The following is a 99,632-nucleotide window of genomic DNA, read 5'->3' as shown; positions in this document are numbered from 1 at the left end:
CGCCATCACCGGGCCGGCGTTCGGGCTGTCCCAGGTCGAGCCCTGGGTGCGCCAGCATTTCAACGCCAGCCGGGTTTTACCCAGCAGCGCGTAAGTCAGTGCCACCAGGCGTGCAGGAATGTAATTGAGCACGTCGTCGACCTTCGCCGCCGCCCAGCCGAAGCGTTCGAAGCGTTCATTGCGATAACCCCACATCGCATCCAGCGTATTGCTAAGGCGGTAGAGCACCACGCCCGGCGCGCCTGCCACGGCAAACCAGAACAACGCCGCAAACACCGCATCGCTGCCGTTCTCCAGCACCGACTCGGTAGCGGCACGGGCGACCTCGGTTTCATCCAGTTCGCTGGTCTGGCGACTGACCAGATAGCTCACCCTCGTGCGCGCAGCTTCCAGGTCATTACTGCGCAGGGCCTTGGCCACAGGCGTGACGTGCTCACCGAGGCTGCGCATGCCGAGGGCGCAATAGAGCGCGATAATCTCGACGATCCAGCCGACATAAGGCGCCCAGGAGAATGCCGTGGCCAACAGCGTCAGCGGCAACACGGCGATCACCCACGCGGTGACGCCATGGCTGCGCCAGCCGCGACCGCCGCCGTTGAAACGTTGCTCGATGCGCTCGGCAAAACGGCCGAACGCCACCAGCGGATGCCAGCGTTTGGGTTCACCCAGCAGCGCATCCAGCGCAACCGCGGCGACACTCAACAACGCCACACTCATTGACTCACTCCCCAATAATTTTCGTACAGCAATTCATGTAGCGGACGCGCCTGTGCCCAGCCTTCGAGCACCAGCATCGGCGCCGGGTAGAACTCTTTGACGGGTCCGAGGCACAGCACGGCGAGCGGCTTGGCTCCCGGCGGCAACCTCAACAGGTCCGCCAGTGCCTGTGGTTCGAACAACGACACCCAGCCCATGCCCAGCCCTTCGGCGCGGGACGCCAGCCACAGGTTCTGGATCGCGCAGGACAACGAAGCCATGTCCATTTCCGGCAGCGTGCGGCGGCCGAAGATATGCTGCTCGCGGTCGTCCATCAGCGCGGCGACCAGTACCTCGGCGCAATCGTTGATGCCTTCGACCTTGAGCTTCATGAACTCATCGCTGCGCTCACCGAGGGCTTCGGCGGTGCGGATGCGTTCCTCTTCCACCAGGGCCTGGATTTGCCCGCGCAAGGCGCGATCAGTGATGCGGATGAAGCGCCAGGGCTGCATCAGTCCGACACTGGGTGCCTGGTGTGCGGCCTCGAGCAGGCGCCGGAGCAATTCGGGTTCGACAGTGCCGCCGCTGAAGTGGCGCATGTCGCGGCGCTCGGCGATGGCGCGATAGACCGCTGCGCGTTCGGCTTCAGAGAATGCGTTGTCGCTCATGGCCGCTTCGCGAGCAGGCTCGCTCCCACAGGGTTTTGGTCCGGCGCAAACAGTGCGGCAATCGCCGAGGGGTTCGACGGAAAATAAAAGTGCACATACGAGGCAGTCATCCGCCCCTCACGGTAGACCGCCTCCGCTCCGCGCCCGCCGTTAGGGCTCAAGCCCCGGGCAATCGGCCCCAGTTCAGTGCTGGTCAGCGAATGGTGATAGGTGTGCCCGCGCAGCGAACCTTCCGGCAATTCCACCGCCTGCAACGCCAGCGCCGCCAGACGCTTTTGCATCACCGCATTACCGGCCAGCAAGCCAACCAGTTCGGCGCGAGTGCCCTCGACGTCGGTCAGGGAATCGAGCAGATACAGCATGCCGCCACACTCGGCGAGCAATGGCTTGCCGGCGGCGTGGTGCGCGCGGATTGCGTCGAGCATCGCGGTGTTTTGCGCCAGCGCAACATGGTGCAGCTCCGGGTAACCACCCGGCAGATACAGGCTGTCCGCCTCCGGCAACGCTGGGTCGCGGATCGGCGAGAAGAACGACAACTCGGCGCCCATCGCCCGCAGCAGATCCAGGCTCGCGCCGTAGGTGAACGCAAAGGCTTCATCGCGGGCGACGGCAATTCGCACACCGGCCAGCAGCGGTTCGACTGCGATGACATCAGGGGCAGCGAACTCGACTGCCGGCGGCAGTGCGACCTCGCAACTGCTGGCCAGGGCATCGGCGGCCGCATCGAGGCGCAGGTCGAGATCGTTCAACTCACTGGCCTGCACCAGCCCCAGGTGCCGGCTCGGCAATTCGATCCCGGTTTCCCGGGACAGCGCGCCGTACCAGCGCAAGCCTTCAGTCAGGCTGCCTTCGAGCAGTTGCGCGTGACGCAGCGTGCCGACACGATTGGCCAGCACGCCGGCGAACGGCAAATCCGGCTGATAACGCGCCAGCCCCAGGGCCAGCGCGCCGAAGGTCTGGGCCATGGCGGTGCCATCGATCACACCCAGCACCGGCACACCGAAATGCCGCGCCAGATCGGCGCTCGACGGCGTACCGTCGAACAGTCCCATGACGCCTTCGATCAAGATCAGATCCGCTTCAGCAGCGGCTTCCCACAGCAACCGGCGACTCTCCTGTTCGCCGACCATCCACATGTCCAGTTGATACACCGGCGCACCGCTGGCGCGTTCGAGGATCATCGGATCGAGAAAGTCGGGGCCGCACTTGAACACACGGACCTTGCGCCCCTGATTGCGATGCAATCGGGCCAGCGCCGCGGTGACGGTGGTCTTGCCCTGACCGGAAGCCGGCGCGGCAATCAGTACCGCCGGACAGTGTCGAGGCTGACTCACAATTCGACGCCTTTCTGCGCTTTGATCCCGGCTTGAAAGGCGTGTTTGATCACGCCCATTTCGGTGACGGTGTCGGCCATCTCGATCATTTCCGGCTTGGCGGCACGACCGGTGACCACCACGTGTTGCATCGGCGGTCGGGCCTGCAAGTCGCTGAGCACCTGATCGAGATCGAGGTAGCCGTGCTTGAGGGCGATGTTCAGCTCATCGAGCACCACCAGGCCGATGGACGGATCGCGCAGCAATTGCTGCGACACCACCCAGGCGGCTTCAGCGGCGGCGATGTCGCGCTGGCGGTCCTGGGTTTCCCAGGTAAAGCCTTCGCCCATCACGTGAAATCGCACCTGCTCGGGAAAGCGCCGGAAGAACAACTCTTCGCCCGTGCTATTGCGGCCCTTGATGAACTGCACCACGCCGCATTGCATGCCGTGCCCCATGGCGCGGGCGAGCATGCCGAAAGCCGAACTGCTCTTGCCCTTGCCGTTGCCGGTCAGCACCAGCAGCAGGCCACACTCGTTCGGGGAATTGGCGATGCGCTCGTCGATCACGGCTTTTTTGCGCTGCATGCGCGCCAGGTGGCGTTCGTCACGATCGGGGGTATCAGTCATGGGGGAGCTCTCCGTTGAGGCAGGAATAACGGCGGGCAGGCACAAGAATAGAAGGCAAAAAGCCTGGCATCGCCCACCGTGATGCCGCTGGATGAATCAGGCCGGTCTCCGGGCTCATGAGTGGCGCAGGGCCAGACTGTGCACCTTCCCGCATCGATTCGACACAGTGGCATCAGACACAGTTTTCACTCATTTACCGTTGCGGGGGCAGCGCCGGAATTGCGGGCCTTCGACCAACAGAAGGACTCACTCACCGGCTTCCCTGTTTCACTCTGTCGACCCAAGCCACAGAGCACCTGAAACAAGCCGCGAAGGTTAGAGGGTTGGGGGTGGAGCGTCAATTAAAGCCGGGAGGCCATCGACCGAATAACTGCTATCCATCAATAAACTGACGTCAATCTTGTGCCACGCTCTCAGCAGTGATATCAAAGAGCCACAATCTCACAACACAACAACAAGGGTGAGCCCATGCAAGGCATGATCATCAGCAATCCAAAGCTGGAATTCCTGCGCCCGGTGCTCGAGCACTGGTTCGAATGCATCGACCGTTACAACGCCGTCCGCGGTGATGGCGACACGCCGTACTGGCACGACGAAAAAGCCAATCTCGGACTGCTGTCTGCCGCCGCCTGGATGGCCGAGATGGTCACGCTGCAACAGACGCCCACCCGCAAGCAGACCGAAGAAGGCGAACGCAACGGCCGCGCCGACCTGCTCCTGGCCTCCCCCGAAACCCGCGCCTACATCCAGACCAGCCAGCGCTGGCCACGGGTCAACAGCCTCAACCTGTCCCAGGCCCTGCTCGACATCGCCAGCGATGCGAAGCGCCTGAGCCACGCCAGCGACCTGAAACTCGGCTGCCTGTTCGTCGCCCCGCAAAAAGCCCAGCAGGGCGCCACACCGGAAGAACTCCAGGACATGGTCGACGACCTGCAAAAGGAACACACCTGCGCTGTCGCCTGGTATTTCCCTTATGCCTACCGCAAGTTGCGCAACGAAGCCGGCAACTATCACCCCGGCATTGCAGTGCTGTTCAAGGAAGCTCGCGGCTGAGGGTTGAACCATCGGACGACAATGCTTCTCTATGATTAGAACAAGGCATTCATAGGGAAGACCAGCATGCGCACGCCCCCGCTCGCTCTCGTTATCGCGCTCTGCGGAGGGCTCGCCGCTTGTGGCGAGACCTCCCGCCTGCAAGTCTCCGACGGTACCGGCCCGTCACCCCAACTACCAGAACCCAACAAGACACTGGTTCCGACCGTGAACATCGCCCCGGCCATCGGCTGGCCACAAGGTGCGAAACCCGTCGCCGCCACGGGCACTCAAGTGACTGCTTTTGCCGAAGACCTGGATCACCCCCGCTGGCTTTATGTGCTGCCCAATGGCGACGTGCTGGTGGCGGAAACCGCCGCGCCACCCAAACCCGAAGACGGCAATGGCATTCGCGGCTGGGTCATGAAGAAAGTCATGGGGCGTGCCGGCTCTACCGTGCCCAGCCCGAACCGCATCACGTTACTGCGGGACAAGGATCACGATGGCTTCGCGGAAACCCGCACAGTGTTTCTGCAAAACCTCAATTCCCCCTTCGGCATGACGCTGGTCGGCAACGACCTGTACGTGGCCGACACTGACAGCCTGCTGCGATTCCATTATGAAAACGGCGATACGCAGATCAAGTCACCAGCCATCAAGGTGATTGACCTGCCGGGCGGCCCTCTGAACCACCACTGGACCAAAAACGTCATTGCCAGCAAGGACGGCAGCAAGCTGTACGTCTCCGTGGGTTCCAACAGCAACGTCGCCGAAAACGGCATGGACAAGGAAGAAGGTCGCGCAGCGATCTGGGAAGTGGACCGTGCCACGGGCCGGCACCGGATCTTCGCCTCCGGTCTGCGCAACCCCAACGGCATGGCCTGGGAACCGCACAGTGGCGCGCTGTGGACCGCGGTCAACGAACGGGATGAAATCGGCGGCGATCTGGTACCTGACTACATCACCTCGGTGAAGGACGGCGCGTTCTATGGCTGGCCGTTCAGTTACTACGGCCAACATGTCGATATTCGCGTTGAACCGCAAAACCCGGACCTGGTGGCCAAGGCTATCGCTCCGGACTACGCCGTCGGCCCGCACACGGCGTCACTGGGCCTGACCTTCGCCGAAAACAGCAAGTTGCCGCCGCCGTTCACCCAAGGGGCATTCATCGGGCAGCACGGTTCATGGAACCGCAACCCCCGCAGTGGCTACAAAGTGATTTTCGTACCGTTCAGCGCAGGCAAACCTGTCGGAAAGCCCGTTGAAGTGCTCACAGGTTTTCTCAACGACAAGGACCAAGCCATGGGCCGCCCGGTGGGCGTGGTGATCGACCGGCAGGGTGACCTGTTGGTGGCCGATGATGTGGGGAACAAGGTGTGGCGGGTGTCGGCAGTCAAGTAAGTCACTTGACCTGTGGGAGCGGGGCTCAGCGTTTGCGACAGAGTGTGAGCCCGTCACCCAACGGCAACAACGACAGATCCACCCGCGCATCCACTTTCAAGGCCTGGTTGAGCGCCTGGATCGCCCGGGTGTCCGCGCTCTCGGGATTGGCCTCAAGCACGCGCCCGCTCCACAGGGTGTTATCGAACACCGCCAGCCCACCGACCCGCAGCAATTGCAGGGCGTGTTCCAGATAAGCCGGGTAGTTGGCCTTGTCGGCATCAATGAAAACCAGGTCGTACTGCCCGCCCTGCCCTTGTCGCTCAAGCTCGGCGAGGGTTTCCAGTGCCGGGGCCAGTCGCAGGTCAATCCGCCCGGCGAGCCCCGCTTCTTGCCAGTAGCGCCGCGCGATGGCGTTGTAGTCGCCGGGGATATCACAGCAAATCAGCGAACCCTCAGCAGGCAATGCCGCCGCCATGCACAGTGCGCTGTAGCCGGTAAAGGTGCCGACTTCGAGCAAGCGCCTGGCCCCCGTCAGTTTCACCAGTAAAGCAAGAAACTGCCCCTGCTCAGGCGCCACCTGCCAGCGTGCCATCGGCAACGCCTGGGTCTCATCGCGCAAGCGCTTGAGCAGAGGCGTTTCGCGCAGGGAAACATCGAGCAGGTATTGGTACAGGTCGTCGTCGAGATTGAGCGTGCGAGCCGTCATGACCATCAGCTCCGAACGTTACGGATTGCGCGCCAAATGTTCAGGCTGCAGAACACGCTTGGCGCTCAGGTAAGCCTTTTGCCAATACGCCTTGGACAGGCTGTCGAGCTTCACGGTGCCGCCCGTGGCCGGCGCGTGGACGAAGCGCCCTTCTCCCACGTAGATGCCGGCATGACTGACCTGGGAGCCGCCATTGGTGGCGAAGAAAAGCAGGTCGCCGGTCTGCAGGCCTTCCTTGCCCACATTCGCCGCTTGCATGGAGATCATCTCGCGAGTGGTGCGCGGCAAGGCAATACCGGCGACATCACGGTACACATAAGCGATCAGGCCACTGCAATCAAATCCGGAATCCGGCGTATTGCCACCCCAGCGATAAGGCGTGCCCACCAATCCGAGCGCGCGAAACAGCACGTCTTCCGCTTCAGGCGAAAAAGCTTGAGGGGAACCAAATACGATAGGAGCGCGAACCACCGGCGCAGGCGGCGGTGTGCGGCTGGCGCAGGCACTGAGCAGCGCTGCGAAGAACATGATTGCGAGGCGGGCCGACGTCGTCATAAGCAGAACATCCTGATCTGGCTGCGGCTTTTTCTGCGGGGAGCGCAGAAAAGAAAACCGCCTGCGTTGGACGCAGGCGGTTTGCCATCATTTGTAGATCAAGATTCTAGCGGCTACACGACAAACTTCAAGTAAGACTTTAAGTTCGCCCTACAAATTGTCAGCTTATTTTCGTGCAGTGACGATTGGCGACGCGTTAGGCGCCATTGCCAGGGCGCGCTTGGCCTCGATGAAGGTCTTGCTCCAGTAGCTGTCGCCCAGACTATCGATGCGCACACCACCGCTGCGGCGGCTGCTGGAGTGGATGAACTGATTGTCGCCCAGGTAGATCCCGGCGTGACTGACGCGACCACGACGACCGTTGGTTGCGAAGAACAGCAGGTCGCCCGGCTCAAGCTTGCTGCGCGAGACCAGCGGAGCGTCCACGTTGATCATTTCGCGGGTGGAGCGTGGCAGGTTCATGCCCGCTTCTTCGCGGAACAGGTAACCAATGAAACCACTGCAATCGAAGCCGGCTTCAGAAGTACCGCCGAAACGGTAACGGGTACCGATCAGGGACATGCCACGTTCGAGGATGCTGTCGGCCAGGACTGGAAGCTGGTAGGACTTGCCGCCAGCGAAGTCTGCGAGTTCTTTTTCGGTAGCCAGCTCTTCTTGAAAGAGAGCGGAAGACTGGGCAGTGGCCGAGTTTTGAACCTGCTGTTGCGGAGTTTGCTGGGCCACTGGAGTGTGGGCAGCGCAACCGAACAACAGGGTAACGAGTGCGAGAGGCACGAGGGGTGCGAAGCGATTTAGCATGGGCACGACCGTGGCTGAAGTTGTAAAGAAGCCGAGACTATGCCCGCTATCAACCTCATTTGCAAATTCAATCGATCTTTTTGTGACTTATCCGTTTCTCGTTTACATCTAAGCGCTTAAGCCCATTTAAAACATACACGCGGCCTGCAACCTGGCAGGAAAGCGGGATTTCTGGCGCCTGAAAGATGCCGAACCGGCTAAAAGTCCCGGTTTCAGCGGGTTTACCAGCCGAGGGTTTCTTTCAAAAACGGGATTGTCAGCTTGCGCTGAGCCTGGAGGGAGGCCTGGTCGAGACGCTCGAGCAGCTCGAAAAGTGCGCTCATGCTGCGGGTACCGCGAGTCAGAATGAAATGCCCGACTTCATCGGTCAGATGCAGGCCGCGACGAGATGCGCGCAATTGCAGGGCACGCAATTTGTCCTCATCGGACAGCGGGCGCATCTGGAAGATCAAGGCCAGGGTCAGGCGGGATTTGAGATCCGCCAGCTTCACTGGCAGCTCACGCGGGGATGTCGATGCGGCAATCAGCAAACGTCGACCGCTGTCACGCAAGCGATTGAACAGATGGAACAGCGCCTCTTCCCAGTCCGCTCGCCCGGCAACCACTTGCAAATCATCCAGGCAGACCAGTTCGTACTGTTCGAGGTTGTCGAGGATTTCAATGCCGCGATCGAGCAGCTCGGCCAACGGCAGGTACACCGCAGGCTCCCCCATTTGCTCGAAGCGCAGGCAGGCGGCCTGCAACAGGTGCGTACGCCCGACCCCGTCCTTACCCCAGAGGTAGATCAGGCTTTCGGTCCAGCCGGCGTCGGCTTCGCACAGCCGCTCGACATAGCCGAGTGCAGCGGCATTGGCGCCTGGGTAGTAGTTGATAAAGGTGGCGTCGTCACGCAGACGCACACCTAGGGGCAGCTGAATCGGTTTCATGCTGACTGAACAGTTCCAAAGGAACCGTTAGTGGCCTCTGTGTAAAGTTTGCGAAGTTTATACCCGTGAAGCGGACCGCACAATGCGACAGACCACAAGCAAAATCAAAGGTTTGCGTTAATGCACCGGTTTTGTGGCAGATTCTTTGGCGGTGCATGTGACAGTCGGGCGACGCCAGCAGGCTGACCTGGTACGAACCGGGGCAGCCTGCCATCGCCCATTGACGCCCCTTACATCTGCGGCTCGTCGGCTCCTCCGTAGATTTCCGAATCCTTATACAAATCATGCACATGCCGCACCAGCACCATGATCACCGCGGCGACCGGCAATGCCAGTAACACACCGGTAAAGCCAAACAGTTCACCACCGGCCAGGATCGAGAAAATCACCGCCACCGGGTGCAGGCCAATCCGGTCACCGACCAGCATGGGGGTCAGCACCATACCCTCCAGCGCCTGGCCGACCATGAACACCGCGACAATGCCGAGCATCGGGTAAAGATCGCCACCGAACTGGAACAGCCCCGCAATGAGCGCCGCGCCAATGCCGATGATAAACCCCATGTACGGCACGATCGCCGCCAGGCCGGCAATCAGGCCTATCAGCAGACCCAGTTCCAACCCGACCAGCATCAGGCCTGCTGCGTAGATCACACCCAAGGCCACCATCACCAGCAACTGTCCGCGCACGAACGCGCCGAGCACTTCATGGCATTCACCCGCCAGCGACACCGCGCGCGCTTCACGGTCACGGGGCAGCAGGCTGCGGACCTTGGCCATCATCAGGTCCCAGTCCCGCAACAGGTAGAAGCTCACCACCGGAATCAGCACCAGGTTCGCCAGCCAGCCGATCAACGCCAGCCCCGAGGCCGTGGCATGGCTCAGCACCACGCCGACAACATCAGAGGTCTGACTCATATGCTCGCTGATGGCGGCCTTCAGCTTGTCGAACTTCCAGAAACCGTCCGACAGGCCGAACTTCGATTGCGCCCAAGGCAACGCCGTGTGTTGCAGCCAGTCGAGCATCTGCGGGGCCAGTTCATACAAACGAAACAACTGCCTGGCGAGCAACGGCACCAACACCAACAGCAGCGCGGTGAAGATCAATGTAAACAGGGTAAACACCGCCACGACACCCCAGGTTCGGGACAAGCCTGCCTTCTCCAGCCGATCCACCAGCGGGTCGAACAGGTAGGCCAACAGCAGCGCCACCAGGAACGGCGTCAGGATCGGATGCAACAACCAGACAAACACACACAGCAGGACCACCCCACCGAGCCAGAACCAACGCCGCGTATCGGCCATGAACCACTCCATTGCTTCTATATAAAGAAAAAAAACTACCAGCGATAACGCAGTTGCGGTGTCGGGGCCGGCGCTGCGACTGGTACCGCGCCGCCAGTGGCTGGCTGAACGGGCGCTACCGGGGCCGGGGCCTGACCCGCCGGCGCTTCCTGCAGCCTCGCCAGAGACAATTGCGCACGCAGTTGATCGACGCTGCCATTGACCCGATAGAGAATCCGGTCGCCCTCGACACTTTGCACACGCCCGCCAAACGGCTCCAGCAAACGCCCGAGTGACGCGTAGTGCTCAAGATTCATACCTTGCACTTCCAGCAATTGCTCACTCGACGCACCAGGTTTGGCGACAAACCGCGGCGCCAGGCGTTCATTGACCGCCAGCATCACCGCATCGGCCAGGGCGGCCTGATCGGCGCCCTGCACACTGCCCGCCTCTTTTTTATCCCCCAGCCACAATTGCCACTTGGCTTGCCACTGCCCGCCCTCTTCCTTGGCGTGTACCGCGAGCAGGGCGTCGGCGTTGTAGCGTTCCGATGCCGCTTGCAAAGGCGCGGGATCTACGCCCTCCAGATTCGGCGCGGTCGCGACGATCTGCTCATTCAAATCCGCCAACGGCAAACGCAATGGCAAGCCACGGTGCTGGGCAGCCCGACGCAACGGTGCCGCGCTGGCCTGACCGTCGCCCACCAGGCTTGAACCTTCGGTGGAATCATTCAACCACCAGCCGAGGATCGACGGCCGATTGGCCCCCCACATGGCCAGGCCGGCGCGGCGCAAGGCCTGCTCGGTGGTACCCGGATCGAAATCGACCTTCAGGACTTCCGGCGGCCCGGCCTCAAAGCCGTACTGGCTGATGATCTGTTGCGGATCTTTGCGAATCGCCGCCAGCCCCGGACTTTGAGCGGCCTTGGGGTCGCCGGTCAGGCGCAAAACCAGTGTATCCAACGCACGCTGAGTCGCCTGATCGCGCTCCTCGGGCGACTGGCCATTCACCGGCTCGCGCACCAGGTAAAGGCCTTTGACGGTTTCGGCTTGACTGACCAGGCTGACCACTGACAAACAACTCACAAGCAAGAATTTACAAAAACGCATGGAAGATTCCTGACGACAAGAGCGGCTGGAACAGACCGCATGAAGACGATCGAGCAAGACTGTGACCGTTGCCCGACGCAAAACATTCACACGCTCCGGGTAAGTTTTCGCACTGTCATAACGATAGACGGTTAATCGCGATACCTTATACAGCCATGCAGGATGCCACCAACACTGCGCATTAACGGTTTTTTTTGACCGTATATGGCCCTGCTGTCGGCCTGAGGATGGCCGCTGCGGCTCAAGCCTGATAAAATCGCGCGCCTTCGCAGACCGGCAACAGCCGGGTAGTGTCCGAATAGCGCGCATGGTTCTCGCCTACGCAGTTTCGGCGCTCCCGACGGACTCGGTCGTTACCCAGAAATCCCCCCCTAAAGGCCTGGATCATGAGCAAGCAACCCTCCCTGAGCTACAAGGACGCCGGTGTAGACATCGACGCCGGTGAAGCATTGGTCGAACGCATCAAGAGCGTCGCCAAGCGCACTGCGCGCCCGGAAGTCATGGGCGGCCTGGGCGGTTTCGGCGCCCTCTGCGAAATCCCGGCCGGCTACAAGCAGCCTGTGCTGGTTTCCGGTACTGACGGCGTCGGCACCAAGCTGCGCCTGGCACTGAACCTGAACAAGCACGACAGCATCGGCATCGACCTGGTTGCCATGTGCGTCAACGACCTGGTCGTCTGCGGCGCCGAGCCGCTGTTCTTCCTCGACTACTATGCCACCGGCAAACTGAACGTCGACACCGCCGCCCAGGTGGTGACCGGCATCGGCGCTGGCTGCGAGCTGTCCGGCTGCTCCCTGGTCGGCGGCGAAACCGCTGAAATGCCTGGCATGTACGAAGGTGAAGACTACGACCTGGCCGGTTTCTGCGTCGGCGTGGTAGAAAAGTCCGAAATCATCGACGGTTCCAAAGTGGCTGCCGGCGACGCCCTGCTCGCCCTGCCGTCCTCCGGCCCGCACTCCAACGGCTACTCGCTGATCCGCAAGATCATCGAAGTGTCCGGCGCCGACATCGAGAACATCCAGCTCGACGGCAAGCCGCTGACCGACCTGCTGATGGCCCCGACCCGTATCTACGTGAAGCCGCTGCTCAAGCTGATCAAGGAAACCGGCGCGGTCAAAGCCATGGCCCACATCACCGGTGGCGGCCTGCTGGACAACATCCCGCGCGTGCTGCCAAAAGGCGCTCAAGCCGTGGTTGACGTGGCAAGCTGGACCCGCCCGGCAGTGTTCGACTGGCTGCAAGAGAAAGGCAACGTTGACGAAAACGAAATGCACCGCGTGCTGAACTGCGGCGTGGGCATGGTCATCTGCGTGGCTCAGGAGCACGTCGAAGCCGCCCTGAACGTTCTGCGCGAAGCTGGCGAGCAGCCTTGGGTCATCGGCCAGATCTCCACCGCTGCCGAAGGCGCGGCTTCGGTTGTACTGAACAACCTCAAGGCACACTAATGCAAGAGCGGATGTCTCAGACCTGTGATGTGGTGGTGCTGTTGTCCGGCACCGGCAGTAACTTGCAGGCCCTGATTGACAGCACGCGGACCGGCGACAGCCCGGTCCGCATCGCTGCGGTGATTTCCAACCGCGCCGACGCCTACGGCCTGCAACGCGCCAGGGACGCGGGTATCGACACCCGCGCCCTTGATCACAAGGCTTTCGAAGGTCGCGAGGCCTTCGATGCCGCATTGATCGAACTGATCGACGCCTTCAATCCCAAACTCGTGGTACTGGCCGGATTCATGCGCATTCTCAGCGCCGGTTTCGTACGCCACTATCAGGGTCGCCTGCTCAATATCCATCCCTCGCTGCTACCCAAATACAAAGGGTTACACACTCATGAGCGCGCGCTGGAGGCCGGCGACACCGAGCACGGCTGCTCCGTGCACTTCGTCACCGAGGAACTCGATGGCGGACCACTGGTCGTACAGGCTGTAATACCGGTAGAGTTACAGGATTCGCCGCAGAGTCTGGCGCAGCGGGTTCATGTTCAGGAACACCTGATCTACCCGATGGCCGTACGCTGGTTTGCCGAAGGTCGTCTGGCCCTCGGCGAGCAAGGTGCTTTACTGGATGGACAGTTACTCGCGGCCAGCGGCCACTTGATTCGAAACTAGGAGATTTTATGCGTCGCGCCCTGCTCTTCGCTTGCGCTCTGCTCGCCTTGCCCTTCGCCCAGGCGGCAGACCTTCAACCCTTCTCCGCCAGCTACACCGCCGACTGGAAACAGCTGCCCATGAGCGGCACTGCCGAGCGCAGCCTCGAAAAAACCAGCGACGGCAAATGGAAACTGAGTTTCAAGGCGTCGATGATGATCGCCAGCCTGTCCGAGGAAAGCACCCTGACCCTGGACAAGGACACGCTTCTTCCAGAGTCGTACCACTTTGAACGTGGCGGCTTGGGCAAGGCCAAGAAATCGGATCTGGATTTCGACTGGAATACCAAGATGGTCACCGGTACCGATCGCGGCGACGCGGTCAAGGTTCCGCTGAACCGCGGTATGCTCGACAAATCCAGCTACCAACTGGCCCTGCAACACGACGTCGCCGCCGGCAAAAAAAGCATGAGTTATCAGGTGGTCGACGGCAGTGAAGTCGATACCTATGACTTCCGCGTGCTGGGCGCTGAAAAGGTCGACACCAAGGCCGGCAAGATCGATGCGATCAAGGTTGAACGTGTACGCGACCCGACACAGAACAAACGCATCACCGTGATGTGGTTCGCCAAGGATTGGGACTACCTGCTGGTCCGCCTGCAACAAGTCGAAACCGATGGCAAGGAATACAACATCATGCTCCTGGACGGCACGGTCAACGGCAAGTCAGTCAAAGGCAGCTGATCCGGATCGATATGAAAAGCCCCGCAGTCGCGGGGCTTTTTTTCGTCTGTCATTCAGACCGAAAACCGCGCCACCAAGGTATTCAGGTCCACCGCCAGGCGCGACAACTCCTGACTCGCCGCACTGGTCTGGTTTGCCCCGGCCGAGCTCTGTTGCGCCAGGTCACGGATATTCATCAAGTTGCGATCCACCTCCCGCGCCACCGCTGCCTGCTCCTCCGAGGCACTGGCAATCACGATGTTGCGCTCATTGATCATGGTGAATGCCGAGGCGATATCCTCCAGGGCAACGCCCGCCGCTTTCGCCGCCTCAAGTGTCGAGCGCGCCCGGGTGTTGCTTTGCTGCATCGAGCTGACAGCCAGATCGGTGCCCTGCTGGATACCGGTAATCATCTGTTCGATTTCCCGGGTCGATTGCTGGGTGCGATGCGCCAGAGCCCGCACCTCATCGGCCACTACCGCAAACCCGCGCCCGGCGTCCCCGGCCCGCGCGGCTTCGATGGCCGCGTTCAAGGCCAGTAGATTGGTCTGCTCGGCAATCGCGCGAATCACGTCCAGCACGGTAGTGATGCCATACACCTTCTGCGCCAGGTCTTCGACCTGAGACACATTGGTGGTGACATCTTCTGCCAGCGACTCGATCGACAGCACCGTCTGATGCACCTGTTCGCGACCGTGCTGGGCAATGCGGTCGGACTCGCGGGAAGCTTGCGACGTTGCGGCGGCATTGCTCGCCACTTCTTCCACGGCGGCGGTCATCTGGTTGACCGCCGTGGCGGCCTGCTCGATTTCCAGACTCTGTTGATGCAGGCCACGGGTGGCGTCTTCCGTGACGCAACTGAGCTCCTCCGAAGCCGAGGCCAATTGACGGGATGAATCGGATATACGTTGAATGGTTTCACGCAAACTCTGTTGCATGCTCTTGAGCGCGTGCAGCAGCCGCGCGGGTTCGTCCTTGCCTGTAATGCTGATGGCTGCGGTGAGGTCGCCACCGGCGACCACCTCGGCCACTTTCAAAGACTGTGACAGCGGCAACACGATACTGCGCGTCAGCAGCAGTGCCAGGCCAATGGTGATCAGCGCTGTCACACCGATCATCACCCCGACCCAGACTCGCGACTGGTTGAACACCAGGCGTCCCGCTTCAGTCGCCAGATTGGCGTTGTGCCTGTTGAGTTCGACCAGCTCCCTGAGCGTGACCGTGATCTCATCGGCCAACGGATTCATCTCGCCATTGAGAATGGCCGCCGCCTCTTCCACCCGTCCCTGGGTAGCCTCGGCCATCACCTGACTCTGAAACTGCAGGTATTTGCTCTTGGAAGCCTTGAAGCGATCGAACAACACCCGCTCTTCAGGCAGCGCGATCAACTTGTCATAACGTTGTTGGGCCTGGTCGAGAACACTTTTGAGATCGTTGATTTTGCCGACGTTCTGCGTCTGTGCCTGTGGATCGCGATTGATCAGCAAACGCATGGTCAATGCCCGCAGCCGCAACATGTCCTGACTCATATCACCGACCGCCATCACACTGGGCAGCCAGTTGTCATCGATTTGATCGGACTGCGCCCGCATATTCGACATTTGCAGCAGGGCGAACGCCCCCAGGCCAAAAACCATCAACGCCAACAGGCCAAAACCGAGACTCGCGCGTGGCGCAATATTGAGACTTCTGATACTCATTCCCCTGGTTCCTTCCAAAAGCGCTGCGTCAGGCAGCAGGTCCTTTAGACGGTATCGGACTGTTGAAAATTTGCGTAAGACGAAAACGTGATATCAAAACACCATTACTGTTACGGTAACGATTCAGCCAAAAGACTCACCGATACAAGAAAACCGGAACGCACATCCGGCACCATGCTCTATACCTTCAAGGTCTTTTTTTGATCGAATAAATATCCTGCTGCTTGCGAGGTTTCCCATGACCGTTACTGTCAACACTGTTTCTGCCGAAGGTTTGCGCCACAGCGTCCAGATCGATGACCATGAACTCTTCGCCGACGCGCCCGTCACGGCTGGCGGAGAGGGCTCGGCGCCGGAGCCCCACGATTATTTCGATGCCGCGCTGGGTGCCTGCAAAGCCTTGACCCTGAAGCTTTATGCCAGGAAGAAGGACATCCCGCTGACCGGTGTCGGCGTCGAGGTCAAGCGCGACAACAGCCTGGAACAGAAAGGCCAGTACGCGTTGCACGTCAAACTGACCCTCAAGGGCGTACTCACCGACGCCCAGCGCGATGAACTGCACCGCGTGGCCGATCGCTGCCCGATCCACAAGCTGATGACCACCTCTGAAGTCAGCATCGAAACGCATTTGTCCGAAGGCGCGTTCAGCCAATAGCGGCAAGGGCTGCGCAAGCGGGTTATGCTCGAACGCATTACCCGCTCAGCCTGGAACGCACCATGAACACTCCGCTCGTGATCCGCCCCCGCACCGAGGATGTCGAAGGCCAGCCGATTCTCCGCCCGCTGCCGTCGGCCAAGTGCCGCAGCGTCGGGCCATTCGTGTTTTTCGACCACATGCTGGAAACCCGTTATCCACTGGGCAAAGGCATGAACATCCGCCAGCATCCGCACATTGGCCTGTCCACCCTCACCTACTTGTTCCAGGGGCAGATCCAGCACAAGGACAGTCTCGGTTCCGATCAAGTGGTCGGGACCGGCGACGTCAGTTGGATGACGGCCGGCAGTGCCATCGCCCACGTCGAACGCACACCCGAGGCCCTGAGAGAAAGCGGCTTCACGATGCACGGCTTGCAGATCTGGCTGGCTTCACCCAAGGATAAAGAACAGGGTCCGGGGCATTACAGCCACCATCCGGCTTCCACATTGCCGGTCAGCGAAAACCTGGGGGTGAAGATTCGCATGATTGCGGGGTCAGGCTTTTGCCTGGAATCGCCAGTGCCGGTGCTTTCTCCTACGCTGTATGCGGAGCTGCACCTGCAAACAGCGACGACATTGCTGATCCCCACCGAGCATGAAGAACGTGCGTTGTATGTGTTGAGCGGTGAGGTGCAGCTGGATGGCGAGCTGATAGAGCCGTACTCGCTGGTGGTACTGCCTGCGGGGGAAGAGATGACCCTGTTTGCCGAGAGCGACAGTCACGCCGTGTTGTTTGGCGGAGCACCGCTTGACGGGCCACGGCGGATCAACTGGAATTTTGTCGCGAGCGATCCGGCTGCTATCGATGAGGCACGCCGACGTTGGGCGGCCGGGGACTGGCCGAAGGTGCCGGGGGAAGTTGAGAGGATCGAATTGCCCTGAGCGATGCATTGCCGATCAGTCAGTCTTCGCGAGCAGGTTCGCTCCCACATTGGAACACGGTCAACTGCAGGAGCGAGCCTGCTCGCGATGGGGCCGGTAGAGTCACCGACTAACCAGAACTGAAACCAGCTATCAGCCCTTGAACACTTCATCCAGCAAGTTATGCATCGACGTGAAGGCCCGGACAGCCACCTTCGCGTCGTACATCATCATCCCCGGCACATTGGCGTGCGGGTCGGTGAACGAGTGGAACGCACCGCCGTAGCTCAGCAACTGCCAGTCCACACCCGCCGTGTTCATTTCATCTTCGAACGCCGGCAACTGCTCCTTCGGCACCAATGGATCGGAAGCACCGTGCAATACCAACACCTTACCCTTGATGTTTTTCGCATCAGCCGGATTCGGTGTGTCCAGCGTGCCGTGGAACGACACCGCGGCTTTCACCGGCGCGCCGGTACGAGCAAACTCCAGGGCGCAGCAACCGCCGAAGCAGAAACCGAAAGTGGCCAGTTTTGAAGTATCGACAGCCACTTCACCCTGGCTTTGCAGCTGTTCGAACGCCACCTGCATGCGCTTGCGCAGCAATGGGCGGTCATTCTTCAACGGCATCATGGCCGCGCCGGCCTCATCATTGTTCGTCGGACGAACCGATTGACCGTAAAGGTCTGCGATCAGTACCACATAACCCTTGGACGCCACCGACTTGGCGATCTCCTCGGCACCGGCACTGACGCCCATCCAGTTCGGCGCCATCAACAAACCCGGGCGCGGGCCTTTATGGTCGGCATCGAAGGCCAGACGGCTTACGTAAGCCTGGCCGTCAATCTGATAGGCAACGGAACGTACAGTGATTTGGCTCATTTCTGACTCCTGATGTTTTAGCACCGAAATGAAAAAACCCGCCGAAGCGGGTTTTTCTACAACACAGTCAGGCCGATAGCTCGACCAACAGCTTGTTCAGACGGCGCACATAGGCCGCCGGGTCTTTCAAGCTGTCGCCGGCCGCCAGGGCCGCCTGATCGAAGAGGATGTGCGACAGGTCGCCGAAGCGCTCGTCACTCTGCTCGTTGTCGAGCTTCTCGATCAGCGGGTGAGCCGGGTTGAATTCGAAAATCGGCTTCGAATCCGGAACCTTCTGGCCGCTCGCTTCCAGGATCTGGCGCATCTGCAAGCCCAGGTCCTGCTCGCCGATGGCCAGGATCGCCGGCGAATCGGTCAGGCGATGGGACACCCGCACTTCCGCAACGGATTCACCCAAGGCGGTCTTCAGACGCTCGACCAGACCTTCTTTGGCCTTGGCGACTTCTTCCGCGGCTTTCTTGTCCTCTTCCGAGTCCAGGTTGCCCAGGTCCAGGTCACCGCGCGCCACGTCGACGAAGCTCTTGCCGTCGAAGTCGCTGAGGTAGCTCATCAGCCACTCGTCGATACGGTCGGTCAACAGCAGCACTTCGATGCCTTTCTTACGGAAGACTTCCAGGTGCGGGCTGTTCTTGACCTGAGCGTAGGTTTCGCCGGTCAGGTAGTAGATCTTGTCCTGACCTTCCTTGGCGCGCGCCAGGTACTCGGTCAGGCCAACAACCTGCTCGCCATCGTCGCCATTGGTCGAAGCAAAACGCAGCAGGCCGGCGATTTTTTCCTTGTTGGCGAAATCTTCTGCCGGGCCTTCTTTCATGACCTGACCGAAGTTTTTCCAGAAGCCCTTGTATTGCTCAGGCTCGTTCTTCGCCAGTTTTTCCAGCATGTCCAGGACGCGTTTGGTCAGCGCGGACTTCATCGAGTCGATGATCGGGTCTTTCTGCAGGATTTCCCGCGACACGTTCAGCGACAGGTCGTTGGAATCGACCACGCCTTTGATGAAGCGCAGGTACAGCGGCAGGAAGGACTCGGCCTGATCCATGACGAACACGCGCTGCACGTACAGCTTCAGGCCTTTCGGCGCTTCACGCTGGTACAGGTCGAACGGCGCACGGGTCGGCACGTACAGCAGCGAGCTGTATTCGAGCTTGCCTTCGACCTTGTTGTGGCTCCAGCTCAGCGGGTTTTCGAAATCGTGAGCGATGTGCTTGTAGAACTCCTGGTATTCCTCGTCCTTGATCTCGGTACGCGGACGGGTCCACAGGGCGCTGGCGCGGTTGACGGTTTCCCACTCAACGGCCGGCTGCTCTTCGCCTTCGGCAGCGGCCACTTCTTTCGGCAGCTCGATCGGCAAGGCGATATGGTCGGAGTACTTCTTGATGATGTTGCGCAGGCGCCAGCCGTCGGCGAACTCGTCTTCACCGGATTTCAGGTGCAGGACGATGCGAGTGCCGCGTTCGGCCTTGTCGATGGTCGCAACTTCGAAATCGCCTTCGCCCTTGGACGACCAGTGCACGCCTTCGCTGGCAGCGCTGCCGGCACGACGGCTGTACACATCGACTTTGTCAGCGACGATGAATGCGGAGTAGAAACCGACACCGAACTGGCCGATCAGGTGCGAGTCTTTCTTCTGGTCGCCGCTCAGATGCTTCATGAAATCGGCGGTGCCGGACTTGGCGATGGTCCCCAGGTGGGTGATCGCGTCTTCGCGGCTCATGCCGATACCGTTGTCTTCGAGGGTGACGGTTTTAGCGTCCTTGTCGAAGCTAACGCGGATTTTCAGTTCGGCGCCACCTTCCAGCAGCTCGGGCTTGGCCAGGGCTTCGAAACGTAATTTGTCGACAGCGTCAGAGGCGTTCGAGATCAATTCGCGAAGGAAAATTTCCTTGTTGGAATACAGCGAATGGATCATGAGGTGCAGCAGCTGCTTCACCTCGGTCTGGAAGCCCAGGGTTTCCTTTTGAGTTTCCACACTCATGGTCATCAAACTCCAATCAGATGGCATAAGCCGCGACCTTGAGGGTCGACGGCGGGTTGTCCTCAGAGTTTGGGGCTGAGTTCAGGATTTCAAGGGCTCTTCGAGTTTGAAATGTGCACGGGCCGTGGCAATGGGTTCGGCTTCGGTGCTTTGCCAGGCGGTAATCGCCACATTGGCGACCCGCCGACCCTGGCGCCAGACCTGGCATCGGGCCCAGGTATCGCGAAACTGCCCGGCTCGCAGGTAATCCAGGGAGAAGTCGATGATCTTCGGCACCCCGGGCGATCCGGTGAACACCAACAGGTGCAGCGCCGCGGCCAACTCCATGAAACCGGCGATCACACCGCCATGAATCGCCGGCAACAAAGGGTTACCGATGTTGTCCTTGTTCGCTGGCAGCTTGAACAGCAACTCATCTCCCACCCGTGAACATTCGACGCCGATCAGCCGGGCATAGGGAATCAAATCCAGCAGCGAGGCGTAATCGCCCTGCTCGTGGGCCTTTTGCAATTGGTCCTTCAGCGACTCGCTCATTGCGCACCTCCGGCAACCGCGCCACCAAAGCCCTTGATGCCCTTGATGCCCTTGCCCATGCGCATGAAAGTGCCCATCACATGGGCAATCGGTTGCCCAGGGTCATCCTGATAGGCGAAGCCACGGGCAAAAATCACATCGGTGGTGACCCGATAGCACTGGGCAAAGCCGTAGACATCTTTATGTGGCTCGGCGGCGTGCATGTAGTCGATGCGCAGGTCGAGGGTCGGGCAGACCTCGAATTCCGGGAGCACGCAGAGCGTCGCCATGCCACAGGCGGTGTCCATCAGCGAGGTCAGCGCCCCGCCATGAATCACGCCGGTTTGCGGATTGCCGACGATCTGCGGGCTGTACGGCAGCATAATCGTCAGCCCTTCGCTGCTGGCGCTGTGAACGCTTAGTCCAAGTACCTGACAATGTCGCAGCGCCGACAGAAAGCGCATCGCACGCTCAAAAACGGGGTTTTCAGCCATTTGATAAAAACTCTTGTTAATGTCCGTGCAGTGCGGTGGCGGTCCGGGTAAAAGTTCCGCACTAGAACAAACTTATATATCTGAAAGACTTAAGGAACTTAACCCTGATGCCTGGGCTCTTAATGCCAGTAGATGCTTTTCATCAGGAGAAACACCCCATGCGTAAGACTTTAGCTATTGCCTTGATGTTGACCGCTTCCCTCGGTCTCGCTGCCTGCGATAAAAAATCCGAGGACAAAGCTCAAGATGCTAACCAACATGCTGAGCAAGCCCAGCAAAAAATGAACGAAGCTCAGGATAAAGTGAACGACGCGGCGAAAGAAAACGCCGAAGCCGCCAAAGATCAGGCTGCTCCGGCCGCTCCAGCCGCTCCGGCCGCTCCGGAAGCACCTAAGAACTAATACGGTTTTTAGAGTGGCAAAAGAAAACCCGCCAAGTGCGGGTTTTCTTTTACCTTGAAAAAATCGGTTAGAGCAAAATCGTTCGAAAAGTCGGACTAATCATCAACAACAGCGAACAAATTAATCCCACCAGCCAAACCAGACTGCGCTGCCAGGCCAAGTCCTTCCAGTAACACACCAGGTAAATAACCCGCGTGATCACGAAGATGATCGCCAGGCCGTCGATCAGCCAGCCCGCCGTCTGCGTGGTATGCGCCATCAACACACCCACAGCGAACAATATGAAGGCTTCGAAACTATTCTGATGCGCCGCCAGCGCGCGGGCACCCAGGCCTGTGAGTTGCATCTGCTGTTGGCGCGGCAGGTGGTTATCGTAACCACCCTGCTCTTTCATGGCCCTGGTCACGGGCATTCGTGCCAGATAAATCAACACCGCACTGATAAACACGCACCAGAATGGAATACTCATCAAGCAGCCTCTTTGATTACCTCCGGCAACGGCGCCTCTGTAGGGGTATAGACCATCACGTCGAGTACGTCGGAATGAAACTCGCGGTGGTACAACACGAACACGACGCCGGCACTCATCAACATGAACAGCCATGGGCTGACGAACCAGGCCAGCATGGTCATACCGAAGTAGTAGGAACGCAGCCCGAAGTTGAACTGGTTGGCAGCCATGGAGATGACGCGGGCGGCGCGTAAAGCGAACGCCTTGCGTTCCTGCTCCGACACATGGCGCTCGCCGACCATCGGCGCCGAACCCACCAGTACCGCCGCAAAGTTGTACTGGCGCATGCACCAGCTGAACGTGAAGAACGCATAGACAAACACCAGCGCCAGGCACAGCAACTTGATTTCCGACATGCCCTGGGACGCCTGTTGCACCATCGGGATATCCGCCAGCAACGATACCGCCCGCTCCGAAGCCCCGAGCACCGTGAGAATGCCGGCCAGGATAATCAGCGTACTGGAGGCGAAGAACGAAGCATTACGCTCCAGATTGCCGATCACGCTGGCATCGGCGATGCGGTTGTCGCGCAGCAGCATGCGGCGCATCCAGTCTTCACGATACAGGTGCAGCACACTGGCCAGGCACGCGGTGTCACGGCCTTTCCATGTGGCATAGCGGGTGTACCCGCCCCAGCAGATAACGAACCAGACGGCGGCAAGAATGTGGATCAGGTTGGCTTGGATGAACGACATGCAGGTCCTTGTGATGTAAATGCGGATTACACAGACCCTGTGGGAGCTCGCTCCCACAAAGGGTGTTGCAGTGCTTCGACGTTAGCTCAACGGAAAAGACACCGCATCCCTCACAAAAAAATGCCCCGTATCGATTGATACGGGGCATTTCTGTTTCTGCTCAAGACCCGCTTGTGGCGAGCCTCGAAGCGACTTAAGCCAAGGCTTCGGCGCGTTTGCCCAGCAGGCGATCGCAAACCACCGCGACCACCAGTGTCATCACCGATGGCACCAGCCAGGCCAGGCCCTGCTCGCTCAGCGGCAGGTGGGCCATTTGCGTCGGCATCCAGTCCGCCAGGCCTGCACCCTTGAGGGCGTCGATCAGACCGAAGATGAGCGACACCAGCATGACCGGGCCGAGGATACGACCCTGCTCATGCCAGAAGTCCTTGCAGAAGCTCAACGCCACCAGGACGATGCACGGTGGGTAGATCGCGGTGAGCACCGGGATCGAGAACGCAATCAGCTTGGTGAGGCCCAGGTTGGACACCAGCAGCGAGAACGCAGCGAGGATGATCACCAGTGTCTTGTAGGACAGCGGCACCACACGACTGAAGTACTCGGCGCAGGCACAGGTCAGGCCGACCGCGGTCACCAGGCACGCCAAGGAGATCAGCACGGCAAGGAAGCCGCTACCCAGCGAACCGAAGGTGTGCTGCACGTAAGCGTGCAATACCGCCGCGCCATTGGTAGCGCCAGCGGCCACTTCATGGCTGCCCGAACCGAGACGGAACAGGCTGACATACACCAGCGCCAGGCCGACACCGGCGATCAGGCCGGCGATGATCGCATAACGGGTGATCAATGCTGGCGACTCAACGCCGCGGGAACGGATGGCGTTGACGATTACGATGCCGAACACCAGGGCGCCCAGGGTATCCATGGTCAGGTAACCATTGATGAAGCCTTGGGAAAACGGCGCCGCCACGTATTCAGGCGTGGCTTGGCCAATGTCACCGGCCGGCAAGGCGAATGCTGCAATGCCCAGCACGGCCAGGGCAATGATCTTCAGCGGCGCGAGGAAGCGCCCTACGGTATCCAGCAAACGGCCTGGATACAGCGAGATGAAGAACACCAGCAGGAAGTACACCGAACTGTAGAGGAACAGCGCCAACGGGCTCTCCCCGGTCAGCGGCGCCAGGCCCACTTCGAAAGATACCGTCGCGGTACGTGGCGTCGCGAACAGCGGGCCAACAGCGAGGTAGCAAGCCGCTGCCAGCAGGCCACCGGCGACTTTACCGATCGGGCTGCTCAAGGCATCCATTGCACCGCCGACCTTGGCCAGCGCCACAACGGTGATCACCGGCAGACCAACTGCCGTGACCAGGAAACCCATCGCCGCCATCCAGACATTAGGCCCGGACTGCAAACCGACGATAGGCGGGAAGATGATGTTGCCAGCCCCGACGAACAGGGCAAACGTCATAAAACCAAGTGCCAGGATGTCCTGGCCTTTCAACACTTTCATTAAGGAAATACCACACTACTGAATCGGAATTTAGAGAGGGATTTCCCTATGGGTGAGGGAAATGCTGTCAGTCCGTATAAGACCGACCCTTTTAGCGCGTTGCCGCCTTGTGGGCCGCAGACGCAAAAATGGCGAGTAGCCTAACGAATTTGGATCAGAAACGCACTGTTAGAGGGCGAACATTCCGATGCACGACATTTTTGTGTCGCGTTTACATATCTAATTTATTTACGCGGACCTCTGTGGCGAGGGGGCTTGCCCCCGTTCGACTGCGCAGCAGTCGTCAATCAGGCAAACGCGGTTCGCCTGACATCACGCGATTGCAGGTTTTTGGGGTCGTTTCGCAACCCAACGGGGCGATGCGGCGGTCCGACGAGCCCCCTCGCCACAAAAGCCCTGCGGACAACTGAAACCCCGGAAACGACAAAGGCCACCCGAAGGTGGCCTTTGTCTGGTGAAGCGTCAGCCAAGCACGAGGCTTACTTGACAGCCCAACCAGTCAGCTCGGCCAGGGCCTTGCCGATGTCTGCCAGCGAACGCACGGTTTTAACGCCTGCGTCTTGCAGAGCAGCGAATTTCTCGTCTGCAGTGCCTTTGCCGCCAGAGATGATTGCGCCAGCATGGCCCATGCGCTTGCCCGGAGGAGCAGTCACACCAGCGATGTAGGAAACAACCGGCTTGGTCACGTGTGCCTTGATGTAGGCAGCCGCTTCTTCTTCAGCCGAACCGCCGATCTCACCGATCATCACGATCGCTTCGGTCTTCGGGTCTTCCTGGAACAGCTTCAGGATGTCGATGAAGTTCGAACCCGGGATCGGGTCACCACCGATGCCGACGCAAGTCGACTGACCGAAACCGGCGTCAGTAGTCTGCTTCACAGCTTCGTAGGTCAGGGTGCCGGAACGGGAAACGATACCGACCTTGCCTGGCAAGTGAATGTGACCTGGCATGATGCCGATCTTGCATTCGCCTGGGGTGATCACGCCTGGGCAGTTAGGGCCGATCAGGACTACGCCCAGCTCGTCGCACTTAACTTTAGCGTCCAGCATGTCCAGGGTAGGAATGCCTTCGGTGATGCACACGATCAGCTTGATGCCGCCGAAGGCAGCTTCCAGGATCGAGTCTTTGCAGAAAGGAGCCGGAACGTAGATCACGCTGGCGGTGGCGCCAGTGGCAGCTACAGCGTCTTTCACGGTGTTGAACACTGGCAGGCCCAGGTGCTCGGTGCCGCCTTTGCCTGGAGTTACACCACCAACCATCTTGGTGCCGTACTCGATGGCTTGCTGGGTGTGGAAACTACCTTGCGAACCGGTAATACCCTGGCAGATAACTTTGGTGTCTTTATTGATCAGGACGCTCATTATTTGCCCTCCGCAGCTTTGACAACTTGTTGAGCAGCGTCGGTCAGGCTGGTAGCAGCGATAATGTTCAAACCGCTTTCTGCCAGTACTTTAGCGCCCAGCTCAGCGTTGTTGCCTTCAAGGCGAACAACAACCGGGATTTTCACGCCGACTTCTTTCACAGCGCCGATGATGCCTTCGGCAATCATGTCGCAACGAACGATGCCGCCGAAGATGTTGACCAGTACTGCAGCGACGTTAGTGTCGGACAGGATGATCTTGAACGCTTCAGTTACGCGTTCTTTGGTAGCGCCACCACCTACGTCGAGGAAGTTGGCTGGCTTGCCGCCATGCAGGTTGACGATGTCCATGGTACCCATGGCCAGGCCAGCACCGTTGACCATGCAACCGATGTTGCCTTCCAGCGCTACGTAGTTCAGTTCGAACTTGGCAGCGTGCGCTTCGCGCGGATCGTCCTGCGACGGATCGTGGAAAGTCTTCAGCTTAGGCTGACGGTACATGGCGTTGGCGTCGATGTTGATCTTGGCATCGAGGCAGTGCAGATCGCCGTCAGCCTTGATCACCAGTGGGTTCACTTCCAGCAGGGCCAGGTCGTGATCCTTGAACAGTTTGGCCAGACCTACGAAGATCTTGGCGAACTGGGCAACTTGCTTGCCTTCCAGGCCCAACTGGAATGCCAGCTCGCGACCCTGGAATGGCTGAGCGCCAACCAGTGGATCGATAGTGGCCTTCAGAATTTTTTCTGGAGTGTCGTGAGCGATTTTCTCGATGTCCACGCCACCTTCGGTGGAAGCCATGAACACGATGCGACGGCTCGAACGGTCAACGACAGCGCCCAGGTACAGCTCTTTAGCGATATCAGTGCACGATTCAACCAGGATCTTGGTGACTGGCTGGCCATTGGCGTCAGTCTGGTAAGTCACCAGACGCTTGCCCAGCCACTGCTGTGCGAAGGCTTTGGCGTCTTCTTTGCTGCGAACCAGCTTTACGCCGCCCGCTTTACCGCGACCACCGGCGTGGACCTGGGCTTTGACAACCCACTCGCTGCCGCCGATTTTGTCGCAAGCTTCTGCTGCTGCTTCCGGGGTGTCTACCGCGTAACCGGTGGAAACTGGCAGGCCGTACTCAGCGAACAGCTGCTTACCCTGATACTCGTGAAGATTCATGCTTTTTACCGTCTTCGTTAGGTACTGCGCATTCGGTGCTGCACTCATTCAAGTGCCGCACCACCTGTGACTGCTGCTTGCATAGCCTTTCCGGATACCCGGTGCAGCTATGCAAGACTGCGTCCAGCGGATATTCCGCGGTGAGTCTTGCATGCAAGGCTCACGACGGGCCAAACCGCCGTGGTTTCTTATTATGTCTTAACGCTTCTTGCGGTTGGCGATATGAATGGCGCCGCCATTCACTGCCAGAGCAGCTTCGTGCAAGGCTTCAGACAGGGTCGGATGGGAGAAAACCATCATGCCCAGGTCTTCAGCGCTGGTGCCGAACTCCATACCGATCGCGCCCTGCTGAACCAGTTCTGCAGCGCTTGGGCCAATCACGTGGACGCCCAGTACGCGGTCTGTCTTGGCATCTGCGATGACCTTGACGAAACCACCGGTGTCGTTGGCAGCCATGGCACGGCCAGAGGCTGCGAACGGGAAGGTGCCGACGTTAACTTCAACGCCTTCAGCTTTCAAGGCCTGCTCGGTTTTACCCACCCACGCGATTTCCGGGTGAGTATAAATAACCGAAGGGATCAGGTCATAGTTCATCTGGGCCTTGTGGCCCTTGATGCGCTCGACAACCATGATGCCCTCTTCCGAGGCCTTGTGCGCCAGCATCATGCCGCGAACCACGTCGCCGATGGCGTAGACGCCCGGTACGGTGGTGGCGCAGTGATCGTCAACGTGCACGAAACCGCGCTCGTCCAGGGTCACGCCGCAGTCGGCAGCCAGCAGATCAGTGGTCACCGGACGGCGACCAACGGCTACGATCAGCTTGTCGAAAGTGATGTTCTGTTCGCCCTTGGCATCGGTGTAGTTAACAACGACTTCGTCGCCGTTCACTTTGGAACCGGTTACGCGAGCGCCCAGCTTGATGTCCAGACCCTGTTTGGTCAGGGTTTTCAGCGCTTCCTTGGAAACAGCGGTATCCGCTGCCATCAGGAAGGTGTCCAGGGCTTCCAGCACAGTCACTTCTGCACCCAGACGCGACCAGACCGAACCCAGTTCCAGACCGATCACGCCAGCGCCGATCACGCCCAGACGCTTGGGAACGGATTGGAATTCCAGGGCGCCAGTCGAGTCGACGATCACATTCTGGTCAACCGGAGCTGGCGGAATGTCGATCGGACGCGAACCTGGAGCCAGGATGACGTTTTCGGCTTCGATGATTTCTACCGAGCCGTCTGGCTTGGTGACTTCGACTTTCTTGCCGGCCAGCAGCTTGCCGTGACCCTGGATCGAGGTCACACCGTTGGCTTTGAACAGGGTCGCAACGCCGGAGGTCAGGCCTTTGACGATGTTGGCTTTACGGCCGACCATCGCTGGCACGTCCATGGTCACGCCAGCGTGATTGATACCGTGGATCGCGAAGCCTTCTTTGGCTTCCTTGTACTTCCAGGAGCTGTCCAGCAGCGCCTTGGATGGAATGCAGCCGACGTTCAGGCAAGTACCGCCCAGAGCCAGTTTGCCTTCCTTGTCGGTGTACTTCTCGATGCAGGCCGTCGAAAGACCAAGCTGAGCGGCCTTGATGGCAGCCACATAGCCGCCAGGGCCGGCGCCGATCACTACTACGTCAAATTTCTGAGTCATAAAAGGTTCCTTTTAGCAACAAGCTACAAGCCGCAAGCTGCAAGCATGAAGCCCGCTCGCTCGCTTTGAGCTTGGGGCTTGCAGCTTGCAGCTTGCCGCTGCTTTTTAGATATCCAGAAGAAGACGAGCCGGATCTTCCAGCAGGTTCTTGATGGTCACCAGGAAGGTCACAGCTTCTTTGCCATCGATCAGACGGTGATCGTAGGACAGTGCCAGGTACATCATCGGACGGATAACGACCTGACCGTTGATGGCCATCGGACGCTGGATGATGTTGTGCATGCCCAGGATGGCTGCTTGTGGCGGGTTGACGATCGGGGTCGACATCATCGAACCGAAAGTACCACCGTTGGTGATGGTGAAAGTACCACCGGTCATTTCGTCCATCGACAGTTTGCCGTCGCGGGCTTTCTTGCCGAAGGTGGCGATGCCGCCTTCGATTTCAGCCAGGCTCATCAGTTCGGCGTTACGCAGAACCGGTACAACCAGGCCGCGATCGCTGGAAACTGCAACGCCGACGTCAGCGTAGCCGTGGTAAACGATGTCGCCGCCGTCGATCGACGCGTTGACAGCCGGGAAGCGTTTCAGCGCTTCGGTGGCCGCTTTCACGAAGAACGACATGAAGCCCAGGCGCACGCCGTTGTGGGACTTCTCGAACAGGTCCTTGTACTTCGAACGCAGGGCCATGACTTCGGTCATGTCGACTTCGTTGAAAGTGGTCAGCATCGCCATGTTCGATTGAGCTTCAACCAGACGCTTGGCCACGGTGGCACGAACGCGGGTCATCGGTACGCGCTTCTCGATGCGATCGCCGGCAGCAAACACAGGAGCAGCGGCAGCCGGAGCAGCAGCCTTGGCAGGTGCGGCAGCCGGAGCAGCTTTCTTGGCTTCGACAGCGGCAACCACGTCTTCCTTGGTTACACGACCATCTTTGCCGGTGCCTTTGACGGAAGCCAGGTTGATGCCGTTTTCTTCGGCCAGCTTGCGAGCAGCTGGAGCTGCGATAGCGTCTTCGTCAGCACCGGCAGCTGGAGCAGCGGTAGCAGCGGCCGGAGCAGCAGCGGCTGGAGCAGCGGCAGCGGCGCCGCCTTCAACGATGGAGCCCAGGACTTCGTCGGACAGAACGGTTTCGCCTTCGTTCTTGACGATAGCGCCCAGCACGCCGTCAGCAGTAGCCAACACTTCCAGCACGACTTTGTCGGTTTCGATGTCGACGATCAGTTCGTCGCGCTTGACCGCGTCGCCCGGTTGTTTGTGCCAGGTGGCAACGGTGCCATCGGCAACCGATTCCGGGAAAGTGGGGGCTTTGATCTCGATAGCCATTGTCTGTGGTTCCTTAAATTCGGTTTCAGGTGCGCGAAGGCGTTAAACAGTAAAGGCGTCTTGCAGCAGTTTTTCCTGCTGTTCGGCGTGCATCGATGCGTAACCGCATGCTGGTGCAGCAGAAGCCTCACGGCCCGCGTACTCGAGTACGAGAGACTTGTTGAGGTTGCTGATGCTGCGACGCATGTGGTGTTGGCTGCAGTACCACGCACCCTGGTTCATCGGCTCTTCCTGACACCAAACGGCAGCTTTGACGTTGGTGTAAGGCGCCAGGACTTCTTTCAAGTCGTCCTCAGGGAATGGGTACAGCTGCTCGATACGCACGACAGCGATGTCGTCACGACCTTCGGCACGGCGTTTTTCCAGCAGGTCGTAGTAGACCTTGCCGCTACACAGAACAACGCGCTCGACCTTTTTCGGGTCTTGGGCATCGATTTCCGGGATGACGGTCTGGAACGAACCTTCAGCCAGATCTTCCAGCGTCGAGATGGCCAGCTTGTGGCGCAACAGCGACTTCGGTGTCAGAACGATCAAAGGCTTGCGCAGCGGGCGAATCACCTGACGACGCAGCAAATGATAGATCTGTGCCGGCGTAGTCGGCACGGCTACCTGAATGTTGTGCTCGGCGCACAGCTGTAGGTAACGCTCCAGACGCGCCGAGGAGTGCTCCGGCCCCTGACCTTCGTAACCGTGCGGCAGCAACATGGTCAGACCGCACAGACGGCCCCACTTGTGCTCGCCACTGGTGATGAACTGGTCGATAACTACCTGGGCACCGTTGGCGAAGTCGCCGAACTGGGCTTCCCAGATCACCAGCGCATCAGGCGTGGTGGTCGAGTAACCGTATTCGAACGCCAGTACCGCCTCTTCGGACAGGAACGAGTCGTACAGGTCGAAACGCGGCTGACCGTCGTACAGGTTCTGCAGCGGGATGTAGGTGCCCGCGTCCTTCTGGTTGTGCAGGACAGCATGGCGGTGCGAGAACGTACCGCGGCCGATGTCCTGGCCAGTCATGCGAATCGGGTGACCTTCGAACGCCAGGGTCGCGTACGCCATGGTTTCGGCGTAACCCCAGTTGATCGGCAGGCCGCCGGCTTGCATCTTCTGGCGGTCTTCGTAGATCTTGGCAACCTGGCGCTGAACCACGAAGCCTTCCGGGATTTCCAGCAGCTTGGCGGACAGTTCCTGCAAGGTCTTGAGGTCGAAGCGAGTGTCGTGACGCGCGGTCCAGGCGTGGCCCAGATACGGACGCCAGTCCACGAACAACTCTTTGTTCGGCTCTTTGACCAGGCTTTTCACTACGTGCAGACCGTTGTCCAGCGCATTGCGGTATTCGTCGACTTTCGCCTGAACACGCTCTGCGTCCAGCACACCGCCCTGGGTCAGACGATCGGCATACAGCTCACGGGTGGTGCGCTGCTTGGTGATCTTCTGATACATCAGAGGCTGGGTACCGCTAGGCTCGTCGGCCTCGTTGTGGCCGCGACGACGGTAGCAGACCAGGTCGATCACCACGTCACGCTTGAACTGCATGCGGTAGTCGATGGCCAGCTGGGTCACGAACAATACGGCTTCCGGATCATCACCATTCACATGGAGGATCGGCGCCTGGATCATTTTCGCAACGTCGGTCGCGTACTCGGTGGAACGCGAGTCCAGCGGGTTGCTGATGGTAAAACCGACCTGGTTGTTGATCACGATGTGCACGGTACCGCCGGTCTTGAAACCGCGGGTCTGCGACATCTGGAAGGTTTCCATGACCACGCCCTGACCTGCGAATGCAGCGTCACCGTGGATGGAGATCGGCAGAACCTTCTCGCCGGTCGGATCGTTACGACGGTCCTGACGGGCGCGAACCGAACCCTCGACCACCGGGGAAACGATTTCCAGGTGGGACGGGTTGAACGCCATGGCCAGGTGAACTTCACCGCCGGAAGTCATCACGTTGGACGAGAAGCCCTGGTGGTATTTCACGTCACCAGAACCCAGCTCGACCTTCTTCTTGCCTTCGAACTCGTCGAACAGCTCGCGCGGGTTCTTGCCGAAGGTGTTGACCAGCACGTTCAGACGGCCACGGTGGGCCATGCCGATGACGATTTCCTTGGTGCCGTAGGAACCGGAACGCTGGATCAGCTCGTCGAGCATCGGAATCAGGCTTTCGCCGCCTTCCAGACCGAAACGCTTGGTACCCGGGTATTTGGTGCCCAGGTATTTTTCCAGGCCTTCGCCGGCGGTCACGCGCTCGAGCAGGTGGCTCTTGATGTCGGCGGAGTACGTCGGACGACCGCGCACGCTTTCCAGACGCTGCTGGAACCACTGGCGCTGCTCGGAATCGGTGATGTGCGTGAACTCAGCGCCGATGGTGCGGCAATATGTCTGCTGCAACGCTTCGTGAATTTCGCGTAGGCTCGCTTCCTCTTTGCCGATGAACAGGTCGCCGGCACGGAAGGTCGTATCAAGATCGGCATTGGTCAAGCCGTAATGATTGATCGACAGGTCTGCAGGTGCAGGACGCTGCCACAGTCCCAGCGGGTCAAGCTGGGCTGCCTGGTGGCCACGCATACGGTAGGCCTGGATCAATCGCAGCACTTCAACTTGCTTCTTCTCGTGCTCACTGCTCACGCTGCCGGCGGAAACCGGTTGGGCGCGGCGCTGGTTCTTTGCCAGCAAGACGAAATGATCGCGAATTGTGGAGTGCGAAACATCGGTGGCAGAGTTGCCGTCAGCAGGCAACTTCTGGAAGTAGGTGCGCCACTCTTCTGGCACAGCGTTAGGGTCGTGCAGGTAGAGCTCGTAAAGCTCTTCCACATAGGCAGCGTTACTACCGGATAGGTAGGCACTGTTCCACATGCGCTGCATCACGCTTTCTTGCATGCTTGGTCACCCTCGGTTAGGGGAACACCACCGGTGTCGACACCGAGCAAACTTGCAGAAGTCCGAATGCAGCGACCAAAACAAGCCACTAGGATCACACTGATAGTCCGGGTACCAGCCCGGATGCCCCTGCTTGTCTCATTTCTTCAAAATAAGAGCCGCAGCCTTTTAAGCTGCTGCTCAGGTTAAAACTACGGCGCCGGTTGAAGCCTGCGCCGCAGCATCTACGGGTACAACGGGTACAGCAGCCGAATCACACGCCGCTTGAGAGCAACATGTTACGGATGTGACCGATGGCCTTAGTCGGGTTCAGGCCTTTCGGACATACGTTGACGCAGTTCATGATCCCGCGGCAGCGGAATACGCTGAACGGGTCATCCAGCGAAGCCAGACGCTCGGACGTCTTGGTGTCACGGCTGTCTGCCAGGAAGCGGTACGCTTGCAGCAGGGCAGCTGGACCCAGGAACTTGTCCGGGTTCCACCAGAAGGATGGGCAGGAAGTCGAGCAGCAAGCGCACAGGATGCACTCGTACAGACCGTCCAGCTTTTCACGCTCTTCAGGGGACTGCAGACGCTCGATGGCCGGAGCCGGCGTGTCGTTCTGCAGGTATGGCTTAACCTTTTCGTATTGCTTGTAGAAGATGCTCATATCGACGACCAGGTCACGGATAACCGGCAAACCTGGCAGAGGACGAACGATCAACTTGTTACCTTTTACGACAGCGGACAGCGGCGTGACGCACGCCAGGCCGTTTTTGCCGTTGATGTTCATGCCGTCGGAACCGCAAACACCTTCACGGCAAGAGCGACGATAGGAGAAACCCTCGTCCTGCTCTTTGATCAGGGCCAGCACGTCCAGCACCATCAGGTCTTTACCACCGGTATCAACCTGGAATTCCTGCATGAACGGCGCGGCGTCCTGATCAGGGTTGTAACGATAAACGCTGACTTGCAACATGGCGGCCACCCTTAATAAGTCCGAATCTTAGGTTCAAAAGTCGGAACAGTCTTCGGCGAGAAGTTCACGGCACGCTTGGTCACGCGCTTGTCACCCGGGAAGTACAGGGTGTGGCACAGCCAGTTTTCATCGTCACGATCTTCGAAGTCTTCACGGGCGTGGGCACCGCGGGACTCTTTACGTACTTCTGCAGCGATGGCGGTGGCTTCGGCCACTTCCAGCAGGTTCTGCAGCTCCAGAGCTTCGATACGTGCAGTGTTGAACGCCTGCGACTTATCGCTGATCTTCACGTTGGCGATGCGCTTGCGCAGGTCAGCCAACTGGGCAATACCCTTCTGCATGTATTCACCGGTACGGAATACACCGAAGTAGTTCTGCATGCAGTTTTGCAGCTCGCGACGCAGGGTAGCCACGTCTTCGCCTTCGGTACGGTTGTTCAGAGCGTTCAGGCGCGACAGGGCAGCTTCGATATCGGCTTCGGTAGCGTCGTCGTATTCGATGCCGTCGGTCAGTGCCTTTTCAAGGTGCAGGCCGGCAGCACGGCCGAATACCACCAGGTCGAGCAGCGAGTTGCCGCCCAGACGGTTGGCACCATGAACCGACACGCAAGCCACTTCACCCACTGCGAACAGGCCAGGGATGATTTCGTCGACGCCTTCGCCGTTCTGGGTGATCGCCTGACCGTGAATGTTGGTCGGAACACCGCCCATCATGTAGTGGCAGGTCGGAACAACCGGAACCGGAGCAACAACCGGGTCAACGTGTGCGAAAGTCTTCGACAGTTCGCAGATGCCTGGCAGACGGCTGTGCAGCACTTCCTCGCCCAAGTGGTCGAGTTTGAGCATTACGTGGTCGCCGTTCGGACCGCAACCGTTGCCGGCGATGATCTCTTTAACCATCGAACGGGCAACAACGTCACGACCGGCAAGGTCTTTGGCGTTCGGAGCATAACGCTCCATGAAACGCTCGCCGTGCTTGTTGATCAGGTATCCACCTTCACCACGGCAACCTTCTGTAACCAGTACACCAGCGCCGGCGATACCGGTCGGGTGGAACTGCCACATTTCGATGTCTTGCACCGGAACGCCAGCACGCAGCGCCATGCCAACGCCGTCACCGGTGTTGATCAGGGCGTTGGTGGTCGAAGCGTAGATACGACCTGCACCGCCGGTAGCCAGTACGGTGGCCTTGGCACGGATGTAGGTGGTTTCGCCGGTTTCGATGCAGATGGCGATCACGCCGACGAACTCGCCTTCGCCGTTCTTCACGAGATCGACAGCGTAGTACTCGTTCAGGAACACGGTACCGGCTTTCAGGTTGCCCTGATAAAGGGTGTGCAGCAGAGCGTGACCGGTACGGTCGGACGCAGCGCAAGTACGCGCAGCCTGGCCGCCTTTACCGTAGTCCTTGGACTGACCGCCGAATGGACGCTGGTAGATACGACCTTGCTCGGTACGCGAGAATGGCATACCCATGTGGTCCAGCTCGTAAACGGCAGCCGGGCCTTCCTGACACATGTATTCGATAGCGTCCTGGTCACCGATGTAGTCGGAACCCTTGACGGTATCGTACATGTGCCAGCGCCAGTCATCGTTCGGGTCAGCGGACGCGATTGCGCAGGTGATGCCGCCCTGGGCGGATACAGTGTGCGAACGGGTCGGGAAAACCTTGGTGATCACGGCAGTCTTGTGACCGCCCTGCGCCAGTTGCAGCGCTGCGCGCATGCCTGCACCGCCACCACCAATAATGATGGCGTCGAAAGAAATCGTTGGAATGTTAGCCATGACTCAGATACCCCAGAGAATCTGCACGCCCCAGACGAAGTAAGCGAACATCGCAACGCCGCATACTGCCTGGAAAAGGAAACGTATAGCCGTCGCGGACTTGCCGAACGCCATTGGCGTCAGGTAGTCGGTCGCGATGGTCCACATGCCGACCCAGGCGTGAGCGCCGAGGGCAACGAGGGCCAGGAGGCTGAAGATACGCATTCCGTTGTGGGCGAACAGTTCATGCCACTGGGCGTACTCGAGGCCGGGATGGGCCACGATGTATCCGATCAGGAAGATGAAGTAAGCCGCGAGAACGACCGCAGACACACGTTGCGCCATCCAGTCATAGAGGCCCGAACGCGACAGGTTCGTGACGTTAGTTACCATATCCAAACTCCTGCCAGAACGATTACCACCACGGAAACGGCGATAACGATTTTCGAGCCCAGCTTGCCGCCTTCCAGCGTCTCACCGATGCCCATGTCCATGATCAAATGGCGCACACCGGCTACCAGGTGATAAAGCAGAGCGGACAGGATGCCCCATGTCACTAGCTTGGCTAGCGGACTGGTCAGACACGCTTTCACCTGACCGAAGCCTTCCTCGGAACTCAGCGACTTGTCCAATGCGTAAAGCATGATGGCAAGGCACACGAAGAGGATGACACCGGAAATTCGGTGAAGGATGGACGTGTAAGCAGTGACTGGGAGTTTGATGGTCCTTAGGTCTAGGTTTACAGGTCGTTGGCTTTTCACGGCTTTTTTTTCACACTGAAGAGCCCCTAACAATCAGGGCAAAGTTGTTGGGGAGTGCACTGGTCAGGTAACCACCACCCAGGGATGCGACCCCCAATGAAAGCAAGCCCAAAAGCCCTTGGCGGTCGGTGGCCGAGTATAGACAGTTAGGCTACTAATGACAACGCAAACACCTAACCCAAACAGCTGATTGCGCAACTGACATAAAAGGCGTAAATGGCAGCCAATTTCGAGAAAAAAGTCCGGTTAAAGCCTTTTGGAGCAAGACTTTAGGCAAATTGACATTCGAATTTATCTCACTATAGTGGTGCGGGCCCTGCGTGGGGGGTCTGTCTGATGATTTCAAGCATAAATAGGAGGCCACATGGCTGACAAAAAAGCGCAGTTGATCATCGAGGGCGCAGCCCCCGTCGAGCTGCCCATTTTAACCGGCACCGTTGGTCCCGATGTTATAGATGTTCGGGGCCTGACGGCCACGGGCCGTTTCACCTTTGACCCAGGCTTCATGTCGACCGCCTCGTGCGAGTCGAAGATCACCTATATCGACGGCGACAACGGCATCCTGCTGCACCGCGGCTACCCGATCGAACAGCTGGCTGAAAAGTCGGACTACCTGGAAACCTGCTATCTGCTGCTCAACGGCGAACTGCCGACCGCAGAACAGAAGGCCCAGTTCGTCAGCACCGTGAAGAACCACACCATGGTTCACGAGCAGCTGAAGACCTTCTTCAACGGCTTCCGTCGCGACGCCCACCCGATGGCCGTCATGTGCGGCGTAGTCGGCGCCCTCTCGGCGTTCTACCACGACTCCCTGGACATCAATAACCCGCAGCATCGCGAAATCTCCGCGATCCGCCTGGTTGCCAAGATGCCGACCCTGGCCGCGATGGTTTACAAGTACTCCATGGGCCAACCCATGATGTACCCGCGCAACGACCTGTCGTACGCGGAAAACTTCCTGCACATGATGTTCAACACCCCGTGCGAGATCAAACCGATCAGCCCGGTGCTCGCCAAGGCCATGGACCGGATCTTCATCCTCCACGCCGACCACGAGCAGAACGCTTCGACCTCCACCGTACGCCTGGCCGGCTCTTCGGGTGCCAACCCGTTCGCCTGTATCGCCGCCGGTATCGCTGCACTGTGGGGCCCTGCCCACGGCGGTGCCAACGAAGCCGTACTGACCATGCTCGATGAAATCGGCGATGTTTCGAACATCGACAAGTTCATCGCCAAGGCCAAGGACAAGAACGATCCGTTCAAACTGATGGGCTTCGGTCACCGCGTTTACAAAAACCGCGACCCGCGCGCCACAGTAATGAAGCAGACCTGCGACGAAGTGTTGAAGGAACTGGGCATCCAGAACGATCCGCAACTCGAACTGGCCATGCGCCTGGAAGAGATCGCCCTGACCGACCCGTACTTCATCGAGCGCTCGCTGTACCCGAACGTCGACTTCTACTCGGGGATCATCCTCAAGGCGATCGGCATTCCAACCAGCATGTTCACCGTGATCTTCGCCCTGGCGCGGACCGTCGGCTGGATCTCCCACTGGAAGGAAATGCTCTCCAGCCCGTACAAGATCGGCCGTCCGCGCCAGTTGTACACCGGCTACGAGTCGCGTGACATCACCAAGCTGGAAGACCGCAAGTAAGAGCTGTCTCGCTGTAGGGTGTTGAGTTGTACCGGGAACGGCCTCTGCTTTTTATATAAAGAGCAGGAGGCCGTTTTTGTTTGTGCGCTTTGTCGCGTTTTTTTGATCGAGCGCATATCCGTTTCTTCGGTAACGGCCACTTAGAGCTCCGCTCTTACAGCGGGTCACTTTGAAAAAGCACAAAGTAACCAAACGCTCTTGCCCCTGACATTCGGTGCCTCGCCTAGGCTCGGCATGCCCTCGCTCCGGTCCTGCCTCACGAGGGGGCGTACACCGCAACAGCGTCCGAGGCGGCCTACCGGCCGGCCTGTTTGCTGGGGTCGTTCGGCCGTGAGCTACCTGGTCGGCTGGCAGGCCGCCTTCGTGAGCAAGCCCGCCCCCACAGAAGAGCAAAGGCAGAGCAGCCCCCACCGCGCCGCTTCTCACCACTCATCAGGCCGAGCGTTAGCTCGCCTGCAGCTCTTGATCTTGATCCACCCGCCCCCCTCGGGAGGCTGAGTGGAGGTGTTCATCCGGGGATTGGCGCGCAGCGCCGTTCGACGCAGTCGAACTCATTGCATGTAGGTCGAAGCGAAGCCGACCGGAGGGCAATGCCCCCGGATGAATACCGCAGCGAAGGTACGCCGAGCCTTAGCGAGGGGCCGTACGTTCGGGGCGAGCGTTTTTTTGGTTACTTTTTTTAGGCGCTTGTAAAAAAAGTGACTCGCCGTAAGGGCGAAACCATAGGTGGCCGTTACCGCAGGAATGGATATGTACACCATCAAAAAACACTCCGCCCGACCCAAAGTCTTCGCGAGCACGCCAGTCCCTACAGTAAATCGGCACATCCACGAAATTCAGGTCGATTACCGCCCAATAAAAAAATGCCCCGATCTCTCGACCAGGGCATTTCCAATCAACACAACTTAAACAGTCAAACCCAAACGCTTAGTGCGAAACAGCACCACTTGCACCCAGGCCAGTCTGCGAACGAACAAACTGCGGAAAGAACAGCGCCCGCTCATTGTCAGCCGCAGTGGACTTGTCGGTAACCGAGAAGAACCAGATCCCGACAAAGGCAATCATCATCGAGAACAGCGCCGGGTACTCATACGGGAAGATGGCCTTCTCGTGATGCAGGATCTGCACCCAGATGGTCGGACCCAGCACCATCAGGCCCACGGCACTGATCAGCCCCATCCACCCACCGATCATCGCACCGCGGGTGGTCAGCTTTTTCCAGTACATGGAAAGCAGCAGCACCGGGAAGTTACAGCTCGCCGCGATGGAGAACGCCAGGCCCACCATGAACGCAATGTTCTGGCTCTCGAACAGGATACCCAGACCAATGGCCAGTACCGCCAAGGCGATGGTGGTGATTTTCGAGACGCGAATCTCGTCCTTCTCGTTGGCCTTGCCCTTCTTGATCACGCTGGCATACAGGTCGTGGGACACCGCCGAAGCACCGGCCAGGGTCAGACCGGCAACCACTGCCAGAATGGTCGCGAACGCCACCGCCGAGATGAAGCCCAGGAAGATACTGCCACCCACCGCGTTGGCCAGGTGCACCGCCGCCATGTTGTTACCGCCCAGCAAGGCGCCAGCAGCGTCTTTGAAGGCCGGGTTGGTGCTGACCAGCAGGATCGCGCCGAAGCCGATGATGAAGGTCAGGATGTAGAAGTAGCCAATGAAGCCGGTTGCGTAAAGCACGCTCTTGCGAGCTTCTTTTGCGTCACTCACGGTGAAGAAGCGCATCAGGATGTGCGGCAGGCCAGCGGTGCCGAACATCAGCGCCAGACCTAGAGAGAACGCCGAGATCGGATCTTTCACCAGGCCGCCCGGGCTCATGATCGCTTCAGCTTTCGGATGAACCTTGATCGCCTCGGAGAACAGCATGTTGAAGTCGAAGTTGACGTGCTTCATCACCATCAGCGCCATGAAGGAAGCACCGGACAGCAACAGCACGGCCTTGATGATCTGCACCCAGGTGGTCGCCAGCATGCCGCCGAACAACACGTACAGGCACATCAAAATACCGACCATGATCACCGCAACGTGGTAATCGAGACCGAACAGCAGCTGGATCAGCTTGCCGGCACCGACCATTTGCGCGATCAGGTAGAACGCCACCACCACCAGCGAACCGCAAGCGGACAGCGAGCGGATCTGGGTTTGCCCAAGGCGATAGGACGCCACGTCGGCAAAGGTGTATTTGCCCAGGTTACGCAGGCGCTCGGCGATCAGGAACAGAATGATCGGCCAGCCCACCAGGAAGCCGATCGAGTAGATCAGGCCGTCGTAGCCGGAGGTGAATACCAGCGCGGAAATACCCAGGAAGGATGCAGCCGACATGTAGTCACCGGCAATCGCCAGACCGTTCTGCAAACCGGTGATCTTGCCGCCAGCGGCGTAGTAGTCGGCTGCAGAATTATTACGCTTGGAAGCCCAGTAGGTGATGCACAGGGTGGCACCGACGAAGGCGACAAACATCAAGATCGCCGACACATTAAGCGGTTGCTTCTGCACGGCACCGGTCAGGGCGTCAGCCGCCCAGGCGCCAGGCGCGAAAGCTGCGATGCTCAAAAGAGCCATTAGACGGCGGATCATTGCTGAGCCTCCTTGAGAATCGCGTTGTTCAGGTCGTCGAACTCGCCGTTGGCGCGTCGTACGTAGATACCGGTCAGGATGAAGGCCGAGACAATCAGCCCGACACCGATCGGTATGCCCCAGGTAATCGAGGACTCAGGGCTGATTTTCGCCCCCAGCACCTGCGGTCCATAGGCAATCAGAAGGATGAATCCGGAGTAAAGCCCTAGCATGATCGCCGAAAGAATCCAGGCGAATCGTTCCCTCTTGCTAACCAGCTCCTTGAAGCGCGGGCTGTTTTGAATCGAGAGGTAAATGCTGTCGTTCATTGTTTTTATCCTCGCAGCACAGATTTAGTTGGAACGGTATCCACTCTATGCGGCTGCGGGGCAGGTTCCAGACGACCTTAGTCTTAGAACCACATGACAGATTCGCCAATTTCCAGCACGTACAAAATAAATGTGGGAGCGGGCTTGCTCGCGAAGGCGTCATGCCAGTCAACTGACAGACAGCATTCGCGAGCAAGCCCGCTCCCACAGGTTAAAGCGAGGCGACTCTTACTTGATCCAGTCAGCCACACGCTCAGGGTGCTTGGCGACCCAATCCTTCGCAGCGGCTTCAGGTTTGGCACCGTCCTGAATCGCCAGCATGACCTGACCGATTTCATCCTTGGAGGCCCACTGGAAGTTCTTCAGGAACTTGGCCACTTCCGGCGCCTTGGCTTCCAGGCCCTTGCTGCCGATGCTGTTCACGGTTTCAGCCGCGCCGTACACGCCCTTCGGATCTTCGAGGAAGCGCAGTTTCCACTTGGCGAACATCCAGTGCGGTACCCAGCCGGTGACGGCGATGGATTCGTTCTTCTTCTCGGCACGGGTCAGCTCGGCAATCATGCCGGCGCCGGAACTGGCCTTGAGTTGGTAGCCGGTCAGGTCGTAGTCCTTGATCGCCTGATCGGTCTTGAGCATCACGCCTGAACCGGCGTCGATGCCGACAATGCGGTTCTTGAAGGTGTCGTCGGTCTTGAGGTCCTCGATGGACTTGGCCTTGACGTACTCCGGCACGATCAGGCCGATTTTCGCGTCCTTGAAGTTCGGGCCGTAGTCGACGACCTGATCCTTGTTCTTCGTCCAGTACTCACCGTGGGTCACCGGCAGCCAGGCCGACAGCATGGCGTCGAGTTTGCCGGTGGCCACGCCCTGCCACATGATCCCGGTAGCGACGGCTTGCAGCTTCACGTCATAACCGAGTTTCTGCCTGATCACTTCAGCCGCCACGTTGGTCGTGGCGACACTGTCCGACCAGCCGTCGACATAACCGATCGTCACGTCCTTGCCGGCGGCGCTCGCCACGGCCGAACTGATCGCCAGCACCAAAGCCGCACCTGCGCCCAAGAGTCGTCGCATCTTCATCGTTACTTCCCCGAAAGTGCTGCGCTCGACGGATGCCGAGTCGCTTAAACGTATTGTTATGGTGCACAGCGCCCCCATCACGCCCACCGCAAACTCGTTCGAACATCAGCGGAGTACTGACACTTGCGATAATCAACCTGACGCTCATGGCGACCTGCTCTACCAGCGACCTCAAGGCATCGAGAAACGACATCAGAAAGCCATTAATCCTTAGCTCAACAACCACCCCTGCCAATCCGCCCGAACTTTGCATGTCAAAATCATGCAGGCCACCAAGCACGCGGCAAATGCAGGTAACATGCGCCGCTTTGTTCCCACACGGCCTGACCATGTCCGCGACCTCCCGCTTCCCTTTTGCTGCTTATCTATTCGCTTGCCTGCTCGGGCTGTTTGCCCTTGGCGGCTTCTGGTACGGCCTCGGCAAACCGGTGATCCTGCCGGACGTGGCCAGCGCGACGCACAAGCTGCAATGCGCCTCTTACACCCCGTTCGACAAGGATCAATCGCCGTTTGACGTGCCATTCAACTTGCGCCCCGAGCGTATGGATGCCGACCTCGCGCTGCTGTCCAAAAGTTTCGAATGCATCCGCACCTATTCCATGTCCGGCCTCGAAGCCCTGCCGGACCTTGCGCGCAAGCATGGCTTGAAGCTGATGATCGGCGCCTGGGTCAACAGCAACCCGGTGGACACCGAAAAAGAAGTCAACCTGTTGATCGCCTCGGCCAACGCCAACCCGGATGTGGTGAGCGCGGTGATCGTCGGCAACGAAACCCTGCTGCGCAAGGAAGTCACTGGCGCGCAGCTGGCGAAGCTGATCAACAAGGTCAAGAGCCAGGTCAAACAGCCTGTCACCTACGCCGACGTCTGGGAGTTCTGGCTCAAGCATCCGGAAATCGCCCCTGCCGTGGACTTCCTGACCATTCACTTGCTGCCGTACTGGGAAGATGATCCGTCGAACATCGACGCCGCCCTGCAACACGTGGCCGACGTACGCCAGGTGTTCGGCAACAAGTTCGCGCCCAAGGATGTGCTGATCGGCGAAACCGGCTGGCCAAGCGAAGGTCGCCAGCGCGAAACGGCCCTGCCGAGCCGGGTCAACGAAGCCAGATTCATTCGCGGCTTTGTCGCCATGGCCGAGCAACAGGGCTGGCATTACAACCTGATCGAAGCCTTCGACCAACCCTGGAAACGCGCCAGTGAAGGTGCGGTCGGTGGTTACTGGGGCTTGTTCGATGCCGATCGCCAGGACAAGGGCGTGCTGGCCGGGCCAGTGACAAACGTACCGTACTGGTCGCAGTGGCTGGCGGTGGGCGGCTTGATCTTCATCGGTACGTTGCTGTTCGGTGGACGGGTTCGCACGACGCGTTCGGCGCTGGTGCTGCCCCTGCTCGGTGCTTTGGCGGCGTGCTCGATTGGCGCCTGGGGCGACTTGGCACGGGTAACCACGCGTTTTACCAGTGAATGGCTATGGGTCGGATTGCTGACCGCTCTGAATCTGCTGGTGCTGGCCCATGCTGCGCTGGCGTTGAGCCCTCGTGGCGGCTGGCGCGTGCGGGCTTTTAACCTGCTTGAGCGCCGTGCTGGCTGGCTGGTTGCAACGGCAGGTTTCGCGGCAGCCGTGATGATGCTGGAACTGGTGCTCGATCCGCGTTATCGCAGTTTCCCGAGTGTCGCGTTCGTCGTGCCGGCGCTGGTGTATCTGTGTCGCCCGGTGAACGTGCCGCGCCGCGAGATTGCGTTGCTGACCTTCATCATCGGTGCTGGTATTGCACCGCAGTTGTTCCGCGAAGGTTTGCAGAACCAGCAGGCCTGGGGCTGGGCGCTGGTGAGTGTGTTGATGGTAGCTGCGTTGTGGCGCTGTTTGCGGGTTCGCAAGGTTTAACTCTTTAGCGACCTGACTGACCTCATCGCGAGCAAGCTCGCTCCCACAATTGATCTTTGTCGCACACAAATTTTGTGTTCACTGAAGATCTACTGTGGGAGCGACGGTGCGGCGATCCGACTTGCTCGCGATGACGGACTATCAGGCGCCCCGAGAAGCCCTGACCAACCGCAACCCCGCAATCACCACCGCAAACACCGCGAGCGTGGTGTTGTACAACGCCAGTGCCGGAAAGCCGAACACCAGCGCCAGCACCGCCAGCCACCACCCTGCCCGCCCCGGCACAATGAAGCCGACGATCGCAGCCGCCAACGCAGCCCATCCCAGGACTGCGAAGTGAATCATCAGCCCCAGGTTCGAACGCACCTGGCATTCCCAGCGATTCGCTTCATCCACGCAAATGCCGACCCACTGCGCATCCTCCATGAAGCCATAACGCGCGCCATAACTGGCGGCCAGCCAGACAGGCAGCAAAACAAGCAGCAGGATCACGGGCAGACGGCGGGACATGAAACACTCCAATTGGCGAAAAACGGCGGCCAGCTTAATCGCCCGAAAGCGTTTCGCAAGCTATAACAACTGATAACTGGTCATTCAATCGCTGCAAAGTGTATCGTCCAACTACTATTACTTCGAAATTAAGCCTGTTTGGTGCCGAGGCTTGGCACTTTGGCGCAGATCCGGTGGTCATAGCCTGCGAAATTCATTCGGCACCTTCTTCTAAGGGATTTAGTCATGCTCCGTTCCTTGCGCTTCGCCGCCTTGTTTGGCGGCCTTATATTGAGTGCGTCCGCACTGGCGGTCGATATTGACGCCGCCAGTTACGGCTACCCCCTGACCAATCCGTTCGAGGCGACCATCGCGACCACGCCGCCGGACTTGCGTCCGGAGTTACCCCTGGACGATGACATCGATCAGACAGTGCGCAGCGTCACCTTGCGTCCGGAACGGGCGTTCGAATTGCCGGACAATTTCTGGGCGGTCAAGAAACTCGACTACCGCATTGCCACGCAGGATCACGCCGCGCCGCTGATATTCCTGATCGCCGGTACCGGCGCGCGTTATGACAGCAGCCTGAATGAATACCTGAAGAAGCTCTATTACAAGGCCGGCTACCACGTGGTGCAGTTGTCATCGCCCACCAGCTATGACTTCATGAGCGCCGCATCACGCTTCGCCACACCGGGTGTTTCCAAGGAGGACGCCGAAGACCTGTACCGGGTGATGCAGGCCGTACGGGCACAGAACCCGAAAATGCCGGTCACCGATTACTACCTGACCGGGTACAGCCTGGGTGCACTGGATGCCGCTTTCGTCGCGCACCTGGACGAAACCCGACGCAGCTTCAACTTCAAGAAAGTCCTGCTGCTCAACCCGCCGGTCAACCTCTACACCTCGATCACCAACCTCGACAAGCTTGTGCAAACGGAAGTCAAGGGCATCAACTCCAGCACCACGTTCTATGAACTGGTACTGAACAAATTGACCCGCTACTTCCAGCAGAAGGGCTACATCGACCTCAACGACGCCCTGCTCTACGACTTCCAGCAGTCCAAGCAGCATCTGACCAACGAACAGATGGCCATGCTGATCGGCACCTCGTTCCGCTTTTCGGCGGCCGACATTGCCTTCACTTCGGACCTGATCAACCGTCGCGGCCTGATCACCCCTCCCAAGTTCCCGATCACCGAGGGCACCAGCCTCACGCCATTCCTCAAGCGTGCACTGCAATGCGACTTCGACTGCTACATCACCGAACAAGTGATCCCGATGTGGCGCGCCCGCACCGACGGCGGCAGCCTGCTGCAAATGATTGACCAGGTGAGCCTGTATGCGCTGAAGGACTACCTGCACGAAAGCCCGAAAATTGCTGTGATGCACAACGCCGATGACGTGATCCTCGGCCCTGGCGACCTGGGCTTCCTGCGCAAGACCTTCGGTGATCGCCTGACCGTTTACCCGTACGGTGGCCACTGCGGCAACATTAACTACCGCGTCAACAGCGACGCCATGCTGGAGTTCTTCCGTGGCTAAATATCTCCTGCTTTTCGCTGCGCTACTCTGTGCAAGTGTCGCCAATGCCGACAACAGCAAAGCCAATGCCCCCGTGGTCGTCGACAGCGATGGTTTCAAGGAACCACTGAGCAAACTCAAATTCAACCCGGGCCTGGACCAGCGCGAGTTCGAGCGTTCGACGCTCAACGCGCTGGCCGTCTACGACCCGCTGGAAGAGTGGAACCGGCGCGTGTATCACTTCAACTACCGCTTCGACCAATGGGTGTTCCTGCCGGTGGTCAATGGCTACCGCTACGTCACCCCGAGCTTCCTGCGTACCGGTGTCAGCAACTTCTTCAACAACCTCGGCGACGTGCCGAACCTGTTGAACAGCCTGCTGCAACTCAAGGGCCACCGCTCGCTGGAAACCACCGGGCGACTGCTGCTCAACACCACCATCGGCATCGCCGGCCTGTGGGACCCCGCCACCGCCATGGGCCTGCCGCGCCAGAGCGAAGACTTCGGCCAGACCCTTGGCTTCTACGGCGTACCGGCCGGCGCTTACTTCATGCTGCCGATCCTCGGTCCGTCGAACCTGCGTGACACCGGCGGCCTGGCGGTGGATTACACAGCCGAGAATGCGATCAACTTCCTCAACGTCGCCGAAGTCAGCTCCAACCATCCGGAAGTGTGGATCCTGCGCGGCATCGACAAGCGCCACCAGACCAACTTCCGCTATGGCCAGATGAACTCGCCATTCGAGTACGAAAAAGTGCGTTACGTGTACACCGAAGCGCGCAAGTTGCAGATCGCCGAGTAAACAAGGCACCCCAAAAACACTGTGGGAACGGGCTTGCTCGCGATGAGGTCGTTACATTCAACATTGATGTTGACTGTTACACCGCCATCGCGAGCAAGCCCGCTCCCACATTTGTTATGTGTTGCCTTCAGCCTTTCAAGGCTTTCCAGATTTTGCTGACAGCCATGACGCCAACCAACACCACCGCCCCCGCCACAATCCCCGCCACGCCATTGAGCAGCACCGGCACGATAAATCCGCCGCCACCCGCCGCAGCACCGACACTTTCGATCCAGTGATGCACCACCGGCACACCGTGCGTGAGGATCCCGCCGCCCACCAGAAACATCGCCGCCGTGCCAATCACCGACAGGCTCTTCATCATGTACGGTGCCGCACGCAGAATCCCGCCGCCGATGCTTTTCGCCATCTGTCCGGGTTTCTGGGTCAACCACAGGCCCAAGTCGTCGAGCTTGACGATACCCGCCACCAATCCGTACACGCCGACGGTCATGACAATGGCAATGCCAGAAAGCACGATGATTTGCTGGGTCAATGGAGCGCCGGCCACGGTGCCGAGGGTGATGGCGATGATTTCCGCCGAAAGAATGAAGTCGGTGCGGATCGCGCCTTTGATCTTGTCCTTCTCGAACGCCACCAGGTCAGTGGCAGGGTCCGCCACCGCCTCGACCAACTGCGCATGCTCGGCGACGTCTTGCGCCTTGCTGTGCAGGAACTTGTGGGCGAGTTTTTCGAAGCCTTCGAAGCACAGATAGGCGCCACCGACCATCAATAGCGGTGTGACCAGCCACGGAATGAACGCACTGATGGCCAGCGCCGACGGCACCAGGATCAGTTTATTGATGAACGAGCCCTTGGCGACCGCCCAGACCACCGGGATTTCCCGCTCGGCACGCACGCCGCTGACTTGCTGGGCATTGAGTGCCAGGTCGTCGCCGAGTACGCCGGCCGTTTTCTTGGCGGCCATTTGGGTCATCAAAGACACGTCGTCCAGCACGGTCGCGATGTCGTCGATCAGCACCAGCAAACTGCTTCCTGCCATGAATCGGGTTTCCTTCTGCAATGAATGCGCAGCAGCATAGCGCGACATAAGAGCCCACGGTGCATTCTTGAGCGCCGCGCGAGGCCGGTGATACCATGCGCAACCGCCAGAACAGGCAAGGAATCACCCGGTTTATGAGCACTATCCGCGAGCGCAACAAACAACTGATCCTGCGTGCCGCCAGTGAGGAATTCGCCGACAAAGGCTTCGCTGCGACCAAAACCAGCGACATCGCAGCCAAGGCGGGATTGCCAAAGCCCAACGTCTACTACTACTTCAAGTCCAAGGAAAACCTCTACCGCGAGGTTCTGGAAAGCATCATCGAGCCCATCCTGCAGGCCTCGACACCGTTCAATCCGGACGGCGAGCCCGGTGAAGTACTCAGCGGCTACATTCGCTCGAAGATCCGCATCTCCCGCGACCTGCCTTTCGCCTCCAAGGTGTTCGCCAGCGAAATCATGCACGGCGCCCCCCACCTGAGCAGCGATCTGGTCGAACAGCTCAATGGCCAGGCCAAACACAACATCGAGTGCATCCAGACCTGGATCGACCGCGGGCAAATCGCCCCCATCGACCCCAACCACCTGATGTTCAGTATCTGGGCCGCGACCCAGACCTACGCCGACTTCGACTGGCAGATCACCGCCATCACCGGCAAGGCCCGGCTGGACGAAGAAGATTATGAAGCGGCGGCGCAGACGATTATCCGGTTGGTGCTCAAGGGGTGTGAGGCGGATTGATGGACAGCGGTGCTACCAATCGCGAGCAGGCTCACTCCTACATTTGGAATGCATTCCCCTGTAGGAGTGAGCCTGCTCGCGATCGAGACGACACGGTTTCAGATCAAACCCAGATCGCATCCCACAACGGATAGTCACCAAGCTTCTCTACCAGCCCAGCCCGCAACGGGTTGGCTACTACATATCGAGCCATCTTCACCAAATCATCTTCCCGCCGCAGTGCCCGATCATGAAATCCTCTCTGCCAGAGACTGGTGGTTCGACCGGTAGACTGCCTCACGGCTTTGGTACTCATCGACTTGGTTTTCTGCATCAGCTCACTCAAAGATCCCCTCTGCAACTCAATTAACCAATGAAAATGATCTGGCATGACCACCCAGGCCAACGAGTTCGCAAAGCCAAGTGTTTGTGCGTTTCGAAACTCATCGACCACCAGCCTGCCCAAGGTGAAATCCTTGAAAACCGGGGTCCTGTGATGTGTATTGGTGGTTAACAGATAAATTCGACTGGTTTCGGCATAGCGCCCGACTCGCAATCGGTGTGCAGCAGGTGAATCCGGCATTCCTTTGCCTCCCATGATCAGGTCATGAGAAGCCTAGTTCTGTGGATTCAAGTGGGCGGGCAAACTATTGGCTGGATGTGACTGGAAGATAGCTATCGCGAGCAGGCTCACTCCTACAGGGGATTCTGGCATTCAGACAATTTTGTGTCCGACCACAAACCCTGTAGGAGCGAGCCTGCTCGCGAAGGCGATTGATCAGACGCTACAGATCAAGCCGCCACCCCAGCATCCGCCACCAACCCCAGCGCCTCGATCGCATTGATCGCGCACTGCTCGTCGACATCCGACAGATCGCCGCTGATCCCCACCGCCCCCAGCACGTTCCCATCCTGATCGCGAACCAGCACACCACCCGGTGCCGGCACGACGCTGCCCTGCCCCAGGCTGTTCAACGCAGCGATAAACGCCGGGCGTTGCTGGGCGTCCAGCGCCAGCAGGCGTGAGCCCTTGCCCAGCGCGATGGCGCCCCAGGCTTTACCGATGGCGACGTGCGGGCGCAGCAGGCTGGCGCCGTCTTCGCGTTGCAGGGCGATCAGATGCCCGCCGGCATCCAGTACCGCAATGGTCAAGGGTGCCGCAGAGATTGCACGCCCTGCGGTGATGGCCTCGTTGACCAGGTTGACTGCGACTTTCAAGGTTAAAGCGCTCATGGTGCCGTCCTCATTTTGTTTTTCGGAAAGTCGGTGGGCTGCGCCGTTGTGCCGCAGCCCGATGCAACAAATAGAACACAATGAATTATTTTTTTGTATACAATAATTCTCGAAAGGCGCCACATGCGACGAAAAGCCACAGTAGAACGGGCTTCCGACGAATGAAACAAGCGCTTGAGAAAATGGATTGACCTGCGCCGTCCGCCGTGAATACACTCTGCGCAAAGCCACTTGTATACAATTACAAAACGTAAAGAGGCACAAAACCATGAGCAAAATGAGAGCAATCGAAGCCGCCGTTCTGGTGATGCGCCGTGAAGGGGTCGATACCGCTTTTGGCATCCCGGGTGCCGCCATCAACCCGCTGTACTCCGCCTTGCAAAAGGTTGGCGGCATCGATCACGTACTCGCTCGCCACGTTGAAGGCGCCTCGCACATGGCCGAGGGCTACACCCGTACCAAGGCCGGCAACATCGGCGTGTGCATCGGTACTTCCGGCCCTGCCGGCACCGACATGGTCACCGGGCTCTACAGCGCCTCGGCCGACTCGATTCCAATCCTCTGCATCACAGGCCAGGCACCCCGCGCCCGTATGCACAAGGAAGACTTCCAGGCTGTCGATATCACCACCATCGTCAAGCCAGTCACCAAGTGGTCGACCACCGTCATGGAACCGGGCCAGGTGCCTTATGCGTTCCAGAAGGCTTTCTATGAAATGCGCTCCGGCCGTCCAGGCCCAGTGCTGATCGACCTGCCGTTCGACGTGCAGATGGCCGAAATCGAATTCGACATCGACGCCTACCAGCCGCTGCCATTGGCCAAGCCGAGCGCTACCCGCGTGCAGGTGGAAAAAGCCTTGGCCATGCTGGATCAGGCCGAGCGTCCATTGCTGGTGGCCGGTGGCGGCATCATCAATGCCGACGCCAGCGATCTGTTGGTGGAGTTCGCCGAGCTGACCGGCATTCCGGTTATCCCGACCCTGATGGGCTGGGGCACCATCCCGGACGATCACCCGCTGATGGTGGGCATGGTTGGTCTGCAGACTTCGCACCGCTACGGCAACGCAACCATGCTCAAGTCCGACGTGGTTCTGGGCGTGGGCAACCGTTGGGCCAACCGTCACACCGGTTCGGTTGACGTGTACACCGAAGGCCGCAAGTTCATTCACGTTGATATCGAACCGACCCAGATCGGCCGCGTGTTCACCCCGGACCTGGGCATCGTTTCCGACGCCGCTGCCGCGCTGACCGTGTTCATCGAAGTCGCTCGCGAATGGCAAGCCGCCGGCAAGCTGAAGAACCGCAGCGCCTGGCTGCAAGACTGCCAGCAGCGTAAAGCCAGCCTGCAGCGCAAGACTCACTTCGACAACGTGCCGGTCAAGCCGCAACGCGTTTACGAAGAAATGAACCAGGTGTTCGGCAAAGACACCTGCTACGTCAGCACCATCGGTCTGTCGCAGATTGCCGGCGCGCAGTTCCTGCACGTCTACAAGCCGCGTCACTGGATCAACTGCGGTCAGGCAGGCCCGTTGGGCTGGACCATTCCGGCAGCGCTGGGTGTGGTCAAGGCCGATCCGAACCGTAAAGTCGTGGCCCTGTCGGGGGACTATGACTTCCAGTTCATGATCGAGGAATTGGCGGTGGGCGCGCAGTTCAAGCTGCCGTACATCCATGTTGTGGTGAACAACTCGTACCTGGGTCTGATCCGTCAGGCTCAGCGCGGTTTCGACATGGACTACTGCGTGCAGCTGTCCTTCGACAACCTGAACGCGCCGGAACTCAACGGCTACGGTGTCGACCACGTCGCAGTGGCCGAAGGCCTGGGCTGCAAGGCACTGCGCGTATTCGAACCGTCTCAGATCCAGCCTGCCCTGCGCAAGGCCCAGGAGCTGATCGAAGAGTTCAAGGTTCCGGTGATCGTCGAGATCATCCTGGAGCGTGTGACCAACATTTCCATGGGCACCGAGATCAACGCCGTCAACGAATTCGAAGACCTGGCGCTGGTCGGCGACGACGCACCGACTGCGATTTCGTTGCTCGATTAACTGCTGACCGCTCCCCCTGTGGGAGCGGGCTTGCCCGCGAAGACGGCTTCACATTCAACAGAGATGTTGACTGACCCACCGCTTTCGCGAGCAAGCTCGCTCCTACAAGGGGCCTTCACACATTTACGGGAGACCACCATGCCGCGTTTCGCAGCCAACCTGTCCATGCTGTTCACCGAACAGGACTTTCTCGCCCGTTTCGAAGCGGCCGCCAAGGCCGGCTTCAGTGGTGTCGAATACCTGTTCCCGTACGACTTCAGCTCCGCCGAAATCAAGGCCCAGCTCGACGCCCACGGTCTGACCCAAGTGCTGTTCAACCTGCCGGCCGGTGACTGGGCCAAGGGCGAGCGCGGTATCGCGTGCCTGCCGGACCGGGTCGAAGAGTTCCGTGCCGGTGTCGACCTGGCCATCGCTTACGCGCAAGTGCTGGGCAACACCCAGGTCAACTGCCTGGCCGGTATTCGTCCGCAGGGCTTTGACGATGCCACCGTGGAGAAAACCTTCGTCGCCAACCTCAAGTACGCGGCCGACAAGCTGCAAGCGGCGGGTATCAAGCTGGTGATGGAAGCGATCAACACCCGTGACATTCCAGGTTTCTACCTGAACAACACGGCGCAAGCCCTGTCGATTCGCGAGCAGGTCGGCAGCGCCAACCTGTTCCTGCAGTACGACATCTACCACATGCAAATCATGGAAGGCGATCTGGCCCGCACCCTGCAATCGCACCTGGGCGAGATCAACCACGTGCAGCTCGCGGACAACCCGGGGCGCAATGAACCAGGTACCGGTGAAATCAACTACCGCTTCTTGTTCGAACACCTGGACCGCATCGGTTATCAGGGCTGGGTCGGTTGCGAATACAAGCCGCTGACCACCACTGAAGCGGGCCTGGGCTGGTTGAAAACCCATAACGCGATCTGAGATTGAACCGGATCTCTGTGCCGAGGGAACAAGCTCCCTCGCCACAGGGTGTGCTCGTCTCAGCTACGTAGACAAAATTTGGCTACACAAAAACAAGAGGATTTTCTCATGGCTAAAATCGGATTTATCGGCACCGGCATCATGGGCCACCCAATGGCGGCGAACCTGCAGAAAGCCGGTCACAGCCTGTTCCTGTCGGCCCACCACGACCCTGCGCCTGCCGACCTGGTTGCCGCCGGCGCCGTTGCCTTGGCGAACCCGAAGGAAGTCGCCCAGGAAGCCGAGTTCATCATCGTCATGGTGCCCGATACCCCGCAGGTCGATGACGTGCTGTTCCGTGCCGACGGCATCGCTGCTGGCGTGGGTAAAGGCAAAGTCGTCATCGACATGAGCTCGATCTCGCCAACCGCCACCAAGGCTTTCGCGGCAAAGATCAACGAAAAAGGCGCGCAATACCTCGATGCCCCGGTATCCGGCGGTGAAGTCGGCGCCAAGGCTGCGAGCCTGAGCATCATGGTCGGCGGCGATGCCGACGCTTTCGAACGCGCCCTGCCGCTGTTCCAGGCCATGGGCAAGAACATCACCCTGGTCGGTGGCAACGGCGACGGCCAAACCGCCAAGGTGGCCAACCAGATCATCGTGGCCCTGAACATCCAGGCCGTGGCTGAAGCCCTGCTGTTCGCTTCGAAAAACGGTGCCGATCCAGCCAAGGTGCGTGAAGCACTGATGGGCGGTTTCGCGTCCTCGAAGATCCTCGAAGTCCACGGCGAGCGCATGATCAAGGGCACCTTCGATCCAGGCTTCCGCATCAGCCTGCACCAGAAGGACCTGAACCTGGCACTGCAAGGCGCCAAGGAGCTGAACATCAACCTGCCGAACACCGCCAACACCCAGCAAGTGTTCAGCACCTGCGCGGCCATCGGTGGCAGCAACTGGGACCACTCGGCGCTGATCAAGGGTCTGGAACACATGGCGAACTTCTCGATTCGCGACAAGAAGTAAGCCCTGCCTGAACCTGCATTAAACCTGTGGGAGCGAGCCTGCTCGCGATGAAATCACCGCGGTGTACCTGATACACCGCGGTGCCTGGATCGCGAGCAGGCTCACTCCTACAGAGATCAGAGTTGCCCTTTCGAATAACAAGAATTCCGGGAGCCCGCCATGTCGGTCGATCCGCAACAATTGCTGCGCGAGCTGTTTGCCACAGCCATCGACGCGGCGCATCCGCAACAAGTCCTCGAAGCCCATTTGCCTGCCGACCGCAGCGGTCGCGTAATCGTCATTGGCGCCGGCAAAGCCGCAGCCGCCATGGCCCAGGTGGTCGAGCGCTGCTGGCAGGGTGAAGTCTCTGGCCTGGTGGTGACCCGTTACGGTCACGGCGCACCTTGCGAAAAAATCGAAGTGGTCGAAGCCGCGCATCCGGTACCGGACGCTGCAGGTCTGGCCGTGGCCAAACGTGTGCTGGAACTGGTCAGCGACCTCAGCGAAAACGACCGCGTGATCTTCCTGCTCTCCGGTGGTGGCTCTGCCCTGCTGGCACTGCCGGCCGAAGGCATCACCCTGGCCGACAAGCAGTCGATCAACAAAGCCCTGCTCAAATCCGGCGCGACCATCGGCGAGATGAACTGCGTACGCAAGCACCTCTCGGCGATCAAGGGCGGCCGCCTGGGCAAAGCCTGCTGGCCTGCCACGGTCTACACCTATGCGATTTCCGATGTGCCGGGCGACCTCGCCACGGTCATCGCCTCCGGCCCTACCGTGGCCGATCCGAGCACCTCGGCCGAAGCCCTGGCGATCCTCAAACGCTACGCCATCGAGGTTCCGGCTTCGGTGCGCACCTGGCTGCAAAGCCCCGAGTCGGAAACCGTCAAACCCGGCGACCCGAGCCTGGCCCGCAGTCATTTCCAGTTGATCGCCCGCCCGCAGCAATCCCTTGAAGCGGCGGCGGTGAAATGCCGTCAAGCCGGGTTCAGTCCGCTGATTCTCGGCGACCTGGAAGGCGAATCCCGCGAGGTGGCGAAAGTCCACGCCGGCATCGCCCGACAAATCGTCCTGCACGGTCAGCCGCTGGCGGCGCCCTGCGTGATTCTCTCTGGCGGTGAAACCACCGTGACCGTACGCGGCAATGGCCGTGGCGGACGCAATGCCGAGTTCCTGCTGAGCCTGACCGACAGCCTCAAGGGCCTGCCCGGCGTCTACGCGCTGGCCGGTGACACCGACGGCATCGACGGCTCCGAAGACAACGCCGGCGCGATCATGACCCCGGATAGCTACGCCCGCGCCGTAGCAAAGGGCCTGAGCGCCAGCGACGAGTTGGACAACAACAACGGTTACGGCTACTTCGAGGCGCTGGACGCCCTGATCGTCACCGAGCCGACCCGTACCAACGTCAACGACTTCCGCGCCATTCTGATCCTTGAGAGCACTAAACATGACGCCTGACAAAAAGGTCAAAATCCTCGCCACGCTCGGCCCGGCCACCGATGGCATCGACGCCATCCGTGAGCTGGTGCTGGCCGGGGTCAACATCTTCCGCCTGAACTTCAGCCATGGCGATCACGCCGACCACGCCCAGCGTTTCCAGTGGATTCGTGAAGTCGAGCGCCAGCTCAATTATCCATTGGGTATCCTGATGGACCTGCAAGGCCCGAAACTGCGGGTCGGCAAGTTCGCCGAAGGCAAGGTACAACTGGTGCGCGGTCAGGCCTTGCGCCTGGACCTCGATGCCACGCCCGGCGATGAGCGCCGGGTCAACCTGCCCCACCCGGAAATCATCGCCGCGCTGGAGCCAGGCATGGACCTGCTGCTGGACGACGGCAAACTGCGTCTTCGGGTCGTGACCAAGTACGCCGACGCCATCGACACCACCGTGCTCAATGGCGGCGAACTGTCGGACCGCAAAGGCGTGAACGTGCCGCAAGCGGTGCTCGACCTGAGCCCGCTGACCGCCAAGGATCGCCGCGACTTGACCTTCGGTCTGGAGTTGGGTGTGGACTGGGTGGCGCTGTCGTTCGTGCAACGTCCCGATGACATCCGCGAAGCCCGTACCCTGATCGGCGACAAGGCGTTCCTGATGGCCAAGATCGAGAAGCCATCGGCCGTCGAACAACTGCGCGAGATCGCCGAATTGAGCGACGCGATCATGGTCGCCCGTGGTGACCTGGGCGTGGAAGTGCCGGCCGAAAGCGTGCCGCAGATCCAGAAGAACATCATCAGCACCTGCCGCCAGCTCGGCAAACCGGTGGTGGTGGCGACCCAGATGCTGGAGTCGATGCGCTTCTCACCGGCGCCAACCCGCGCCGAAGTCACCGATGTGGCCAACGCGGTGGCCGAAGGTGCGGACGCGGTGATGCTGTCGGCGGAAACCGCGTCCGGCGAATACCCGCTCGAAGCCGTGCAGATGATGAGCAAGATCATCCGCCAGGTGGAGAACGGTCCGGACTATCAGACTCAACTCGACGTCAGCCGACCGAAAGCCGAGGCGACTGTTTCCGACGCGATCAGCTGCGCCATTCGCCGCATCAGCAACGTGCTGCCGGTGGCGGTGCTGGTCAATTACAGCGAGTCTGGCGCGTCGAGCCTGCGTGCGGCGCGGGAGCGCCCGACAGTGCCGATCCTCAACCTGACACCGAACCTGCAGACCGCCCGTCGCCTGAGCGTGGCGTGGGGTGTGCACTCGGTGGTCAATGACCGCCTGCGTCAGGTCGATGAAGTCTGCTCCACGGCACTGGAGATCGCACAGGCCCAGGGCATGGCACAGCGTGGCGACACACTGTTGATCACAGCAGGTGTGCCCTTTGGCCAGCCGGGATCGACTAACTCTTTGCGTATCGAGACGTTGATTTAAGAACCGCATTTGTGGCGAGGGGGCTTGCCCCCGTTCGACTGCGTAGCAGTCGTTTTCCGGCATGACGGGTTCCCAAGAGAAACCGCATTCACCGGATCCGGGGCCGCTTCGCGCCCCAACGGGGGCAAGCCCCCTCGCCACAGATTTGTGCAACACCTTTGATTTTTCACTGCCCAGATTTCATCATGCCTGCCCACCACTTCAACACCCACTGCCCCGACTGGGCCGAAGCATTGCTCAACGGCTTCAGCCAGATCTTTCTCCAGCGCAATCCGCTGTGCGGCCTGCTGTGCGTCCTGGCCATTTTGTTCACTGCGCCCGCCTTGCTCGGCGGCGCCTTGCTCGGTGGTGTCGCCGGGCTGCTCACCGCGCAACGTCGCAACTATGCCAAGGCGGATCGTCAGGCCGGGTTGTTCAGCTACAACGGCGTCCTGCTCGGACTGTTATTGAGCCTGTATTTCCCCTGGTCGGCGATGATGCCGCCACTGATTCTGGCCGCCGGTGGCCTGAGCGCGATGGTCACCCAGCAGTGGCTCAAGCGCCTCCGGTTCAGCCAATACCTGCCAGCCTACACCGCGCCCTTCGTCGGGTTGGGCTGGTTGCTGCTGTGCTTCGCCACGCCCTCGACTGAGCCGCACTTGATCGAAGTCAGCACCCTGAACATGCTCGCCGCGCCACTCAAAGGCATTGGTCAGGTGATGTTCCTTGGTCATCCACTGGCCGGTGCGATGATTGCCACCGGTTTGCTGATCGCTGATCGCCGCGCATTCTGCTGGGCATTGCTGGCGTCTGTCGCGGGCATGGGCTGGAGCCTGCTGAACCACGATTTCTATACCGCACTGCTCGGCCTCGGTGGCTATAACGCCGTGCTGGCCGCCCTCGCCTTCAGCTCCCTGCGTCGTCAACCGTGGCTGCCGCTGCTTGGCATCGGCCTGGCGCTGTTGCTGACGCCGGTGTTTGCCGCCATCGGTCTGCCCACGCTGACCGCGCCGTTCATTCTTGCCGGCTGGCTGATTCGCAGCGTTGTTCAAATGCTCGGCAAAGCCACGGTCGAAAGCGCGCCTTGCGCTCCCGGGGAGAATCAACCTAGGCTGCGCTGATTTGCGGCCAAGGCGATGTGCATGAACAGCAACGACACGTGGCGTAATCGCCTGTACGTGATTATTTTCCAGACCGACACCGTTGCCGGTCGACGCTTCGACTCCACACTGCTGCTGATCATCCTCGCCAGCCTGGTGGTGGTGATCCTGGACAGCATCGATGACGTCCACCAGAACTACGCCAGCCTGCTGGCGTATATCGAGTGGGGCTTCACGGTGATCTTCCTCGGCGAGTACATCCTGCGCCTGTACTGCTCGCCCAAGCCCCTGCGCTATGCCTTCAGTTTCTATGGTCTGGTGGACCTGCTGGCCATCGTGCCCGGCATCCTCGCGCTGTACTACAGCGATGCCCAGTACCTGCTGATCATCCGGGTGATCCGGATGCTGCGGATCTTCCGCGTGCTCAAGCTCGGTCCGTACCTCAAGCAAGCCCATTACCTGCTCGATGCCCTGCGCGGCAGCAAGCAGAAGATCCTCGTGTTCCTGCTCAGCGTCTGCACCCTGGTGACGGTGTTCGGCACCCTGATGTATGTGGTCGAAGGCCCGCAACATGGCTTCACCAGCATTCCCAAGGGCATTTACTGGGCTATCGTGACCCTGACCACCGTCGGTTACGGCGACATCGTGCCCAAGACCGCATTGGGCCAGGTCATCTCGTCGATGGTGATGATCACCGGTTACTCGATCATCGCCGTGCCCACCGGGATCTTCACCGCCGAACTGGCCACGGCCATGCGTGGCGGCCAGTTGCATCGCGACTGCCCGGTGTGTACCAAGGACAGCCATGAAACCGAGGCGTCGTTCTGCTCCCGTTGTGGCAATGCACTGTTCAAAAAACTGGAATAAGCAAAGAGCTTTTTAATCTTTAAGGGACTAAACGAGCCCAGTTATAGTCGCTGGCAAATTGCCCCACTTTTAATAGAACAAGGAATTCGCAGTGAAAAAACTCTTTGGCGCCTCACTTCTCGCCGCAGGCCTGGCCCTGGGCAACATCGCCCAGGCTGCACCAACCCTGCTCAACGTTTCCTACGACGTGATGCGAGATTTCTACAAGGACTACAACACTGCGTTCCAGAAACACTGGCAAGCCGAGCACAACGAAAACATCGTCCTGCAAATGTCCTTCGGCGGCTCCAGCAAACAGGCGCGTTCGGTCATCGACGGCCTGCCAGCCGATGTCATCACCATGAACATGGCCACCGACATCAACGCCCTGGCAGACAACGGCAAACTGGTGCAGGACAACTGGGTCACGCGCCTGCCGAACAACAGCGCGCCGTTCACCTCGGCCACCGTGTTCATCGTGCGCAAGGGCAACCCGAAAGCCCTGAAAGACTGGCCTGACCTGCTCAAGGATGGCGTACAGGTCATCGTCCCGAACCCGAAAACCTCCGGTAACGGTCGCTACACCTATCTTTCTGCCTGGGGCTACGTGCTGAAAAACGGCGGCGACGAAAACAAGGCCAAAGACTTCGTCGGCAAACTGTTCAAGCAAGCGCCAGTACTCGACACCGGCGGCCGTGCCGCCACCACCACCTTCATGACCAACCAGATCGGCGACGTGCTGGTGACCTTCGAAAACGAAGCGGAAATGATCGCCCGCGAGTTCGGCCGTGATCAGTTCGAAGTCATCTACCCAAGCGTTTCCGCCGAAGCCGAGCCACCGGTGTCGGTGGTCGACAAGACCGTCGACAAGAAAGGCACCCGTGCGGCGGCCGAGGAATACCTGAAGTACCTGTGGTCGCCGGAAGGTCAGGAGATTGCCGCGGCGAACTACCTGCGCCCGCGCGACCCGGCCGTGCTGGCCAAGTACACCGACCGCTTCCCGAAAGTGGACTTCCTGTCGGTCGAGAAGACCTTCGGCGACTGGCGCACCGTGCAGAAGACCCACTTCAATGATGGCGGGGTTTTCGACCAGATCTACAGCGGTCAGTAATCGCTGAGCGGCAATGAAAAAGGCGACCTGTGCAGGTCGCCTTTTTTGTGGCTGCCATTTCAGCTCAGTTTGCCGCAGAAAATATTCTGGTTCCCGTCGGCCGGGCTTTCACGCACAACCAACGAATAGCCGCCCGCTCGAAGAGTCTCGTAGGCGATCGGTGCGCTTTTCCAGAAATACTGGTGCGACGCTGCTGAATAGAACCTCGCATTCGGCCCGTCGTTCATGTCATAGGCCGGTTTCGCACCCAGGCTCGCACAGCTTCCCGGATAGATATAAGCCTGCAAACGGCCCGGCAAAGCACTACCCATGCTTTCGCCACTGACCGCAAACCAGAACACCGTTGCATTACCGTCGGACATCATGATGGGCCGGGCGATTCTCCCGGCATTGATGGAAGTAGCGTTCAGGGGAACGTTGGTGACCTGACGATCAGGCACCGTCGAGCACCCGGAGATCGACCCAACCGCTACCACCAACGCCAGCGACGATACGATTTTCATCGTGATACTCCCGCTTGAAAGGACGCGTTGAAGTGATCCCCCTGTTGATTCTAGTTGTCAGGCAAATGTGGGCATTTCTTCGGATGGTCGGTCAGGCCTGCAAAGACTACATCGGTGGCGTCACGCCATCCTTGCCCGCCGAGATGGATTGAGCCGTGAGCGTGCCGTCAGCACCCTGGGTCACAAAGGTCACGATCTTCACGCCCACCTTCAACAGGCTGCGATCGGCCGGTATCAGGTTGACGATAGGTACGTCTTCGGGCACCAGGATCTTCTGTTGGCCGCCCTTGTAGTTGACGGTCAGCACCCGCCCATTGCTCACCACCAGGTCGCCGACGCTGCCGTTGGTCATGCTGCTGCCCTTGACCAGGTCAAACGGCCGATGACCATCGCCACTGCCGGCCAACTCCGGCGGGAATACATGGACCTCCAAGGCCTTGAGGGTGCCATCCTCCTGGGGAATAGCGGCGCTGCCGATGTAGCTACCGGGCTTGATGTCTTCGATGTTGGCCAGGGTCACGGCGCGGACCTTGGTGTCCTTGGTCAGGTTGATCACCACGTTGTCGCCGCTGTTGGCGTGGACTTTCAAAATGTCCGGACTGACGCCAGTAATCTCGCCACGCACCCCGATGCGCGTGCCCGGCGCATCCTCGGCCTGGACCAGGCCAACGCTGAAGACGCTGATCAAGGTAGCGACACAAGCGCGGCGAATCAGCTGACGAAACTTCATATTCATGGGACGGCCCTCCGGTGGCAAGACAGGAAGAGAGAACATAAGCACGCTATCGAACAAGATGTAAGTGAATGTATCATTCACCTGCATAGTTCTGACGCAAGGCTCTTCGACGGACGACACACGCGTTCGTCAGTCATTCCGCAATGGAATGATTGCTATCACTCCAATCCCACTTCCGCCGTTTCAGTCAGCCCATTAGCCTGCGCGCATTCCTTTCCGTATAGCGAGACCCGTTATGAACCCAGCGACCCAGGTGTCCCACGGCACCGCGACAATGACCCGAGGCATGGTGCTGCTGTTCGCCTTCTGTTGCGGCGCGATTGTCGCCAACATCTACTACGCCCAGCCGATCATCGGCCTGATCGCCCCGGACATCGGCCTGACCAACTCCATGGCCAGCCTGATCGTTTCCCTGACCCAGATCGGCTATGCGCTGGGGCTGTTTTTCCTGGTGCCGCTGGGGGATCTGCTGGAGAACCGTCGGCTGATGATCATCACCACCCTGGTGGCAATAGTCAGCCTGCTGGGCGCCGCGCTCACCGATCAGCCGAACGTGTTTTTGCTGATTTCGCTGTTGGTGGGGTTCAGTTCGGTTTCAGTGCAAATCCTGATTCCGTTGGCCGCGCACCTGGCGCCGGAAGAAACCCGCGGCCGTGTGGTGGGTGGGATCATGGGCGGTTTGTTGCTCGGCATTCTGCTGGCCAGGCCGGTGTCCAGCGTGGTGGCCGACCACTTCGGCTGGCGGGCGATGTTCATGATTGCCGCGGTGTTGATGGCAGCCATCAGCATCGTGCTGGCCGTGACCATTCCCAAGCGTGAACCTGATCACAGCGCGTCCTATGGCCAATTGCTGGGCTCACTGTGGACGCTGTTGCGCAAACAACCGGTCCTGCGCCAGCGGGCGTTTTACCAGGGCTGCATGTTTGCCACCTTCAGCCTGTTCTGGACCGCCGTACCACTGGAACTGGCGCGCAATCACGGTTTGTCGCAAAGCGAGATCGCGATTTTTGCCCTGGTGGGCGCCATCGGCGCCATCGCCGCACCCATCGCCGGGCGCCTGGCCGACTCAGGCCACACCCGCATCGCGTCGTTACTGGCCCTGCTGTTCGCCAGCCTGAGTTTCATGCCGGCGTTTATCCATCCGGCCTACAGCATCATCGGCCTGGCGGTAACCGGCGTGGTGCTCGACTTCTGTGTGCAGATGAACATGGTCCTCGGCCAGCGCGCGGTCTACGCCCTCGACGGCAAAAGCCGCAGCCGCCTGAATGCGCTGTACATGACCAGCATATTCATCGGCGGCGCCTTCGGCTCTTCGGTGGCCAGCGCGGTGTACGAACACGGCGGCTGGTTGTGGATCGTGATCGTCGGCAGCGCGTTTCCGCTGTTGGCGTTGTTGCGGTTCTTGAGTGTTTCGCAGAAGGCTGCGCTGGCGACGGCGTAAGCTTTAAAGCTTCGCGAGCAGGCTTGCTCCCACAAGGTTTGCAAGCAACCTGTGGGAGCGAGCCTGCTCGCGAATGCCTGCAGCGCCCCGATTTATTGCCGAACCAGCTTCTCCATCGCCGCATCCGCCAGAAAGGAGGAGCGGCTTTTGACGTTGTGCTCGCGCACATAGCGGTCGATACGCTGGATCACATAGCCGGGCAGCGTGACATTGACCTTCTCGGTCTTGCCCATGTACGGCGAGATGTCCAGTTCCAGCATGCCCCAGCCCATGTCGGCGAACTCGGGATTGCCACGGTGCAGCGCCGCTGAAGTCGGCATCGGAATGGTATCGCCGTCTGCTGCCATCTCCTGCAGCATGATGTGGGCAATTTCGACGGCTGCGTTGTAAGCCTCTTCAAAGGTATCCCCGGCGGTCACCGCACCTGGAATATCGGGGATCTGGATACCGATGGCGGTGTTCTCGTCGCCCCATTCGATACAGATTGGATATTGCATTATGGATCTCCTGCGTAACTGGCTGGCGGGCAGTAAAGCCCGGCTCGCCGCCTGATGCTCTTGACCGTCCCGATCGGTAAATCCTTTTTTGGATGAGGGACGGGAACGGTGTACGGGTTGTAAGGGTGCGTGAAGATATGATGACTGCCAGTGACCCGGTCCAGGGTCCAACCCGCTTCCACCAACTCCTTGATCAATAGCCTGCTCTGCACCACCAGCCTCCTTGCTTGGCAAAAACAAAAATAACCCTAGAGTTATCTTTACTCAAGCACAAAAACCCGAAGAGCGACGCCTGGTTGTTTTACAGAGTGTGATGAAAGCCCCTGATGAAAGCCCTGCCTTTCCCGATTACACTCAACGCCCAGAGCCTGAAGCGATGCTGGATGCGATTCGCGGCTGCCCCGTTCAATTGCCGCCCGGCCGGCGGCATGCCCTTACAAGGAGTTGCCATGACCCGACGTACCTTTCTCATCACCGGCGCCAGCAAAGGCATTGGCCGGGCGGTGGCCGAGCACCTGGACCGGGCCGGTCATCGTGTGGTGGGCATCGCCCGCAAACCCGACCTGACGTTCCCGGGCATTCTGTTTCCGCTGGACCTGAGCGACCGAAAGCTGACCCGAGAAGTGCTGGAGGAGTTGGCCAGGGTGTACGAGTTCGATGGATTGGTGAACAACGTCGGTCTGGTGCGTCCGCAAGCCCTTGGCGAAATCGATCTGGATACCTTTGACGACGTAATGCGGGTCAATCTGCATTCGGCCTTGCAGGCCACCCAGGCGCTGTTGCCGAACATGCGCGCCAAGGGTTGGGGCCGGGTGGTCAACATCTCCAGCCTGACGGTACTCGGGATTGCCCAGCGCACGGCGTATGCGGCGGCCAAGGCTGCGCTGGTCAGCTTCACCCGCTCGTGGGCGCTGGAGTTGGCACAAAGTGGTATCACGGTAAACGCCGTGGCGCCGGGGCCGACCGAAACCGAACTGTTCCGCACCAACAATCCGCCGGGCAGCGAAGGTGAAGCGCGGTATCTGGCCAGCGTACCGATGGGCCGCCTTGGACAGCCACAGGAAATCGCCTCGGCGATAACGTTTCTGTTGTCGGAGCAGAGCGGGTTCATCACCGGGCAGACGCTGTTTGTCGATGGTGGTGCTTCGGTGGGTAAAGCCGCGTTTTGACTGTCGCCATATACCCCTTGTAGGAGCGAGCCTGCTCGCGATAGCGCTTTAACATTCAACATTGATGCTGACTGTCATGCCGTCATCGCGAGCAGGCTCGCTCCTACAAGGGACTTTCGACACTTCCGGATTTTGCACAAGGACCCTCAATGGACCGTCTCGGCGCAATGGAAACCTTCGTCTACGTGGTGGAAACCGGTTCGTTTTCCGCCGCCGCCCGGCGCCTGAAAATCGGCCAGCCGGCCGTGTCGAAAACCATCGCGCAACTCGAATCGCGGTTGGCGGTGCGGCTGTTGCTGCGTTCGACCCGGGGCCTGACGCCCACCGAGGCCGGGCTGGCCTTTTTCGAACGGGCCAAGCGCGCCATCGAAGAAGCCGACGAGGCCGATAACGCCGCACGGGGTTCCGCCGGCGGGCTGAGTGGCAACCTGCGCATCTGCGCGCCTGTCACCTTCGGCCGGCTGCACATCGTTCCGCACCTGGGCCCCTTCCTGGAGCAAAACCCGGCGCTGGACATCGACCTGATGCTCGATGATCGCAACGTCAACCTGGTGGAAGAAGGCGTCGATATCGCCCTGCGCCTGGGCGTGTTGAGCGACTCGAGGCTGACCGCGCGCAAGATCGCCGAATGCCGGCGCATGGTACTGGGCACACCGGCCTACTTTGAAAAACACGGCGAGCCCACCTGCCCCGCCGACCTGAGCAAGCATCAGGCCATCCTCTACACCCTCGGTAGCGCCGCCAATTGGCAGTTCAACAAGGCCGGCGAGGAGCAATCGGTGAACATCAGCGGCCGGATCCGCGTCAATGCCGCCGAAGGCCTTCGTGAAGCCGTGCTGGCCCATCAAGGGCTGACCATGGCCTCGCAATGGATGTTCGCTCCGGAACTGGCCGACGGTTCGGTCCGGGAAGTGATGAAGGACTGGGCACTGCCGAACCTGGATCTGTGGGCGGTGTTCCCCACCGGGAGAATGGCCAGCGCCAAGGCTCGGGCGTTTGTGGAGTATGTGCAGGGGTTGTTGATGAAGTAAGTGTGACAGCCCCTCAATCAAGATCAAAAGATCGCTACAACACACACCCATCAAACCCGACCCTGACATTCGCCGGCAATTCACCCCGATATTCCATCAACCAGGCATCCAGGGTATGCCCGACATGGGTCAATACCGCCGACTTCGGCTGCAACTCATCAATGCACTGCAGGGCCGATCAACCAGCGCTGATCGTGGCGGGCCGCATCGTAGCCACGCACTCATAGCCATAGACCGGCACTTGCCGGGCATCACCGGTGCCCAGCAACGTCAGGCGCATGGGGCTTGCTCGTCAATGCAGGCCAGCAAACGTTCGACCGTAACCTCCAGCGGCCCGGAGTTGTCGAGCAGGTGCACGGCCGGATCTTCAGCCAACAGCCGCTCGTTGAATCGGGCATTGCGCGCCAAGCGCTGATCGATCTCGATCAGCGACTCACGCCCGCGCTCCAGCAGTCGTTGACGCAGCACCGCCTGGTCCACGGTCAGCAACAGCACCAATGCCTTCGGATAGCGCAGGCGAGTGTTCTGCAAATGCCCCCGCGAGCCATTGACCAGCACGTCGTGCCCGGCGGCCAGCCAGTCGTCGATTTCCCGCGGAATGCCATAGGACAGGCCATTGGCGTGCCAGCTCAGGGCAAACGCGCCTTCTGCCTCCATTTCGGCAAACTGCTGCGGGCTGACACCGAGTGCCGCCTCGCCCACGGCTTCCGCCGAACGGGTGATGACCCGCCGCACGATACGGCAGCCGCGTTCTGCCAACTGCTCTCGCGCCGCATCCAGCAGGCTGTCCTTGCCCGAACCTGAAGGCCCGATGAGATAGATCAACCTGCCCGCCATCAAAACACCCTCTTCGCTTGTCGCCATACTTGCTGGACCTTCGGTAAACCGCTTCGGCCAAACAGATCCGCTCACTCTGTACCGCCAGCTCGAACGCCGATGCAGCAGGCTCGCCGGGAAGTCGTCGCTGGACAGAATATTCAGCAAACCTTCGCCGGCGAGATCTGCGACGGCCACGCTACCCGAGTGCGGCCGCCCGCGCACGATGTTCGGTGCGCTTATCAACACATTCATTCCGTGCTCCCGGTAACCAAATTTGGCCTCGACGGTGGCCAGGAACTCGGCGATGGTCATGCCGTAGCGCGCCGACTCCTCGATGTGGGTAACGGTCGCTGTACGTGCGCGAGTTGGCCATTTGCAGCGTGATGAATTCATCCATCTGCGTCGTGGTCAGGTGGTACGTGATCATGTAGTACTCACGGTACTTGGATTCCAGTACGAACTGGCGCTGACCCGGCGAGTGGTCCATCACCGACACCAATTGCACCAGCGGGCTCTCCACCAGATCGCGGAACACGCTGAAGATGTCCGGGTGGCACAGCACGCAGTGCAGGTGCAGGCGGAGTTCGGCTCGGGTCAGTCTGGCGTCGGAGGCTGTGGGAGCGTGGCTTGCCCGCGATGGCTATGTGTTGGTAGATGTGTTTTTTACTGGTGTACATGTCCATTGCTGTGGTCACGGCCACTTACGGTTCCGCCCTTACGGCGGGTCACTTTCGAAAAGCCGGAGTGTCGGCCCAGGCGAAAGTAACCAAATGCTTTGCCCCTGACGTTCGGCCTCTCGAGGGGGCAAGAAGATCAAAAGCCAAAGCAAAAGCGGGTTGAGGGCTTTTCCTCAACCATAGAATCTCCCACAGAAGAGCAAAGGCAGAGCGGCGTACACCCACGCTCCTCACCACTCAACAGGCCGAGCGTTAGCTCGCCTGCAGCTCTTGATCTTGATCCACCCGCCCCCTCGGCAGGCTGAGCGGAGGTGTTCATCCGGGGATTGGCGCGCAGCGCCGTTCGACGCAGTCGAACTCATTGCATGTAGGTCGAAGCGAAGCCGACCGGAGGGCAATGCCCCCGGATGAATACCGCAGCGAAGGAACGCCGAGCCTTAGCGAGGGGCCGTACGTAAGGGGCGAGACCTTTTGGTCACTTTTGGGGCGTTTGCCAAAAGTGACCCGCTGTAAGAGCGGAACCATAAGTCGTCGTTACCGCAGAAACGGATATGTACACGATCAACAAAAGACAGGTCGGCTGTCAGGCCGCCTTCGCGAGCAGGCTCGCTCCCACAGGGTCCAGCAGTGGCCCGGCAATCACATTTCCCAGCCAAGAAAAAGGCAACCCGAAGGTCGCCTCTTTGCACTACTGCCCGAACTGCCGCCCCAGGCCACCCGGTACACCGTGGATGTCAGTATCTTCCCACGGCCCGTTCGGACCGATCGACCGGCTCCAGCCGTTATCCCAGCGGTAATAGGTACGCTGGCGATAAAAGGTATTGGGCTGGTCATCCAGCACATACACCCCAAGCTTCGGATCCCAATGGCTATTGCCCCCAGGTGGTGGCGCGAAGCTCGCTGAGGTGCGTGGCAACGGCTTGGAAGGTTTGGCCGGTATGGTCGGCTTGCTCGGTACGGGCGACGTCGATGGTGTGGGGCTCGGCTGCGACGGCGGGAACGGTGGTGGTGCCTGATGTTCCGTTGGTTGCTGGACCGCACAAGCGCTTAACCCCAAAACAGCGCTGAGCAGGGCAATACGAGCAATGGCGGTCATGGTGGCGTTTCCTGTTATTTATCCGGGCTGTCGATGGTCAGTGTTTGCGGCGCGGTGGTGCTGCTGGCCAGTGGCTGGCTGCGACCGATCCATTCGCCGGCGGTCGGTTTGCCGGCACGGGAAATGCGCGCAACCAGTTGGACTTCAGGGAAGTTCGACAGTTTCAATTGCGGCATCATTGCGTCGGCATCACCCAGTTCGACGGTCACCGGCAGGTCGGCCACGGTCATGCGCTTGACCGCCAGCGGGGCCGGAGGACCGGAGATCGCACGGGCGAAGATGAACACGCTGTCGCCAGGCTGGACCTTGGATTTGAGGTCCGCCGCCAGATCGACGCTGACCTTGAGCAGCGCCGAGGCCTTGGCCGCCGGTGCTTGCGCAACCTTGCCACCACTGGCAACAAGCTTCTCCGTGGCCCGGGTAATCCCGCCTTGCAGCGCCTCGCGGGACTGGTCTTCCGGCGGCAATTGCGCCAACAGGCGATTCCAGTAATCGATGGCGTCCTGATAACGCTCGCTTTCAAACGCGGCAATGCCAAGCAAGCCAAGGCTGGTGACTTCTTTCGGATCGGCCTTGAGCGCTTCGTCGGTCAGGGCCTGGACCTTGTCCGACCACTTCTTGCCATCGGCGAAGTACTGGGCCTGAGCCCACTGACCGAGCAGCTCCGGCTGACGACCAGCCAGGTTCACGGTTCGCTCGAACATCTTCGCCGCGTCCGCCGGGCGATCTTGAGCCATGTAGGTGCGACCGAGGAAGTACATGCCTTCAGCGGAATCCGGCTGAGCGGCGACCACGCGCTCCAGGCGCTTGGTCATCTCTTCCATCGACTGCGGTGCCTGCGCGAACTCGCGAGTCAGCTCAACCTTGTCGCTGGCACCGTAATGCATGTACAGCCCCAGGCCCAGCACCGGCACCAGAATGGCCGCCAGCAACGGCAAGGGTTTGCCCAGACGCGACACCTGCGGTGCTTCAGCGCCTTCGGTGTCCGCCAGCAACTCACGGGCAGCTTCGGCGCGACCGGCGTCCATTTGCGCCGCATCGAGCACGCCCTCTTCCTGCTGAGTCTGCAACTCAGCCACGCGCTCCTGATAAAGCGCGACGTTCAGGGCGGTACGATCCTCTTCACGCTGGGCGCGACGGCTGCGCAGCACCGGGATCAATAGAAAACTCAGGGCAACCAGAAGCAGCAGACCTGCAGCGAGCCAGAAATCAATCATTCTTGGTTTTATCCAACAGGTGGTCGAGGCGCGAGCGCTCCTCGGCAGAAAGCGAGTCCGGGGTGCCGGCGCGTTGCACGCGACGACGGCGGACGATCACCGCGATGATCACGACACCGCCCAACAGCAGGCCGGCGGGGCCGAACCAGAGCAAGGCGGTCTTGGCGTTCAGCGCAGGCTTGTAGCGGACGAAATCACCGTAGCGATCGACCATGAAGTCGATGATCTGCTGGTTGTCCTTGCCCTCGCCGAGCATGCGGAAAATCTCTTTGCGCAGGTCGGCGGCAATCGGTGCGTTGGAGTCGGCGATGTCCTGATTCTGGCACTTGGGGCAACGCAGCTCCTTGGTCAGTTCGCGGAAACGCTCGCGGTCACCTTCCTTGGCGAACTCGTAAGTGTCGATGGCCGCGTGGGCCATGCCGGCCATGCTCAAACCGATAACGGCGGCAGCAATCCAGCGCTTCATGGCTTGACCTCGTCGACCAGCGCCTGGTACTTGGCCGCCAGTTTTTCGCGCCAGACCTGCTCGTCGATCACGCCGACGAACTTGTCACGGATGATGCCCTTGGCATCGATGAAGAAGGTTTCCGGGGCGCCGTAGACTCCGAGGTTCAGGCCCAGCGAGCCTTGGTCGTCACGAATGTCCAGTACATACGGGTTGTGGAAGTCCGTCAGCCACTTCAAGGCATCGGCGTTGGTGTCCTTGTAGTTGATGCCGTAGATCACCACGCCTTGCTGTGCCAGCTTGTTCAACACCGGGTGCTCGACCCGGCAGGAAATGCACCAGGTGCCCCAGACGTTGACCAGCGCCGGTTTGCCGAGGATGTCAGCGCGGGTCAGGGTCTTGTCGCCCTGCACCGTTGGCAGGGAAAACTCCGGGAACGGTTTGTTGATCATGGCCGAAGGCAACTCGGCCGGATCCAGGTACAACCCTCGGTAAAGGAATACAGCAACCACCAGAAAAATCGCCAGTGGCAACAACATCAACCAACGCTTCATGCAGTGGCTCCCGACATGCCCAGTGCTTCGCGCACGCGGCTTTTGACCTTGACCCGATATCGCCGATCCAGCGCCGCCAGCAACCCGCCTAAGCCGGTCAGCAAACCGCCGAACCAGATCCAGCGCACGAACGGTTTGACGTGAACGCGCACAGCCCAGGCACCGTTACCCAAGGGTTCACCGAGGGCGACATAGAGGTCGCGGGTGAAACCGGCATCGATGCCGGCTTCGGTCATCACTGAGTTCTGCACGGTGTACAGGCGTTTTTCCGGGTGCAGCACACTGACTTCCTTGCCATCGCGGATCACGCGAACCGTGCCCTTGTCGGAGGTGAAGTTCGGGCCTTCGAAATGCTTGGCGCCTTCGAAGACGAACTGATAACCACCCAGGTCCATGGATTCGCCCGGCGCCAGGCGCAGGTCACGTTCGGCACTGTTCTGGCTGGACAACACGACACCCAGCGCACACACGGCAATGCCCAGGTGCGCGACCTGCATGCCCCAGTAGCTGCGGGTTAGGGTTGGCAGGCCTTTGATCAGGCCCTTGTGGCGGGTCTTGTCGAAGATGTCACGCACACCGGCCAGCAACACCCAGGCGGCGAGCATGAAGGTCGCGAGCACGGCCCAGTTGAAATCGCCGTAGGCGACGCCGGCCACTACTGCCAGCGCAGCGCTGCCGAGCAGGACCGGGGTGAGCATGCTCACCAGCCATTTCACCGGTGTGTCTTTCCAACGCACGATCACGCCGACCGCCATCACCACCATCAGCAACGCCATCAACGGAATGAACAGCGCGTTGAAATACGGCGGGCCGACGGACAGCTTGGCGCCGGTCATGGCGTCCAGAATCAGCGGATACAAGGTGCCGAGCAGGATCATCGAGGCCGCTACCACCAGCACGAGGTTGTTGCCCAGCAGCAGGGTTTCCCTGGACCAGAGGTTGAAGCCCACCTGGCTCTTGACCACCGGCGCGCGCAGGGCGAACAGCGTCAGCGAACCACCGACCACGAACAGCAGGAAAATCAGGATGAACACCCCGCGCTCTGGGTCGGAGGCAAAGGCATGCACCGAGGTCAGCACGCCGGAACGCACGAGGAAAGTACCCAACAGGCTCAGCGAAAACGCAGCGATGGCCAGCAACACGGTCCAGCTCTTGAACACGCCACGCTTTTCCGTGACCGCCAACGAGTGAATCAGTGCGGTGCCCACCAGCCACGGCATGAACGAGGCGTTTTCCACCGGGTCCCAGAACCACCAGCCGCCCCAGCCGAGTTCGTAGTACGCCCACCACGAACCCAGGGTGATGCCGATACCGAGGAACGCCCAGGCCACGATGGTCCAAGGACGCGACCAGCGCGCCCACGCGGCATCCAGGCGACCGCCCATCAGCGCGGCGATCGCGAAGGCGAAGGCCACCGAGAAACCGACGTAACCCATGTACAGCATCGGCGGGTGAACGATCAGGCCGATGTCTTGCAGCAGCGGGTTGAGGTCGGCACCGTCGCTGGGCATTTGCGGCAGGATGCGCTTGAACGGGTTGGAGGTCATGATCAGGAACAGCAGGAAACCGGTGCTGATCATGCCCATCACCGCCAGCACGCGGGCCAGCATGACCTGCGGCAACTGCCGGGAAAACACCGACACCGCGAAGGTCCAGCCGCCGAGAATCAAGGCCCACAACAGCAGGGAACCTTCGTGGGCACCCCACACGGCGCTGAACTTGTAGTACCACGGCAACGCGCTGTTGGAGTTGTTGGCCACATAAGCGACGGAGAAGTCATCGACCATGAAGGCGTAGGTCAGGCAACCGAAGGCAAACACCAGAAAGGTGAATTGCCCCCAGGCGGCCGGCTGGGCCAGGCTCATCCACAGGCGGTCACCGCGCCAGGCACCGAACAGCGGCACCACGGCCTGAGCCAGGGCAAAGCACAGGGCCAGGATCATCGCCAGATGACCCAACTCGGGAATAAAGATGCCGGACGTCATGGATCAACCCTCCTTCGCGGGCGTTGGAGCCGATTGACCGCTGTCTTTCAACGCCTTGGTCACTTCCGGCGGCATGTACTTCTCATCGTGCTTGGCCAGCACTTCATCGGCCACGACCACGCCATCGGCATTGAGCTTGCCCAGGGCGACGATGCCCTGCCCTTCGCGGAACAGGTCCGGCAGGATGCCGCGATAAGTGATGGTCACGGATTTGTTGAAGTCGGTGACGACGAACTTCACGTCCAGGGAATCACTGGATCGCTCAAGCGAGCCCTTCTCGACCATGCCGCCGGCGCGAATGCGCGTATCTTGTGGGGCTTCACCGTTGGCGATCTGGGTCGGTGTGTAAAACAGGTTGATGTTCTGCTGCAGGGCGCTCAGGGCCAGGCCGACGGCAGCGCCGACCCCGACCAGGATCGCGAGAATGATGATAAGACGCTTTTTGCGCAGCGGATTCACTTGCCGTTCTCCCGGCGCAGACGACGCGCCTCTTGTTGCAGATACCGCTTGCGGGCCAGGATCGGCGCCGCCACGTTGAGGGCCAAAACCGTCAGGCAGATGCCATAGGCTGACCAGACATACAGGCCATGATGACCCATAGCAATGAAGTCGCCGAATGAAGCAAAACTCATCGAGCGACCTCCAGGCTGTTTTCCACTTCGGCTTTGACCCAACTGGCCCGGGCTTCGCGCTTGAGCACTTCAAGACGCATGCGCAGCAGCAGGACCGCACCGAAGAAACAGTAGAAACCCAACGCCGTCAGCAGCAGTGGCAGCCACATCTCGGCGGGCATCGCCGGTTTTTCGGTGAGGGTGAAGGTCGCGCCCTGGTGCAGGGTGTTCCACCACTCCACCGAGTACTTGATGATCGGGATGTTGATCACACCGACGATCGCCAGCACCGCACAGGCCTTGGCCGCGCTGTCACGATTGCTGATGGCGTTGCCCAGCGCAATGAGACCGAAGTACAGGAAAAGCAGGATAAGCATGGACGTAAGGCGTGCATCCCAGACCCACCACGAGCCCCAGGTCGGCTTGCCCCAGATCGCTCCGGTGACCAGCGCCACGGCGGTCATCCAGGCACCGATGGGCGCTGCGCATTGCAGGGCGACGTCGGCCAGTTTCATTTTCCACACCAGCCCGACGATGCCGCACACCGCCAGCATCACGTAGATGGACTGGGCCAGCATGGCGGCCGGGACGTGGATATAGATGATGCGGAAGCTGTTGCCCTGCTGGTAGTCCGGCGGCGCAAAGGCCAGGCCCCAGACCACGCCAACGCTGATCAGCAGCAACGCCGCGACGCTCAGCCAGGGCAGCAGTTTGCCGCTGATGCCGTAAAACCATTTGGGCGAGCCAAGCTTGTGAAACCACGTCCAGTTCATACTGTTTCCATCACGGTTGCTCTTTACTGTGAAGAGCCAGGGTCTTTACTGGTTATTTTTTAACCAGACCTCATTATTCGCCGACGCTGATCTTCAAGCCAGCGGCTATTGCAAAAGGTGTCAGGGTTATCGCCAAGGCGGTCAGGCTGCCAAGCCATAGGAGATAACCGGTCGCCGGCATTCCCTGCAAGGCAGCCTGCAAGGCGCCACTGCCAAGGATCAACACCGGGATGTACAACGGCAGTATCAGCAGTGCCAGCAACAGGCCACCGCGCTTCAAGCCCACCGTCAGTGCCGCGCCCACCGCACCGAGCAGGCTCAGTACCGGTGTACCGAGCAGCAACGAAAGCAGCAACACTGGCAGACAGGCGGCAGGCAAACCGAGCATCAGCGCCAGCAAAGGCGCGAGCAAAACCAGTGCCAGGCCGGAAAAAGCCCAGTGTGCCAGCACCTTGGCCAAAACCAGAAGAGCCAGGGGGTGCGGCGAAAGGACCCACTGCTCGAGGGATCCATCCTCGAAATCACTGCGGAAAAGCCCGTCCAGCGAGAGCAAAACCGATAAAAGTGCCGCGACCCAGACCAGTCCCGGAGACAAGGTTTGCAACAATTGAGACTCGGGTCCGACCGCCAACGGGAACAGGGACACGACGATGGCGAAGAACACCAGCGGATTGGCCAGTTCCGCCGGACGGCGGAACAGCAGACGAGCCTCGCGGGCGACCAGCAGGCCGAAAACACTCATACGGCCCAGCTCCCAAGATCGATGTCGCGATAACCGGCCGGCATCCGGCTCAGCGTGTGATGAGTGGTCAACACCACCATGCCGCCGCGCTCGCAGTGGCCGGCCAGATGAGATTCAAGCTGTGCCACGCCCTGCTTGTCGAGGGCGGTAAAGGGTTCATCGAGGATCCAGAGCGGCGGACTGTCCAGATACAGGCGCGCCAGGGCAACGCGGCGCTGCTGACCGGCAGACAGGGTGTGGCAAGGCACATCCTCGAATCCGCGCAGGCCGACCGCGGCCAGCGCCTGCCAGATCGCCTCGTGGGTCGCCGGATGATGCAAGGCGCACAGCCAGCTCAGGTTCTCTTCCGGCGTCAGCAAATCCTTGATCCCGGCAGCGTGGCCGATCCACAGCAGGTTGCGCGCCAGCTCACCGCGTTGTTCGTTCAGCGGCTGACCGTTGAGCAGCACCTGACCGGCGGTCGGCTGCATCAGCCCCGAGAGCAGGCGCAACAGGCTGGTCTTGCCGCTGCCGTTGGGGCCGCTGATTTGCATCATTTCGCCACTGGCCAGTCTCAAATCGAGATTTTCGAAGAGCAGCCGAAGGTCTCGCTCACAGGCAAGGGCAACGGTTTGCAGGACAGGACTGGTCAAGGGTTCACGGGCCTTATACGGTTCAAGTCGGCTCTGGCGCGGCCGTTAAAGAGATGCAGCATAGATGCAATGACGTCTTGTTCTAGAGAGCTGCGTCAAACAATTGCAAAGTTTTCGCCATTTTTGGATACAACGGCGCGGCATTATACATGCCATGCCTTACTCTAAAGAGTGCATTTTCCTCAGGTTGTGACCGCGTATGACAGGCGAAATGAACATCCTCCCGCTACCGCAAACCCTCCCGGCGACGTCACGCCCGCAGGTGGTCAGCGGCGAGCTGCTAAAATTGCTGACGCCGGTGGAGGGGTTGATCGGCGTCGGTCAAACCGCCCAAGCCGAAGTGTTGTCGCTCAAGCAGGCGGACCAGACTTTCCAGATGCTGCTCAAGGTCACCCTCGACAGCGGCCGCCAGACCACGGTCCAGACCACCAGCAATCAACCGCTGGCCCAGGGCACCACGCTGCTCGTCAGCCAACCCTCGGCCGGCAACCTGGCCGTGACGGTGCAGCAGGCCATTGCCTCCAACGTCGCCACCCTCACCCGCCTCGACACCGCGCAACTGCCCGTTGGCACCCTGCTACAGGGCAAAGTGCTGACCTCGCAAGTGCTGCCTCAGGTGCCCGGCCAGCCCATGGTGTTTCGCTCGATGGTGGGCCTGCTCAATACCGCACTGAGCGGCAGTACCCTGAGCATCGACAGCCCACAGCCCTTGCGCATCGGCACCTTGCTGAGCGCGCAGGTGCAGGACGCCCAGACCGTGAAGTTCGTGCCCCTGAGCAGCCGACAGGAACAACTGGCGGTGACCCGGCAACTGGTCGACCAGCAAAGCCGCCAGGGGTCGCTGGACGGCTTGCTCAAGCTCCTGCAGAACCTTGCGCCCTCGGACCAGACATCCGTTGAATTACGCAACGTCGCTGCCCGGTTGCTCGCCGGCCTGCCGGATGTTCAACAGTTGAGCACCCACAAGGGCCTGGCCCAGGCCCTGGCCAGCAGCGGTGTGTTTCTCGAAAGCAAACTGCTGACCGGGCAAAACCCGACACTCGCGCCGGACATGAAGGGCGACCTGCTCAAACTGGTTGCGCAGTTGAGTCAGGGCTTGCCGGCCAACACCAGCCTCGGCGCGATCATCGCCGCCAACACTCTGGCCCAGGCCATGCCGAACTTTGTCCGCAATGCCCTGGGCATGCTCGGCCAGGTCAGTGCCAAGCCGTCGCCGACCGGTTTCCCGCTGCCCGAACGCCAGTTGCAAGGCGCCGATGGTGAAAACGACCTCGAACACCTGCTTCGCCTGGCCGCCGCCGCGGTTTCGCGCCTGCAAAGCCATCAACTGTCGAGTCTGGAACAAACCGGCGTAACCGCCGACGGGCGGCTGATGAGCACCTGGCAGCTGGAAATCCCGATGCGCAATCTGCAAGACATCGTGCCATTGCAGCTCAAGTTCCAGCGTGAGGATGCGCCCGAAAAAGAACAGCCAAAGGAACGTCGCGAAGAACGCGAACCCAAACAACAGCTGTGGCGTGTGGAGCTGGCCTTCGCCATGGAGCCTTTGGGGCCGCTGCAAATTCAGGCGCAACTGATCAAGGGCAGCCTCTCCAGCCAGCTCTGGGCCGAACGGCCTTACACCGCCAGCCTGATCGAAAGCAATCTGGCCGGGCTGCGTGAGCGCTTACTGTCCGCCGGCCTGAACGTCGGCGATCTGGACTGCCACCTCGGCACACCGCCCCAAGGCCCGCAAACCCGCCTCGAACAACGCTGGGTCGACGAAACCGCATGAAAAACCCCAACGCCCCACGCCAGGCCATCGCCCTCAAATACGACGGCACCCACGCCCCCACCCTCACCGCCAAGGGCGACGAAGCGCTGGCGGAAGAAATCCTGCGCATTGCCCGCGACTGCGAAGTGCCGATCTACGAAAACGCCGAGTTGGTGAGGCTGCTGGCGAGGATGGAGCTGGGGGACAGCATTCCGCAGGAGCTCTATCTGACGATTGCCGAGATCATTGCGTTTGCGTGGAGTTTGAAGGGGAAGTTTCCGGCGGGGCAGGGTCCGGATGCGCTGATGGTCGAGAAGGACATTACTGAGCGTGGCGACGACTACTGATACGTTCAGTCGTTGCCCGTCCATCGCTACTGTCAGATCTGACAGTAGCGAGCATGCCTGTTTGAATATTGAATGATGCTTGTAGCGCCAGTGCTACTTCACGGGCTACACGCCCTGTACCCGTGAGCCCATCCCTCCAGGACTGGTCATCGTCATGAAAATCAATGTTCAAACACCTGCTGATAACACACCCTTTCTTGATCCGTCATTTGGACAAAACGGGAAAATAATACACATGTTTCCTGGTACCACTACCTCCCATGTCGCTGGTATGGCGATGAATGCAAACGGAAAAATCATCGTAAGCGCAACGACCTATGGCAACGATGATCAACAGTTTGGCCTGATGCGGTTAAATGAAGACGGCAATGTCGATACACAGTTTGGCGGAAGTGGTTCAAGTGGATATATCAGAGGTAACTTCTTGCCTGGAGTCAGGGCACTGGGCGGTGGGGTTTCAGTTCTGCCGGATGAAAAAATCCTGTTGTCGGGCTTCAATTACGGTGAACAGGGGTACCAGCATGTTTTGGCACGCTTTAATGACGATGGAACACCTGACACGGAGTTTGGTAAAAACGGGCAGATCATCATTGATCTTCCATTAACCGAACCACTTTCAAGAACCCAGCACAACGAACATGCACCCACGGCTTTCAGCATAGCGGACAGTGCGACAGTCCAATCCGATGGAACGATATTGTTGACTGTGCACGCTGCAGTTAAAGGTCAAGACGGATACGGGATTGTCATGCGGTTCCTGGCGAATGGCGTGCTCGATACAAGCTTCAACAATAGCGGGTCCGTAAAACTCAAGTTTGACGGTTATCCCGTAACCCTATCTCGACATGCACTCCAAGCGGATGGAAAGATCCTCGTCTTTGGCGGAGTCCAGAAGGAATTCGAACATGGACTTCTGGCCCGACTTGACATTGACGGGCAACTTGATACCTCATTTGGCGCTGGCGGATTTACAACTATCAGCTACCCAAAACACTTAATCCACTGCAATCAAGTCTCCATAAAACCGGATGGGCGACTAGTCGCTATAGGCATTGCTTACACTTATGCTGAAGACGGCTTGGGAACCAACGACTGTATGGTGATGGGTTTTACAACAGACGGTAGACCCGACACCGCGTTCAATGAAGGCAAACCAGTTATTACACAACCCAGACCGAAAGACTGCTACTGGTTGGGGGGAGCGTCATCAATCGATGACACCACGACGACTATCGGTAATGCTCATGGACGGAGCGGTAGTGGACACAAAAGTGAGTTCCTCGTAGGCCGCTACCTGGCAAATGGGCGTCTGGATCTTCGCTTCGCCAATGGCATTGGATGGAGAACGATCTCAGTGTTTGGCATTGAGGATGCCGCGAAAACCTATGCATTGTTGCCCGACGGGAAACTATTGATAGCTGGAAACAGTTGGGTGTCTACAAGCCACCAAATGTCATTCGTTCGACTCGCGAATGGCCGAAGAGGACAAATCGCTATAAAAATCGCCCGAAAGCTCGAACAGCGTTCGGACGATCTTTGATCTGCGTTTTAGTTTCTATGCAACTTGCTCATCAACTCCGCCTCCGCCTGGGTCAAGCCGCAGGACTGGGTCAGTTCGTTGACGCTGGCGCCCATCCCGACCAGTCGCGCCGCCTGGGCGAACGACAGGCTGGTGGGATCGCGCTGTTCCAGCTGAACGAGTTTGTCCGGCAATGGCGCAACGATCGCCCGCAGTTCATACAGGTCTTCGCCCATGCGCACATTGCCGTTCTGGTAGTCGTCGACGCGCTTGGCCAGGTCCTTGATGCGCTGATCACGCTGCGCATCACCCTTGGCCTGTTGCGCGGCGATCTGCTTTTGACCGCGAATGTACGCCAGGAACATTGCCAGCGTGCCTGCCCAAAACAGGAACAGGACAATGACCGCAACCTCGAGAATCAATCAGATACTCTCCAGTTCCGACCATTCTTCTTCGCTCATCATCTTGTCGAGCTCGACCAGGATGAGCAATTCGTTGTTCTTGTTGCACACGCCTTGAATGAACTTGGCGGACTCTTCGTTACCCACGTTCGGCGCGGTTTCGATTTCCGACTGACGCAGGTAAACCACTTCGGCCACGCTGTCGACCATGATCCCGACAACCTGCTTGTCGGCTTCGATGATGACGATACGGGTGTTGTCGCTGATCTCGGCATTCATCAGGCCGAAGCGCTGGCGGGTGTCGATCACGGTGACGACGTTACCGCGCAGGTTGATGATGCCCAGCACGTAGCTCGGGGCGCCCGGGACCGGGGCGATTTCGGTGTAGCGCAGGACTTCCTGGACGCGCATCACGTTGATGCCGTAGGTCTCGTTGTCCAGCTTGAAGGTGACCCATTGCAGGATCGGATCTTCGGAACCTTTTGCCGCCGTTGCCTTGTCATTCATACCCTGACCCCTCAAGAAACCGCCCTGGCGGTGTGTGTTCTGTGCAACATCATCAGAGTGACGTCGCCTGTTTTGTTTATTTGACTGATGTCGGTTTGTGGCCCGGCTTGCTGCCAGACATGTGCTTGGCGCCGCCACTTGCGATCAACTCGGCCAATGAGGCGACATCGAGCAAGGCGCACATGTGTTCAATCACCGTGCCGGCGAGCCATGGCCGCTGACCTCGATGACTTCTCCATTTGATTTCATTCGGGTTCAGGCGCAACGAACGGCTGACCTGATGCACCGCCAGCCCCCACTCGTAGCCTTGCACCGAAATCACGTATTGCAGGCCCTGCTTGAAATCGTCGCGGTAACGGTCGGGCATGACCCAGCGCGCGGTATCGAGCACCTTGAGGTTGCCGGCCTGGCTCGGCAGGATGCCCAGGAACCACTCCGGTTGGCCGAACAACGGTGTCAACTCGTGACCGGCCAGGGAGTAAATCGACCCTAGGCACACCAGCGGCACCGCCAGGGTCAATCCGGCGACATCGAACAGCAGGCACTCGAAGGGTTCGGCAGCCCAGGATGGACGACCATCGGTTTCCACCGGTGGCGGCGTATTGCTCGGCGGCAGGTGCACTTCGACGACGGGCAGCACCAGCGCCTGAGGCTCCTCGATCACCGGAGCCACCAGCGCTACCGGCTCTTCAATGACTGGAGCCACCAGGGTTTGCAACAGCGGCGCAAGGGTCGATACCGGCGCCAGAACGGGTTCCAGGGCCTCGACCAAGGCTACGGGAGTCTTTGCCAAAGGCGCGACCACCGGCGCGGCGGCCACTGCGGTTTTCTGTGCATCCCGGGCCTGCTCTTCGAGCACCGCGGCCTGGAACTCGTCCAACACCGCTTGCTCTTCGACGACTTTCACCGCTTCGACAATCTCGGCCAGCACCTCGATCTCAGGCGTGAAGTCCTCGGTTGCGTCTTGCAGCAGGCTGTCCAGATACGACTGCAACGCCAGTTGCGGGCGCGATGTCGTCTTCACTGGCCGATTCATTGGCAGACCTGCAGGGGCGCTACGGGCATTGGGCTCATGTCACGCCACCTGCGCAACAAGTTGCGCCGCCAGCAGATGCTTGAGCAACGCACGGTAAGCGAGAACGCCACGGCTCTTGCCGTCGAATTGCGAAGGCGTCAGACCGGCGCGGCTGGCATCGCGCAGGCGCGTGTCCACCGGGATGTAGCCTTGCCAGATTTCCTCGGGGAATTTGTCGCGCAGCACGCGCAACGTTCCGAGGGACGCCTGGGTGCGGCGGTCAAACAGGGTCGGCACGATGGTGAAGGGCAATGCCTGTTTGCGCGAGCGGTTGATCATCGCCAGGGTGTTGACCATACGCTCCAGGCCCTTGACCGCCAGATGTTCGGTCTGCACCGGGATCACCAGTTGCTGGCTCGCCGCCAAGGCATTGACCATCAGCACGCCGAGCAAGGGCGGGCTGTCGATCACGGCGTAATCGAAGTCTTGCCACAGTTGCGCCAGGCTCTTGGCAATCACCAGGCCCAAGCCACTCTGCCCCGGCGACTGGCGCTCAAGGGTGGCCAGTGCGGTACTGGAGGGCAACAGGGAGATGCGTTCGTCACTGGTCGACAGCAGCAGTTGACCCGGCAGGCCTTGCGGCACGCTGCCCTTGTGCAGGAACAGGTCGTAGCTGCTGTGCTCCAGGGCGTCGGGATCGTAGCCGAAGTAACTGGTCATCGAGCCGTGGGGGTCGAGATCGACTACGACCACCCGCTTGCCCGCCTCCGCCAGTAAACCGGCTAAAGCGATGGAGGAAGTGGTTTTACCGACACCACCCTTTTGATTGGCGACTGCCCAGACTCTCATTCGGATTGTTCCTCCCGGCCGAATGGATCGACCGAGAAATAGCTCAACGTGTTAATGCGGGTGACGGAGAATTGACGGCGCTCTCTCGTACCGGCGACTTGACCGGTGTCGGTGCAGTTTGTGTGCCAGCACGCTTCAATGCGGCATCCGGTTGCGCATGGGCGGTTCCGGTGCCGGTCAGGCTGCGGCGAACATCGAGGTTGCGCGACACCACCAGCACCACGCGACGGTTGCGGGCGCGGCCTTCAGCGGTGGCGTTGTTGGCCACCGGCTGAAACTCGCCGTAGCCCACCGAAGCCAGGCGACCGGGGTTCACCCCCTGCATCGCCAGCATGCGCACGATGCTGGCCGAGCGGGCCGAGGACAGCTCCCAGTTGGTCGGGTACTGCGCAGTGCGGATCGGTTGATCGTCGGTGAAACCTTCGACATGGATCGGGTTGTCGAACGGCTTCAGGATCGCCGCGACCTTGTCGATGATGTTGAACGCGATGTCGCTGGGCATGGCGTCGCCGCTGCCAAACAACAGGCTGGAATTGAGCTCGATCTCGACCCACAACTCATTGCCGCGCACGGTCATCTGGTTGGAGCTGATCAGGTCACCGAACGCCGCACTGATGTCGTCGGCGATGCTTTTCAGTGGATCGCTGGCACCGGCAACACCGGCATCGACCTGGTCACTGTCCTTGACCAGCGGCTTGGCCGGGGTCACGGTCTTCGGCCGCTCGTCACCGATGGGGATCGGCTTGAGCGAACGATCGGAATCAGTGAAGACCCCGATCAGCGCTTCGGAAATGACCTTGTACTTGCCTTCGTTGATCGAAGAGATGGAGTACATCACTACGAAAAAGGCGAACAGCAAGGTGATGAAGTCGGCGTAGGAAACCAGCCAACGTTCATGGTTTACATGTTCATCATGTTGTCGACGACGAGCCATGATCAGGGCCTGCTCACAGTAAATGATGCAGCGCGTTGGCGCTGTGATTGTGCCAGGTAAGGCGCGTGACGCCGAGAATGGCTTCTCCCTTCTCAAGTCGCGCAACGCAGCCTGGCGCAATCACAGCGCCAACCCGAAGGGCAGCGCCCTGCGCGCCGCAATACGTCGTTACTCGTCGTTCATTTGAAACAACCAAACCTCTCTCCTCGTGCCTAGTCTTGCGGCTCGCAGGGCGCTGCGCGCTCCATCATTTACTGTGAGCAGGCCCTGTACTCCCTTAATCCATGAAGCCCTGGAGCTTCAACTCAATGGAGCGTGGGTTTTCACCTTCGGCGATCGACAGGAGCCCTTCCAGCAACATTTCGCGATAACGCGACTGGCGCAACGCGATGGATTTGAGTTTGGCGGCGATCGGCAACAGCACCAGGTTGGCACTGGCCACGCCGTAGATGGTGGCGACGAAGGCCACGGCGATACCGCTACCCAGTTGCGACGGATCGCCCAGGTTGCCCATGACGTGAATCAGGCCCATCACCGCACCGATGATGCCGATGGTCGGCGCGTAACCGCCCATGCTTTCGAAGACCTTCGCGGCTTCGACATCGCGGCTTTCCTGGGTGTAGAAATCCACTTCGAGAATGCTGCGGATCGCTTCCGGCTCGGCGCCGTCAACCAGCAGTTGCAGGCCTTTACGCGCGTAGTTGTCGGGCTCGGCGTCGGCGATGCCTTCAAGGCCCAGCAGGCCTTCCTTGCGGGCGGTCAGGCTCCAGTTCACCACGCGGTCGATGCCACCGGCCAGGTCGACACGGGGCGGAAACAGGATCCAGGCGAGGATCTGCATGGCGCGCTTGAAGGCACTCATCGGTGATTGCAGCAACGCGGCGCCAATGGTGCCGCCGAGCACGATCAGCGCTGCCGGGCCGTTGGCCAGGGCGCCGAGATGACCGCCTTCAAGGTAGTTGCCGCCGATGATCGCGACAAAGGCCATGATGATGCCAATCAGGCTTAGAACATCCATCAGATACAGGCCTCGACCAGGTGCTTGCCAATGTCGTCCAGGCTGTACACCGCGTCGGCGAGTTCAGCTTTGACGATGGCCATCGGCATGCCGTAGATCACGCAACTGGCTTCGTCCTGCGCCCAGATCGAACTGCCGCCTTGCTTGAGCATGCGCGCGCCTTCGCGACCGTCGGCGCCCATGCCGGTCAGGACCACCGCCAGAACTTTGTCACCGTAGGTCTTGGCTGCCGAACCAAAGGTGATGTCCACGCACGGCTTGTAGTTGAGACGCTCGTCACCCGGGAGGATTTTCACCGCGCCGCGGCCGTCGATCATCATCTGCTTGCCACCCGGCGCCAGCAGCGCCAGGCCCGGACGCAGGATGTCGCCATCCTCGGCTTCCTTGACGCTGATGCGGCAGAGCTTGTCCAGGCGCTCGGCGAAAGCCTTGGTGAAGGCGGCCGGCATGTGTTGGACCAGCACGATCGGGGCCGGGAAGTTGGCCGGCAACTGGGTCAACACTCGCTGCAGGGCGACCGGGCCGCCGGTGGACGTACCGATGGCCACCAGCTTGTAGACTTTGCGTTTCGGCGCGGGCGACGACGCGGTGGCCCCATGCGTACGTGCAGGGATCGGTGCCGGAGCCGGACGCACGGGCGCGCTGCTGCCGTAACTGCCGATGCTCGAAGGCGCAGGTGTTGGAGCAGGTGCGGCCACAGGGGCCGGAGCGCTGTAAGTGCTGACGCGCCGATTGCTGCGCGAGATGCTCAGGATCTTTTCGCACAGCAGTTGCTTGACCTTCTCGGGGTTGCGCGAGATGTCTTCGAAATTCTTCGGCAGGAAGTCCACCGCGCCGGCATCCAGCGCATCGAGGGTGACCCGGGCGCCTTCGTGGGTCAGCGAGGAGAACATCAGGACCGGGGTCGGGCAGCGTTGCATGATGTGCCGCACGGCGGTGATGCCGTCCATCATCGGCATCTCGTAGTCCATGGTGATCACGTCGGGCTTGAGGGCCAGCGCCTGATCAATCGCCTCTTTGCCGTTGGTCGCCGTGCCGACGACCTGGATATTGGAATCCGCTGAAAGAATTTCCGAGACGCGGCGGCGGAAAAACCCCGAATCGTCCACCACCAGGACTTTGACTGCCATAAACACTCCATTAGATGGAGCGAGGCCAGGCGCCCCGCTCCACCAGAATCAAATACGCCGTGTGGCGTAACGCTTGAGCATGCTCGGAACATCGAGAATCAGCGCGATGCGGCCGTCACCGGTGATGGTGGCGCCGGACATGCCCGGAGTTCCCTGGAGCATTTTGCCCAATGGCTTGATGACCACTTCTTCCTGGCCCACCAGTTGATCGACGACAAAGCCGATCCGCTGCGTGCCCACCGAAAGGATCACCACATGGCCCTCGCGCTGCTCTTCGTGAGCGGCGGAGCTGACCAGCCAGCGTTTGAGATAGAACAATGGCAACGCCTTGTCCCGCACGATCACCACTTCCTGGCCGTCCACGACGTTGGTGGTCGACAGGTCGAGGTGGAAGATCTCGTTGACGTTCACCAGCGGGAACGCGAACGCCTGGTTGCCGAGCATGACCATCAGTGTCGGCATGATCGCCAGGGTCAGCGGCACCTTGATGACGATCTTCGAACCCTGGCCCTTGGCCGAGTAGATGTTGATCGAGCCGTTGAGCTGGGAGATCTTGGTTTTCACCACGTCCATGCCCACGCCGCGACCCGATACGTCGGAGATCTCGGTCTTGGTCGAGAAACCCGGGGCGAAGATCAGGTTGTAGCATTCAGTGTCGCTCAGACGATCGGCGGCATCCTTGTCCATCACACCGCGCTTGACCGCGATGGAACGCAGTACATTCGGGTCCATGCCTTTGCCGTCATCGGAGATCGACAGCAGGATGTGATCGCCCTCCTGCTCGGCCGCCAAGATGACCTTGCCGCCCCGGGCCTTGCCCGAGGCTTCGCGTTCTTCCGGTGATTCGATGCCGTGGTCGACCGCGTTGCGCACCAAGTGGACCAGCGGGTCGGCCAGGGCCTCGACGAGGTTCTTGTCGAGGTCGGTTTCTTCGCCAACCAGTTCCAGGTTGATCTCTTTCTTGAGCTGGCGAGCCAGGTCGCGAACCAGGCGCGGGAAGCGCCCGAAGACTTTCTTGATCGGTTGCATCCGGGTCTTCATGACCGCGGTCTGCAGGTCGGCGGTGACCACGTCGAGGTTCGACACAGCCTTGGACATGGCTTCGTCGCCGCTGTTGAGGCCCAGGCGGACCAGGCGGTTACGCACCAGCACCAACTCGCCGACCATGTTCATGATCTCGTCGAGACGCGCGGTATCGACGCGCACGGTGGTCTCGGCTTCGCTCGCCGGTTTTTCCGCAGGAGGCGCGGCCGGGGCGCGGGCAGCAGCCGGTGCAGCAGCGACCACAGGGGCCGGTGTTTCGGCTTTTGGCTCAGGAGCCTTGGCCACGGGTTTCGGCGCCACAGCCTTGACTGCCGGTGCCGCAACCGAGGCGTTGGCGCCGGTTGCCGTTCCAGCCGTTGCGCCCACTTCTGTGAACTTGCCTTTGCCGTGCAATTCGTCGAGCAGCGCTTCGAACTCGTGATCGGAAATCAGATCGCTGCCGGCCGCCACCGCGCTTGGTGCTGCGGCTGCAGGCACCGAAGCAATGGCCGACTCCAGCGCTTCGACAGCAAAGTTACCCTTGCCGTGCAGTTGGTCGAGCAGTGCTTCGAATTCGTCGTCCGTAATATCGGAACTGTCGCCGGCCGCTTTCGGTGCTTCTGGCGCAGCCGGTGCCGGGACCACCGCATCGACGGCGAACTGGCCTTTACCGTGCAGTTGATCGAGCAACGACTCGAACTCGGCATCGGTGATTTCGTCGCTGCCGGCAGCATTGCTGGCAGGCGCTGGAGCAGCCACTGGGGCCTCGGCCTGGGCCTTGACGGCATTCAGCGAGTCCAGCAGTTGTTCGAATTCATTGTCGGTGATATCGCCCGATTCGGCTTCAGCCACAGGCGCTTCGACCAAGGCGGCGACAGGTGCGGCAGCCACCTCGTCAGCCGATTGCGGCTCGGCCAGACGTGCCAGCGCCGCGAGCAGTTCCGGTGTCGCGGCCGTGATCGGGCTGCGTTCGCGGACTTCGCTGAACATGCTGTTCACCGCGTCCAGCGCTTCGAGAACCACGTCCATCAGTTCCGAGTCGACGCGACGTTCACCCTTGCGCAGGATGTCGAACACGTTCTCGGCGATGTGGCAGCACTCCACCAGCTCGTTGAGCTGGAGGAAGCCGGCGCCCCCTTTTACAGTGTGAAAACCGCGAAAAATTGCATTGAGCAGATCCGCATCATCCGGACGGCTTTCCAGCTCGACCAGTTGCTCGGACAGTTGCTCTAGAATCTCGCCGGCCTCAACCAGGAAATCCTGAAGGATCTCTTCATCGGCGCCGAAGCTCATTAAGGGGGGTGCTCCTACAGGTCTAAAAACCCAAAAAACCTAAAATTCTAAAACTCTAAAATCCCAGGCTGGATAACAAATCGTCCACATCGTCCTGACCGGACACAACGTCTTCTCTCTTATCGGCATGAATCTGCGGACCTTCACCCTGAGAGAGATGTTTTTGTGGATCTTTTTCAGCAAGCATCGCTTCACGGTCATGTTCGATGCCCGCAAAGCGGTCCACCTGACTGGCCATCAGCACGAGCTTGAGCAGGTTGCTTTCAACTTCGGTGACCAACTGGGTCACACGCTTGATCACCTGGCCCGTGAGGTCCTGGTAATCCTGGGCGAGCAGGATGTCGTTGAGGTTGCCCGACACCGCGCGATTGTCCGTGCCGCTGCGCGTCAGGAACCCGTCTACCCGCCGGGCCAGTTCACGAAACTCTTCGGCGCCGACTTCGCGACGCATGAAGCGCCCCCAGTCCGCGCTCAACACCTTGGCTTCATCCGCCAGGCCATTGACCAGCGGCGTGGCACTTTCCACCAGATCCATGGTGCGGTTGGCCGCAGCCTCGGTCAGCTTGACCACATACCCCAGGCGCTCGGTGGCGTCGGTGATCTGCGACACTTCTTCGGCTTGCGGCATGTGCGGGTCAATCTGGAAATTGACGATCGCGCTATGCAGTTCGCGAGTGAGCTTGCCCACTTCCTGATACAGGCCGCGGTCACGGGTCTGGTTGAGCTCATGGATCAATTGCACCGCGTCGCCGAACTTGCCTTTTTCAAGGCTCGCGACCAATTCGACGGCGTGTTTTTTCAGGGTCGATTCAAAATCGCCCAATGAAGTTTCGTTATTGCCCATAGCTCCCCCGTGGCGCACTCATCAACCGATGCGTTCGAAAATCTTCTCGATTTTTTCTTTCAACGCCTGGGCCGTGAAGGGCTTGACCACATAGCCGTTAACGCCGGCCTGGGCCGCTTCGATGATCTGCTCGCGCTTGGCTTCAGCGGTCACCATCAGCACCGGCAGGTGCTTGAGCTTTTCATCGGCACGCACGTGGCGCAGCAGATCGATACCGGTCATGCCAGGCATGTTCCAGTCCGTTACCAGAAAGTCGATGCTTCCGCTGTTGAGCACCGGGATGGCGGTAGTGCCATCGTCGGCCTCGACGGTGTTGGTGAACCCAAGGTCACGCAGCAGGTTCTTGATGATCCGCCGCATCGTTGAGAAGTCATCAACGATGAGGATTTTCATGTTCTTGTCCAATTCGACCTCCAAGCAGTCTTAAACGCGCCCAGCACCTGAACGCGCCATTTCAATCAATCCGGCAAAGCACTCAATGACTGTCTGGAGCACAACAGATCGCGACCGGCGCAGTTCAACACCACACCAGCCTCGTTCGCAGTGTCCCCACACTGCCTTCAGCGCGCTCGCCACTCCCCCAAACGCCCCCGCAAACGGGCCGCGCACTGGCTGTGTAACTGGCTGACCCGCGATTCGCTGACCCCCAGGACCTCACCGATTTCCTTGAGGTTCAACTCTTCATCGTAGTACAGCGCCAACACCAGTCGCTCACGCTCCGGCAAATTGGCAATCGCATCCGCCAGCGCAGCCTGGAAGCGTTCATCTTCCAGATCGCGTGACGGCTCGAGATGAGCACTCGCGCCATCCTCGTGCAGCCCTTCGTGTTCGCCGTCCTGCAACAGGTCGTCGAAACTGAACAGCCGGCTGCCCAGGGTGTCGTTCAAAATCCCGTAGTAATCATCGAGACTCAATTGGAGTTCGGCCGCAACTTCGTGATCTTTAGCGTCACGGCCGGTTTTAGCTTCAATCGAGCGAATGGCATCGCTGACCATGCGCGTATTGCGGTGAACCGAACGTGGCGCCCAATCCCCCTTGCGCACTTCATCGAGCATGGCGCCGCGGATTCGAATGCCCGCGTACGTCTCGAAACTGGCGCCTTTGCTGGCGTCATATTTGGTCGACACTTCAAGCAGGCCGATCATCCCGGCCTGGATCAGGTCTTCGACCTGGACACTGGCCGGCAAACGCGCCAGCAAGTGGTAGGCAATGCGTTTAACCAGCGGCGCGTAACGCTCGATCAGCTCGTACTGCGCATCACGTGCCGACTTCTTGTAGAGGTTGTAGCCGCTGGCTGTCATAGAACAGGTCCTGCTGTCTGCTGCACGAGCCGCTCGACGAAAAACTCCAGGTGCCCGCGCGGGTTGGCAGGCAGCGGCCAGGTATCGACCTTCTGCGCGATGGCCTTGAACGCCAGCGAGCACTTGGAACGCGGGAAGGCCTCGTAGACGGCGCGCTGCTTCTGCACGGCCTTGCGCACGCTTTCGTCGTAGGGCACCGCGCCGACGTATTGTAGGGCGACGTCGAGGAAGCGATCCGTGACCTTGGTCAACTTGGCGAACAGGTTGCGTCCTTCCTGCGGGCTCTGGGCCATGTTGGCCAGGACGCGGAAGCGGTTCATGCCGTAGTCGCGGTTCAGCAACTTGATCAAGGCATAGGCATCGGTAATCGAGGTCGGCTCGTCGCACACCACCAGCAGCACTTCCTGGGCTGCGCGAACGAAACTGACTACCGATTCACCAATGCCCGCAGCGGTGTCGATCACCAATACGTCGAGGTTGTCGCCGATATCACTGAAGGCCTGGATCAGACCGGCGTGTTGGGCGGGGCTCAGATGCACCATGCTCTGAGTGCCGGATGCGGCCGGAACGATACGGATGCCGCCGGGTCCCTGCAGCAGTACATCGCGCAGTTCGCAGCGGCCTTCGATCACGTCGGCCAGGGTACGTTTGGGTGTCAGGCCCAGCAGAACGTCGACGTTCGCCAGTCCCAGGTCGGCGTCCAACAGCATGACGCGCCGGCCAAGCTCGGCCAAAGCCAGGGACAAGTTCACTGACACATTAGTTTTCCCGACGCCACCTTTGCCGCCGGTCACCGCGATCACCTGTACGGGATGCATGCTGCCCATGTTATTTCTTTACCTTGTCTTGCATAGACGGAGGCCACATTACTGGCTGCGCGTTCACAAACGGAACAATGCATGGCAGACCATCGATGTAGGTACAAAAACTGTTCATTATTACCTCAGCCAACCTGCTTGGTCGGGCTGTGGTAGATGTCAGCGAACATGTCAGCCATGGCTTCTTCGCTGGGTTCTTCCTGCATTTGCACGCTCACGGCGCGACTGACCAATTGATGACGGCGCGGCAGATGCAAATCATCCGGGATCCGCGGGCCATCGGTCAGGTAAGCCACCGGCAGTTCATGACTGATGGCAAGGCTCAACACCTCGCCCAGACTTGCCGTTTCATCCAGTTTAGTCAGGATGCAGCCTGCGAGCCCGCAACGCTTGTAACTGTGATAAGCGGCCGTTAGAACCTGTTTCTGGCTGGTGGTTGCCAGGACCAGATAATTTTTCGAGCGGATGCCACGACCGGCCAGGCTTTCGAGCTGCATGCGCAGGGCCGGATCGCTGGCCTGCAGGCCGGCGGTATCGATCAGCACCACGCGTTTGCGCAGCAAGGGTTCCAGCGCCTGCACCAGGGACTGGCCCGGATCGACGTGGGTCACCGACACATTAAGAATGCGCCCCAGGGTCTTGAGCTGCTCCTGGGCACCGATGCGGAAGCTGTCCATGCTCACCAGCGCAATGTTCTGCGCGCCGTACTTGAGCACGTAACGGGCAGCCAGCTTGGCCAGGGTGGTGGTCTTGCCCATGCCGGCAGGGCCGACCATGGCGATCACACCGCCCTCTTCCAGCGGCTCGACTTCCGGGGTAACGATCATGCGCGCCAAGTGCGCCAGCAACATGCGCCAGGCCTGACGAGGTTCTTCGATTTCAGTGATCATCCCCAGCAGGTCGCGCGACAGCGGGCCGGACAGACCGATGCGTTGCAGGCGACGCCAGAGGTTGGCCTGGTCCGGACGGCTGCCTTGCAGCTGATTCCAGGCCAGGGAGCCCAGTTGGACTTCCATGAGTTCGCGCAGGCTGTTGAGTTCGAAACGCATCGAGTCGAACGCCCGCGGGTCCACACCACCGGACGCTGGCGCAGCGGCTGGCGCGGGGCGACGGGGTTCGGCGTAGGTCGGCTCGATCAGCGGTTCGGCGGCGGTCAACGGCAAGCCGGCGAACAACTGGCGATTGGTTGCATTGTCGCTCTCGCCATCGCCACGCAGGCTCAATTCGGCCTGGGCGGTGACGATCCGCGACTGAGTCTTGCGCAGCTCGTCTTCGAGTTCCATGTTCGGAACCCGCGGCGCCAGCGCCGACAATTTGTAATCCAGCGCCGCCGTCAGTTCGACACCCCCGGCGATCCGGCGGTTGCCAATAATGGCCGCATCAGCGCCCAGCTCATCGCGAACCAGCTTCATGGCCTGACGCATATCGGCGGCGAAAAAACGCTTAACTTGCATAAACCACTACCTCAGCCGTTGGGCCCTACTGTCGCAACGATGGTCACTTGCTTGTTGTCGGGGATTTCCTGGTAAGCCAACACATGCAAACCCGGGACTGCGAGCCGGCCAAATCGCGAGAGCATCGCGCGAACCGGACCGGCCACCAGCAGAATCACCGGCTGACCTTGCATCTCTTGACGCTGCGCCGCGTCGATCAACGAACGTTGCAGCTTCTCAGCCATGCTTGGCTCCAGCAGAACGCCCTCTTCCGAGCCTTGTCCTGCCTTTTGCAGACTATTGAGCAATATCTGTTCCAACCTTGGCTCCAGCGTGATAACTGGCAGCTCCGACTCAGTGCCTACAATGCTTTGGACGATTGCACGGGATACGCCAACCCGCACGACAGCCACCAGCGCGGCGGTATCTTGACTCTTGGCGGCATTGTTGGCGATCGCCTCGGCAATGCTGCGGATGTCGCGCACAGGCACTTGTTCGGCCAATAGCGCTTGCAGCACCTTGAGCAGTTGCGACAGCGAAACCACGCCCGGCACCAACTCTTCGGCCAGTTTTGGCGAGCTTTTGGCCAGCAATTGCATGAGTTGCTGCACTTCTTCGTGACCGATCAGCTCGCTGGAATGTTTGTAGAGTATCTGGTTCAAGTGGGTAGCCACTACTGTACTGGCATCGACCACCGTATAACCGAGGGATTGCGCCTGGGAGCGCTGGCTGATTTCGATCCAGACCGCCTCCAGGCCGAAAGCCGGATCTTTGGCGGTAATGCCATTGAGCGTGCCGTAAACCTGCCCCGGGTTGATCGCCAGCTCGCGATCCGGATAGATCTCCGCTTCGGCCAGGATCACCCCCATGAGGGTCAGGCGATAGGCGCTCGGCGCCAGGTCGAGGTTGTCGCGGATATGCACGGTCGGCATCAGGAAGCCCAGATCCTGGGACAGTTTCTTGCGCACGCCCTTGATCCGCGCCAGCAACTGACCGCCCTGGTTGCGGTCCACCAGCGGAATCAGGCGATAACCCACTTCCAGGCCGATCATGTCGATCGGCGTCACGTCATCCCAGCCAAGCTCCTTGGTTTCCTGGGCACGGGCCGGCGATGGCAGCAGTTCCTGCTGACGCTTGACCTCTTGCAGGGCCTGCACCTTGGCGACGTTCTGCTTTTTCCAGAACAGGTAAGCGCCACCGGCCGCCAGGGCCGCCATGCTCAGGAACGAGAAGTGCGGCATGCCGGGCACCAGGCCCATGACCGCCATCAAACCGGCTGCTACCGCCAGCGCCTTGGGCGAGGCGAACATCTGGCGATTGATTTGCTTGCCCATGTCTTCCGAACCGGAGGCACGGGTCACCATGATCGCCGCTGCTGTCGATAACAACAGTGATGGCAATTGCGCCACCAAACCGTCACCGATGGTCAGCAGCGCATACACCTTGCCGGCGTCGCCGAAGGTCATGCCGTGCTGGAAGATACCGACCGCCATGCCGCCGATCAGGTTGATGAACAGGATCAGCAGGCCTGCGATGGCGTCACCGCGAACGAATTTGCTGGCACCGTCCATGGAACCGTAGAACTCGGCTTCCTGGGCCACTTCCATCCGACGCAGCTTGGCCTGGTTCTGGTCGATCAGGCCGGCGTTCAAATCGGCATCGATGGCCATTTGTTTACCGGGCATCGCGTCGAGGGTAAAACGCGCACTCACCTCGGAAATCCGCCCCGCACCCTTGGTCACCACGACGAAGTTGATGATCATCAAGATCGCGAAGACCACGATACCGACCACGTAGTTACCGCCGATCACCACCTCGCCGAATGCCTGGATCACCTTGCCGGCAGCGGCATGACCGTCCTGGCCGTGGAGCATCACCACCCGCGTGGAGGCCACGTTCAACGCCAGGCGCAACAGGGTCGCCACCAGCAGAATGGTCGGGAACACCGCGAAATCCAGCGGCCGCAAGGCGTAGACGCACACCAACAGCACAACGATGGACAGGGCAATGTTGAAGGTGAAGAACACGTCCAGCAGGAACGGCGGCACCGGCAACATCATCATCGCCAGCATGACCAGCAGCAACAGCGGCACACCCAGATTGCCTCGACTGAGGTCGGCAATGTTGCTGCGGGCACTGTTGATTAACTGAGAGCGATCCACCGGTTTTCCCCGTTCCTTTAAAGCAAACTTTTGACGCCTGAAGCAGGCGCAGAGCGGCTACTGCAAGAAGCTTTCCAACTTTTGCGTGGAGGGGAATTGAGCGTATGGAGCAAACCTGTGCAGCTTCAGAAAAAGGCTAAATTTCAAAACAACGGAGAACCCTGTGGGAGCGAGCTTGCTCGCGATGACATCGGCACAACAAACATACTTGTTGGCTGACCCACCGCTATCGCGAGCAAGCTCGCTCCCACAGGGATTGCGGCGCTCCGGACTACCCACCCGTCCCAAAGACTGCCGAACCTATCAGTTCTGCTAGTACCCACCTGCAGCTGATCGACCGATACTCAATCGCCCCTCCCTTTGAGAATCTGGAGCGACCCCCATGGAATCCACACAATCCATTCTGCGTTGCCGCTACAGCTACGACCCTCTGGATCGCCTGATCAGCCAGCTTCAACCGGATGCACCCGCTCACCAGCGTTTTTACTGCAAAAGCCGCCTGGCCACCGAAATACAGGGGGCGATTGGATTCAGTGTCTTTCAGAATAACGACCTCCTGCTGGCGCAACACAAGAACCAGGGCGGTGCCGTTGAAAGCACGTTGCTGGCGACTGACCTACAACGCTCGGTGCTGCACACTCTCACAGCCGATCAACAGCAACACCTCATTGCCTACTCGCCTTACGGCCATCGCCAGGCCGAAAGCGGATTGACGAGTCTTCTGGGCTTTAACGGCGAACGGCCGGATCCAGTGACTGGGCATTATTTATTGGGGAATGGGTATCGGGCGTTTAATCCGGTGTTAATGAGATTTAATAGCCCGGACAAATGGAGTCCATTTGGGGAAGGCGGATTAAATATTTATTCATATTGCTTGGGAGACCCGATCAATAGAAACGATCCAACAGGCAGAGTACCAGGTCGCACTCTCGCACAATATCGCGCCACACCACGCACTCCGAACAGATTTTCTTTTGAAGAAGCTGACAAACTTTTTTTTGAACATACCTTCCCGACAAAAAGCAGCAAGGATTACCCTAGAACATTAAACGGCGACGAAAAATTAGTATTCAGACAAAAGCTAACACTTGAAGCGCACAACGCCCCCAACCTTATCTACCCAAAGACTGAGCCAGACTCGCTATTCTCACAAGTGGGAAGACAGTTTACCGGTGAAGAACTGGTTGAACTTCAAAAAACTAGAGAACTACCTAAAAGCCTGGTCCAAAAATTTGATCGCCTGCATGGAAACGTCAACTATCTTAAACATCGCTATCCTGCCGGACGACACAATCCGCGCGACACGAGGGATCGTGAATCAGAACTACTCAAAGGTAAAGTACCGGGAGTAATACCAGCAAGGGCCGCTAAAATCCTAACCCAACAGATCGAGTTATTTAGAAAGGGCGAGATAGCTGACAAAGAAAGTTTATTCTTTGATGATAGACATATTGAAATATATAAAAAAGTAATTAAGGAATATCACGAATTATAGCCCCCACTAAATCGCCATACAGCGAATGTAACGGGGGCATTCGGGAATGCCCCCTCGCTGGTATGCCAACTATTCCAAAGTCGGAGCACTTCAGCGGAGCTTTATCGCGTCTACTTTGTAAACCCGCTTGCTGGCGCAGGCGTCACATTAGTAAACATTGATTCAAGAGTCGCGCCGCAAATCCGGCGGAATCGGCAAATCATCCTTGAGCGGATCCGGACGCTTACCCTTGCCCGCCCGGTACTGTCGAATCTGATAGACGTAAGCCAGCACCTGCGCGACCGCGAGATACAGCCCACCAGGAATTTCCTGCTCAAGCTCGGTGGAGTAGTAGATCGACCGCGCCAGCGCCGGCGATTCCAGCAGCAAAATCTCGTTGGCCGCCGCGATCTCGCGGATCTTCAGGGCCAGGAAGTCGCTACCCTTGGCCAGCAATACCGGCGCATTACCCTTCTCCGGGTCGTACTTGAGGGCCACGGCGTAGTGGGTCGGGTTGGTGATGACCACGTCGGCCCCGGGAATGGCGGCCATCATCCGCCGCTGGGACATCTCTCGTTGCAGCTGGCGAATCCGTTGCTTGACCTCCGGCCGACCTTCCTGGTCCTTATGCTCGTCGCGCACTTCCTGCTTGGTCATCTTCAACTTTTTAACGCTTTCCCAAATCTGAATCGGCACGTCGACAGCGGCGATGATGATCAGCCCACAAGCCATCCACAGCGTGCTCCATCCCACTACTTGCAGGCTATGGGTGATGGCCCGTTCCAGCGGTTCATGGGCGATACGCAGCAGATCATCGATATCCGCCGACAACACCGCCAGCGCCACGAACAGCACGATGAAAAACTTCGCCAGGGCCTTGAGGAGTTCAGCCACAGCCTTTCCCGAAAACATGCGCTTGAGACCCGCTCCAGGGTTCATGCGGCTGAATTTGGGCGCCATGGTGCCAGCGGAGAACAGCCAGCCACCCAGGGAAATCGGCCCGATCAACGCGGCCAGCAACAAAGTGATCATCACCGGCTGAATCGCCAGCAAGGCGATCTGCCCCGAGTGCAGCAAGTAGGTACCCATTGCGCGCTGATCCAGTACCACGTCCCGAGACAGGGAGAAATTCAGGCGCATCAGGTCCATCATGTCCTGGGCCAGCGCCCCGCCGAACACCAGCAAGGCGCCGGCGCCGGCAAGCATGATCGCCAGGGTGTTGAGTTCCTTGGAACGGGCAATCTCACCCTTCTCACGGGCGTCCTTTTTCTTTTTTTCCGTGGGGTCTTCTGTTTTATCCTGACCGCTTTCGCTCTCAGCCATGGCTCAGCTCGCCCGTGCCAGTTCGCGTAAAAACTGCAAGGCCTCGGTGGCCAGCGGCTGATACTGGTTGAGAATATCCGCCAGACCGACCCAGATGATAAACAGCCCAAGCACCAGGGTCAGCGGAAAGCCGATGGAAAAAATGTTCAACTGAGGGGCCGCACGAGTCATCACACCAAAAGCAATGTTGACCACCAGCAATGCGGTGATGGCAGGCAGCACCAGCAATAAAGCGGCCCCCAACACCCAGCCAAGCTTGCCGGCCAGCTCCCAATAGTGATTGACCATCAGCCCGCCGCCCACAGGCAATGTGGTGAAGCTCTCGGTGAGAACCTCGAACACCACCAGGTGACCGTTCATGGAAAGGAACAGCAGTGTGACGAGCATGGTGAAAAACTGCCCGATCACCGCTGTCGACACGCCGTTGGTAGGGTCGACCATGGAAGCGAAACCCATGCCCATCTGAATGGCGACGATCTGTCCGGCCACCACAAAGGCCTGGAAGAATAGCTGCAATGAAAAACCCAGTACCGCACCGATCAGGATTTGCTCGGCAATTAGCAGCAGCCCGCTCAAGTCCAGTGCATTCACTGGCGGCATAGGTGGAAGGCCTGGTGCGATGACGACCGTAATGGCCAGCGTGAAATAGAGCCGAACCCTTCGAGGCACGAGGGAAGTACCGAACACCGGCATGACCATCAGCAAGGCGCCGACGCGAAACAGCGGCAACATGAACGTTGCCACCCAGGTGCTGATCTGGGTATCGGTCAGCGCTAGCAGTGACATGGTTTAGCCGATGACCTGAGGAATGCTGCCGTACAACTGCAGGATGTATTCCATGAAGGTCTGCACCAGCCACGGACCGGCCACGATCAGGGTCACCAGCATCACCAGCAGGCGCGGCAGGAAGCTCAGGGTCTGTTCGTTGATCTGGGTGGCGGCCTGGAACATCGCCACCAGCAGGCCGACCAGCAGACTCGGAATCACCAGCACCGCCACCATCATGGTGGTCAGCCACAGCGCTTCCCGGAAGATATCGACCGCAACTTCCGGGGTCATGGCGAGACACCGCCGAAGCTGCTGGCCAGCGTGCCGATGATCAGCGCCCAGCCATCGACCAGCACGAACAACATGATCTTGAACGGCAGGGAAATGATCAGCGGCGAGAGCATCATCATACCCATGGCCATCAACACACTGGCCACGACCAGGTCGATGATCAGGAACGGAATGAAGATCATGAAGCCGATCTGGAACGCCGTTTTCAGCTCGGAGGTCACGAAGGCCGGCACCAGGATGGTCAACGGCGCCTGATCCGGCGTCGCGATGTCAGTGCGCTTGGACAGGCGCACGAACAACTCCAGATCGCTGGTGCGGGTCTGGGCGAGCATGAAGTTCTTGATCGGCACCTGGGCCTTGGCAACCGCGTCCTGAGCCGTCAGTTTTTCCGCCAGGTACGGCTGCAAGGCGTCCTGGTTCACCCGGTCGAACACCGGCGCCATGATGAACAGGGTCAGGAACAGCGCCATGCCGGTGAGGATCTGGTTCGACGGTGTCTGCTGCAGGCCCAGGGCCTGGCGCAGGATCGAGAAGACAATGATGATCCGAGTGAAACTGGTCATCAGCATGACAAACGCCGGGATAAAGCTCAGCGCGGTCATGATCAGCAGGATTTGCAGGCTGACCGAATATTCCTGCGCACCCTGCGCATTGGTGCCCAGGGTGATGGCCGGGATCGACAGCGGATCGGCGGCGAATGCCAGCGGCGCGACCAGCATCAGGGTCAGCGTCAAGACGATGCGTAGCGCACCCATTACTTCTTATCCTTCTGATCTTTACCCAGCATCTCCAACAGGCGCTGGGCAAATTCCGGCGTTGGCTTCTCGGTACTCGGCACTTGCACCGGCTCCTTGAGGACGTGCAGTGCAGAGATGTTGCCGGGGCTCAGGCCCAACAGAATCTGCTCGTTGCCGACCTGCACCAGCATCAGGCGGTCGCGAGGCCCCAGCGCGCGGGAGCCGACAATCTCGATCACCTGCCCCTTGCCGGCCGGACCGGCCTGCTGGACGCGACGCAGCAACCAGGCGAGGAAGAAGATCAACCCCAGCACCAGCAGCAGGCCGAACACCAACTGCGTCAACTGGCCAGCCACACCGCTGCTCACCGCCGGTGCAGCAGCCGTAGCCGCCGTTGCAACCGGTTCGGCCGCCAGCACGGTGAACGGCATCGCCAATACAAACCCGAGAACCTTTTTCACTCAGCGCAGCTTCTTGATGCGTTCACTTGGGCTGATCACGTCCGTCAGGCGGATGCCGAACTTCTCGTTGACCACCACCACTTCGCCGTGGGCGATGAGTGTGCCATTGACCAGCACGTCCAGCGGCTCGCCGGCCAGGCGATCGAGTTCGATCACCGACCCCTGGTTCAGTTGCAGCAGGTTGCGAATGTTGATGTCGGTGCTGCCCACTTCCATGGAAATCGACACCGGGATATCGAGGATCACGTCCAGGTTCGGGCCTTCGAGGCTGACCGGATCGTTGTTTTTCGGCACGCTGCCGAACTCTTCCATTGGCAGGCGGTTGGACGCGGAACTGGCGGAGTCGGCGGCCAGCAAGGCGTCGATATCCGCCTGCCCGGCATCACCGGTTTCTTCCAGGGCTGCTGCCCACTCATCGGCCAGAGCCTGGTCGTCTTGGGTGTTCATATTGTCGGTGTCCTCGGCGAGCAAAAATTCAGAATTCGGTTAATCGCGAATGGGTACGAGCGCCAGTCAACGGCGCTCGATCGGCTCGATCACTTGCAACGCCAGGTTGCCCTTGTGCGAGCCCATCTTGACCTTGAAGGCCGGCACGCCGTTGGCGCGCATGATCATTTCTTCCGGCATGTCGACCGGGATCACATCCCCCGGCTGCATGTGCAGGATGTCGCGCAGGCGCAACTGACGACGAGCCACCGTCGCCCCGATCGGCACGTCGACGTCCAGCACGTCCTGGCGCAGGGCGTTGACCCAGCGTTCGTCCTGGTCGTCGAGGTCCGACTGGAAGCCGGCGTCGAGCATTTCGCGCACCGGCTCGATCATCGAGTACGGCATGGTCACGTGCAGGTCGCCACCACCGCCATCGAGTTCGATGTGGAAGGTCGACACCACAATGGCTTCGCTCGGACCGACGATGTTGGCCATGGCCGGGTTCACTTCCGAGTTGATGTACTCGAAGTTGACTTCCATGATCGCCTGCCAGGCTTCCTTCAGATCGACGAACGCCTGCTCCAGCACCATGCGCACCACACGCAGTTCGGTCGGCGTGAATTCACGCCCTTCGATCTTGGCGTGGCGGCCGTCGCCGCCGAAGAAGTTGTCCACCAGCTTGAACACCAGTTTGGCGTCGAGAATGAACAGCGCAGTACCGCGCAGGGGTTTGATCTTGACCAGGTTGAGACTGGTCGGCACGTACAGCGAGTGCACGTATTCGCCGAACTTCATCACCTGCACGCCGCCGACCGCCACGTCCGCCGAGCGCCGCAGCATGTTGAACATGCTGATGCGGGTATAGCGGGCGAAACGCTCGTTGATCATTTCCAGGGTTGGCATGCGTCCACGGACGATGCGATCCTGGCTGGTCAGGTCGTAGCTTTTGACGGTGCCGGGTTCGGCAGCGTTATCGGTCTGTACCAGACCATCGTCCACGCCATGCAACAGCGCGTCGATCTCATCCTGGGACAGCAGGTCCTGCACGGCCATGTCGTGTTCCTACTGCAGTACGAAATTAGTGAAAAGCAACTGTTCGATCACCACTTTGCCGAGCTCTTTCTGCGCCACTTCCTGGACGCTGGCGGTGGCTTTCTGCCGCAGCATTTCCTGGCCGACCGGCGAGGCGAGTGTCGCGAAGTCCTGCCCGGAGAACAGCATCACCAGGTTATTGCGGATCACTGGCATGTGGACCTTGAGCGCATCCAGGTCCGCCTGGTTGCGCGCGAGCATGGTGATGCTCACTTGCATGTAGCGCTGGCGGCCGTTCTGGTTGAAATTGGCCACGAAAGCCGGTGCCATCGCCTCGAAAATCGCTGGCTGCTTGCCGACAGGAGCGGTTTGCGCCTCGACCGCGGCAGGCTTGCTCTGAGCGCTGTGCATGAAGTACCAGGTCGCCCCCACGGACACACCGACCGCCAGCAGCAGGGCCACCACGATCACGATGATCAGCTTGAGTTTGCCTTTGGTTGCGGGGTCTTTTACTACTGCTGCGTCGCTCTTCGCCATGCCAATAATCCGTCACTATTCGGGTTTTCACAGTCGCACGGCAAGGCAAGAGCAAGTGTTATGCCATGTAGGAGCGAGCCTGCTCGCGATGGCGGCGTGACAGGCAACAAAGATGTTGAATGTTGTGCCGCCTTCGCGAGCAGGCTCGCTCCCACAGG

99 protein-coding genes, 2 pseudogenes and 1 riboswitch are annotated in these 99,632 nt (G+C 59.8%); of the genes and pseudogenes, 28 read left to right on the top strand and 73 right to left on the bottom strand.

Features of this window, described 5'->3' with window-relative positions:
• The 4 genes from cbiB to cobO form a co-directional block, all read right to left on the bottom strand.
• Positions 1-717 (bottom strand): adenosylcobinamide-phosphate synthase CbiB (cbiB, locus tag KGA96_RS21135; protein ID WP_223514861.1); only part of this gene is annotated, 717 nt, incomplete at its 3' end.
• Complete coding sequence (bluB, locus tag KGA96_RS21130; RefSeq protein WP_223514858.1) at positions 714-1,364, bottom strand: 5,6-dimethylbenzimidazole synthase; 651 nt, start codon at positions 1,362-1,364, stop codon at positions 714-716. The genes bluB and cbiB, both read right to left, overlap by 4 nt.
• Positions 1,361-2,698 (bottom strand): cobyrinate a,c-diamide synthase, encoded by a 1,338-nt coding sequence (locus KGA96_RS21125; protein ID WP_223514855.1) that lies wholly within the window; start codon positions 2,696-2,698, stop codon positions 1,361-1,363. Before KGA96_RS21125 ends, bluB begins: the two co-directional genes overlap by 4 nt.
• Positions 2,695-3,306, bottom strand: a complete 612-nt coding sequence (cobO, locus tag KGA96_RS21120; protein WP_046037629.1) for a cob(I)yrinic acid a,c-diamide adenosyltransferase — start codon at positions 3,304-3,306, stop codon at positions 2,695-2,697. The genes KGA96_RS21125 and cobO overlap by 4 nt, the downstream gene beginning before the upstream one ends.
• A gap of 81 nt (positions 3,307-3,387) precedes the next feature.
• Positions 3,388-3,621: riboswitch (cobalamin riboswitch) on the bottom strand.
• A gap of 153 nt (positions 3,622-3,774) precedes the next feature.
• On the opposite strand from cobO, the gene KGA96_RS21115 reads away from it, so the two are divergent.
• Positions 3,775-4,359, top strand: a complete 585-nt coding sequence (locus KGA96_RS21115) for a hypothetical protein (RefSeq protein WP_223467147.1) — start codon at positions 3,775-3,777, stop codon at positions 4,357-4,359.
• A gap of 66 nt (positions 4,360-4,425) precedes the next feature.
• Positions 4,426-5,739: a PQQ-dependent sugar dehydrogenase gene (locus tag KGA96_RS21110; RefSeq protein ID WP_223467149.1), complete on the top strand. Its 1,314-nt coding sequence runs from the start codon at positions 4,426-4,428 to the stop codon at positions 5,737-5,739.
• 25 nt (positions 5,740-5,764) lie between these two features.
• Here the strand turns inward: KGA96_RS21110 and KGA96_RS21105 are convergent, their stop codons facing one another.
• From KGA96_RS21105 to KGA96_RS21080, 6 genes are all read right to left on the bottom strand, one after another.
• Positions 5,765-6,427: an O-methyltransferase gene (locus KGA96_RS21105; RefSeq protein ID WP_223467151.1), complete on the bottom strand. Its 663-nt coding sequence runs from the start codon at positions 6,425-6,427 to the stop codon at positions 5,765-5,767.
• Between the two features lie 18 nt (positions 6,428-6,445).
• The gene (locus KGA96_RS21100) at positions 6,446-6,982 is read right to left on the bottom strand and encodes a C40 family peptidase (RefSeq protein ID WP_104449855.1); all 537 of its coding nucleotides are present in this window, start codon (positions 6,980-6,982) and stop codon (positions 6,446-6,448) included.
• Positions 6,983-7,147: 165 nt separating this feature from the next.
• Positions 7,148-7,780, bottom strand: a complete 633-nt coding sequence (locus KGA96_RS21095; RefSeq protein WP_046037634.1) for a C40 family peptidase — start codon at positions 7,778-7,780, stop codon at positions 7,148-7,150.
• Between the two features lie 221 nt (positions 7,781-8,001).
• Positions 8,002-8,706 (bottom strand): DnaA regulatory inactivator Hda, encoded by a 705-nt coding sequence (gene hda / locus KGA96_RS21090; protein WP_046037635.1) that lies wholly within the window; start codon positions 8,704-8,706, stop codon positions 8,002-8,004.
• Positions 8,707-8,936: 230 nt separating this feature from the next.
• Positions 8,937-10,010 carry an AI-2E family transporter gene (locus KGA96_RS21085; protein ID WP_223514852.1) on the bottom strand — a complete coding sequence of 358 codons (1,074 nt, stop codon included), beginning with the start codon at positions 10,008-10,010 and terminating at the stop codon, positions 8,937-8,939.
• A gap of 35 nt (positions 10,011-10,045) precedes the next feature.
• On the bottom strand, positions 10,046-11,098 hold the full coding sequence (locus tag KGA96_RS21080) for a DUF2066 domain-containing protein (protein WP_046037637.1): 1,053 nt from the start codon (positions 11,096-11,098) through the stop codon (positions 10,046-10,048).
• A gap of 386 nt (positions 11,099-11,484) precedes the next feature.
• Between KGA96_RS21080 and purM the strand changes: the two genes are divergently transcribed.
• From purM to KGA96_RS21065, 3 genes are read left to right on the top strand one after another with little or no spacing between them, the layout of a single operon-like run.
• Positions 11,485-12,543 carry a phosphoribosylformylglycinamidine cyclo-ligase gene (gene purM, locus KGA96_RS21075; RefSeq protein WP_046037638.1) on the top strand — a complete coding sequence of 353 codons (1,059 nt, stop codon included), beginning with the start codon at positions 11,485-11,487 and terminating at the stop codon, positions 12,541-12,543.
• Between the two features lie 11 nt (positions 12,544-12,554).
• Entirely contained in the window at positions 12,555-13,205 is a 651-nt protein-coding gene (gene purN, locus KGA96_RS21070; protein ID WP_223467155.1) for a phosphoribosylglycinamide formyltransferase, read from the top strand.
• A gap of 8 nt (positions 13,206-13,213) precedes the next feature.
• The gene (locus KGA96_RS21065) at positions 13,214-13,927 is read left to right on the top strand and encodes a DUF3108 domain-containing protein (RefSeq protein WP_046037639.1); all 714 of its coding nucleotides are present in this window, start codon (positions 13,214-13,216) and stop codon (positions 13,925-13,927) included.
• Positions 13,928-13,980: 53 nt separating this feature from the next.
• Here the strand turns inward: KGA96_RS21065 and KGA96_RS21060 are convergent, their stop codons facing one another.
• Positions 13,981-15,606, bottom strand: a complete 1,626-nt coding sequence (locus KGA96_RS21060) for a methyl-accepting chemotaxis protein (RefSeq protein WP_223514850.1) — start codon at positions 15,604-15,606, stop codon at positions 13,981-13,983.
• 238 nt (positions 15,607-15,844) lie between these two features.
• On the opposite strand from KGA96_RS21060, the gene KGA96_RS21055 reads away from it, so the two are divergent.
• On the top strand, positions 15,845-16,261 hold the full coding sequence (locus KGA96_RS21055; RefSeq protein ID WP_046037641.1) for an OsmC family protein: 417 nt from the start codon (positions 15,845-15,847) through the stop codon (positions 16,259-16,261).
• Between the two features lie 62 nt (positions 16,262-16,323).
• Complete coding sequence (locus tag KGA96_RS21050) at positions 16,324-17,184, top strand: pirin family protein (RefSeq protein WP_223514848.1); 861 nt, start codon at positions 16,324-16,326, stop codon at positions 17,182-17,184.
• A gap of 132 nt (positions 17,185-17,316) precedes the next feature.
• Here KGA96_RS21050 and KGA96_RS21045 read toward each other — a convergent pair whose 3' ends face one another.
• The 4 genes from KGA96_RS21045 to KGA96_RS21030 all read right to left on the bottom strand — a co-directional run bounded on the left by KGA96_RS21045 (position 17,317) and on the right by KGA96_RS21030 (position 21,024).
• Positions 17,317-18,045, bottom strand: a complete 729-nt coding sequence (locus tag KGA96_RS21045) for a dienelactone hydrolase family protein (RefSeq protein WP_046037643.1) — start codon at positions 18,043-18,045, stop codon at positions 17,317-17,319.
• A 67-nt stretch (positions 18,046-18,112) separates the two neighbouring features.
• Positions 18,113-20,017, bottom strand: a complete 1,905-nt coding sequence (gene htpG, locus KGA96_RS21040; protein WP_046037762.1) for a molecular chaperone HtpG — start codon at positions 20,015-20,017, stop codon at positions 18,113-18,115.
• A gap of 81 nt (positions 20,018-20,098) precedes the next feature.
• Positions 20,099-20,551 (bottom strand): PaaI family thioesterase, encoded by a 453-nt coding sequence (locus KGA96_RS21035; protein WP_110659453.1) that lies wholly within the window; start codon positions 20,549-20,551, stop codon positions 20,099-20,101.
• The gene (locus tag KGA96_RS21030; protein WP_223514846.1) at positions 20,548-21,024 is read right to left on the bottom strand and encodes a PaaI family thioesterase; all 477 of its coding nucleotides are present in this window, start codon (positions 21,022-21,024) and stop codon (positions 20,548-20,550) included. Before KGA96_RS21030 ends, KGA96_RS21035 begins: the two co-directional genes overlap by 4 nt.
• A gap of 158 nt (positions 21,025-21,182) precedes the next feature.
• On the opposite strand from KGA96_RS21030, the gene KGA96_RS21025 reads away from it, so the two are divergent.
• Entirely contained in the window at positions 21,183-21,425 is a 243-nt protein-coding gene (locus tag KGA96_RS21025) for a hypothetical protein (RefSeq protein ID WP_223514844.1), read from the top strand.
• Between the two features lie 67 nt (positions 21,426-21,492).
• On the opposite strand, the gene KGA96_RS21020 is transcribed toward KGA96_RS21025, so the two are convergent.
• From KGA96_RS21020 to sdhC, 12 genes are all read right to left on the bottom strand, one after another.
• A complete protein-coding gene (locus tag KGA96_RS21020) occupies positions 21,493-21,894 on the bottom strand; it encodes an MAPEG family protein (protein ID WP_046037646.1) in 402 nt (133 codons plus the stop codon).
• The gene (locus KGA96_RS21015; protein WP_046037647.1) at positions 21,894-22,631 is read right to left on the bottom strand and encodes a DUF599 domain-containing protein; all 738 of its coding nucleotides are present in this window, start codon (positions 22,629-22,631) and stop codon (positions 21,894-21,896) included. Before KGA96_RS21015 ends, KGA96_RS21020 begins: the two co-directional genes overlap by 1 nt.
• Before the next feature lie 193 nt (positions 22,632-22,824).
• Positions 22,825-24,138: a branched-chain amino acid transport system II carrier protein gene (brnQ, locus tag KGA96_RS21010; RefSeq protein ID WP_223514842.1), complete on the bottom strand. Its 1,314-nt coding sequence runs from the start codon at positions 24,136-24,138 to the stop codon at positions 22,825-22,827.
• A gap of 479 nt (positions 24,139-24,617) precedes the next feature.
• Positions 24,618-25,499, bottom strand: coding sequence for a succinate--CoA ligase subunit alpha (gene sucD / locus KGA96_RS21005; RefSeq protein WP_007919877.1), 882 nt, complete (start codon positions 25,497-25,499; stop codon positions 24,618-24,620).
• Positions 25,499-26,665 carry an ADP-forming succinate--CoA ligase subunit beta gene (gene sucC, locus KGA96_RS21000; protein ID WP_007919879.1) on the bottom strand — a complete coding sequence of 389 codons (1,167 nt, stop codon included), beginning with the start codon at positions 26,663-26,665 and terminating at the stop codon, positions 25,499-25,501. Before sucC ends, sucD begins: the two co-directional genes overlap by 1 nt.
• A 198-nt stretch (positions 26,666-26,863) precedes the next feature.
• Entirely contained in the window at positions 26,864-28,300 is a 1,437-nt protein-coding gene (lpdA, locus tag KGA96_RS20995; protein ID WP_046037649.1) for a dihydrolipoyl dehydrogenase, read from the bottom strand.
• Positions 28,301-28,405: 105 nt separating this feature from the next.
• On the bottom strand, positions 28,406-29,623 hold the full coding sequence (gene odhB / locus KGA96_RS20990) for a 2-oxoglutarate dehydrogenase complex dihydrolipoyllysine-residue succinyltransferase (RefSeq protein WP_046037650.1): 1,218 nt from the start codon (positions 29,621-29,623) through the stop codon (positions 28,406-28,408).
• Positions 29,624-29,665: 42 nt separating this feature from the next.
• Positions 29,666-32,497 carry a 2-oxoglutarate dehydrogenase E1 component gene (locus tag KGA96_RS20985; RefSeq protein ID WP_046037651.1) on the bottom strand — a complete coding sequence of 944 codons (2,832 nt, stop codon included), beginning with the start codon at positions 32,495-32,497 and terminating at the stop codon, positions 29,666-29,668.
• A 253-nt stretch (positions 32,498-32,750) separates the two neighbouring features.
• Positions 32,751-33,455 (bottom strand): succinate dehydrogenase iron-sulfur subunit, encoded by a 705-nt coding sequence (locus KGA96_RS20980; RefSeq protein WP_008063297.1) that lies wholly within the window; start codon positions 33,453-33,455, stop codon positions 32,751-32,753.
• 11 nt (positions 33,456-33,466) lie between these two features.
• The gene (gene sdhA / locus KGA96_RS20975) at positions 33,467-35,239 is read right to left on the bottom strand and encodes a succinate dehydrogenase flavoprotein subunit (RefSeq protein ID WP_046037652.1); all 1,773 of its coding nucleotides are present in this window, start codon (positions 35,237-35,239) and stop codon (positions 33,467-33,469) included.
• A 3-nt stretch (positions 35,240-35,242) separates the two neighbouring features.
• Positions 35,243-35,611 (bottom strand): succinate dehydrogenase, hydrophobic membrane anchor protein, encoded by a 369-nt coding sequence (gene sdhD, locus KGA96_RS20970; RefSeq protein ID WP_046037653.1) that lies wholly within the window; start codon positions 35,609-35,611, stop codon positions 35,243-35,245.
• On the bottom strand, positions 35,605-35,979 hold the full coding sequence (gene sdhC / locus KGA96_RS20965; protein WP_032829628.1) for a succinate dehydrogenase, cytochrome b556 subunit: 375 nt from the start codon (positions 35,977-35,979) through the stop codon (positions 35,605-35,607). Before sdhC ends, sdhD begins: the two co-directional genes overlap by 7 nt.
• A 364-nt stretch (positions 35,980-36,343) precedes the next feature.
• Here sdhC and gltA point away from each other — a divergent pair, with 364 nt between their 5' ends.
• The gene (gltA, locus tag KGA96_RS20960; protein ID WP_007977501.1) at positions 36,344-37,633 is read left to right on the top strand and encodes a citrate synthase; all 1,290 of its coding nucleotides are present in this window, start codon (positions 36,344-36,346) and stop codon (positions 37,631-37,633) included.
• 927 nt (positions 37,634-38,560) lie between these two features.
• On the opposite strand, the gene KGA96_RS20955 is transcribed toward gltA, so the two are convergent.
• From KGA96_RS20955 to KGA96_RS20945, 3 genes are all read right to left on the bottom strand, one after another.
• Entirely contained in the window at positions 38,561-40,219 is a 1,659-nt protein-coding gene (locus KGA96_RS20955) for a cation acetate symporter (RefSeq protein ID WP_046037654.1), read from the bottom strand.
• The gene (locus tag KGA96_RS20950) at positions 40,216-40,527 is read right to left on the bottom strand and encodes a DUF485 domain-containing protein (RefSeq protein WP_008052644.1); all 312 of its coding nucleotides are present in this window, start codon (positions 40,525-40,527) and stop codon (positions 40,216-40,218) included. The genes KGA96_RS20955 and KGA96_RS20950 overlap by 4 nt, the downstream gene beginning before the upstream one ends.
• Positions 40,528-40,755: 228 nt before the next feature.
• Positions 40,756-41,607 (bottom strand): glycine betaine ABC transporter substrate-binding protein, encoded by an 852-nt coding sequence (locus KGA96_RS20945; RefSeq protein WP_046037655.1) that lies wholly within the window; start codon positions 41,605-41,607, stop codon positions 40,756-40,758.
• Between the two features lie 287 nt (positions 41,608-41,894).
• Here KGA96_RS20945 and KGA96_RS20940 point away from each other — a divergent pair, with 287 nt between their 5' ends.
• The gene (locus KGA96_RS20940; RefSeq protein ID WP_046037656.1) at positions 41,895-43,490 is read left to right on the top strand and encodes a beta-1,6-glucan synthase; all 1,596 of its coding nucleotides are present in this window, start codon (positions 41,895-41,897) and stop codon (positions 43,488-43,490) included.
• Positions 43,491-43,631: 141 nt separating this feature from the next.
• Here KGA96_RS20940 and KGA96_RS20935 read toward each other — a convergent pair whose 3' ends face one another.
• The gene (locus tag KGA96_RS20935; RefSeq protein WP_046037657.1) at positions 43,632-44,000 is read right to left on the bottom strand and encodes a hypothetical protein; all 369 of its coding nucleotides are present in this window, start codon (positions 43,998-44,000) and stop codon (positions 43,632-43,634) included.
• Positions 44,001-44,225: 225 nt separating this feature from the next.
• On the opposite strand from KGA96_RS20935, the gene KGA96_RS20930 reads away from it, so the two are divergent.
• Positions 44,226-45,524, top strand: coding sequence for a serine/threonine protein kinase (locus tag KGA96_RS20930; RefSeq protein WP_046037658.1), 1,299 nt, complete (start codon positions 44,226-44,228; stop codon positions 45,522-45,524).
• Positions 45,517-46,305 carry a VacJ family lipoprotein gene (locus KGA96_RS20925; RefSeq protein WP_046037659.1) on the top strand — a complete coding sequence of 263 codons (789 nt, stop codon included), beginning with the start codon at positions 45,517-45,519 and terminating at the stop codon, positions 46,303-46,305. The genes KGA96_RS20930 and KGA96_RS20925 overlap by 8 nt, the downstream gene beginning before the upstream one ends.
• 127 nt (positions 46,306-46,432) lie before the next feature.
• Here KGA96_RS20925 and KGA96_RS20920 read toward each other — a convergent pair whose 3' ends face one another.
• Entirely contained in the window at positions 46,433-47,347 is a 915-nt protein-coding gene (locus tag KGA96_RS20920; protein ID WP_223514840.1) for a DUF808 domain-containing protein, read from the bottom strand.
• A 134-nt stretch (positions 47,348-47,481) separates the two neighbouring features.
• On the opposite strand from KGA96_RS20920, the gene KGA96_RS20915 reads away from it, so the two are divergent.
• Entirely contained in the window at positions 47,482-48,087 is a 606-nt protein-coding gene (locus KGA96_RS20915) for a TetR/AcrR family transcriptional regulator (protein WP_046037661.1), read from the top strand.
• A gap of 103 nt (positions 48,088-48,190) precedes the next feature.
• Here the strand turns inward: KGA96_RS20915 and KGA96_RS20910 are convergent, their stop codons facing one another.
• Together KGA96_RS20910 and KGA96_RS20905 are read right to left on the bottom strand one after the other, a co-directional pair.
• The gene (locus KGA96_RS20910; protein ID WP_046037764.1) at positions 48,191-48,649 is read right to left on the bottom strand and encodes an REP-associated tyrosine transposase; all 459 of its coding nucleotides are present in this window, start codon (positions 48,647-48,649) and stop codon (positions 48,191-48,193) included.
• A gap of 209 nt (positions 48,650-48,858) precedes the next feature.
• Positions 48,859-49,299: a GlcG/HbpS family heme-binding protein gene (locus KGA96_RS20905; RefSeq protein ID WP_046037662.1), complete on the bottom strand. Its 441-nt coding sequence runs from the start codon at positions 49,297-49,299 to the stop codon at positions 48,859-48,861.
• Positions 49,300-49,567: 268 nt separating this feature from the next.
• On the opposite strand from KGA96_RS20905, the gene gcl reads away from it, so the two are divergent.
• The 8 genes from gcl (at position 49,568) to KGA96_RS20865 (ending at position 59,147) form a co-directional block, all read left to right on the top strand.
• Entirely contained in the window at positions 49,568-51,343 is a 1,776-nt protein-coding gene (gcl, locus tag KGA96_RS20900; RefSeq protein WP_046037663.1) for a glyoxylate carboligase, read from the top strand.
• A 138-nt stretch (positions 51,344-51,481) separates the two neighbouring features.
• Entirely contained in the window at positions 51,482-52,264 is a 783-nt protein-coding gene (gene hyi, locus KGA96_RS20895) for a hydroxypyruvate isomerase (RefSeq protein WP_046037664.1), read from the top strand.
• A 108-nt stretch (positions 52,265-52,372) separates the two neighbouring features.
• The gene (locus tag KGA96_RS20890; protein ID WP_046037665.1) at positions 52,373-53,266 is read left to right on the top strand and encodes a 2-hydroxy-3-oxopropionate reductase; all 894 of its coding nucleotides are present in this window, start codon (positions 52,373-52,375) and stop codon (positions 53,264-53,266) included.
• A 159-nt stretch (positions 53,267-53,425) separates the two neighbouring features.
• Positions 53,426-54,706, top strand: a complete 1,281-nt coding sequence (locus KGA96_RS20885) for a glycerate kinase (RefSeq protein WP_223514836.1) — start codon at positions 53,426-53,428, stop codon at positions 54,704-54,706.
• On the top strand, positions 54,696-56,111 hold the full coding sequence (pyk, locus tag KGA96_RS20880) for a pyruvate kinase (protein ID WP_046037667.1): 1,416 nt from the start codon (positions 54,696-54,698) through the stop codon (positions 56,109-56,111). The genes KGA96_RS20885 and pyk overlap by 11 nt, the downstream gene beginning before the upstream one ends.
• A gap of 185 nt (positions 56,112-56,296) precedes the next feature.
• Positions 56,297-57,211, top strand: a complete 915-nt coding sequence (locus KGA96_RS20875) for an urea transporter (protein WP_223467179.1) — start codon at positions 56,297-56,299, stop codon at positions 57,209-57,211.
• Positions 57,212-57,232: 21 nt separating this feature from the next.
• The gene (locus KGA96_RS20870; protein WP_223467181.1) at positions 57,233-58,057 is read left to right on the top strand and encodes an ion transporter; all 825 of its coding nucleotides are present in this window, start codon (positions 57,233-57,235) and stop codon (positions 58,055-58,057) included.
• A gap of 91 nt (positions 58,058-58,148) precedes the next feature.
• Positions 58,149-59,147, top strand: a complete 999-nt coding sequence (locus KGA96_RS20865; protein ID WP_223514834.1) for a sulfate ABC transporter substrate-binding protein — start codon at positions 58,149-58,151, stop codon at positions 59,145-59,147.
• 59 nt (positions 59,148-59,206) lie between these two features.
• Here KGA96_RS20865 and KGA96_RS20860 read toward each other — a convergent pair whose 3' ends face one another.
• Complete coding sequence (locus tag KGA96_RS20860; RefSeq protein ID WP_046037671.1) at positions 59,207-59,650, bottom strand: hypothetical protein; 444 nt, start codon at positions 59,648-59,650, stop codon at positions 59,207-59,209.
• A 106-nt stretch (positions 59,651-59,756) separates the two neighbouring features.
• Positions 59,757-60,386, bottom strand: a complete 630-nt coding sequence (locus tag KGA96_RS20855; protein ID WP_046037672.1) for a hypothetical protein — start codon at positions 60,384-60,386, stop codon at positions 59,757-59,759.
• Between the two features lie 235 nt (positions 60,387-60,621).
• Between KGA96_RS20855 and KGA96_RS20850 the strand changes: the two genes are divergently transcribed.
• Positions 60,622-61,827: an MFS transporter gene (locus tag KGA96_RS20850; RefSeq protein ID WP_223467183.1), complete on the top strand. Its 1,206-nt coding sequence runs from the start codon at positions 60,622-60,624 to the stop codon at positions 61,825-61,827.
• Between the two features lie 92 nt (positions 61,828-61,919).
• Here KGA96_RS20850 and KGA96_RS20845 read toward each other — a convergent pair whose 3' ends face one another.
• Together KGA96_RS20845 and KGA96_RS20840 are read right to left on the bottom strand one after the other, a co-directional pair.
• Positions 61,920-62,324, bottom strand: coding sequence for a type II toxin-antitoxin system HicB family antitoxin (locus KGA96_RS20845; RefSeq protein ID WP_007983297.1), 405 nt, complete (start codon positions 62,322-62,324; stop codon positions 61,920-61,922).
• Positions 62,324-62,536, bottom strand: coding sequence for a type II toxin-antitoxin system HicA family toxin (locus KGA96_RS20840; RefSeq protein WP_080925240.1), 213 nt, complete (start codon positions 62,534-62,536; stop codon positions 62,324-62,326). The genes KGA96_RS20845 and KGA96_RS20840 overlap by 1 nt, the downstream gene beginning before the upstream one ends.
• A 237-nt stretch (positions 62,537-62,773) precedes the next feature.
• Here KGA96_RS20840 and KGA96_RS20835 point away from each other — a divergent pair, with 237 nt between their 5' ends.
• Entirely contained in the window at positions 62,774-63,493 is a 720-nt protein-coding gene (locus KGA96_RS20835; RefSeq protein ID WP_223467185.1) for an SDR family oxidoreductase, read from the top strand.
• Positions 63,494-63,642: 149 nt separating this feature from the next.
• Positions 63,643-64,524, top strand: coding sequence for a LysR family transcriptional regulator (locus KGA96_RS20830; RefSeq protein ID WP_223467187.1), 882 nt, complete (start codon positions 63,643-63,645; stop codon positions 64,522-64,524).
• 138 nt (positions 64,525-64,662) lie between these two features.
• On the opposite strand, the pseudogene KGA96_RS29945 reads toward KGA96_RS20830, so the two are convergent.
• From KGA96_RS29945 to ccmA, 13 genes and pseudogenes are all read right to left on the bottom strand, one after another.
• Positions 64,663-64,804: pseudogene (locus tag KGA96_RS29945) on the bottom strand (phosphonate metabolism protein PhnP); the annotation flags it as partial.
• Positions 64,795-65,361 (bottom strand): phosphonate metabolism protein/1,5-bisphosphokinase (PRPP-forming) PhnN, encoded by a 567-nt coding sequence (gene phnN, locus KGA96_RS20820; protein ID WP_046037766.1) that lies wholly within the window; start codon positions 65,359-65,361, stop codon positions 64,795-64,797. The gene phnN and the pseudogene KGA96_RS29945, both read right to left, overlap by 10 nt.
• A pseudogene (locus KGA96_RS20815) lies at positions 65,361-65,956 on the bottom strand (alpha-D-ribose 1-methylphosphonate 5-triphosphate diphosphatase); the annotation flags it as partial. The pseudogene KGA96_RS20815 and the gene phnN, both read right to left, overlap by 1 nt.
• Before the next feature lie 752 nt (positions 65,957-66,708).
• Positions 66,709-67,116 (bottom strand): hypothetical protein, encoded by a 408-nt coding sequence (locus tag KGA96_RS20810; protein ID WP_223467189.1) that lies wholly within the window; start codon positions 67,114-67,116, stop codon positions 66,709-66,711.
• A gap of 14 nt (positions 67,117-67,130) precedes the next feature.
• Positions 67,131-68,333, bottom strand: coding sequence for a c-type cytochrome biogenesis protein CcmI (gene ccmI, locus KGA96_RS20805; protein WP_223467191.1), 1,203 nt, complete (start codon positions 68,331-68,333; stop codon positions 67,131-67,133).
• Positions 68,326-68,799: a cytochrome c-type biogenesis protein gene (locus tag KGA96_RS20800; protein ID WP_046037676.1), complete on the bottom strand. Its 474-nt coding sequence runs from the start codon at positions 68,797-68,799 to the stop codon at positions 68,326-68,328. Before KGA96_RS20800 ends, ccmI begins: the two co-directional genes overlap by 8 nt.
• The gene (locus KGA96_RS20795) at positions 68,796-69,332 is read right to left on the bottom strand and encodes a DsbE family thiol:disulfide interchange protein (RefSeq protein ID WP_046037677.1); all 537 of its coding nucleotides are present in this window, start codon (positions 69,330-69,332) and stop codon (positions 68,796-68,798) included. Before KGA96_RS20795 ends, KGA96_RS20800 begins: the two co-directional genes overlap by 4 nt.
• Entirely contained in the window at positions 69,329-71,317 is a 1,989-nt protein-coding gene (locus tag KGA96_RS20790; RefSeq protein WP_046037678.1) for a heme lyase CcmF/NrfE family subunit, read from the bottom strand. The genes KGA96_RS20795 and KGA96_RS20790 overlap by 4 nt, the downstream gene beginning before the upstream one ends.
• Positions 71,318-71,320: 3 nt before the next feature.
• Positions 71,321-71,776 (bottom strand): cytochrome c maturation protein CcmE, encoded by a 456-nt coding sequence (gene ccmE / locus KGA96_RS20785; protein WP_046037679.1) that lies wholly within the window; start codon positions 71,774-71,776, stop codon positions 71,321-71,323.
• Positions 71,773-71,949, bottom strand: coding sequence for a heme exporter protein CcmD (gene ccmD / locus KGA96_RS20780; protein WP_007983322.1), 177 nt, complete (start codon positions 71,947-71,949; stop codon positions 71,773-71,775). The genes ccmE and ccmD overlap by 4 nt, the downstream gene beginning before the upstream one ends.
• The gene (locus KGA96_RS20775; RefSeq protein WP_046037680.1) at positions 71,946-72,701 is read right to left on the bottom strand and encodes a heme ABC transporter permease; all 756 of its coding nucleotides are present in this window, start codon (positions 72,699-72,701) and stop codon (positions 71,946-71,948) included. Before KGA96_RS20775 ends, ccmD begins: the two co-directional genes overlap by 4 nt.
• Before the next feature lie 73 nt (positions 72,702-72,774).
• Positions 72,775-73,443 (bottom strand): heme exporter protein CcmB, encoded by a 669-nt coding sequence (gene ccmB / locus KGA96_RS20770; protein ID WP_007980754.1) that lies wholly within the window; start codon positions 73,441-73,443, stop codon positions 72,775-72,777.
• The gene (gene ccmA, locus KGA96_RS20765; protein ID WP_046037681.1) at positions 73,440-74,075 is read right to left on the bottom strand and encodes a cytochrome c biogenesis heme-transporting ATPase CcmA; all 636 of its coding nucleotides are present in this window, start codon (positions 74,073-74,075) and stop codon (positions 73,440-73,442) included. The genes ccmB and ccmA overlap by 4 nt, the downstream gene beginning before the upstream one ends.
• 199 nt (positions 74,076-74,274) lie before the next feature.
• Between ccmA and KGA96_RS20760 the strand changes: the two genes are divergently transcribed.
• From KGA96_RS20760 to KGA96_RS20750, 3 genes are all read left to right on the top strand, one after another.
• The gene (locus KGA96_RS20760; RefSeq protein ID WP_223514831.1) at positions 74,275-75,849 is read left to right on the top strand and encodes a flagellar hook-length control protein FliK; all 1,575 of its coding nucleotides are present in this window, start codon (positions 74,275-74,277) and stop codon (positions 75,847-75,849) included.
• Entirely contained in the window at positions 75,846-76,175 is a 330-nt protein-coding gene (locus tag KGA96_RS20755; RefSeq protein ID WP_223514829.1) for an EscU/YscU/HrcU family type III secretion system export apparatus switch protein, read from the top strand. Before KGA96_RS20760 ends, KGA96_RS20755 begins: the two co-directional genes overlap by 4 nt.
• Positions 76,176-76,329: 154 nt before the next feature.
• A complete protein-coding gene (locus tag KGA96_RS20750) occupies positions 76,330-77,715 on the top strand; it encodes a hypothetical protein (RefSeq protein ID WP_223514827.1) in 1,386 nt (461 codons plus the stop codon).
• Between the two features lie 8 nt (positions 77,716-77,723).
• Here the strand turns inward: KGA96_RS20750 and KGA96_RS20745 are convergent, their stop codons facing one another.
• The 14 genes from KGA96_RS20745 to flhA form a co-directional block, all read right to left on the bottom strand.
• A complete protein-coding gene (locus KGA96_RS20745) occupies positions 77,724-78,116 on the bottom strand; it encodes a DUF2802 domain-containing protein (protein ID WP_046037685.1) in 393 nt (130 codons plus the stop codon).
• Positions 78,117-78,602 carry a chemotaxis protein CheW gene (locus tag KGA96_RS20740; RefSeq protein ID WP_007980742.1) on the bottom strand — a complete coding sequence of 162 codons (486 nt, stop codon included), beginning with the start codon at positions 78,600-78,602 and terminating at the stop codon, positions 78,117-78,119.
• Positions 78,603-78,678: 76 nt separating this feature from the next.
• Positions 78,679-79,638, bottom strand: coding sequence for a CheW domain-containing protein (locus KGA96_RS20735; protein ID WP_223514825.1), 960 nt, complete (start codon positions 79,636-79,638; stop codon positions 78,679-78,681).
• A 39-nt stretch (positions 79,639-79,677) separates the two neighbouring features.
• Positions 79,678-80,466, bottom strand: a complete 789-nt coding sequence (locus tag KGA96_RS20730) for a ParA family protein (RefSeq protein WP_046037687.1) — start codon at positions 80,464-80,466, stop codon at positions 79,678-79,680.
• A 43-nt stretch (positions 80,467-80,509) separates the two neighbouring features.
• Complete coding sequence (motD, locus tag KGA96_RS20725) at positions 80,510-81,400, bottom strand: flagellar motor protein MotD (protein ID WP_046037688.1); 891 nt, start codon at positions 81,398-81,400, stop codon at positions 80,510-80,512.
• Between the two features lie 277 nt (positions 81,401-81,677).
• Complete coding sequence (locus tag KGA96_RS20720) at positions 81,678-82,418, bottom strand: flagellar motor protein (protein ID WP_223467195.1); 741 nt, start codon at positions 82,416-82,418, stop codon at positions 81,678-81,680.
• Positions 82,418-83,548, bottom strand: coding sequence for a chemotaxis response regulator protein-glutamate methylesterase (locus KGA96_RS20715; RefSeq protein WP_046037690.1), 1,131 nt, complete (start codon positions 83,546-83,548; stop codon positions 82,418-82,420). The genes KGA96_RS20720 and KGA96_RS20715 overlap by 1 nt, the downstream gene beginning before the upstream one ends.
• A gap of 48 nt (positions 83,549-83,596) precedes the next feature.
• On the bottom strand, positions 83,597-85,864 hold the full coding sequence (locus KGA96_RS20710; RefSeq protein WP_223514823.1) for a chemotaxis protein CheA: 2,268 nt from the start codon (positions 85,862-85,864) through the stop codon (positions 83,597-83,599).
• 55 nt (positions 85,865-85,919) lie between these two features.
• A complete protein-coding gene (locus KGA96_RS20705; protein WP_046037692.1) occupies positions 85,920-86,708 on the bottom strand; it encodes a protein phosphatase CheZ in 789 nt (262 codons plus the stop codon).
• Between the two features lie 21 nt (positions 86,709-86,729).
• A complete protein-coding gene (locus KGA96_RS20700) occupies positions 86,730-87,101 on the bottom strand; it encodes a chemotaxis response regulator CheY (protein WP_003183998.1) in 372 nt (123 codons plus the stop codon).
• Between the two features lie 167 nt (positions 87,102-87,268).
• Complete coding sequence (gene fliA, locus KGA96_RS20695; RefSeq protein WP_007894214.1) at positions 87,269-88,009, bottom strand: RNA polymerase sigma factor FliA; 741 nt, start codon at positions 88,007-88,009, stop codon at positions 87,269-87,271.
• The gene (fleN, locus tag KGA96_RS20690) at positions 88,006-88,836 is read right to left on the bottom strand and encodes a flagellar synthesis regulator FleN (RefSeq protein ID WP_007975361.1); all 831 of its coding nucleotides are present in this window, start codon (positions 88,834-88,836) and stop codon (positions 88,006-88,008) included. Before fleN ends, fliA begins: the two co-directional genes overlap by 4 nt.
• Positions 88,837-88,952: 116 nt before the next feature.
• A complete protein-coding gene (flhF, locus tag KGA96_RS20685) occupies positions 88,953-90,281 on the bottom strand; it encodes a flagellar biosynthesis protein FlhF (RefSeq protein WP_046037693.1) in 1,329 nt (442 codons plus the stop codon).
• Positions 90,282-90,292: 11 nt separating this feature from the next.
• Positions 90,293-92,422 carry a flagellar biosynthesis protein FlhA gene (gene flhA / locus KGA96_RS20680; protein ID WP_223514820.1) on the bottom strand — a complete coding sequence of 710 codons (2,130 nt, stop codon included), beginning with the start codon at positions 92,420-92,422 and terminating at the stop codon, positions 90,293-90,295.
• Between the two features lie 382 nt (positions 92,423-92,804).
• On the opposite strand from flhA, the gene KGA96_RS20675 reads away from it, so the two are divergent.
• Positions 92,805-93,917, top strand: a complete 1,113-nt coding sequence (locus KGA96_RS20675; RefSeq protein ID WP_223514817.1) for an RHS repeat-associated core domain-containing protein — start codon at positions 92,805-92,807, stop codon at positions 93,915-93,917.
• Between the two features lie 162 nt (positions 93,918-94,079).
• Here the strand turns inward: KGA96_RS20675 and flhB are convergent, their stop codons facing one another.
• The 8 genes from flhB to fliL all read right to left on the bottom strand — a co-directional run bounded on the left by flhB (position 94,080) and on the right by fliL (position 99,474).
• Positions 94,080-95,219: a flagellar biosynthesis protein FlhB gene (gene flhB / locus KGA96_RS20670; RefSeq protein WP_223514814.1), complete on the bottom strand. Its 1,140-nt coding sequence runs from the start codon at positions 95,217-95,219 to the stop codon at positions 94,080-94,082.
• A 3-nt stretch (positions 95,220-95,222) separates the two neighbouring features.
• Positions 95,223-96,005, bottom strand: a complete 783-nt coding sequence (fliR, locus tag KGA96_RS20665) for a flagellar biosynthetic protein FliR (RefSeq protein ID WP_223514812.1) — start codon at positions 96,003-96,005, stop codon at positions 95,223-95,225.
• A gap of 3 nt (positions 96,006-96,008) precedes the next feature.
• Complete coding sequence (gene fliQ / locus KGA96_RS20660; protein ID WP_007948918.1) at positions 96,009-96,278, bottom strand: flagellar biosynthesis protein FliQ; 270 nt, start codon at positions 96,276-96,278, stop codon at positions 96,009-96,011.
• Positions 96,275-97,033: a flagellar type III secretion system pore protein FliP gene (fliP, locus tag KGA96_RS20655; protein WP_046037698.1), complete on the bottom strand. Its 759-nt coding sequence runs from the start codon at positions 97,031-97,033 to the stop codon at positions 96,275-96,277. Before fliP ends, fliQ begins: the two co-directional genes overlap by 4 nt.
• On the bottom strand, positions 97,033-97,476 hold the full coding sequence (gene fliO / locus KGA96_RS20650; protein WP_046037699.1) for a flagellar biosynthetic protein FliO: 444 nt from the start codon (positions 97,474-97,476) through the stop codon (positions 97,033-97,035). Before fliO ends, fliP begins: the two co-directional genes overlap by 1 nt.
• Positions 97,477-97,923 carry a flagellar motor switch protein FliN gene (fliN, locus tag KGA96_RS20645; protein ID WP_046037700.1) on the bottom strand — a complete coding sequence of 149 codons (447 nt, stop codon included), beginning with the start codon at positions 97,921-97,923 and terminating at the stop codon, positions 97,477-97,479.
• 66 nt (positions 97,924-97,989) lie between these two features.
• The gene (fliM, locus tag KGA96_RS20640) at positions 97,990-98,958 is read right to left on the bottom strand and encodes a flagellar motor switch protein FliM (protein ID WP_046037701.1); all 969 of its coding nucleotides are present in this window, start codon (positions 98,956-98,958) and stop codon (positions 97,990-97,992) included.
• 9 nt (positions 98,959-98,967) lie between these two features.
• The gene (gene fliL, locus KGA96_RS20635) at positions 98,968-99,474 is read right to left on the bottom strand and encodes a flagellar basal body-associated protein FliL (RefSeq protein WP_223514809.1); all 507 of its coding nucleotides are present in this window, start codon (positions 99,472-99,474) and stop codon (positions 98,968-98,970) included.
• Positions 99,475-99,632 lie beyond the last annotated feature (158 nt).

The sequence above is a fragment of the Pseudomonas sp. GL-R-26 genome, from assembly GCF_019947365.1.
Taxonomy (GTDB): Bacteria; Pseudomonadota; Gammaproteobacteria; order Pseudomonadales; family Pseudomonadaceae; genus Aquipseudomonas.
This window is presented reverse-complemented; position numbering and strand designations above follow the sequence as displayed.

Excerpts from the sequence above, each read along its gene's own strand:
- KGA96_RS20775 (WP_046037680.1), bottom strand. The coding sequence starts at position 72,701 with ATGAACTGGACGTGGTTTCACAAGCTTGGCTCGCCCAAATGGTTTTAC.
- flhF (WP_046037693.1), bottom strand. The coding sequence starts at position 90,281 with ATGCAAGTTAAGCGTTTTTTCGCCGCCGATATGCGTCAGGCCATGAAG.
- fliP (WP_046037698.1), bottom strand. The coding sequence starts at position 97,033 with ATGGGTGCGCTACGCATCGTCTTGACGCTGACCCTGATGCTGGTCGCG.
- fleN (WP_007975361.1), bottom strand. The coding sequence starts at position 88,836 with ATGGGCAGCATGCATCCCGTACAGGTGATCGCGGTGACCGGCGGCAAA.
- ccmD (WP_007983322.1), bottom strand. The coding sequence starts at position 71,949 with ATGAGTTTTGCTTCATTCGGCGACTTCATTGCTATGGGTCATCATGGC.
- KGA96_RS20750 (WP_223514827.1), top strand. The coding sequence starts at position 76,330 with ATGAAAATCAATGTTCAAACACCTGCTGATAACACACCCTTTCTTGAT.
- KGA96_RS20760 (WP_223514831.1), top strand. The coding sequence starts at position 74,275 with ATGACAGGCGAAATGAACATCCTCCCGCTACCGCAAACCCTCCCGGCG.
- KGA96_RS21110 (WP_223467149.1), top strand. The coding sequence starts at position 4,426 with ATGCGCACGCCCCCGCTCGCTCTCGTTATCGCGCTCTGCGGAGGGCTC.
- KGA96_RS20855 (WP_046037672.1), bottom strand. The coding sequence starts at position 60,386 with ATGAATATGAAGTTTCGTCAGCTGATTCGCCGCGCTTGTGTCGCTACC.
- sucC (WP_007919879.1), bottom strand. The coding sequence starts at position 26,665 with ATGAATCTTCACGAGTATCAGGGTAAGCAGCTGTTCGCTGAGTACGGC.
- KGA96_RS20850 (WP_223467183.1), top strand. The coding sequence starts at position 60,622 with ATGAACCCAGCGACCCAGGTGTCCCACGGCACCGCGACAATGACCCGA.
- KGA96_RS20920 (WP_223514840.1), bottom strand. The coding sequence starts at position 47,347 with ATGGCAGGAAGCAGTTTGCTGGTGCTGATCGACGACATCGCGACCGTG.
- fliN (WP_046037700.1), bottom strand. The coding sequence starts at position 97,923 with ATGAACACCCAAGACGACCAGGCTCTGGCCGATGAGTGGGCAGCAGCC.
- fliM (WP_046037701.1), bottom strand. The coding sequence starts at position 98,958 with ATGGCCGTGCAGGACCTGCTGTCCCAGGATGAGATCGACGCGCTGTTG.
- KGA96_RS20740 (WP_007980742.1), bottom strand. The coding sequence starts at position 78,602 with ATGAATGACAAGGCAACGGCGGCAAAAGGTTCCGAAGATCCGATCCTG.
- KGA96_RS20940 (WP_046037656.1), top strand. The coding sequence starts at position 41,895 with ATGCAGGTAACATGCGCCGCTTTGTTCCCACACGGCCTGACCATGTCC.
- KGA96_RS21085 (WP_223514852.1), bottom strand. The coding sequence starts at position 10,010 with ATGGCCGATACGCGGCGTTGGTTCTGGCTCGGTGGGGTGGTCCTGCTG.
- hyi (WP_046037664.1), top strand. The coding sequence starts at position 51,482 with ATGCCGCGTTTCGCAGCCAACCTGTCCATGCTGTTCACCGAACAGGAC.
- KGA96_RS20935 (WP_046037657.1), bottom strand. The coding sequence starts at position 44,000 with ATGTCCCGCCGTCTGCCCGTGATCCTGCTGCTTGTTTTGCTGCCTGTC.
- KGA96_RS21115 (WP_223467147.1), top strand. The coding sequence starts at position 3,775 with ATGCAAGGCATGATCATCAGCAATCCAAAGCTGGAATTCCTGCGCCCG.
- KGA96_RS20955 (WP_046037654.1), bottom strand. The coding sequence starts at position 40,219 with ATGATCCGCCGTCTAATGGCTCTTTTGAGCATCGCAGCTTTCGCGCCT.
- KGA96_RS21045 (WP_046037643.1), bottom strand. The coding sequence starts at position 18,045 with ATGAGCCAAATCACTGTACGTTCCGTTGCCTATCAGATTGACGGCCAG.
- KGA96_RS20930 (WP_046037658.1), top strand. The coding sequence starts at position 44,226 with ATGCTCCGTTCCTTGCGCTTCGCCGCCTTGTTTGGCGGCCTTATATTG.
- KGA96_RS20875 (WP_223467179.1), top strand. The coding sequence starts at position 56,297 with ATGCCTGCCCACCACTTCAACACCCACTGCCCCGACTGGGCCGAAGCA.
- KGA96_RS21095 (WP_046037634.1), bottom strand. The coding sequence starts at position 7,780 with ATGCTAAATCGCTTCGCACCCCTCGTGCCTCTCGCACTCGTTACCCTG.
- KGA96_RS20735 (WP_223514825.1), bottom strand. The coding sequence starts at position 79,638 with ATGAATCGGCCAGTGAAGACGACATCGCGCCCGCAACTGGCGTTGCAG.
- KGA96_RS21015 (WP_046037647.1), bottom strand. The coding sequence starts at position 22,631 with ATGTCGTTCATCCAAGCCAACCTGATCCACATTCTTGCCGCCGTCTGG.
- KGA96_RS20755 (WP_223514829.1), top strand. The coding sequence starts at position 75,846 with ATGAAAAACCCCAACGCCCCACGCCAGGCCATCGCCCTCAAATACGAC.
- KGA96_RS20870 (WP_223467181.1), top strand. The coding sequence starts at position 57,233 with ATGAACAGCAACGACACGTGGCGTAATCGCCTGTACGTGATTATTTTC.
- brnQ (WP_223514842.1), bottom strand. The coding sequence starts at position 24,138 with ATGAAAGTGTTGAAAGGCCAGGACATCCTGGCACTTGGTTTTATGACG.
- htpG (WP_046037762.1), bottom strand. The coding sequence starts at position 20,017 with ATGAGTGTGGAAACTCAAAAGGAAACCCTGGGCTTCCAGACCGAGGTG.
- lpdA (WP_046037649.1), bottom strand. The coding sequence starts at position 28,300 with ATGACTCAGAAATTTGACGTAGTAGTGATCGGCGCCGGCCCTGGCGGC.
- KGA96_RS21035 (WP_110659453.1), bottom strand. The coding sequence starts at position 20,551 with ATGAGCGAGTCGCTGAAGGACCAATTGCAAAAGGCCCACGAGCAGGGC.
- gltA (WP_007977501.1), top strand. The coding sequence starts at position 36,344 with ATGGCTGACAAAAAAGCGCAGTTGATCATCGAGGGCGCAGCCCCCGTC.
- KGA96_RS20675 (WP_223514817.1), top strand. The coding sequence starts at position 92,805 with ATGGAATCCACACAATCCATTCTGCGTTGCCGCTACAGCTACGACCCT.
- KGA96_RS20860 (WP_046037671.1), bottom strand. The coding sequence starts at position 59,650 with ATGAAAATCGTATCGTCGCTGGCGTTGGTGGTAGCGGTTGGGTCGATC.
- KGA96_RS20945 (WP_046037655.1), bottom strand. The coding sequence starts at position 41,607 with ATGAAGATGCGACGACTCTTGGGCGCAGGTGCGGCTTTGGTGCTGGCG.
- sucD (WP_007919877.1), bottom strand. The coding sequence starts at position 25,499 with ATGAGCGTCCTGATCAATAAAGACACCAAAGTTATCTGCCAGGGTATT.
- KGA96_RS20790 (WP_046037678.1), bottom strand. The coding sequence starts at position 71,317 with ATGACGTCCGGCATCTTTATTCCCGAGTTGGGTCATCTGGCGATGATC.
- fliL (WP_223514809.1), bottom strand. The coding sequence starts at position 99,474 with ATGGCGAAGAGCGACGCAGCAGTAGTAAAAGACCCCGCAACCAAAGGC.
- KGA96_RS21030 (WP_223514846.1), bottom strand. The coding sequence starts at position 21,024 with ATGGCTGAAAACCCCGTTTTTGAGCGTGCGATGCGCTTTCTGTCGGCG.
- hda (WP_046037635.1), bottom strand. The coding sequence starts at position 8,706 with ATGAAACCGATTCAGCTGCCCCTAGGTGTGCGTCTGCGTGACGACGCC.
- motD (WP_046037688.1), bottom strand. The coding sequence starts at position 81,400 with ATGGCTCGTCGTCGACAACATGATGAACATGTAAACCATGAACGTTGG.
- KGA96_RS20705 (WP_046037692.1), bottom strand. The coding sequence starts at position 86,708 with ATGGGCAATAACGAAACTTCATTGGGCGATTTTGAATCGACCCTGAAA.
- purN (WP_223467155.1), top strand. The coding sequence starts at position 12,555 with ATGTCTCAGACCTGTGATGTGGTGGTGCTGTTGTCCGGCACCGGCAGT.
- KGA96_RS20835 (WP_223467185.1), top strand. The coding sequence starts at position 62,774 with ATGACCCGACGTACCTTTCTCATCACCGGCGCCAGCAAAGGCATTGGC.
- ccmI (WP_223467191.1), bottom strand. The coding sequence starts at position 68,333 with ATGATTGATTTCTGGCTCGCTGCAGGTCTGCTGCTTCTGGTTGCCCTG.
- gcl (WP_046037663.1), top strand. The coding sequence starts at position 49,568 with ATGAGCAAAATGAGAGCAATCGAAGCCGCCGTTCTGGTGATGCGCCGT.
- KGA96_RS21025 (WP_223514844.1), top strand. The coding sequence starts at position 21,183 with ATGCGTAAGACTTTAGCTATTGCCTTGATGTTGACCGCTTCCCTCGGT.
- KGA96_RS20830 (WP_223467187.1), top strand. The coding sequence starts at position 63,643 with ATGGACCGTCTCGGCGCAATGGAAACCTTCGTCTACGTGGTGGAAACC.
- sdhD (WP_046037653.1), bottom strand. The coding sequence starts at position 35,611 with ATGGTAACTAACGTCACGAACCTGTCGCGTTCGGGCCTCTATGACTGG.
- KGA96_RS20910 (WP_046037764.1), bottom strand. The coding sequence starts at position 48,649 with ATGCCGGATTCACCTGCTGCACACCGATTGCGAGTCGGGCGCTATGCC.
- KGA96_RS21060 (WP_223514850.1), bottom strand. The coding sequence starts at position 15,606 with ATGAGTATCAGAAGTCTCAATATTGCGCCACGCGCGAGTCTCGGTTTT.
- KGA96_RS21065 (WP_046037639.1), top strand. The coding sequence starts at position 13,214 with ATGCGTCGCGCCCTGCTCTTCGCTTGCGCTCTGCTCGCCTTGCCCTTC.
- KGA96_RS20950 (WP_008052644.1), bottom strand. The coding sequence starts at position 40,527 with ATGAACGACAGCATTTACCTCTCGATTCAAAACAGCCCGCGCTTCAAG.
- pyk (WP_046037667.1), top strand. The coding sequence starts at position 54,696 with ATGACGCCTGACAAAAAGGTCAAAATCCTCGCCACGCTCGGCCCGGCC.
- KGA96_RS20795 (WP_046037677.1), bottom strand. The coding sequence starts at position 69,332 with ATGAAGCGTTGGTTGATGTTGTTGCCACTGGCGATTTTTCTGGTGGTT.
- KGA96_RS20905 (WP_046037662.1), bottom strand. The coding sequence starts at position 49,299 with ATGAGCGCTTTAACCTTGAAAGTCGCAGTCAACCTGGTCAACGAGGCC.
- KGA96_RS21020 (WP_046037646.1), bottom strand. The coding sequence starts at position 21,894 with ATGAGTATTCCATTCTGGTGCGTGTTTATCAGTGCGGTGTTGATTTAT.
- KGA96_RS20845 (WP_007983297.1), bottom strand. The coding sequence starts at position 62,324 with ATGCAATATCCAATCTGTATCGAATGGGGCGACGAGAACACCGCCATC.
- KGA96_RS20700 (WP_003183998.1), bottom strand. The coding sequence starts at position 87,101 with ATGAAAATCCTCATCGTTGATGACTTCTCAACGATGCGGCGGATCATC.
- KGA96_RS20890 (WP_046037665.1), top strand. The coding sequence starts at position 52,373 with ATGGCTAAAATCGGATTTATCGGCACCGGCATCATGGGCCACCCAATG.
- KGA96_RS20710 (WP_223514823.1), bottom strand. The coding sequence starts at position 85,864 with ATGAGCTTCGGCGCCGATGAAGAGATCCTTCAGGATTTCCTGGTTGAG.
- KGA96_RS20730 (WP_046037687.1), bottom strand. The coding sequence starts at position 80,466 with ATGAGAGTCTGGGCAGTCGCCAATCAAAAGGGTGGTGTCGGTAAAACC.
- sdhA (WP_046037652.1), bottom strand. The coding sequence starts at position 35,239 with ATGGCTAACATTCCAACGATTTCTTTCGACGCCATCATTATTGGTGGT.
- KGA96_RS21105 (WP_223467151.1), bottom strand. The coding sequence starts at position 6,427 with ATGACGGCTCGCACGCTCAATCTCGACGACGACCTGTACCAATACCTG.
- fliQ (WP_007948918.1), bottom strand. The coding sequence starts at position 96,278 with ATGACCCCGGAAGTTGCGGTCGATATCTTCCGGGAAGCGCTGTGGCTG.
- KGA96_RS21100 (WP_104449855.1), bottom strand. The coding sequence starts at position 6,982 with ATGACGACGTCGGCCCGCCTCGCAATCATGTTCTTCGCAGCGCTGCTC.
- KGA96_RS21080 (WP_046037637.1), bottom strand. The coding sequence starts at position 11,098 with ATGCGTTTTTGTAAATTCTTGCTTGTGAGTTGTTTGTCAGTGGTCAGC.
- KGA96_RS20720 (WP_223467195.1), bottom strand. The coding sequence starts at position 82,418 with ATGGATGTTCTAAGCCTGATTGGCATCATCATGGCCTTTGTCGCGATC.
- phnN (WP_046037766.1), bottom strand. The coding sequence starts at position 65,361 with ATGGCGGGCAGGTTGATCTATCTCATCGGGCCTTCAGGTTCGGGCAAG.
- ccmB (WP_007980754.1), bottom strand. The coding sequence starts at position 73,443 with ATGAGTGTTTTCGGCCTGCTGGTCGCCCGCGAGGCTCGTCTGCTGTTC.
- KGA96_RS20800 (WP_046037676.1), bottom strand. The coding sequence starts at position 68,799 with ATGAAGCGCTGGATTGCTGCCGCCGTTATCGGTTTGAGCATGGCCGGC.
- KGA96_RS20985 (WP_046037651.1), bottom strand. The coding sequence starts at position 32,497 with ATGCAAGAAAGCGTGATGCAGCGCATGTGGAACAGTGCCTACCTATCC.
- KGA96_RS20810 (WP_223467189.1), bottom strand. The coding sequence starts at position 67,116 with ATGACCGCCATTGCTCGTATTGCCCTGCTCAGCGCTGTTTTGGGGTTA.
- fliA (WP_007894214.1), bottom strand. The coding sequence starts at position 88,009 with ATGACAGCCAGCGGCTACAACCTCTACAAGAAGTCGGCACGTGATGCG.
- cobO (WP_046037629.1), bottom strand. The coding sequence starts at position 3,306 with ATGACTGATACCCCCGATCGTGACGAACGCCACCTGGCGCGCATGCAG.
- KGA96_RS21055 (WP_046037641.1), top strand. The coding sequence starts at position 15,845 with ATGACCGTTACTGTCAACACTGTTTCTGCCGAAGGTTTGCGCCACAGC.
- KGA96_RS20885 (WP_223514836.1), top strand. The coding sequence starts at position 53,426 with ATGTCGGTCGATCCGCAACAATTGCTGCGCGAGCTGTTTGCCACAGCC.
- KGA96_RS21050 (WP_223514848.1), top strand. The coding sequence starts at position 16,324 with ATGAACACTCCGCTCGTGATCCGCCCCCGCACCGAGGATGTCGAAGGC.
- bluB (WP_223514858.1), bottom strand. The coding sequence starts at position 1,364 with ATGAGCGACAACGCATTCTCTGAAGCCGAACGCGCAGCGGTCTATCGC.
- odhB (WP_046037650.1), bottom strand. The coding sequence starts at position 29,623 with ATGGCTATCGAGATCAAAGCCCCCACTTTCCCGGAATCGGTTGCCGAT.
- KGA96_RS20715 (WP_046037690.1), bottom strand. The coding sequence starts at position 83,548 with ATGGCAGTCAAAGTCCTGGTGGTGGACGATTCGGGGTTTTTCCGCCGC.
- fliR (WP_223514812.1), bottom strand. The coding sequence starts at position 96,005 with ATGTCACTGCTAGCGCTGACCGATACCCAGATCAGCACCTGGGTGGCA.
- KGA96_RS20915 (WP_046037661.1), top strand. The coding sequence starts at position 47,482 with ATGAGCACTATCCGCGAGCGCAACAAACAACTGATCCTGCGTGCCGCC.
- KGA96_RS20980 (WP_008063297.1), bottom strand. The coding sequence starts at position 33,455 with ATGTTGCAAGTCAGCGTTTATCGTTACAACCCTGATCAGGACGCCGCG.
- purM (WP_046037638.1), top strand. The coding sequence starts at position 11,485 with ATGAGCAAGCAACCCTCCCTGAGCTACAAGGACGCCGGTGTAGACATC.
- flhB (WP_223514814.1), bottom strand. The coding sequence starts at position 95,219 with ATGGCTGAGAGCGAAAGCGGTCAGGATAAAACAGAAGACCCCACGGAA.